We start from the raw sequence: 114,157 nt of genomic DNA on the forward strand, positions 1-114,157 counted from the left end.
CGGGTCGAGGTGGAGGCCCCCGACCGCTTGCAGGCCGAGGCCGAGGCGGTACGGCTGGTCTCCCGGGCCCTGCGCGACAGCGGTCTGGAGGAGAAGGACGCCCCGTTGGGTCCCGCGGTCGTGACCGGCATCGACAGCGAGCTCTGAGGCCGGCGGCGAAGCGGGCCTTCCGGTTCGCGGCCGGTCCGGGGGATGGCGCCGTGGGATGCGGCGGGCGAGGATGTTCCTTCGCGAAGTACGGTCCGCTCCGCCGCGTTCACGGCGTCCTCGGTGTCCGGCACGGCAGGGCGGACGGCGTCGGCCGCCTGAAGGAGCCTCGGGATGGGTTCACACGCAGCGCCGCACCACCGCGAACGTGTCCTGGTGACGGTCGCGAGCCTGCTGCTCGTGGGCGGCGGCCTCCTCGGCCTTCCCCGGGCCGACGGGGCGACCGCCGCGGCCGATGCCTGCCGCACCGCTTCCACGCATCTGCCCCGCGGTGACTGCGGGCCCTTCTGGCAGGTCCTCGCCGAGGACTTCAACGGCGACCGGGTGCCGCTGGGCTCCTTCAGCGACTGCGACCACGACGTCGACACCTCCGCTGCCCACTGCGGCGGCCTGACGGGGAAGTACCGCGACAACTGGTGGGCGTATCCGACGGGTTGGCCCGACACGGCCGTGAGCCGGGGTCGGGACGTGGTGGGTGTGTACCACCCGGAGGACACCGTGAGCGTCGGCCCCGCGGCCGACGGCGACGGGCGGATGTCGATCCGGATGTGGCGGCCCGCGGACGGCGGCCCGGTGCACGCCGCGGCGGTGGTGCCGCGCGCGGTGATGGAGATGAAGTACGGCAAGTACAGCGCGCGCATCAAGGTCACGAAGCTCGCCCCCGGTTACAAGTCCGCGTGGCTGCACTACGGCGGGGGCTGCGAGATGGACCACCCCGAGGGCGAGTGGACCGGCTCCCTCAGCTCCTTCCATCACCCCTGCGGCGGCGGTGAGCAGGGCTACTTCCCGGGGAGCGACGACTGGACGCGGTGGCACACGGTCTCCACCGAGTGGACGCCGGGCCACGTCCGGTTCTTCGTCGACGGCCGGCAGACGGGTCATGACACCCGTGAGGTGCCGGACCGTCCCCTGTCCTGGGTTCTCCAGAACGAGAGCGCCCTGGAGGGGCCGGGTGCGGCGCCGGGGAGCAGCGCGCAGCTCGACGTCACCTGGGTGGCGGCGTACGCGTACGGCTGGAAGTGACCGGCCGGGCCGAGGGGTTGACGAGTTCGTCGGCGACCCACCGGGCCACGTGGGCAGGATAGGGCGACGGCAGGCCGAGGACGATGTGGGTGAAGCCCGCGCCGGTCGCCTCCCTGATCGCCGCACGGGTGGCGTCCGGACGGTCGTAGGAGACCGGAAGGTGGATCGAGCGGGTGATCTCGGCGGGATTGCGGCCGATCTCCGTGCAGTAGCGGTCCAGCAGGGCGCTGCGGCGGGTCACGTCGTCGATGTCGCCGCCGGGGATGTTCCACAGGTCGGCGTGCCGGGCGGCGATGCGCAGGGTCGCGGACGAACGGCCCCCCACGAGGATCGGGGGGTGGGGGCGCTGGACCGGCTTGGGGTTGGCGAAGGCGCCGGTGAGGTGGTGGTGCGTCCCCGGGTGGTCGAAGGGTTTCTCCTCGGTCCACAGGCGCTTGATGAGTCCGCAGGCCTCGTCGAGGCTCTCCACGGCGTGCCTGGTGTCGTGGAAGGGCAGGTCGTGGGCCTCGTACTCGCGTCTGGCCAGGGGGTGGTCGGGTCGTGAGCCGACGCCGATGCCGAAGTCGAGCCGGCCGCCGGAGACGATGTCGACGGTCGTGGCGATCTTGGCCAGCATCGCGGGTGGCCGGAAACGGTTGCTGGTCACCATGACGCCGAGCCGCAGACGCCGGGTCTGCGCGGCCAGTGCGGCGAGGAGGGTCCAGCCTTCGAGGGCCGGTCCGTCGGGGTCGCCGCCGATCGGCATGAGGTGGTCGAAGAGCCAGGCGTGCTCGATCGCGGGCACGGCGTCCGCCTCGCGCCAGACCCGCAGCACGTCGTGGTAGTCGACCTGCATGGGGGCGGTCATGATGCCGAAGGTGGGTGGGGGCGGGGGGTGGGGTGACATGAGTGGTGGGTGCCTTTCGGGTCGGCGGGTGGGGTGGGCGGGTATTGCGGGTTCCTGCGGGGCCGGGTTCGTGGCGGGGGTGCCGATGTCTTCCATCGCCGTGGAGTACGGCTCTGATCAGCGCGGTGGCGCGGCATGGGCGCGGGTCGGTCTCCCGCCGGGGGTGCCCAGGGGGCAACGCCTGCGCAAGGGTGTTGTGCTTCTCCTGAGGGCGCGGTCGGTGCCGGGGTGACGAGCTCGTCGTGTGCGGTCCGCGGCACCACGGGGTCCGGGGCAACTGGCGCGCCACTCCCCCAGCGGTCAGCGGCGCGGAGCAGGGACGGGCTGAGAGGGCGGGCAGGGTGTGAGGGTTTTTCCTGCGGGGTCGGCCGGATTGGCCTGTCCGGTCGCGCAGGGCCGTCACCTGTGGAGTGGCACGGCATGACCGGTTACGGCTCCCCGCGAGCTGCCCACGCGGTCAGCGGCCCCGCAGGGACGGGCTGACGAGGGGGCAGGGTGTCGCGGTCTTCCTGCGGGGCCGGCCGGATTGACGGGTCCGGTCGCGCTGGGCCGTCACCAGTGAAGTGGCACGGCATGACCGGTGGTTACGGCTCCTCGCGAGCTGCCCGCGCGGTCAGCGGCGGCGCAGGGAAGGGCTGAGGAGGGGGCAGGGTGTCGCGGTTTCCCTGCGAGGCCGGCCAGATCGACGATCCCGTCGCCCAGGGCCGTCACCAGTGAAGTGGCTCGGCATGACCGGTGACCACGGCTCCCCGAGAAACTGCCCACGCGGTCAGCGGCGGCGCAGGGACGGGTCGAGGAGGGTCGGCGGGGTGTCGTGGTTCTCCTGCGGGGCCAGGTCGGTGCCGGGGGCGACGATCTCGTCGATCGCGTCGAGGACGTCGGCGCTCAGAACGGTGTCCGCGGCGGCGAGTTGGGCGTGCAGGTGGTCGAGTGTGCGGGGGCCGACCAGGGCGCTGGTCACTCCGGGGTGCGCGGTCACGAAACCGAGCGCGAGCTGGATGAGGGTGAGGCCCGCCTCTTCGGCGACCCCGCTCAGTCGTTCCACGGCGTCGAGCCTGACCCGGTTGGCCGGGACCGTCAGGTCGAACCGCTCCGGCAGGAACGCCGAGCGGTGCGTGGTGATGTCTCGGCCCGCGCGGATCGCGCCGGACAGCCAGCCCGAGGCGAGCGGACTCCACACCAGCACGCCGAGGCCGTACTCCTGGGTGACGGGCAGGACATGGGCCTCGATGCCGCGCTGGAGGACGGAGTAGCTGGGCTGTTCCGTGACGTAGCGGCTCAGTCGGTGCTCGCGGGCCGCCCACTGGGCCTGCACGATGCGGTGGGCGGGGAAGGTGGAGGAGCCGAAGTAACGGATCTTCCCGGCGCGTTGCAGGTCGGTCAGGGCCGACAGCGTCTCCTCGTCGCCGGTGTTCGGGTCCCAGCGGTGGATCTGGTACAGGTCGACGTGGTCGACGCCGAGGCGGCGCAGGCTCGCCTCCAGCTCGGTGACCAGCCAACGGCGCGAACCGCCCCGGTGGTTGCGTTCGTCGCCCATGGGCAGGCCGGCCTTGGTGGCCAGCACGATGTCGTCGCGGCGACCGGCGATGGCCTTGCCGACCATCTCCTCCGACTCGCCGTCGCCGTACATGTCGGCGGTGTCGATGACGTTGACGCCGGCCTCCAGAGCGGCGTCGACGATCGCGGTGGCCTCGTCCTGGGTGGTGCGTCCGATCCTGCCGAAGTTCATCGCGCCGAGCGCGAGGGAGCTGACCTGCACACCAGTGCGGCCCAAGGTGCGGTACTGCATGAGCGTCTTCCTCCAGGAGGGGGTTGCGCCGTGTCTCGGGGCACGGCGGGGTCGCGGGGTCCGCTCCGCAGACAACGGAAAAACGGAACCGCGTTCCGTCAACAATACGGAACGCGGTTCCGCTTCTGCAAGGCCGGGTCCAAGCGGGCAGCAGCTTGGACCCGGCGCTGTCCCCCGACTCGGCAGCGATCACCTCGCCAGTGGCCGCTCAGACCCCCTCACCGGGTCCAAGGAAGCCCCGGCACCTCACACCCCCGGCAGCGCAGCCCGCCCCGCCGCCCGGTGTTCGGCCGCCGCCGTCGGGTCCGTGGTGTCGAGGACCGCCGCGATGCCCTCGTGGGCCAAGGCCTCCGCGTGGCGGTAGCCGAGCTTCGGGGCCAGCTCCAGGGCCTGGCGGTGGAGGGACAGGGCCTGGTCGGGCAGGCCCGCCAGACGGCAGGTCTCGCCGTAGGCGCTGAGGAAGTGGATCTTCCAGTGCTCCTCGAACAGCTCGTCCAGCAGGGCGAACGCCTGCTCGTGGCTCGCCAGCGCCTCCTCGTGGCGGCCCATCTGGCGCAGGGCGACGCCGAGGCAGTTCAGGCACCACGCCTCGTTGTGCTTGTGCCCGTCCTCGCGGGCCAGCCCGAGCGCCCGGTGCAGGTGGGCCACGGCCTCGTCGGGGTCCTCGTGGGCGATGGCCACGCCCAGCGTGATCAGGGCCGTCAGAGCGGGCGGCCACGCCCCGTCGGCACGCGGGACCTCCAGCGCCGTACGGGCCAACTGCGCGGCCTCGTCGCGGTGCCCGAGCTGCAACAGCGCCCAGGCCTCGTACGCGGTCGCGTGGGCCGTACCCATCGGGCAGTCGGCGTCCGCGTACAGCTTGCCCGCCAGCCGGAACAGGCCGAGCGGTTCCTCGACATGGCCCTGGTCCCAGCTCAAGAAGCCGCGCCGCATGGTCAGTTCGGCCTCCGTACGGAGGTCGCCCGCCCTCAGGATCAGCGGTGCCGCCGCCTCGTAGGCGGCGCTCGCCTCCGCCATGCGGCCCGCGTTGTACCGGGCGAAGCCCAGGTCGCTGTGGGCCTCGGCGAGTTGGAGGGGATCGTCGAGGCGCTGCGCGGCGGCCAGGGACCGTTCGAAGAGGCCGTTGAGCATGGTGGTGCCGCACCGCCGGGCGAAGTACGCCCGCATGAAGCGCGGCAGTTCGCACAGGTGGCGGTCGGCGCCCGCGTCCTCCGCCGCCTCGAACGCGGCCAGCAGGTTCAGGTACTCGGTGCCGAACCACACGAGAGCCGTGATCTTGTCGGTGAAGTCCGGCAGTTCGGTGGCCGGACGGTCCACGGAGGCCTCGCGGCTCAGCGACAGGAACGGCATCGCGGTGTCGGCGGCGGCCGCCGCGTGCACGTAGTAGTCCAGCACCCGGGTCAGGGCCCGGTCCCGTTCCGCCGGGGAGTCCTGCTCCGTGCCGGCGCGGCGGGCGTGCTGGTGGACCAGGTCGTGCAGGCGGTAGCGGCCGGCCGCCGGCTGCTGGACCAGATGCGCGTCGAGCAGGTCCTCCAGCATCGCGCGGGCGCCGCGCAGCGGCACGTCCGCCAGCGCCGCCGCCACGTGCTCGTCGAACGAGGACCCCGGCAGCAGGCCGAGCAGCCGGAACAGCCTGGCCGTGGGACGGTCCAACTGCCGTACGGACATGGCGAACGCGGTGTCGAACTCGCTCGCCCCCTCCGCCATCCGCTCGACGAGGATGCCCACCGTCCAGCCGGGCCGGTGCCGCAGCCGGGCCGCGGCCAGCCGCAGGGCCAGCGGCAGCCTGCCGCACAGGCGCAGCACCTCCGCCGTCGACTGCGGGTCGCGGGCCAGACGGCCCTCGCGGCCGTCGGTCTCCCCGCTGGCGCGGGCCAGGAGCTCGGCGCTCTCCAGCTCGGTCAGCACGTCCAGGGACACCGGCGGGACCTCGTCCAGACCGAGCAGCCGGTTGCGGCTGGTGACGAGGGCGACGGAGGGCCCGGCGCCCGGCAGCAGCGGACGGACCTGGTCGGCGTCGGCGGCGTTGTCGAGGACGACGACGGCCCGGCGGTGGGCCAGTTCTGAGCGCCAGCAGGCGGCCAGCTCCTCGACCCCGCCGTCCTGGGGGACCTTCTCGGAGGGCACGTCGAGTGCGGCGAGCAGGGTCCGCAGGGCGCGGTCGGGGTCGAGCGGTCTGCGTCCCTCGGTGAATCCGTGCAGGTCGACGTAGAGCTGGGCGTCCGGGTAGTCGGCGGCGAGCAGATGGGCCGCGTGCACGGCCAGGCAGGTCTTGCCGACGCCGGCCATGCCGTCCACGGCGATCACCCGGCTGTCGGCCACGCCGTCGAGCAGGGCCGCGAGCTGGGCCGTCCGGCCGGTGAAGTCGGGCACGTCGCGCGGGAGGTCGTTGCGCGGCGGGCGCGGGGCTCCGGCGGGCGGTGCCGGCGGCGGCACCTGTCGGCTGGTTTTCGGCGGCGCCGGCAGGGGGTTGGAGGCCCGCTCCCACAGGGGGCGCAGCGGGCGGGGGTCGCGCTGGACGAGGCGGCACAGGGCGATCACCGCGGGCCAGGGCGGGACCGTCTGTCCGCCGAGGTACCGGGACAGGGACGACGAGCTGAGGCCGGCGTCCCGGGCGAGGGCCCTTACGCCCCGCCGGGACAGCTCCTGGAGCAGCCGTAGTCGGTCCGCGAGCTCCTCGCGCGGGTCTGCGCCCGGTGTCCTGTCGTGCTCAACCACTGTTCCCCGCCCCCTGTCCCGCCCCGGCAGAAGTCGTCCGGGACGGATCGTGCCTGTTCACGGCCGTTTCGGCTGTCCCACGGTGTCCCACGACCGTCGTCGTGACAAGCCCTCCCGGCTGAGATGGAACCACACCCCGCCGCTGCGGGGCACAGCCCGACAGAGGAGTGATCCAGATGCAGTCCCGTATGCAGAATCCCGCGGTCGTCCTGTCCGACGCGATGCAGCCCATCCAGCAGCTCATGCAGACCGTGCACTCCGGTGGGGTCGACGGTCAGACGCTGGAGCTGGTGCATCTGCGGGTCAGTCAGATCAACGGATGCAGCGCGTGTGTCGACGGCGGTGCCAGGACGGCCCGCAAGGCAGGGGTGAGCGACGAGCGGCTGGCCACGGTCGCCGCGTGGCGGGAGGCCCCCTACTTCTCCGAGGAGGAGCGGGCGGCGCTCGCCCTGGCCGAGGCGGCGACGCGTCTCGCGGACCGTCCCGACGCGGTGGGCGACGACGTGTGGGACACGGCCGCCACCTACTTCGACGAGAAGCAGCTCGCCGCGCTCGTCCTGATGGTCGGCGTCACGAACCTGTTCAACCGGCTCAACGCCACGACCCGGCAGATCGCCGGCGCCTGGGGGTGACCGTGCCCGGTCCGGGCCGCGTGTGCCACACCGCGGCCCGGGGCCAGGAACGCTGCGGCACCCCGACCACTGAATGAAGATGTACTCATCCGCTCGCGCACCAGGAGGAACCACCATGAAGGACACCCAGCGGACCCCCCGGCGTACGACCGCGACCGCCCCGCGGACCGGGACGTTCACCGACGAGGAGCGCGCCGCGATGAAGGAGCGCGCCCAGGAGGTCACGACGTCGGCGCGGCGCGGTTCGCGGGCCGACAAGGCGGCGGAGGAGGAGGCCGCCGTGGTCGCGAAGATCGCCGAGATGCAGGACACGGACCGGGTGATGGCCGAGCGGATCCACGCCGTCGTCAAGGCCAGTGCCCCGGGCCTGGCGCCCAAGCTCTGGTACGGGATGCCCGCCTACGCCAAGGACGGCAAGGTCGTGTGCTTCTTCCAGAGCGCCCAGAAGTTCAACGCGCGGTACGCGACCTTCGGTTTCAACGACAAGGCGAACCTCGACGAGGGCACGATGTGGCCGACGGCCTTCGCGCTCACGAAGCTGACCACGGCCGACGAGGAGCGGATCGGTGAGCTCGTGAAGAGGGCGGCGGGCTGAGGCACCGAGGACAGCAGCGAGCGGGAAGGGGTGGCAGAGGGTGGAGCCGACGGACAGCCGACGTCCTGGAGGGCTGTTCGTCGGCCTGTGCACGCTCGACGTCGTGCAGCTCGTGGACCATGTGCCCGGCTCCGACGAGAAACTGACGGCTCGTCGGCAGGTGGTGGCCGCGGGTGGGCCGGCGGCGAACGCGGCCGTGACCTTCAGCCACCTGGGCGGCACGGCGAGCCTGCTGACCGGCGTCGGCTCTCACCCGCTGGGAGTGGCGGCCGCCGCCGACCTGCACGAACTGGGTGTGCACGTAAGGGACTTGGCGGCCGACTCGGTCGCGCCGCCGGCCGTGTCGTCGATTCTCGTCACCGAGTCGACCGGGGACCGGGCCGTTGCGTCCACCAACGCGACCGGTCACCGGCTCGCGCCACCCGACGGTCTCGACGCACTGGTGGCCGCCTGCGACATCGTCGAGTTCGACGGCCACCACATGGAGCTGGCGAGGGCGACCGCCGGTCTCGCGCGGGCCGTCGGCCGGCGGACCGTGCTGGACGGGGGCAGTTGGAAGCCCGGCACGGAGCGACTGCTGCCACTGATCGACGTGGCCGTCTGCTCGGACGCCTTCCGGCCGCCCGGCACGCACACCACGGCGGACGTCCTGCGGTTCCTCGCGGACCACGGGGTGGCGTGGTCGGCGGTCAGTCGCGGAGGCCGGCCCATCGAGTGGGCGGGCCCGGACGGCGGAGGCTGCGTGGACGTGCCCGCCGTCCGGGTCGCGGACACGCTGGGCGCGGGCGACGTCCTCCACGGGGCACTCACCCATCACCTCGCCGCGCGGGAGCACTTGACCGCCCACGGTTTCAGGGAGGCCCTGCGCACCGCGGCGGAGGTGGCCGCACGGTCGTGCGCCTCGTTCGGCACGCGGGCCTGGCTCCAGGGGTCGTCACAGACCCCGTAGCGGTCGCACGCCGGAACGGGGCGGCCCCTCCTCGGCGGCCGCCCCGTTCCCGACGAGACTCAGGACCTGCGGCCCCGCACGTTCCAGCCGCTGCCGATGCCGGCCAGATGCAGTGCGAGCACCATCAGGCCGAGCAGCATGATGTTCGTCGAGGTGAAGGTGTCGTTCGTCGATATGTCCGCCGCGTTGATCAGGAACGAGATGAAGAACAGGACCGCGGAGATGATGGCCAGCATGGGTGTCCATCCCTTCGAATGACTGAGGTCATTGACGCCCCGTGCCACTCGAATGCCCCCAACTTGTCGTTGCATGCCGACCGTTGAGGAGTCGGGATCTCATTGTTCGACTGATCGGACATTGTTCGAAACCTCTTGACGCTGCCGTGGGACCCGGCTGACACTCTCGCAACACGACGTCACGCAGCCGCAACGGCAGGTGCCCAAGGCCGAGGCCCCGCCACACCCCTCCACGCCTCAGCAGGGAACCCACATGACGTACCTCGCACGTCCGCGCGCCCGCGCGAGACGCCGGGCGGCCCGCCTCGCCGCTCTGACCGCCGTGTCACTGCTCCTGGGTCTCGCCGCGCCCGTGGTCCCGGCCCAGGCGGCGGACACCGCGGACGTCACCGACGGGCTGGCGCTCTGGTACAAGCTGGACGGCGCCTCCGGCAGTACCGTCCCCGACGCCTCCGGCAACGGCCGCGATGGCACGGTGAACGGCACCGCCGACTGGTCGGACCCGGCGCACGGGCTCGCCTTCAACGGCTCCGACACCTTCATCAAGGTGCCGGACGACGTCATGAGGGGCATGGACTCCCTCACCGTCTCCACGGACGTGCTGATCGACTCCGCCCAGAGCACGCCGTACTTCCTCTACGGCTTCGGCAACTCCAGCGGCGGCAACGGCAACGGGTACCTGTTCGCCACCGGCAACTCCCTGCGCACCTCGATCGCGAGCGGCAACTGGTCGACCGAGCAGACCACGAAGCCCTCCGACGCGCACAACCTCACGCGCGCGGTGTGGAAGCAGCTCACCTACACCCAGACCGGCACCACCGGTGTTCTGTACGAGGACGGTGTCGAGGTCGGCCGCAACACGGCGGTCACCCTCACCCCCGGCTCCATCGGCTCCGGCACCACCACCGCCAACTACATCGGCAAGTCGGTGTACTCCGGCGACAAGCTCTTCAAGGGCCGCGTCCGCGACTTCCGCGTCTACGACCGGGCTCTGGCGGCCTCCGAGGTCGAGCAGCTCGCGCTCCCCCTCGCCGTCCAGGGCGTCGCCGACGACAAGGCCGCGCTGAGCCTCGGCGACACCGGTAAGGTCACGGCCGACCTGGACCTGCCGAGGACCGGCACGGCCGGCGGCTCCGCCATCACCTGGGCCAGCGACAACACGGACGTGGTGAGCGGCTCCGGCAAGGTCACCCGCCCCGCCGCCGGGGCGCCGGAGGGCCACGCCACGCTCACGGCGACCCTCAGGAAGGGGTCGGTGACCGACACCAAGAGCTTCGACGTCACGGTCCTGCCGGACTTCGACGACGAGACGGCCGCCCGGCAGGCCGCCCAGGCCCTCGGCGTCCACAACCTCGACGACGTCCGCGGCAACCTCACCCTCCCGGCCACGGCCGACCACGGCACCACCGTCTCCTGGTCCTCGGCCGACCAGGACGTCATCGACGACGAGGGCGTGGTCCACCGCCCCGCGCACGGCATGGGCGCCACCACCGTCGAGCTCACCGCCACCGTCACCAAGGGCGACGCCAGGGCCACCCGCCTCTTCACCGCGAAGGTTCCCGAACTCCCCGCGGAACAGGCCCTCAAGGGCTACATGTTCAGCTACTTCACCGGTGAGGGCACCGCGGACGGCGAACAGCTCTACGCGGCACTCAGCAAGGGCAACAACCCTTTGAAATGGCGGGAGTTGAACGACGGCAAGCCGGTCCTGACCTCCACGCTGGGCGAGAAGGGCCTGCGCGACCCGTTCATCATCCGCTCCCCCGAGGGCGACAAGTTCTACCAGATCGCCACCGACCTGAGGATCTACGGAAACGGTGACTGGGACGCCTCTCAGCGCACCGGGAGCAAGTCCGTCATGGTGTGGGAGTCCACCGACCTGGTCCACTGGACGGACCAGCGGCTGGTCAAGGTCTCCCCCGACAGCGCGGGCAACACCTGGGCCCCCGAGGCGTACTACGACACCGCACTCGGTGAGTACGTCGTCTTCTGGGCGTCGAAGCTGTACGACAACGAGGCGCACTCCGGCGACACGTACAACCGCATGATGTACGCGACCACCCGCGACTTCTACACGTTCAGCGAGCCGAAGGTGTGGATCGACCGCGGTTACTCGGTCATCGACTCCACGATGATCCGGCACGACGGCACCTACTACCGGCTGTCGAAGGACGAGCGGAACAACACCTCCTCGACGCCCGACAGCAAGTTCATCTTCGAGGAGAAGAGCGACTCGATCCTCGACCCGGACTGGACCGCCGTCGCGGAGGGCATCGGCAAGGGCGCGATGAGCGCGGCCGAGGGGCCGCTGGTCTTCAAGTCGAACACCGAGGACAAGTGGTACGCGTTCCTCGACGAGTTCGGCGGCCGCGGCTACCTCCCCTTCGAGACCACCGACCTCGACTCCGGCGACTGGACCCCGGTCGCCGACTACGACCTGCCGGCCAAGCCGCGCCACGGCACCGTCCTGCCCGTCACCCAGGCCGAGTACGACCGCCTGCTGCGCGCCTACCAGCCGGACCAGCTCGTCGAGAGCGTCGTGAACACGTCCGTGAGGACGCGGATCGGCGAGGCGCCCGTCCTGCCGGCCACCATCATCGCCACCTACGCCGACGGCGTCAGGCGTCCCGTCGCGGTCGCCTGGGAGGACGTCCCGCCGTCCCGGTACGCCCGGGCGGGCACCTTCCAGGTCACCGGCAGCCTGCCCGACGGCGCGGCGATCCCGGTCCGGGCCGAGGTCACCGTCTCCGAGGAGGGCCCCGACGTCCCGGCCGACCTGCTCCTGCACTACGGCTTCGACGAGACGGGTGGCACCATCGCGGTCGACTCCAGCGGCCACGGCCACCACGGCACCTATGTGGGGACGCCCGCCTTCGGCACCGGCGTGCAGGGCGGCTCCTTCGCGATGTCGGGAGGCACGACGGGCTCGCCGTACGTCAGGATCCCGAACGGTGTGCTGAAGAACGCCGACAGCGTGACCGTGTCGACGTATGCCAAGTGGAAGGGCGGCAGCAGCTTCCAGTGGCTGTTCGGACTCGGCCCGGACAGCGACAGGTACCTGTTCGCGACGCCCTCCAACGGCGGCAACAGCCTCTACTCGGCCATCACGAAGGCGAGTTGGCCGGCCGAGTCGAAGCTGACGGCCGGATCGCGGCTCACGCCCGGCGCGTGGCAGCACGTCACCGTCACCCTCGACGGGACGTCCGGTGCGATGGTCCTCTACGTCGACGGCGTCGAGGCCGCCCGTACGACGACCAGCATCAAGCCGTCCGAGCTGTACGACGCGGACAAGGACCACAGCGGGTACATCGGCCGGTCCCTGTACGCGGCCGACCCGTACTTCGGCGGCGAGGTCGACGACTTCCGCGTCTACGACCGGGCCCTCACGGCCGCGGAGGTCATGGAGCTCAGCGGCAACACGGCGGGCATCGCCAAGGCCACGCACCCGGCGCTGAAGACCGACGCGCTCGTCGACAACGCCGACAGCAGGATCACGCTGCCCATGCGGGAGGGCACCGATCTCTCCGCGCTGGCACCGGAGTTCACCCTCGCGCACGGAGCGGCCGTCAGTCCCGCCTCCGGGAGCGTGCAGGACTTCACGAAGCCGGTGACCTACGAGGTGACCGGGTCCGACAGCACGAAGCGCACCTGGACGGTCTCGGCGCTGATCATGCGGAGCCCGGTGCTGCCGGGACTCAACGCCGACCCGAACATCGTGCGCTTCGGCGACACCTTCTACCTCTATCCGACGACCGACGGCTTCGAGGGCTGGAGCGGCACGCAGTTCAAGGCGTACTCCTCCACCGACCTGGTCCACTGGAAGGACCACGGCGTCATCCTCGACCTCGGTCCCGACGTCTCGTGGGCGGACAGCAGGGCCTGGGCGCCGACGATCGCCGAGAAGGACGGGAAGTACTACTTCTACTTCTGCGCCGACGCCAACATCGGTGTGGCGGTGTCCGACTCGCCGACCGGTCCGTTCAAGGACGCGCTGGGCCAACCGCTGCTCAAGGCGGGGCAGTACAGCGGCCAGATGATCGACCCGGCCGTCTTCACGGACGACGACGGCCAGTCGTACCTGTACTGGGGCAACGGGCACGCGTACGTGGCGCCCCTGAACGCCGACATGACCTCCATCGACACGTCGAAGCTCAAGGACATCACCCCGAGCGGCTACAACGAGGGCTCCTTCGTCATCGAGCGCGAGGGCACCTACTACTTCATGTGGTCGGAGAACGACACCCGCGACGAGAACTACCGCGTCGCCTACGCCACCGGCCCCTCCCCCACCGGACCGTGGACCAAGCGGGGTGTGATCCTGGAGAAGGACCTCTCCCTCGGCATCAAGGGCCCCGGTCACCACTCGGTCGTCCAGGTGCCGAACACCGACGACTGGTACATCGCCTACCACCGGTTCGCGATCCCCGGCGGTGACGGCACGCATCGCGAAACCACCGTGGACAAGCTGGAGTTCGACTCCGACGGCCTGATCAGGAAGGTCGCGCCCACCCTGACGGGCATCGACCCGGTGACCGTCGCCCACGCCGGTCCGGACACCAACGGGACGGAGGGCGACGCGATCGAACTGAACGGCACGATCTCCGGAGCGGGCGGCCCGAACTGGACCGTCGAGACGGGAGCTCCCTGCGCCTTCGCCGACGCCCGGGCCGCGAGGACCACGCTCACCTGCACCGACGACGGCACCTACACGGTCACCCTCACAGGCGGCCGCAGCAGGGACACCGCGACGGTGACGGTGGCCAACGCAGCGCCCGTCCTGGTCTCGGCCGCGGCACCGCGGTCCCCGCTGGCGGTCGGCGGGCGAGCGGTCGTCACAGCCGAGTTCACCGACCCTGGCACGAGCGACACCCACGCCTGCACGGTCGACTGGAAGGACGGGAGCGCGCCGCGCGCCGGCACGGTCACCGCCTCCGGATGTCGCGCCGAGCACGTCTACGCCGAGGCGGGGATCCGCCGTCCGGTGGTCACCGTCACCGACGACGACGGCGCCTCGGACAGCAGGACGCTTCCCGAGCTGATCGTCCACGACCGCTCCGCAGGTCCCGTGCTCGGCGCCGGTGTCCTCACCTCCCGGGCCGGCGCCTACCCCGCCGAGCCGGGACTGACGGGCAAGGCCGCCTTCTCGTTCGCCGCGGTCTGTCTGCCCGGAGCGGTCGCACCCGTCGGCCGGTTCACCTTCGACTTCGGCAGGGCGGGGCTGAAGTTCCGTTCCAGCGGCTCGGACTGGCTCGTGGTCACCGGCTCGCGAGCCGTCCAGCAGGGCTCGGGGACGGTCGACGGCAGGGGCGGCTACGGCTTCCGCCTCACCGTCACCGACGACCCGGACACCTTCCACCTGAGGATCTGGAGGAAGTCCGGCGGTGAAGTCGTGTACGACAACCTCACCGGCTCGAAGGTCACCGGCTTCATCACCGTCAGCCGGCGGTAGCAGCCGGCGGTAGTCCCACCCCGAAGCCCCGCGAGCCCCGTCGACAGCACCCTGTCGACGGGGCTCCGCGCATGCGCGGGTTCAGGGACATGACCCGGCAATCCCTGCACGACCTCTTTCGCAGGGCCCGACACCATGGCATCCTCACCGCTCAACGCACTTATGAACGTCGTTCACATCCATGAAGAGATGGAAGGGCGATCCGCCATGGGGAACATCAATGTCATGCGCATGAGTAGACGGGCGCTGCTGGGAAGCGCCGTCACCGTCGCCCTGGGAGCAGGGACCGCGTCGGCCGCCGAAGCGGCACCGCTGTGGCGGGAGTTCCGCCGCACCCCCTGCACCCACCCGCAGATCCCGTACGTGGGACGGGCCGGCTGCCACGGCGGGGCGGCGCGCCTCCCCCGCCGCCCGGTCGTCGCCGACGTGCGGGACTTCGGCGCCGTGGCGGACGGGACCACCGACTCCGCCCCCGCGATCAACCGTGCCATCGCCGCTGCCGGAAGGGCCGGCGGTGGCACGGTCACCATCCCTCCGGGCACGTTCCGCATCGACGACGTGATCCGCGTCGACCGCTCGAACGTCGTCCTCAAGGGCGCCGGCAGCGGTCGTACGACCCTGTACGCGTCCCGGAACCTCACCGAGCTCATCGGGCCGTACGGCTCCCGCTACGGCGGGGACAAGTCGTCGTGGTCCTGGGCCGGCGGCCTCATCTGGCTGGCGCCCAGGGCCCGTTGGGAGTCGCTCGTCGCGGCCGTCAGGGCCAGGGCATGGCCGTTCGAGGGCTGGACCGGCAACCGGCGCGACGAGTGGCGGGCACTCACCGCGGTCGCCCCCGCACGGCAGGGCTCCTGGACGGTGACGGTCGCCGACGCCTCCGCGCTGCGTCCCGGCGCCCTGGTGCTGCTGAGGCTCTCGGACGACGCCGACCACACGCTCCTTGAGCACATGTGCGGCGGCGGTCCCGGGCCGGAGGCCTACTTCTGGGACGACAAGACGAAGCTGACGTCGTACGTCCCCTACGAGTGGCCCGTCCGCATCACCCGCGTCCACGGCCGGAAGGTCACCCTGGAACGACCGCTCCCGCTCGACCTGCGCCCGGAGTGGTCCCCGCAACTGACCACGCACGTGGCGGAGTTGACCGGCTCCGGCGTGGAGGGCCTGACCCTGGAGGCACCCGACGTCCCGCAGCAGCCGCACCTGCTGGACAAGGGGTACAACGGCGTCGTGCTCCAGTGCGCGTACGACTGCTGGGTCGACGACGTGACGGTCCGTCATGTCGACAACGGCTTCGGCCTGGTGGCCGCCTCCGCGTGCACCCTGCGCCGCACCCGCGTGGCGGGCCGCGGCTCCCACCACCCGTACTTCTGCCGCGAGGGCTCGCACGACAACCTGATCGAGGACTTCACGATCGAGGAGCGCACCAGCCCCGCCCCCGCGGGCACGCAACTGCACGGCATCAACGTCGAGGGGCTGTCGTCGTACAACGTCTGGTCGCGCGGCGACATGCGGATGGGCACCTTCGACAGCCATCGCGGCCTGCCCTTCGCCAACGTCCGCACCGACATCACCGTGAACAACAACGGCCGCCACGGCGGTGACGCCTCCGCGGGGCCCCTGTTCGGCGCCCGGTTCACCCACTGGAACATCCGCGTCACCAACGGCCGCGCGGGGCTGGTCCGGATCGACGGGCTGGCGCCCTTCTCCGCGACCGTCGGTATCGACGAGGTCAGGGAGTTCGACCAGATCGACGTCCCGGACTTCACGGGCGACCTGCACTCGCGCCTGGAGCTGTACGGCAGTCCGGGCGCGGTGCGGCCACGGAACCTGTACGAGGCCCAGCGCCGACTGAACGGAGTGGACCGATGAACACGCGACACCGCTGGTGCGTCGTCCTTGTGAGCATCCTGGCCGCGTTCGCCACCGGGCTCAGCGCCCCGGCGTCGGCACGGACCGCACCCCCGCACACCACGGTCCTGGACGGCGCCCGCCTCCAGCAGACGAAAGCCCGGCTCGATCGCGGCGACCCGCAACTGCGGCGCGCGGTCCGGGCGTTGACGGCCCGCGCCGACAAGTGGCTGGACCAGGGCCCCTGGACCGTCGTCGACAAGCCCCGCCCCGCTCCCGGCGGCGACGTCCACGACTACCTCAGCCAGGCCCCGTACTGGTGGCCCACCCAGAGCCCCACCGCCGACAACCCCTGGGGCTGCCCGTACGTCCAGCGGGACGGCCAGCGCAACCCCGAGGTCGATTCCGGCACCGACCGCCAGGACGTCGAGAAGACCTTCGACTCCGCCTACGACCTCTCCCTGGCCTGGTACTACACCGGCGAGCAGCGGTACGCCCGCAAGGCCGGGCAGGTGCTGCGCACCTGGTTCCTCGACCCGGCCACCCGCATGAACCCCAACCTGGACCACGCGCAGTTCATCCCGTGCAAGTACGACGGCCGGGCCATCGGCATCATCGACTTCTCCCAGTCGTACACCAGCGTCCTGGACGCGCTCGCCCTCCTGGACGCCGGCGCTCCGGGGTGGAGCGGGAAGGACCGCACCGGCATGGCGCGCTGGAACGGCGCCTTCCTCGGCTGGCTCAAGGACAGCGACTTCGGCAAGCAGGAAGGGGCCGCGGCCAACAACCACGGCACCTTCTACGACCTGCTGCTCGCCGGTCTGGCCCATGCGACCGGTGACCGGGACCTGGCCCGGCGCACGGTCCTGGACGCCCGGAGCAGGCGCATCGCGCCGCAGGTGGCGGCCGACGGCAGCCAGCCCCAGGAGCTGGCCCGCACCCGGAGCTGGCACTACTCGACGTTCGACCTGGTCGCCTACACCCGGCTCGCGGCCATCGGCCGGCACGTCGGCGTCGACCTGTGGGCCTACCAGGGCCCGGACGGGCAGAGCCTGTTCAAGGCGGTGGACTACCTGCTGCCCGCCGCGACCGGGGCGGCCGCGTGGCCCCATCCGGAGCTGGAGTTTTACCGGTACGCGGCGACCGACGTCGTGCACGCGGCGGCGGACGCGGGTGACGCGCGGGCGCGGCAGGCCGTTCCGTCGCTGGAGGCGCCGCCGGACGGTGACCTGTGGGCCCTGCGTCCGGCGGCGGAACAGCTCGACTCCATCGCGGGGTGAGGGCCGCCGTCAGGGGCTTGTGGACAGGTCGATCGCCCGGTCGACGTCCTGCGGTTGCAGCACCCGCAGGATGCCTTCGAGCAGGTAGTAGTCGGCGTACGGCAGCGAGATCTCGATGCCGTCCTCGGCGGGCCGGTTGCGGGTGCAGCGGGCGACGACCGCGTCCGCGCGGGCGGAGTTCCTGGTCAGGCAGGTCTCCGCCAGCGCGGTGAGCAGCCGTAGCGCCACCGTCCGGTACTCGCTCCGGCCGCCGGCCGCGGCCAGGTCGAGCAGACCGCAGGCCAGGATGGCACCGGCCGACGCGTCCTTGATGTCGTACGGCTGCTGCGGCGCCCGGTAGTCCCACACCGGGACGTGGTCCGGGCCGAGCGCCCGCAGCGCGAAGTCGGCGAGTCTGCGGGCGGTGTCCAGGAACTGCGGGTCGCCGGTGCGCCGGTACATGGTGGTGAACCCGTAGACGCCCCAGGCCTGGCCGCGCGCCCAGCAGGAGGTGGGGCTGTAGCCCTGCACGGTGTCGGGGCCGACGGGGGCACCGCTGTCCGGGTCGAAGTCGTAGACGTGCGGGGTCGAGCCGTCGGGGCGCGGGAAGACCCGACGGGCGGTCCTCGCGTGCTCCACGGCGATGTCCAGGTACCTGGGATCACCCGTCTCCCGGCTCGCGAAGGCCAGCAGGTCGAGGTTCATCATCGTGTCGATGATGACGCGGCCCGCGTTCTTCGGATCGTCCAGCGCGCCCCAGGCGCGCAGGAAGCGGCCGCGCGGGTTGTAGCGCCGGATGAGGGAGTCGGCCGCCTCCACGGCACCGGACCGCCAGGTGTCGTCGCCGGTCAGCCGCCAGGCGGTGACCCAGGACGGGTAGAAGAGGAAGCCGAGGTCATGGGTGCCGGTGTCGAACCGGCGCGGGGCCAGCTTCCGCGCGGAGGCCAGGGCCAGGGTGCGGAAGTCGTCGTCCTTGCTGTACAGCCAGGCCATCCACAGGGTGCCGGGCCAGAAACCGCCGACCCAGTCGCCGTTCTGCGAGTAGGTCCACTTCTCGAACTTCGTTCCGACGGGGAAGGCGGTCACGGTCGGCGCGACCGTGCGGAGCTTCTCGACGGCGTAGTCGGCCGCCGCGCGGAGCGTGCGGAGGTTCGGTGCGGCCACGGAGGGTGCCGCGGCGGCGCCGGTCGCGGTGGCGCCGGTCACCGCGACTCCGGTCGCCGTGGCCAGCACGGTACGGCGGGAAACAGTCATGCTCGCGTCTCCAACTCGATTACAGGGAAGGGAAGTTGATCGAGCGTGGCACAGCGGCGGTATGGCTGTACACCCATGTGAGCAATGTTCAAGAGTGTGAACACGTGAACCTCGGGGCGGTTTCCAGATCGCTTGCGAGGCACGGATCGTTTGCGGCGCGCGGAGAGCGCGGTGACGATGGATGCCATCGAGAACCAGCGTGCCGTCCGGGACCGGGGGCGGGTGCGAGTCGCCGCCTTCGTCGTCGCCGTGCTCTGCACCGCGGTCGTCGCCCTGGCGGCCACGGCCCGGGCCACCCTCGTCTCACCGGCGTTCTACGAGTCCGTGCTGGACCAGGAGTCGGCCTACGACCGGCTCTACGACCAGGTCCTGGTCGATCCGGACACGGCCGGCGTCACCCGTCCCCTGCTGGCCCGGCTGCCGGTCCCCGAGGCCCTCGTCACCTCCAACCTCCGCCTGGTGCTGCCCCCGGAGACGGCACGGGAACTCACCCACCAGCAGATCGAGGCCGTGGTCGGGTACCTCGACGGCGGCCGGGACCGGCTCGCCCTGAGCGTAGATCTGCGACCGGTACTGGCCCATCTCACCGACCTCGTGCACACCTACTTCGGCGACCTCGTCTCCGCCGTGCAGCGGAAACCGGAACCGGACTTCGCGGCGTTCTCCACCGATCTGAACGCCGCCCTCCACGAACTCGTGGACGGACATGCGCCCGCGGCCCTGCCCGCGTTCCCGCTCTCCGGGAAGCAGGCCGCCACCGCCACCGACCTGATGCTGGAGACCGTGCCCGCACGGCAGCGGGAGGCGCTGCGCCCCGACCTGGAAGTGGCCCTGGCCAACGGCGACATCGCCACCGCCCTGGCCACGGTGGCCCCCGCCGCGGTCTCCGAGCGGACGCGGGAGGCCGCCGCCCGGCTGCGCGCGGCCGCCGGCGGCGACGAATGGAACGTCTCTCGGACCCTGGACCGCTCCGGGGACGATCCGGCCGCCCTGCACCGGCTGCGCCCCTACACCGCGACCGGGCTCGGACTCATGGAGGTCCTCGGCGCCGCCCTGCTCCTCGCCTGCCTCACGGCGCTGTGGCTCACCGGCCCCGCCCCGGCCGGCCGCAAGGCCGTGCTGCTGGGCTGGGCCCTCGCCGGCGGCGGAACGCTCACCGCGGTCGTCGCGGTACTCGCACGGCTGAGCACCGGCGGCCGGGTGATCACACCGCCGTCGAGCTGGGCGCCGAGCGTGGCCGCACTGGTCGACGACCTGCAGTCCAGGGCCCTCGACGACATCACCGCGGCGGCCCTCACCACCGCGGCGCTCCCGGCGGTCGCCGGTGCCCTGCTCGTCGGGACCGGCTGGGTCCTCCAAGTACGGCCGCGTCTCCGCATCGCTCCCTCGCGCCTGCGCCTCCTCGCGGCGGGCACGAGCGCCGCCGTCCTCGCCGGGCTGGTCCTGGTGCCGCTGGGCGCGAGCCCCGCCGCGTCCCGCCGTTGCGAGGGCAGCCCGCACCTGTGCGACCGGCGCTACGACGAGGTCGCCTACCTGACCTCGCACAACGCCATGGCCACCACGGTCGACCGGTTCATCGGCCCGCTCCAGGACCCGGCCATCACCGCACAGCTCGACGACGGGGTGCGCGGCCTCCAGCTCGACACCTACCGCTGGGAGAGCCCCGGCCAGATCACCGGCCGGCTCGACGACTCCGACTTCACCCCCGAGCAGCGCACCCTGATCAGCGCCGCCGTCGACAAGGTCAACCCGCGGCGGGAGGGGCTGTGGCTGTGTCACGCGGTCTGCCGCGCGGGCGCGATCCCGCTCGGGCCGACGCTGCGGGAGATCGGCAACTGGATGCGCGCCCATCCGACCGAGGTGGTGACACTGATCGTCCAGGACGCGATCAGTGGTGCGGACACCGCCGAGGCATTCCGGCAGGCCGGTCTCACCGACCTCGTCCACACCCCGGACCCCGACCCCGACAAGGCGTGGCCCACGCTGGGCGACATGATCGACAGCGGCCGCCGGCTCGTGGTCTTCGCCGAGCGGGCCGACGGCCCCGCCGACTGGTACCGGAACTTCTACCGGTACGGCATGGAGACACCGTTCGCCTTCCGCAGCCCCGCCGAGATGAGCTGTGTCCCCCATCGGGGCGGCACCGGCAAACGCCTGTTCCTGCTCAACCACTTCATCACGGACAACGGCGGCAGCCGACTGGACGCGGGCGAGGTCAACACCCGCCGGTACGTGCTGGACCGCGTCCACCGCTGCGAGCGCGAGCGCGGCCGTCCGGTCAACTTCGTCGCCGTGGACTACGCGACGATCGGGGACGCCCGCGGCGCGACGGACACGCTCAACTCCGAGCGCTGAAACCGCCGTCCGGCCCCGGCGGTGGGGTCAGCGGCTCTCCGGGCCCTGCGGCGGGTCAGCGGCTCTCCGGCGCCCTCACCCGCTCTTGCGGCCGACGCCCGCGTACACCCAGTACTCCGTCGGGTTCTCCGGGACGTCCTCACCGTCGTCCGGGCGCCACAACGGGACGTGGACCAGGCCGGGTTCCGTCAGGTCGAACCCGGCGAACAGCGCCTGGATCTCGTCGTGGGTGCGGGCCGTGACGGGTGAGGTGGCCCGGGAACGGTAGAGCTGGGTGACCGCGGCGGCCGTGTCGGGCCGGTCCTGGTTGGTGGCGTGGGACAGCGCCAGCCAGCTCCCCTCGGGCAGGGCGTCCCGGAAGGCGGCGACGATGCCGGCCGGGTCCTCCTCGGGCGTGACGAAGTGCAGGATCGCGACCATGAGCACGGCGACCGGCTGGTCGAGGTCGATCAGTTTGCGCACCTGCGGCGAGGACAGGACGTCGGCCGGCCGCCGGATGTCCGCGTCGACGATGTCGGCGCGCGGGTTGTCGGCGAGCAGGGTGGTGCTGTGGGCGACGGCCACCGGGTCCTTGTCGACGTAGACCACCCGGGCCTGCGGGTGCGCCGACTGGGCCACCTCGTGGACGTTGCCCTGGGTCGGGATGCCCGAGCCCAGGTCGATGAACTGGCGCACCCCGGCGTCCGCCAGGAACCGCACGGCCCGGCCGAGGAAGGCGCGGTTCGCCCGGGCCAGCGCCCGCACCTGGGGGTCGATGGCCGTGACGGCCGCGACCGCCTCCCGGTCGATGGCGAAGTTGTGCTCCCCACCCAGCAAGGCGTCGTACATCCGGGCTACGCTCGCCTTGTCCGGATCGGTCCCTGGCGGCAGAGCATCCCTGTCGGTCACCAGAACGTCCTTTCCCACCAAGGTACTTGACGCTCCATCATATAGTTGCCCTGTGAGGTCCGGCGATCAGTTGCGCCGGGCGCCCGGACCCCCACCCGGAAAGGCACCACGACCCTGCGGAACGAACCGCACAGCCGCTCCGACGACACCCCCACCGCCATGCCCCAGCCCCGCCGCTCGGTCTTCTCCCCCGCCGCCGACGTCATCGGCTCGGAGCTCGACCTGGGGCTGACCGGCAGCCATGTCGTGCACGCGCTGACACCCGGCTTCTGCGACGCGGCGTCGCTGTACCTGCTGGAGCGGTGGCGGCGCGAGGAGACCACGTACGCCGGCGGGGACCCCGCCCAGATCGAGGCGCGCCGACTGGCCCTGCGGGTGGGCACGGACGCGCCCGAGTCGTGGGAGCGCACCCTGCCGGTCGGCGAGGTGCTCGTCTTCCCCCGCGAAACGCCGTACGCCCGCGCCCTGGTCGACGGGCACGCGCAGTTGCTGGACGCGGTCGACGACCACACCGCCGAGCGGCTCGCCGCCTCCGCCGACGAGGACGCGCGCATCGGCGAACTCCTCAAGACCCGCTCGTTCCTCGTGGTGCCGCTGCGGCTGCGGGGCGGCGCGATCGGCTTCGTGGCCTGCTCCCGCGGCCCGGACCGCGGGCCGTTCCTGACCGCCGAGGTCGCCGCGGTGGAGTCGCTGGCCGCCCGGGCCTCGGTCGCCCTGGACAACGCGCGCCGCTACGAGCACGAGCGGCGCACCGCCCTGGCCATCCGCAACAGCCTGCTGCCGGGCACGATCCAGGAGGGCGTGGGCTGCCGCATCGCGCACGGCTCGCTGCCCGCCGGACAGGGCTCGATCATCGGCGGTGACTGGTTCGACGTGCTCCGACGGCCGGGCGACCGGGTCAGTCTGATCGTCGGCGACGCCATGGGGCACGGCCCGGAGTCCGCCGTGGCGATGATCCAACTGCGCACCGCCGTACGCACCTTGGCGGGCCTCGACATCCCCGCGGCCGATCTCGTACGACGGCTCGACGCGCTCGCCAGCGACACCCCGGGCGCCTCCTTCGCGACCTGCATCTACGCCGAGTGGGACCCCCGGCACCGCACCTGCACCCTGGTGGGCGCCGGACACCCGCCCCCGCTGCTGCGCGGACCGGACGGCCGGACCGCTCCGGTCACGCTGGCCGGCGCGGGCCTGCCGCTCGGTCTCGCCGCGGGCACCTACGAGCCGACCGTGCTGCACATCGAGGACCCGGCCCTGCTCGTGCTCTACAGCGACGGCCTGGTCGAGTCCCGGGACGCCGACATAGACCACGAGATCGCCCGTCTCGCCCAGGCCCTCGACGCGGCGGCCGTCGACCACGATCCGCTCCCCGCCCTGTGCCGACGGCTGCTGCACGCCCCCTCCGATCCGGCCGGCGCGGACGACCGGACCCTGCTGCTCGCCGAACTCACGCCCTCCAAGGACTAGTTCAAGCCGTCAGATTGGCCCAGACGGCGTTGCCGCCGGTGAGTCTCGAACGGTCCACCCCCCAGGTGTCCGCGAGTTCCTCGACCAGGAACAGACCGCGCCCGCCCTCGTCGTCGAGGCCCGCGCGGCAGCGGCGGAGCGTGGGACCCGAACGGTCGTGGTCGTGCACCTCCAGCCGCAGGATGCCGTCGGTGACCAGTCCGATGCCGCACAGGATGCGGGCGCTGAGGGTGTGGCACACGGCGTTGGTGGCCAGTTCGGACAGCAGCAGGACGGCGTCCGAGCACAGCTCGCCCGGCAGGCTCCAGGCCTTGAGCCGGTTTCCCACGGAGCGGCGGGCGACCCCGATGCTGGAGCGGTGCGCGGGAAGTTCTATCCAGTGGGTTCGTTCCTGGTCCACGGCGTCTAACAACTGAGGGGACGAGGTCGTGTGGGGGGACACGGTGTTGGCCTTCCGTGGGGGCGGCGGCGCGGCCGGGCGAGACGCATCGGGGGCTGGGGCTTGCCAACACGCCCGCGGGTAGGGACGGTTGACGTCACTGTGCGCGCGTTCGGCGGCACGGTTCACACAAGTAACTATGCTCGCACCCAAGTTCAACCTGCAACCAGCTCCCTGATAATTTCAGAAAGCCGATATCCAACTGGTCGCGTCAGCAAGTCGCTGTCAGACTCGTGCCGATGACAGCCCCTCAGGAGGTCAGGACGTGAGCGAAGGCCGTACGGGCACGGGTGGTACCAGCGCTCCCACCGTGCTGCGCATGATCCTCGGCCGGCGGCTGCAGGAGCGGCGCCAGGGTGCGGGGGCCTCGCTGGAGGACGCCGCCAAGGCGCTGCGGGTGACGTCCCTGACCATCCGCCGCCTGGAGAAGGCCGAGGTCGCCCTCAAGCCGCTCTACGTGGAGAAGCTGCTGGAGACGTACGGGGCCGACCGGCAGGAGATCGACGAGTTCGTCGTGCTCGCCGAGCGGGCCAACGAGCCCGGCTGGTGGCACACGTACCGGGACGTCCTGCCGAACTGGTTCAGCGCGTACGTCAGCCTGGAGGCCGGCGCCAGGACCCTGCGCACCTACGAACCCCACTACGTCACGGGGCTGCTGCAGACCCACGCCTACGCGCGCGGCGTCCTGCGCGGCGGTTTCCCGCACGAGGCCGACGAGGACCTCTCCCGGCGGGTGGACCTGCGGCTGCGCCGCCAGAGCCTGCTGGACAGACCCGAGGCGCCCACGCTGTGGGTGGTGATGGAGGAGGCCGTACTGCACCGGGTGGTCGGCGGCCCCGAGGTCATGCGGGAGCAGATCGAACGCCTCCTGGAGGTCTCGGAGCTGGAGCACGTCAGCGTCGACGTCGTGCCGTTCACGGCCGGCGCCCACGTGGGCGCGTGCGCGCCGTTCACCTACTTCCGCTTCGAGGAGCCGGAACTGCCGGACGTCGTCTACACCGAGGTCCTCTCCGGCGCGATGTACCTGGACCAGCGCTCCGACGTGGCGGCGCACCTGGAGGCGCACAACCGCATGTCCCTGCTGACCTCGGACGCGGACAGCAAGACACTCCTGAACCGCATGCGCAAGGAGTACTCATGACCACCGACTGTCACGTCTACAACGGGATGCCGGCCACCGAACTCGGCGAGCAGGGCTGGGAGTCCCCGTGGAGCGGGCCCAACGGCGGCCAGTGCGTGCAGACCAAGCTCCTGGCCGACGGCCGGGTGGCGCTGCGGCAGTCGACCGATCCGGCCGGACCCGCGCTGATCTACACCCCGCAGGAGATCGCCGCGTTCGTCGCGGGCGTCAAGCGGGGCCTCGCCGACCACCTCACGGCCGGCTGAACCACGACCCGAGCCGGACCTGCCCCGGCAGCGACCTGCCCGACACCCCCACGCACACCACCTGAAAGGGACAGGATGACCAACTCCCACGCCGCGCGGGAGATCGACACCAGCCGGCCCCACTCCGCCCGCATGTACGACTACTACCTCGGCGGCAAGGACCACTTCGACGTCGACAAGCAGGCGGCCGAGACCGTCGCGGCCACCTACCCGGGCATCTTCACGTGCGCCCGTGAGATCCGCTCCTTCATGCACCGGGCCACCCGGGTCCTGGCGCGGGAGTACGGCATCCGCCAGTGGCTGGACATCGGCACCGGCATCCCCACCGAGCCGAACCTGCACCAGGTCGCGCAGTCCGTGGCACCCGAGGCCCGGGTGGTCTACGCCGACAACGACCCGCTGGTCCTCAAGTACGCCGAGCGCCTGATGCGCAACACGCCCGAAGGCCGCACAGCGTACGTCCAGGGCGACTTCACCGACCCCCAGGCGATCCTCAGCTCGCCCGAGCTGGCCAGGACCCTCGACCTTAACCGGCCCGTCGCCCTGTCCCTCAACGCCATCCTGCACTTCGTGCCGGACGACTGGGACCCGTACGGCATCGTCTCCCGCCTCCTGGAGGCCCTGCCGTCGGGCAGCGCGCTGGCCGTGAGCCACTGCACCGGCGACTTCGCCCCGGAGCTGTGGGAGAAGCTCGTCGGCATCTACGCCGCCGCCGGCACCCGTGCCCAGGTCCGCAGCCAGGCGGAGGTGGCCCGCTTCTTCGAGGGTCTCGAACTGCTCGACCCGGGCATCTCCCTGACCCACCGCTGGCGCCCCGACGACCCGCAGGGCCCGGGCCCGGAGCTCACCGACGCGGAGGTCAGCGCGTGGGCCGGGGTGGGCATCAAGCGGTGACGCGGCGTCGGCCGTGCGGGAGCCCGCGCGCACCCGCACGGCCGGCCGGCCCCGGCGGTCGGCGGCCGTCAGCGCAGCAGCAGGGCGCTCCAGCCGCTGGCCGCCTGGGGACGCGGACGGTCGGTCTGACCCCGGGGCGGGTCCCGGCCGTGCCGTGGCAGGATCGACTGCCATGAGCATCGAAGCGGGAGACCGGCCCGTCGCCCTGGTCACCGGGTCCACGTCGGGGATCGGCGAGGCGGTCGCACGGCGGCTCGCGGCGGACGGGACCCGGGTCGTGGTGCACTCGCGGCGCAGCGCGGAGGCCGGACGAGCGCTGGCGGAGGAGCTCGACGGGGCGTACCTCCAGGCGGATCTCGGCGTCGAGGAGGAGGCCCGCGGGCTGGTCGGGCGGGCGCTGGACCGCTTCGGGCGGCTGGACGTGCTGGTGAACAACGCGGGCATCAGTTGGCCGATCCCGCACGCGGACCTCGCGGCGGCCACCGCCGAGGACTGGCGACGGCTGCTGGAGGTCAACCTCATCGCGCCCTGGCTGCTGTGCACCGCGGCCCTGCCGGCACTACGGCAGTCACCGGGAGGGGGCAGCATCGTCAACATCACCAGCCACGCCGGCGTACGGCCCAAGGGGTCCTCGGTGCCCTACGCGGCGAGCAAGGCGGCGCTGAACCACGTGACCCGGCTGCTCGCGGCCGCGCTCGGGCCCGACGTACGGGTGAACGCGGTGGCACCGGGCCTCGTGGACACGCCGATGACGAAGGACTGGGCACAGGCGCACGAACTGTGGCGGGAGCGCGCTCCGATGCACCGCCCGGCCCGGCCCGCCGACGTGGCCGACCTGGTGGCGTCGGTGATCGGCAGCGGCTATCTGACGGGCGAGGTCATCGTGCTCGACGGCGGCCTGAACCTGACCTGAGGCCCGGCTACTTCCGGTCGGTGCCGCTCTCGGGCGCGGCCTGGACCAGGCCCGTCCGGTAGGCGATGACGACGAGTTGGGCCCGGTCGCGGGCGTCGAGTTTCGTCATGGCGCGCTGCACGTGGGCGCGCACGGTGAAGGGGCTGAGGAACATCCGCTCGGCGATCTCCTGGTTGGACAGGCCGGTGGCGACCAGGCTCACCATCTCGCGTTCGCGCGGGGTGAGCACGGCGAGCCGTTCGGGGTGGTGCGAGGGGACGTCCTCGGGTGTGGCGAGGAAGCGGGCGACCAGGGACCGGGTCGCGGCCGGTGACAGCAGGGTGTCGCCGTCGGCGATCGTCCGTACGGCGGTCAGCAGGTCCTCGGCCCCGATGCCCTTGCCGATGAAGCCGCCGGCCCCGGCGCGCAACGCCTGGGCGACGTACTCGTCGGTCTCGTAGGTGGTGAGGATCAGGATGCGGCTGGCCCGCAGTTCGGGGTCCGCGCAGATCTGTGCCGTGGCGGTGAGACCGTCCACCTCGGGCATGCGGATGTCCATGACGACCACGTCCGGGCGCAGCTCCCGGGTGAGCCGTACCGCCTCCCGGCCGTCGGCGGCCTCGCCGACCACGGTGATGTCGTCGGCGGAGTCCAGGAGCATCCGGAAGGCACCGCGCAGCAGCGCCTGGTCGTCGGCGAGCAGCACCCTGAGCGTCACGGCGTCTCCTCCGTCGTCCTTGCGTCGCCGGCGACCGCGTCGGCCGCGTCCCTGGTGTCCGTCGCGGGCGGGGTGTCCTTGGCGGGCGGGAGCGGCAGCCGGGCGGAGACGAGGAAGCCGCCTTCCGGGCGCCGGCCCGTGGAGAGGTGTCCCCCGACCGCGGTGGCGCGTTCCCGCATCCCGATCAGGCCGTATCCGGGCGACCGGTCGGCCCCTGGGGACCCACCCGTGGAGGCCGTCTCCGTCGTACGCGCACCCCCTCCGTCGTCGGCGACGGTGATCGTCACCCCGTCGCGGCTCCAGGCGAGACCGACCCGGGCGGTGCCGGTTCCGGCGTGCTTGGTCACGTTGGTCAGGGCCTCCTGGACGATGCGGTAGGCGGTGAGGTCCGCACCCGGCGGCAGCGGCCTGGCCGTGCCCTCGTCATGGACCGACACCTCGAGCCCCGCGCGGCGGAAGGACTCCAGGAGCGTGGGCAGCCGGGACAGCCCGGGCGCCGGTTCGGCGGGCGCGGCCGTGTCCCCGGACTGCCGGAGCAGCCCGACCGTGGCCCGCAGGTCGTCGAGCGCGTCGCTGGTGGTCGCGACGAGTTCGTGGAGGCTCTTGCGGGTCTGTTCCGGGCGGGTGTCGAAGAGGTGGGCGGCGACCGTGGCCTGGGCGTTGGCCAGGGTGATCTGGTGGGCCACCAGGTCGTGCAGTTCCCGGGCGATGCGCACCCGTTCCTCCGCCACCCTGCGACGCGCCTCGCTGTCCCGGCTCTGCTCCGCCCGCAGGGCCCGTTCCTCCATGGCCGCCAGGTAGGCCCGCCGGTTCTGCACCGAGCGCCCCAGTACGCCCGCCACCAGCGGGAAGGCCGCCACCGCCCCCACCCTGCTGGCGTCCCGCCACGACAGGGCCCCGAACAAGGGGGTCGAGGCGACCAGCAGTGCCGCGGAGATGAGCGCGACCGCGCTCGCCGCGCGCCGTTCGGTGCGCGCGGTGAGCGAGTACGAGTAGGCGGTGATCACGGCGGGTGCCGCGATGAGGGGGCTCAGCAGCAGGCCGAGGAACGGCCCCAGCACGGCGCTCGCGGTCGTGACCGCCATGGCCGCCAGGGGTGCCCGGTGCCGTACCGGAAGCACGGCACAGGACACCACGGCGACCAGGTAGGCGGCGGCGGAGGGCGCTGACAGCGTGCTGCCGTCGTCCTGCACGACTCCCCCGAGCAGACAGATCGCGAACGCCGTCGCCGTGACCGCTGCCTCCCGCCACCACCTGCCGCGTGGTCGCGGGCCACCGCCCGCCGTGTGTGTCATGGCCTGTTCAGTCCCGGCCGACGGGGAGTCGCCGTACCGCCGCGTCGGACCCGGTCCCGGAGGCCGCGGGGGCCGGGACGCGCCCGCTCAGTGCCTCACCCTCGATGTCCACGTTCGGCAGCACGCGGTTCAGGATACGGGGCAGCCACCAGGCCCGGCGGCCGAGCAGGGCGAGGACCGCGGGGGCGAAGGCCATCCGGACCACGAAGGCGTCGAAGGCGACGGCGGCGGCCAGGCCGACACCCATCGTCTGGATGGTCGGGTTGTTCATCCCGATGAACCCGGCGAACACGCTCACCATGATGATCGCCGCCGCGGCCACCACCCGTCCGCTGTGCCGGAACCCGTGGACGAGCGCCTCGCCGGGGGACGCGCCGTGGACGTACGCCTCCCGCACGCGGGTGAAGAGGAAGACCTCGTAGTCCATGGCGAGGCCGAACACGATGCCGATGATGAGGATCGGCATCAGGGACATGACCGGCCCGGTCTGTTCGATGCCGATCAGGTCGGCCGCCCAGCCCCACTGGAAGACGGCGACGAGGACGCCGAAGGCCGCGCCCACCGACAGCAGGAAGCCGAGGGCCGCCTTGACCGGGACCAGCACCGAACGGAAGACCACCATCAGCAGGAGCACCGCGAGACCGATGACCACGCTCAGATAGGGGACGAGGGCGTCGGACATGGCCTCGGAGATGTCGATGTTCAGCGCGGTGGTGCCGGTCACCAGGATCGCGGCGCCGGTGTCGGCCTCGACGCCCGGGACCACGTCCCGGATCGCGTGCACCAGGTCCTTGGTCTCGCCGCTGTTCGGCGCGGTCCGCGGGACGGCGGTGAGCACGGCCGTGTCCTCGGCCCGGTTGAGCACCGGATCGCCGACGGACGCCACCCCGTCCACCGCCCGTACGGTCCGGGCGACCCGGTCGGTGGTGGACCGGGTGTCCTTGGCCTTCGACATGTCGACGACCAGGGTCAGCGGGCCGTTGAAGCCGGGGCCGAACCCTTCCGACAGCAGGTCGTAGGCGCGGCGCTGGGTGGTCTGCACCGACTTGGACTCGTCACCGGGCAGCCCGAGTTCGAGGCTCAGCGCCGGCAGGGCCACCGCGCCGAGCCCGAGTCCGGCGACCATCAGCACGGCCACCGGCCGACGCAGCACGAACCGCGCCCACCGGGTGCCGAGCCCGGCCCGGGCGGTCCTGCCGGGCACCGGGGGCGTGCCGCCCCGCCGCTCGGCCCTACGGACAGCGCGGGAGAGGACCCGTCGGCCGAAGAAGCCGAACAGCGCGGGGACCAGGGTCAGGGCGACGAGTACGGCGAGGGCCACGGCACCGGCGCCGCCCAGGCCCATCTTGGTCAGCTCGGGGATACCGACGACACCCAGGCCGACCAGGGCGATGACGACGGTCGCGCCGGCGAAGACCACCGCCGATCCGGCGGTGCCCACCGCCCGGCCGGCGGCCTCCTCCGGTTCGCTGCCCCGGGCCCGCTCGTCCCGGAAGCGGGAGGTGATGAACAGCGCGTAGTCGATGCCGACCGCCAGCCCCAGCATCAGCGTCAGGATGGCGACCGTGGACGTCAGGCCCAGCGGCACGGTCAGCGCGGAGACCAGGCCGAAGGCGATGGCCACGCCCACGAAGGCGGTCAGCAGCGACAGTCCGGCGGCGACCAGGGAGCCGAGGGCGACGACCAGCACCACGGCCGCCACCGACACGCCGATGAGCTCCGTCGTCCCGCCCAGTGACTCCTCCGCGTCCAGGGCCGAGCCGCCGATCTCCACGGTCAGCCCCGCGTCCCGGGCCCGGCCCGCGGCGTCCTCGAGGGCGCTCTTCGTCGACGCGGTCAGATCGACGGCGTCCGCGGTGTAGGTGATCGTGGAGTAGGCGATGGTGCCGTCCTCGCTGACGGCACCGGTCGTGTAGGGGTCGGTGGCCGACTCGACCTGCCGGCCCCCGTCCAGCGAGTGCAGGGCGTCCTTCACGGCAGCCCTGTTCTCCGCGGCCGTCACCCGCTGTCCGGCCGGTGCCTGGAACACCAGACGGGCCTCGGCGCCCTGGGAGTTGCTCTGCGGGAAGCGCTCGTCCAGCAGGTCGAACGCCTTCTGCGACTCGGTGCCGGGCATGGCGAGGTCCTCGTCCTCGCCGGCCGGCGCCAGGGCGGCCGCGGCGACGGCGAGCAGCAGGGCGCCGAGCCACAGACCGCCCACGAGGCGGCGCCGCCGGAAGGCCCACCGTCCGATCCGGTAGAGAGAAGTAGCCACCTGTCGATCACTCCAGACGCCGCTAGGCAGGGGGAAGGCGCGGGATTGCGCACGCCTCCAACCCTTCCTTTCGCCGCCCCGCCGGACATCGTCCCGCGTCGCCGACCTGCCCTGGTGCACCGGGACCAGCCGCACTCGGGTCCTGGTGCGTACGCACTACGCGCCGCCGTGAACCCGTGGAACGCGCTGGGGCCGCCGTCGACCGGCGGTGTGCCGCTCCCCGTCAGCGGCTGCTCGCCGTGGCCACTGTCGCCGGCAGTACGGCGAGGGCGAGGATGCCGCCCGTCAGGGCGAGGACGGGGTATCCGGCGGCGGACACGACCAGTCCGGAGGACAGGCCGCCCGTGGCGCCCGCGACGGCGATCGAGACGTCGACCATGCCCTGGGTCCTGGCCCGGGTGGCGAGGGGCACCGCGTCGGTGATCATCGCGGTGCCGGAGACCAGGCCGAGATTCCAGCCGAGGCCCAGCAGCGCGAGCGCCAGGGCGAGCAGCGCCACGGAGTCCTCGGGCGCCGCGGCGGCGGTGATTCCGGCGGCCAGGAGGACGAGGCCGGAGGCGGCGGCGACGGCGGTACGGCCGTGCCGGTCGACGAGCCGGCCGGTCAGCGGCGAGGGCAGGTACATGGCACCCACGTGGACGGCGATGACGAGCCCGGACGCGGCGGTGCCGTGCCCGTGGTCGTGCATGTGCACGGGTGTCATCGTCATGATCGCGACCATGACGAGCTGGCTGAGGATCATGGTCAGCGCGCCCGGTATCAGCCCTCGCGGATTGCTCGCGGCGGCCGGGGGTGTCTCCGCCCGCTCCTGGCGGTCGAGGGTGCGGGCCAGCAGCAGCGGGTCGGGACGCAGCCACACGGCGAGGACGAGGGCGGCCAGCGCGTAGGCCGTGCCGGAGAGCAGGAACGGTCCGGCCAGGGCCGGGACGCCGAGGCCCTCGGCGAGGTCGCCGGTGGGTGCGGCGAGGTTGGGGCCGACGACACCGCCGAGGGTGGTGGCGACCAGCACGGTGGACACGGCACGGGCACGGTGGGCGGGGGCGGCGAGGTCGGCTCCGGCGTACCGGGCCTGGAGGTTGGTGGCCGTACCGGCGCCGTAGACGAACAGGGCGACGAACAGCAGCACGGCGTTGTCCGCGACGGCGGCGGCGATGACGCCCGCGCTGCCGACGGCGCCGGCCAGGTATCCGCCGGCAAGCCCTGGCCGGCGGCCCCGGGCCTGCGAGAGGCGGCCGATGGTGACGGCGGCGAGCGCAGAGCCGGCGGTGAACAGCGCGCTGGGCAGGCCCGCGAGGTCGGTGGAGCCGAGCATGTCCTTGGCGAGCAGGGCCCCGACGGTGATGCCCGCCGCGAGCCCGGCCCCGCTGAGGATCTGGCTGCCGACCAGGACGGTGAGGACGCGGCGCTGGGCCTCGGACCGCGGGGGCGTGCCGGTGGGGTCCGGGGCGGTGCTTGTCACGGGCGGGTCTCTCCCTGGCTCATGGGCGGGCTCTCTCCCTGGGTCATGGGGTGGGTCTCTCCCTCGGTCACGGGACGTCGACGACGAGGTAGCCGTCGACACGGCGCAGGTACGCGCTGTCGGGGGCGGGCGGAAGGGCGTGGCCGAGGTCGCCGGAGCGGACCTCGCCGATCCACTGGTCGTGCTGGTACTCGTGGTTGATGAGCACGGTCAGCAAGTGGGTGGCCACGAGGGTGAGTTGGGCGGGGGCGCCGACCCGGCCGGCGGCGATGTCGCCCATCCTGGCGTGCACGCGTTCGGCGACGGTCCCGCGGAACTCGGTGAGGCGGGCGACGGTGGGCAGTGTGCCGCGGAACTTCTCCGGGTTGGCCGAGTCCATCAGCGCGTCCAGTTCCGGGTCCGGGCTGGGCTCGGCCGCGGTGAGGTTGCGGACCATGAAGTGGGCGACATGGGCCTGGTGGCCGAGGTGCCAGCCGATGGCGCTGGAGTTCTCGTGCGGCCGCCAGGTCACCTCGTCCGGGGTGAGGTCCCGCCACAGGTCGTCGGTGTAGGCGCGGGCCCGGTCGTACTCGCGCAGCAACGCGTCTATTCGAAGCATGAGTCGGCCTCCTTCGTGGTGGCGGTCAGGACGGCGTGGGCCGCGCGTTCGGCGGCGGCGAGGGCGCCTTCCACGTGTCCGGCGTACTGGGCGGCCGTCTCGGTCGAGGCCCAGTGCAGTCTGCCGTCCAGTGCGGGGCGCTGGTAGCGGGCGTGCCCGAACAGCGAGTGGTCGGCCGGGCGGTGGACGCCGGGCGGGGAGGTCCAGCGCTCACCGCTCCAGTCCTGCACCTGGAGCGCCTCGGGATCGGCCGCGGCCGGGCCGAAGAGCCGGGCCAGTTGGCCGGTCACCGCCTGCTCGAATCCGGGGCCGACGGCCTGGGCCGGGGCGAAGCCGAAGAGTGCGGCGGGCCGTCCGTCGGGCCCGGACATGTCGTGCACCTCCTGCAAGGGGCCGGTCCTGCTGACCGCTGCCCCGGCAAGTCCCTCGCCGCGCCAGAAGGCGGCCGGGTAGCGGGCGACGACCTTGGCGACCGCGCCCATCCACACGGGGGTCGACCGTGCCAGTCGGACCAGTTCGGCGGACAGGTGCGAGCCGAAGTCGACACGGGCGACGGCGAGCGCGGGAGGCACGGCGATGACGACGTGCTCGGCATGCAGCACCGAGTCCGGCGTACGGACCTCGAGCCCGCCGGTGGCCAGGGGGCGGACCGCGGTGACGGGACTGTCGGGTCGTACGGCGGCCGCGGGCAGTTCGGCCGCGAGGGCACCGGCGAGGCTGCCGGCGCCGAGCGCGAAGCGGTGGGCGGGGCCGTCGATCAGGTTGCCGGGCAGCCGTCGTACGCCGCCGGCGTCCTGGACGAGCGTGTCGCCCGCGAGGTGCTGCGCGAAGGTGTCGACGCCGAGCCGGGCGGCGAGGTCCGCGACCCGCCTCTCCCCGTCCCAGAACCAGGTGGCCCCGAGATCGAGCGCCCCGGGCGGGGCGGGCGTGCTGAGCAGACGTCCGCCGACGCGGTTCCGGGCCTCCAGGCACACGGTGTCGCGCCCGGCGGCGATCAGGGCCGAGGTGGTGGCCAGACCGGCGATTCCGGCACCGACCACGACGATGTCGTGGTCGTCGTGCTGGGGCATGCGCGGCTCTCCTTCTGTCGTGTGCGGGTGGTCAGTCGCCGGTGGTGAGAACCATCCGGAAACGGGCCTCGCCCTTCTGCTGGGTGTCGAGCGCCTGCTGTGCCCGCTCCAGCGGGACGGTCCGCACCCAGGGCCTGACGCCGGTGGCGACGGCGAATCGCATGGCCTGTTCGGTGTCGGCCGGGCTGCCGGTCAGGTGACCGGTGACACTGCGGGCGCCCATGACCAGTCGGGCCAGGGGCAGTTGGAGGGGGGTCCCGTCGAAGCCGACGACGGTGAGCCGTCCGTGCGGGGCGAGCCCGTCCACCAGTTCCGCCAGCGGCCCGGTGCCGGAGGCCGTGGACAGGATCAGCCGCGCCCCGCCGGACTTGCGCAGCAGCGCCCCGGGGTCGTGCTGTTCGGCGTCGATGTAGTGGTGCGCGCCCAGTTCTGCCGCGAGGGGCCCCTTCTGCGCCCCCCGGCCGACGGCCACCGTCTCGAAGCCCATCGCGGCGGCGAATTGCACCGCCAGATGACCGAGACCGCCGATGCCGAGGACGGCGACCAGGTCGCCCGGCCCGGCGCCGGAGTGCCGCAGGGCGTTGAAGGTGGTGACGGCGGCGCAGCCGAAGGGTGCCGCCTCCGCGGCGGACAGGCCCTCGGGGATGCGGGCGAGAGCGGTGGCGGGGACCGTGACGGTGCTCGACCATCCGCCCGGGTACGACAGGCCGGGCACCCTCCGTTCCGGACAGTGCACGACGTCGCCGACCCGGCAGGCCGGGCAGTGCCCGCAGCCGCCGCCGAACCAGCCGACGACGACCCGCTCCCCCACTTCCCAGCCCCGCACCCGAGGGCCCACCTCGGCGATCACACCGGCGACCTCGTGGCCCGGCGTGATCGGGAAACCGGCCGCCGGGGCCGGATCGCGGACGGTGCCGATGTCGGCGCCGCAGATGCCGGCGGCCGCCACGTCGACCCGTACCTCGCCGGCCTCGGGTGACCGTTCCCGCACCGGGACGACCCGCACGGCCGCCCCGGGCTCGGCCACCTGCGCGGCCCGGTGGACTCGGTCGGCATCCTGGGACACGGAAATCTCACCTCGGGGGAAAAGTAAGGGGACGGGGAATTCGCGAATCTCGCGCGTGTGCTCCGCCGGTACCGTAAAGCGCCGGTGAGAATCCCGGTAGAGGATCACAAGGAATGGGGGTATAACTGAACGTTATGGCTATGACGGGATCAGCATGAACATCGAAGGGCTGCGGTACGCCCGGGCCGTCTCCACGACGAAGTCGTTCAGCGCGGCCGCGCGGGCCTACGGGGTCACCCAGCCCGCCCTGTCCAACGGCATCGCCCGGCTGGAGCAGGAGCTCGGCGTGGCGCTGTTCGAGCGTTCACCGCGCGGGGTCAAGCCGACCCCGGAGGGCGCGCGGGTCCTGCCCATGATCGACCAGGCCCTCGACGCCCTCGACTCGGTCGTCGCCGAGGCACGGCGGCTGGCCCACCCCGCCCCAGACACCATCCGCATGGGCGTCTCGCCCCTGATCGGCGCCGAGCTCGTCGCCCGGGCCTTCGACGCCGCCCGCGGCCTCGACCGGCCGCGCGACCTGGTCCTGCGCGAGGCGGACCTCACCCACCTGCGCGAGGACCTCCGGGCCGGCCGCCTGGACGTGCTCCTCGTGCCGGCCGTGGAGGCCATGCCGACGTTCCGGCGCCGAGTCATCTCCCGCGAGCCGGTCGTCGTGATCGACCCCGCCGCGTCCCGCACCGACCGCCCGGTCGAGCTGCACGCCGCGGCGGACGCCGCCTACATCCTCGTACCGGACACGTGCGGGCTGACGACCTTCACCACCGAGCTCTTCCGCAGCCACGACCTGCCGCTGCGCGCCTATCCCGGCGAAGCGTCCAACTACCGTGTGCTGGACGAGTGGGCGCGGATGGGTGTGGGCGCCGCGCTGCTGCCCAAGTCGAAGATCACGCACGACCACGGCAACTGCCGTCCCCTCGTCCGGGCCGGGGCCCCCGTCGAGATCGCGTACGAGGCCGTCTGGGACAACGGCACCGCGCTCGCGGCCGACTTGGAGGACTTCGTGGCCGCTCTCGCGAAGCCGGCCGACGAAGCCGTGGGCGATTGACGGAGGTTATGTCCTGCGAGCCCGGGCGGCGTCCCGGGACCCGCTGTCGGGGAATTCCGGGGCGATATAGCATTTCCGGATGTCTGGCGTCGGTCCCAGAAAGGCACAGCACGATGACTAGCGGGGACGCGGCCGTACTCGACGATCCGGTGGGGTCGTCCCTGCGCGGCCACCACACGGACCTGGCCCGTCGGCACGGACGGGCCGCCGCCTATCTGGCCGACGTCGCCACCTTCGCCGCCGTCTCCCCCGCTCCGGACGCGGCGGACTGGGACGACCTGGCGCGGCTGCTGGGCCCGGGCGCCTTCGCCGACCTGTTCAGCGGCGAGGGCACCCCGCCGCCGGACTGGGCGCCGGTCTTCGCCCTCGAAGGGCGCCAGATGATCGGGCCCGGCACCGACCGGGCCGAGCACGCCCACACCGGTGTGGTGGAACTGGGCACACCCGATGTGCCCGAGATGCTCGACCTCGTCGCGCGGACCCGGCCGGGACCGTTCCTGCCGCGCACCCATGAACTCGGCACCTACCTCGGCATCCGCGTCGACGGCAGGCTCGTCGCCATGGCGGGCGAACGGCTGCGGCCGCCCGGCTGGGCCGAGATCAGCGCCGTCTGCACGGCCCCCGAGGCCCGCGGACAGGGCCACGCCGCCCGCCTGCTCAACGCGCTCACCGCACGCGTCCTGGCCCGCGGTGAACGCCCCTTCCTGCACGTGGCCGAGGAGAACACCGCCGCGATCGCGCTCTACGAACGGCTCGGCTTCGAGACCCGCAGGCAGGTGTCCTTCCGCGGCTTCCGCACGCCGTGAGACTCGCGCGGGTGACGATCAGGAGCCCGCACCCGGTCCCGCGCCCCCATGACCGGACCGCACACGCGGACCGGAACACGGTGCTCCCCCGACCGGACCGCACACGCGAACCGGAACACGGTGCTCCCGGCAACCGTCGGACCCCCGCTGCTCGTCCTCCCCACCGACCACATCACGCGGGCCGGTTCACGCCCCGCGCCGAGCAGTCCAGGGGGAAACCACCATGCCGATCCGCGCTGCCAGAAAAACCCGTTCCGGAACGCGCGCCGCCGCCGTCGCCACCACCGCCGTTCTCGCCGCGGCCGCGTTCTGGTCCACCGCCGCTCCCGCCTCCGCGATCAAGGGCGGCGGTCCGACCAGCACGAAGGCCCGGCCGTACGCCATGCTGATCGAGTTCGAGGGCAGCCAGTTCTGCGGCGGCACCCTCATCGCGCCCACCCAGGTGCTCACGGCCGCCCACTGCGTGCAGAACGCCGGCGACGTGACCGCGCTGACGGTCATCGGGGGCCGCACCCGGGTGGACGGCACCGGCGGCACGGAGCGGCAGGTCGCCTCGGCCCGACTGGACTCGCGGTACGGCGGCCCCGGTACCGCCTATGACGCCGCGGTCCTGACCCTGGACGGGCCGATGCCGTACCGGACGATCCCGGTGGCCGGCCCCCGGGACGGCCGACTGGTGGCCGACGGCCGCAAGGCCACCGTGCTCGGCTGGGGACGCACCGGGCCCGGCGTCAACGGGACCGTTCTCAAGCGGACGAAGCTCGTCCTCTCCCCCCTCGCCGCCTGCCGGCCCTACACCGAGCCCGACACCGACCCCGCCGCGATGCTGTGCGGCATGCCCCGCCCCGGCACCACCGACAGCATCTGCCCCGGCGACTCCGGCGGACCGCTGATCAGCGGCGGCAAGGTGGTGGGAATCGTGTCGTCCGGCAACAAGTACTGCGACGAGCAGTACCCGGTGTCGGTGTTCGTCCGCGCCGACTCGGTCGCCGGGGATCTCGGCATCCCTACCGGCTGACGCACACACAGGTCTCAGGCGGCGAACCCGATGGCGGTGACGAACTCGTACTCTCCCCACTGGCTGCCGAGATCGACGACGACGTCGTTGACCCACGCTTCGTCGAGCGCGGCGTCGTCGCCCGCGGCCCAGGCCCGTACGACGCGGTCCCACTGACGGACGTTCAGGGTGCGGTACTCGACGGCCCGTTGGCGGGGCCGGGGCACCTGGCTCTGGTTCAGCGGGTGGAACTCGACCCGGGTGCCGCGGCCTTCACGGTTCAGGCGTACGAGCAGGTACCGCGCCACGTTCTGCCGGCGCACGGCCCGGTAGGCGCTCTCGATCTTCTCCAGGTTGCGCTTCGAGGGACTGCGGCGCTCCTCCAGCCACGCCCGCAGGGTGCGGTCGGTGACCGTGAGACCGGCCTCGCGGGCGCCGGCCCGGGCGTGCTCGGTGCGGGTGAGGTAGTGCAGCCGGGCCAGCAGACCGCGCCGGGTGGTGACGGGGGTGGCGATGAACGTGGCGAGCGCGTCGAGCTGCCGGGCCACGGCCTCGTGTCCCCTGACGCCCCGAGCCCCGTACTTCCCGAACTCGATGTTCCTCTCCGGCACCCCGTCTCCTCACGCCCGCCGCTGTTCCAAGGATGGTCGCCGACCTGCACCGCGGCGCAACCAGAGGCTACCGCCCGGGGATCTCATGCGTTCGGCGGCTCGGCGCCGACGGTGTAGACGTCCTTCACCTTGACCTCGGTGACACCGCGTCCCTCGGCGAACACCGCACGCCAGTCACCGGTCACGTGCAGTTCGTCGGTGCCCATCGCGCGGACGACCACGAGGCCCTCGTCGTAGGCGCGGTGGGCCTTCCACCACAGGTTCACGAAGGCCTGGGAGCGGATGAGGTGCATCCAGTCGGCGCGGTACAGCTCCCGGTTGTAGTTCGACTCGCCCATCGTGGAGACGAACTTGCTGTACATGGCCTTCACGTACTCCAGCGTCACCTCGTCGTCCTCGGCGATCGCCCGGTCGCGGGCGTCCTTGAGGGCGATGCGGAACTTCTCCAGGAGGTTCTCGGTGGCGCCGGAGGTCCAGGACTCGTGGATCTGCGGGGGGTCGCACAGCCCGTACTTGGGGCCGGCCAGGCGCAGCAGCAGGCGCAGGGTCGGCTCGGTCACCCACAGCGGGCCCGGCTCGTCCCGGCTGCCCAGCGGGTTGGGCAGGTAGGCGTCGTGGTCCCAGGCGGCCGGGGTGATCAGGTGGACGCCGGCGCGGCGGCGGTCGTGCTCGCCGTCGGTGGAGTGCTCGAGTTGGCCGATCGGGAGATGTGTCTTGAGCGCGGACAGGTAGGCGCCGTTGACGTCGAGGGCGGTCACCTCGTGCTCGCCGGGGGGCAGTTCGGGCCGGGTCCACTTGGGGCGGGCCTCCCAGATCTGGTCGGCACCGCGCGCGGACTGCTTGCGCAGGATGTCGGGCAGCCAGGGGTGGGCGACGACGTCGTACCGGCCGCCCTTGCGGCTGTCGTCGAGGAGCGCCATCGCGTCCGGGATGGCCCGCTTGACCAGGGCCGCCGTCGCCGCCTCCACGTCACCGGAGTGCTGGTCGAGCGCGGCCGCCACGGCGGCGCCGATCAGGTCCGGGGTGTCGGCCGCCTGGACCCGGCGTCCCGCGGGGACGACCTTGACACCCCGCGCGGCGGAAGGGACGGGACCGGACGGCGGCGCTGCGGGCGCGGGGGTCACCGGCCTGACCGGCTCCTGCGCGGCGCAGTCGGCGGGGTCCAGATGCTGCGGGAAGCCCTCGACCTGGTGCCGCGCCGGCCGACCGCACAGGACACAGGGGCGCGGCTCGGACAGCACGTCGACGTCGTCCAGACCCGCCTCGCCCCCGACGCCCGCGGTCTCGCCGTCAGCATCCGTCACCTCGTCGGCGGAATCCGCCACTTGGTCGCCGGAGTCCGCCACCTGGTCGGCGGGGTCCGCCGCAGCCAGCTTCGTCCGTGCGCCTTCCAGGAAGTACGCGTACTTCTCCCGTACCTCCCCGCTCGGCTCGCGCCCCGACTCCCAGCCGCTCACCGTCGAGGCGCCGACGTTCAGGGCCTTGGCGAGCTGGGAGCGCGAGACGTTCAGTTCCTCGCGCAGGGCCCGGCGCTCCTCGGCCGGCGGCAGCGGGACCTCCTGCTTCGCCTCGGCGAGCAGTGCGTCGATCGCGTCGAAGTCGGTCATCGGGCGCCCCCGTCCGCAGCGGCCGCGGGGCGTACGACCCGGCCGGGGGCCCGGCGCCGCTGCGCGGGGAGCGTCTCGGTCGCCCTGGTGGGACCGGCCAGGAGGTCCAGCGGGTCGATGCCGTAGTGGGCGGCGACCGCGTCGCAGTCGGCCAGGCTCCAGGCGGCGGTGCCGGACTGACGGCGGCTCACCTGCGCCTGGCTCACGCCCAGCGCGCAGGCCAGTTCCGTCTGCGACTCACCGGTCGCGTACAGGAGGGCGGCCACCGCCGACCGCACCCGCTCGTCGAGCGTCATCCGCATGGCGGGGAACCTACCACTCCGGACGCACCCCTCATGCGTGACACGCATAGCGAGAGTCACGGGCTCGATCAATTCTGTGTACGTACACATCCCCTTGGGCGAGAAGGCACAGCTTCAGCCTCGTGAAACGCTGCCGACAACTGTATTTACAGCCCCGCCCTCCCTCCTTACTGTGAACGTTCACGGACGCTCTTTCACATGGTCATGTCAGACAAGGAGGTCGGTATGACCGTCAAAGGTCCGCGTCGCCCGAGGAGGGTTGCCATGCTGCTGGCGGCCCTCGCCCTGCCCGCGTCCCTGCTCACCACGTCCACCAGCGCCTCCGCCGCCGGGACGCTCACCATGCGCGGTGCCGACGTGTCGACCGCCCAGCGCGCCCTCGACCTCGGTGCCAAGTACTACGACGCGAGCGGCACCGCCAGGGACCCGCTGGACATCCTCAAGGGCCTCGGCGTCAACTACGTCCGCCTGCGGGTCTGGAACAACCCGGCCAGCGGCTACAACAACAAGGCCAAGGTGCTGGCGTACGCGAAGCAGGTGAAGGCCAAGGGGCTGCAACTGCTGGTCGACTTCCACTACTCCGACACCTGGGCGGACCCGGGCAACCAGAACAAGCCGGCGGCATGGGCCGGGCACACCATCAGCCAGTTGCAGACCGACGTCTACAACTACACGTACGACGTCTGCAACAGCCTCAAGTCGCAGGGCACCACCCCGGACAGCGTGCAGATCGGCAACGAGATCAACGTCGGCATGCTGTGGAACGAGGGCAAGGTCGTCAACAACGACTTCGCCAACCTGAGTCTGCTGCTCAAGTCGGGCTACAACGCGACCAAGGCCTGCAACAGCGGCACCCAGGTGATCATCCACACCGCCGACGCCGACAGTGACGCCAACGCCCGCTGGTTCTACGACGGCATCAAGGCCAAGGGCGTCACCTGGGACATCACCGGGCTGTCGTACTACTGCCCGTGGCACGGCACGATTGCCAACATGGGCAGTGTCGTGGCCGACATGAAGTCCCGGTACGGCAAGGACGTCGTCATCGCCGAGACCGCCTACCCGTTCACCTCGGCCAACGCGGACGGCACCGCCAACTCCATCACGACCGGCTGCTCCGGCTACCCGCTCACCTGGCAGGGCCAGGCGGACAACTTCACCGCCGTGCAGAACGCGGCCCGCAGCAACGGCGCCATCGGGGTCTTCTACTGGGAGCCCACCTGGTACGCGGTGACCGGCAACGGCTGGGACCCGACCGACATCTCGGGCAGCGGCAACGGCTGGGACAACATGGCCGTCTTCAACTGGACCGGCAATGTGAACCCGAACGTCAAGTGGACGCCGTAGCAGGCGACTTCGCACAGCGGCGGCACCGTCCCAGGGCGGTGCCGTTCGCCGTTCCCCGGCTTCCCGGAGCACCGGGTCGGTAATCACCCCCCGCCATGGAGGCAGCGCGGGGGGTCACATTACTCTGGCGTAGCGCCTGAGCGAGGAAAGGAAGCCATGGGGGTTCAACTGAACAGTGGATCGGCGGCCGGCCAGGAGTCGCTGGAGTCGATGAGCCTCGAACCGCTCATGACCCGCGACTACGAACGGGATCCGGCGATCGTGTACGAGCGGCTGCGCCGGGCGCACGGCCCGGTCGCTCCGGTCGACCTGCTGGGGGTCCCCGTCTGGCTCGTGCTGGGCTACGAGGAGGCGTACGAGGTCCTGCGCGACGACCACGCCTGGCCGAAGGGGCTGGAGAACTGGCGGGCCCGGCGGGAGGGCCGGCTGCCCGAGGACTGGCCGCTCGCGCCCTCGCTGGACGTCAACCACGTGCTGATCCAGGGCGGTGAGGGCTATCGCGGGCTGAAGGTGGCCTGGGACACCGCGCTGCGGCCCTTCCAGGACCCCCGGCACCCGGTGGCCAAGCGGCTGAAGGCCCAGATCACCCGGGACGCCGACGAACTGATCTCGCTGTTCACGCAGGGCGGTCGCACCGGCTGGGCGGATCTGTCCGCGCAGTTCTCGCGGCCGCTGCCGCTCATGGTCGCCAGTCATCTGCTCGGCTTCCCGGGCTCGCAGCACGACGACGCGCTGATGGACATGTGGCGGGTGCTGGACGCCGGGCCGGACGCGGGGCCCGCCCTGGAGCGGCTCCTCGGCACGCTGTCGGAGCTCGGCGCCCTGAAGATGAAGGAGCCCGGCGACGACTTCCCCTCCTATCTGCTCGCCTCCCATCCCGGCCTGAGCGTCGAGGAGTTGTCGCGCGAGCTGATGATGCTGCTCGGGATGACCTCCGACCATGTCGGCATCCTGATCTCCAACACGGTCGTCGAGGTCATCACCGGCAACCTCCCCGCGAGCGCCAGTCTGTCGGCGGGTCTGATCAGGGAGACCATGAACCGGGTGGTGATGCAGAAGCCGCCGCTGATCAACTTCGTGCCGCGGTTCCCGGTGCACGACATGCGGCTCGGCGACTACACCATCGCGGCGGGCGATCCGGTGTGGGTGTCGGTCGGTGCCGCGCACGCCGATCCGGCGTTCGCGGGGAAGGTCTGCCCCGAGTCGACGATCAGCACGCGGGCCCATCTGTCCTGGGGTGCCGGGCCGCGCCAGTGCCCGGCCCGGGAACTGGCCGGGGGCGCGGCGGCGATCGGCGTGAGCAGACTCTTCGAGCGGCTGTCCGGGCTGGAGTTGTCGCTGCCGGTCGACCAACTGCCGTGGCGTTCTTCGCCGTTCATGCGCGGTCTGCGGTCGCTGCCGGTGCGCTGGACCCTCTCGGGCACGCCGGCCCTGCCGGTGCCACCGCTCCCCCCGCTGCCCGCCTCGGCCGAGTCGGCTCCGGCCGACGACGCCGCCGCCGCACGGCCGCGCTCCTCGCTGTGGCGCTATCTGGCGGGGCTGGTGCGCGGACGCTGACGTCCCCGGAACGGCGGAGCGGGCCACGGACTCGGTCGAGTCCGTGGCCCGCTCCTCGTGCGTGGGGGGCTTGCCGGTCAGCCGGCCGGAGGGGTGCGGATGGCGGCGATGTCGAACTGCAGGCGTACCTTCTCGCTGACCATGGCCCCGCCCTCGGCGAGCTTCGTGCTGTAGGTCAGGCCCCACTCGGAGCGGTTGATGGTGGTGGTGCCGTCGAAGCCGGCCCGCTGGTAGCCGAACGGGTCGGTGACATGGCCGATGTAGGTGAGTTCCAGGACCACGGGCCGGGTGGTCGCTTTGATGGTGAGGTCGCCGGTCATCCGGTACACGTCCGGGCCGACGGGCTCCACGGCGGTGCTGACGAACCGCATGCGCGGGTAGGTCGAGGAGTCCAGGAAGTCCCGCCCCACCAGGTGGCCGTCGCGCTGCTCCACACCGGTGTCGACGCTGCCCGTGGAGATGATGATCTCCGCCTTCGAACGGGACGGGTCACGGCCGTCGAAGTAGAGGCGGCTCTGGTACTCCATGAACGCCCCGCGCACGGTGGTCACCATGGCGTGGCGTACCGAGAAGCCGATCCTGCTGTGTGCGGGGTCAATGGCCCATTCCCCGGTCAGGGCCGCCAGTCCCGGGTCGGGAAGGACGGCTGTGGCAGTGGCCGACGACCCGGTGGGGGGCTGGGAAACATCGGCGGTTTCCGTGCGGTCCGTGCGACGGAACATGGTGCCACGGTTGAACAAGTTCATACATCACCTAATTACTGCACGGGAGTTGTCGCCGCAAGCCGTGCTCCGCTGTCGACGAAATATCCACGTGTTCGCCACACAGTTCTCGGAAAAGTCGGGGGAAATCGGCTAGTCGACTCCGACAAGGGTGCGCACTTCGAAGTCCTCGTATGTCTCCTTTGCTTCGGGAGCGCTGAGTACCGAACCCAGCCAGCCGAGCAGGAAGCCGGCCGGGATGGAGACGATTCCGGGATTCTGCAAGGGAAACCAGGCGAAATCGGCGTCCGGGTAGAGCGAGGCCGGGACGGAGGAGACGACCGGGGAGAAGACGACGAGCAGCACCGAGGTGAGCAGGCCCCCGCACAGGCTCAGCAGGGCGCCCTGGGCGGTGAACCGTCGCCAGAAGAGGGTGTAGACGAGGGTCGGGAGAAGGGCGGACGCGGCGATGGCGAAGGCGAGGAAGGCGAGGGTCGCGGAGTTGGCGCCCCAGGAGACCAGCGCGAGCAGCATGCCGAGCACGCCGATGACGGCCGCCGCGAGCCGGGCCACGGCCAGCTCCTCCGTCTCCGTGGCCCTGCCCTTGCGGATCACCTCGCCGTAGAGGTCGTGGGCGAGCGAGGAGGCGGCGGCCAGGGTGAGGCCCGCGGCGACCGCGAGGAGGGTGACGAAGGCGAGGCAGGACAGCAGGGCGGTCAGCACCGCGCCGCCGAGTTCGTGGGCCAGCAGCAGGAAGGCCGCGTTTCCCGTGCGGTCCTTCTCCGCGATGGTGTCGCCGGTCAGGAGCGCGGTGGCGCCGAGGCCGAGGACGCCGGCCGCCAGGCAGACGAAGCTGACCAGGCCCATGGCCCACACCACGGAGCTGCGCAGCACGTCGGCCGACTTCGGGGCGAGGAGGCGCATCATCACGTGCGGGAGGGCGGCGAGGCCGAGCACGATGGCCAACTGGAGGCTGAGGAAGTCGAGTTTGCTGGTGACGCCGGCTCCGTAGCGCAGTCCGGGCTCCAGGAACCGCCCGCCCTGTCCGCTGTTGTCGGCGGCCGCGGCGAGCAGGTTCTCGACGTTCCAGTCGAAGCGGTGCAGCACCATCACGACGGCCACGGTGACACCGCAGACGAGCATGACCGCCTTGATCACCTGGATGAAGGTGGCGCCGGGCATGCCGCCGATGGCGGCGTAGACGATGACGACGGTGCCGATGACGATGACGCACAGGGTGCGGGTGGCGGTACCGGGCTCGCCGGTGAACTGCGTCAACAGCGCGACACTGCCGACGAGTTGGGCCACCAGGTAGAGGGTGGCGATGGCCAGCGTGCACAGCGCGAGGGCCAGGCGGACCGGCCGCTGCATGCGGGACAGGCGCAGCGCCAGGGTGTCGCCGAGGGTGAACCGGCCGGTGTTGCGCAGGGGTTCGGCGATCAGCAGCAGGACCATCATCCAGGCGACCGCGGTGCCGCACAGGTAGAGCAGTCCGTCGTAGCCGGTCAGGGCGACCAGTCCGGTGCTGCCGAGGAGGGTGGCCGCCGACAGGTAGTCGCCGCACATCGCCAGCCCGTTGCGCAGCGGGGACATGGCGCGGTTGCCGAGGTAGAACTCCCCGATCTCGTCGCGCTGGGGTGCGGTCAGCAACGCGGTGAACAGGGTCACGACGACCACGGACAGGAAGAGCACGAGCGTCAGTTGGAGGCTGAGGCGGTCCACTACGGAGGCACCGGTCGTCACCATGGGCGGAACTCCTCCTCGCGGGGGGCCGTGCGCGCCTCGAAGGCGGCGCGTTCGCGCTCGGCGCTCCGGTGGTGGCGGACCAGGCCGCGCAGCCCGCGGACCACGGGGGTGACCCGGGTGCGCATGTGCACGAGGTAGCGCCACACGATCACGCCCATCAGCGCGAACTGCCCGAGTCCCAGCGCCAGTCCGACCGTGAGATGGCCGCTCACGGGGGTGTTCATCAGGCCGGGCGCGAAGCTGGACAGCAGGACGTACAGCAGGAAGCCGCCGACGGCGACAGCCGTGGCCCGGACGCCGAAGCGCCGGTGGCCGCGGCGCAGCGACTAGTAGGCGGGCTGGCGGGACACCGAGGGCCGGTGGGCCGGTCCGGGTCCCGCGTCGAAGGGGCTCGGCGGCCCGCCGAGTCCCGTGGAGTGCCGTGACACATGCACCTTCTTTGCTGCCGCGCCGGTCGTCGCATCAAAGGCACGCCGGAGTCATGCATTGTGCGGACTGTGGGGGAATCGTGAATCTGGAATTCGCGCGCTTCGAATTGCGCGCTTGACGACAAGCCTTGTCAGGCGGTCGGCCGTGGGGTCGGGGGCTGGCGACGAGGCCAGGACCGGGATTGTTGCAGCGCGCCCGTCGCACTATCAACCGGCGGGTTGGACCGAATCGGGAAACTGACTCATTCACGTGGTTGGATTCACGCACCCGGCTTCCCGCGGCCTGCGAAAAGGCGGGCCTCCGGAATAGGTCCGCACCTTCCCGTCGGCCAGGTTGTCTCAAATGCAGCGCACAGTGCGTGCCCCCGTCACGCACGGGCCTTGTCACCGACGGAGCAAGGGCGGCCTCCCGGGACTCACCTCGCGCAAACAGAACGGCTCGGGGCTCGGCCCGCGCAGGAGGCGCTGCCATATTCGAAGGCCACTTCGGAGGTGGCTGTGACACTAGAGGTGACGACGACACGTCTGCCCGACCGCACCGCCGACCGCGTCCTCGCGCTCGAAGCCCGCCGGGCGCAGGCCGTGGCCGGGAACAGCCCGAGAAGACGCGGCAAGTTCGGCGCCCGGGAGCGGATCGACCTGCTGCTGGATTCCGGCTCGTTCACCGAGACCGGTCTGTTCGTCCGGGCCAGGCCGTCCGGGGACGACGCCGACCGCCCGTACGGGGACGGCGTGATCACCGGGTACGGCACGGTCGACGGGCGGCCCGTGTGCGTCTTCTCCCAGGACTCCACGGTCTTCGGCGGCAGCATGGGCGAGGCCTTCGGCGAGAAGACCGTGGCCCTGATGGACCTCGCCCTCAGGACCGGCTGCCCGGTCGTCGGGCTCAACGACGGCGGCGGCGCCCGCATCCAGGAGGGCGTCGTCTCGCTCGCCCTCTACGCCGAGCTGGTGCGCCGCAACGTCCAGGCGTCCGGGGTGATCCCGCAGATCTCCGTCGTGCTCGGCCCCTGCGCCGGCGGGGCCGCCTACTCCCCCGCGATCACCGACTTCACCGTGATGGTGGACGGTGCCTCGCACATGTTCGTCACCGGCCCCGACGTCATCGAGGCGGTGACCGGGGAGCGCGCCGACGCCGAGGAACTGGGCAACGCCCGCACCAGCAACTCCCTGAGCGGCAACGCCCACTTCCTCGCCGCCGACGAGACCGAGGCCCTGGACACCGTACGGGAGCTGCTGTCGTACCTGCCCGTCAACAACCTGGAGCGGCCGCCGCGGTACGCCCCGCTGCCGCCCCCGACCGACGTGCCGCTCGACGAGATCGTGCCGGACCGGCTCGGGCAGGCCTACGACATGCGGGACGTCCTGCGGGCGGTCGTCGACGACGGTGAACTCCTGGAGGTCCAGGAGCTGTTCGCACCGAACATCATCTGCGCGCTGGCCCTCGTCGAGGGCACGTCCGTCGGAGTCGTCGCCAACCAGCCGCTGCACGCGGCCGGGGTGCTGGACATCGACGCCTCCGAGAAGGCCGCGCGGTTCGTACGGTTCTGCGACGCCTTCGGCATCCCGCTGCTGACCTTCGCCGATGTGCCGGGCTATCTCTCCGGGGTCCGGCAGGAACACGCCGGGATCATCCGGCGCGGCGCCAAACTCCTGTACGCGTACGCCGAGGCGACCGTGCCCAAGGTGACGGTGGTGGTGCGCAAGGCGTACGGCGGCGGATACGCGGTGATGGGCTCCAAGCACCTGGGCGCCGACGTCAACCTCGCCTGGCCCACCGCCCGGATCGCGGTGATGGGCGCCGAGGGCGCGGTGGGCGTCCTGCACCGGCGTGAACTGGCCGCCTCCGACGAGCCCGAGGCATTGCGGGCCCGTCTCGTGGACGCCTACGAGAACACCCACGGGACGCCCTACCCGGCCGCCGAGCGCGGCTACGTCGACGCCGTCATCGCCCCGCGCGACACCCGTGCCCACATCTGCCGTGCCCTGCGTGCGCTGCGCGGCAAGCGCGCCCCGATGCCGGAACGCCGGCACGGCAACATCCCGCTCTGACCTGCCCCGCGAGGAGACCTGCCCGATGGACATCCGCCGTCCCCCGCTCGCCCCCGCGTTCCGGAGTCTGCCGGAGTACGTGCACCACTGGGCCCGCACCACCCCGGACCGCCGGGCGTTCACCTTCGTCGACCACCCCGCCCCGCACTCCCGCGGTGTGCACCGCACCCTGACCTGGCGCCGGCTCGACGTGCGCGTTCGGGCCGTGGCCGCCAGGCTCGCGGAGGAGGCCGAGCCGGGGGCGCGGGTCGCGGTGCTGTGCCCCCAGGGGCTGGAGTACGTCACCGGGTTCCTGGGGGCGCTCGCGGCCGGCATGGTCGCCGTACCGATGTATCCGCCCGGTCTGCCCGGCCACGGCGACCGGCTGGCGGCCGTCCTGGCCGACGCGCGCCCCGCCGCTGTATTGACGACCAGTCAGGTCATGCAGGAGGCACGGGACTTGTGCGAAGACTCACCCGCGCGGGTCATCGCCGTGAACGAGGTGCCGGATGCCGCCGCGCTCGAACTCCCGCCTCCCGGAGGGGAGATCGCCTACCTCCAGTACACCTCCGGGTCGACGCGCACCCCGGCCGGGGTGGAGATCGGCCACGCCAACGTCGTCGCCAACGCCTGGCAGGCATTGGGCGCCTACGGGGCCGACGTCCAGCAGGTGACCTGTGTGGGCTGGCTGCCGCTCTACCACGACATGGGGCTCGTGCTCAGTGTCGCCGCCCCGGTCGTGCGCGGGCTGCTGTCGGTGCTCATGGACCCGGCCGCCTTCCTGCACGAGCCCGCGCGCTGGCTGCGGCTGCTGTCCGCCCACCCGCGGGCGCTGAGCGCGGCGCCCAACTTCGCCTACGACTACTGCGCCTCGGCGGTGACCGAGGATCAGAAGGCGGACCTGCGGCTGGACGGGGTCGTCGCGCTGATCAACGGCAGCGAACCGGTCCGCCCCACCACGGCCGACCGGTTCCGGGCCGCCTTCGCCGGGCAGGGACTCGGGGCCACGACCCACTGCCCGTCGTACGGCCTCGCCGAGGCGACCGTGTTCGTCAGCGCGGCCCGGCCGGGGGAGCCGGTGCGCCGGTTCGCCCTCGACCGGGACGCGCTCGCCGAGGGCAAGGCGCTGCCCGCGCGGCCCGACGATCCCCGGGCCGTGCTGCTGGCGGGCTGCGGGACGCCGGTGGGACAGGAGGTCACCGTCGTCGACCCGGTCTCCGGCGACCGGCTGCCCGACGGCGAGGTCGGCGAGATCCAGGTGCGGGGCCCCAACGTGGGCCGCGGCTACTGGAACCGGGACGAGCAGACCCGGCGCGTCTTCGGCACCGACGGCCGGCTGCGCACCGGTGACCTGGGGACGGTCCTGGAGGGGCAGTTGATCGTCACCGGCCGGCTGAAGGACCTCGTCGTCGTCGACGGGCGCAACCACTATCCGCAGGACCTGGAGGCCACCGTCCAGGAGGCGCACCCGGCGGTACGGCGCGACCGGCTCGCCGCGTTCGGGGTGGCCGGCGACTCCGGTGAGCGGGTGGTCGTGGTCGCCGAGCACACGCGGGCCACGAACCCCGCCGACATCGACGTACCGGCTCTGGTGCGGGCCGTGCGCGCGGCCGTGTCCGGGCGGCACGGCGTGCGGCTCGCCGACGTGCTGCTCGTCCCGCCGGGCACGGTGCCGCGGACGTCGAGCGGCAAGGTGTCCCGGGCGCTGACGCGTGAGCGGTACCTGGCGGGCGCCTACGCGGCGGGGGGTGCCGCGTGAGGGCCGTGGACGCGGACGCGGTGCGCCGGCTGGTCGCGCGGCGCGTCGCCGGGTGGACCGGCACGGCCGTCGCGGACGTGCCGATGGACCGGCCGCTGGCGGACCTCGGCATGTCCTCGCGGGACGCGGTCGTACTCGCCGGGGACCTCTCCCGGCTGACGGGACGGGAACTGCCGCCGACGCTGCTGTGGGAGGCACCCACCGGTGAGGCGCTGGTGGCGCACCTGTGCCGTACGCCGTCCGGGATCCTGGCGCCCGTTCACGCCACGGCGGCTCCCGCCGCGGAGCCCGTCGCCGTCATCGGTCTCGGCTGCCGTCTGCCCGGCGGGGTGCACGGACCCGCGGACTACTGGCGGCTGCTGACCGACGGCGTCGACGCGATCAGACCGGTCCCGGAGGACCGTTGGCGCGACTTCACGCCCTTCCCGCCCGAGGAGACGCCCCGCTACGGCGGCTACCTCGACGACATCGCCGGGTTCGACGCGGAGTTCTTCCGGATCAGCCCGCGCGAGGCGGCCGTCATGGACCCGCAGCAACGCATCCTGCTGGAGGTCGTCCACGAGGCCCTCGCCCATGCCGCCGTCCCGGCCGCCGCCCTCGCGGGCACCGCCACCGGCGTCTTCGTCGGGGTGTCCGCCCCGGAGTACGGCTCGCTCACCGGCGCCGACCCGGCGGCCGTCGACCCCTGGGCCCCGGCGGGCGGAGCCCTGAGCGTGACCGCGGGCCGGCTGGCGTACGTGCTGGACACCCGCGGGCCGAGCATGGCCGTGGACACCGCCTGCTCCTCCTCGCTGGTCGCGGTGCACCACGCCTGTGTGAGCCTGCGCACCGGCGAGAGCGACACGGCGATCGCCGCGGGCGTCAACCTGCTGCTCTCCCCCACCGTCTCCCTGGCGTTCCGGCGGGCGGGTGCCCTCGCCCCGGACGGCCGGTGCAAGCCGTTCTCGCCGGACGCCGACGGCATCGGACGCGGTGAGGGGTGCGCGGCCGTGCTCCTGAAGCGGCTGTCCGACGCCGAGCGGGACGGCGACCGCGTGCTCGCCGTCGTCCGTGCCACGGCCGTCAACTCCGACGGCCGCTCCAACGGCCTCCTCGCCCCCAACCCGGCAGCCCAGCAGGCCCTGTTGGCCACCGCGTACACGCGGGCCGGACTCACCCCCACGCGCGTCGACTACGTCGAGGCGCACGGCACCGGCACCCCCCTCGGCGACCCCATCGAGGCGGGCGCGCTCGGTGCCGTGCTGGGCGCGGGCCGCGACCCCGACCAGCCGCTGCTGCTCGGCTCCGTGAAGTCGAACCTGGGGCACCTGGAGTCCGCCGCGGGCATCGCCGGGCTGGTGAAGACCGTGCTGGCCCTGCACCACGACGTCATCCCGCCGACTCTGCACGGCGCCGGGGGCAGTGCCCTGGACGACGTGCGCCTGCGCGTGGTCACCGAGAGCGAGCCCTGGCCGCGTTACGCCGGTACGGCCACCGCGGGTGTCTCCGGGTTCGGGTTCGGCGGCACCAACGCCCATGCCGTACTGGAGGAATGGCGGCCCGGCGTGCTGGCGCCGCGCCCGGCCGAGGAACCCGGCGCCCGGCTCCATCCGCTGTCCGACATGGACGAGGAGCGGCTGCGGGACGCCGCGGCCCGGCTCGCCGACTGGCTCCGGACGGCGGCCGCACACCCCGCCGACGTGGCCCGCACACTGGCGGGTCGCGCCGGCCGCGGCGGGGTGCGGGCGGCCGTCGTCGCCCGGGACCGGGTCGAACTCGCGGACGGGCTGCACGCGTTGGCGCAGGGCCGACCGCACGACCGGGTCGTGACCGGTGACCGCGATCTCGTGGGGCCCGGCCCGGTGTGGGTCTTCTCCGGGTACGGCAGCCAGTGGGCCGGGATGGGACGCCGGCTGCTGGCCGAGGAGCCCGCCTTCGCCGCCGCCGTGGAGAAGCTCGACGCGGAGTGCGGACTGTCCCTGTCCGAGCGTCTCGCGTCCGGGGGCGAGCTCGACCGGCTGGAGGTGGCTCAGCCGGTGCTGTTCGGACTCCAGGTGGCGCTCGCCGAGTTGTGGCGCTCCTACGGCGTCGAGCCCGCCGCCGTCATCGGCCACTCGCTCGGCGAGGTGGCCGCCGCGGTGTGCGCGGGCGCCCTGGACGTGGCCGAGGGCGCCCGGATCGTCGCCGTCCGGGCCCGGCTGCTCAGCCGGTTGCGGGGCGGGGCGATGGCCGTGGTCGACCTCGACGACGGTGAACTCGACGCGCTGGCCCGGGACTTCCCCGGTGTGCATGTCGCCGTCCACTCCTCGCCGGGACAGAAGGTCGTCACCGGTGAGGAGCGGGCGGTGGCGCGACTCGTGCGGTGGCTGGAGGAACAGGGGCGCACGGCCCGGTCCATGCGGGTCGTCGGCGCCGGTCACTCACCCCAAGTGGAGCCGCTGCTGCCGGAGTTGACCGAGGCCCTTTCCGATGTCGGCGGCAGGGCGCCCCGGGTGCCCGTCTACTCCACCGTCCTGGACGACCCGCGCGGCGACAGCGTCTTCGACGCCGCGCACTGGGCCGCCAACCTGCGGCGGCCCGTGCGCCTGGACCGGGCCGTCGCCGCGGCCGCCGCCGACGGTCACACCGTCTTCGTCGAGATCTCGCCCCACCCGGTGCTCGGCGGGGCAGTCACCGAGAACGCGCCCGGCGCCGTCGCGATCGCCACCCTGCGCCGGGACGCCGACGGATGCGCCGACTTCCTCACCCGACTGGGGGCCCTGTACTGCGCGGGCGGACGACTGCCGCTGCCGCCGGGACGGGTCGTCGACCTGCCCCTGCCACGCTGGAAGCACGTACGGCACTGGTGGACCGACGGACGCGGGGCCGCACCGGCGCAGGCCACCGCATCCCCGACGGCACCGGCCGGGGAGGGGGTGCGCGCCGCGGCGGACACCTCCGTCGCCGCCCGTGTGTGCCACCACATCGCCGCCGTCACCGGCCATCCCGCCGGCCGGATCACCCCCGCCACCGCGCTGGCCGGTCTCGGGCTCGACTCGCTGATGGCGGTCCGCGTCCGCACCGCCCTGGAGCGGGAGTTCGCCGTCGAGCTGCCGCTGCGCGACCTGCTCGGCGCCACCACGGTCCAGGAGGTGGCCGACCGGATGCGGACCGGCCCGGTGCGCCCGCTGCGCGTGACCGGGACCCGGCCGCCGCTGTTCCTCGTGCACGCGGCCGGCGGAACGACCGACGTCTACCGGACCCTCGCCGAACGCCTGGGCGGGGACCGGCCCGTGTACGGACTCGAACGCCTCGAGGACGCCCCGACGGTGACCGAGAAGGCGCGCCGCTACGCCGAGGCCGTCATGGCCGTCCACCCCGACGGGCCCTGCCTGCTGGGCGGTTGGTCCTTCGGCGGCTTCGTCGCCCAGGAGACCGCGCGGCACCTCACCGCCGCGGGCCGGGACGTGGAGCTCGTGGTCCTCATCGACTCCGTACGCCCCCTCCCCCGGCCCGACGGCACACCGGCCGACCGGCTCCGCGCCCACTTCGAGGGTTTCGCCCGCCACGTTCACGACACCTACGGGGTCCCGCTGGACCTGCCGTACGACGACCTCGTCGCCATGGACGACGACGGCGAACGCATCGACACCGTGCTGGGCATCCTGCGCGCGGCCGCCGACGTGCCGCCCGCCGCCCTGGCCCACCAGCGCTCCTCCTACCTGGACCTGCGGATCGGCGAGGCCCACACGCCCGGCCGTCACGACGGGCCGGTGGTCCTGTACCGGGCCACGGAGCCCGCCCCGCACACCGTGCGCGACCCGGCCTACGAGCGGGAGGACCGGGCGCTGGGCTGGGACGAGGTGTGCCCGCGCCTGACCGTCGTACCGGTCGCCGGGCACCACCTGTCGCTGCTCGACCCGCCGCACGTCGACGAGATCGCCGCCCACCTGGGGCGCGAGCTCGCCGCAGGGACCCGCCGAACGTGACCCGAGGAGAGCCGCCATGCACCGACCCACCACCGCAGTGTCCCGACGTACCGTCACCAAGGCCGCGGCCGGCGCCGGTCTGGCCGTCCTGTTCGGCGCCCGGACCGCCGCCGCGCTGGGGTCGCGCACCAGGGACGTGTCCGTGCCCTCCGCCGCCCTGGGCCGCAGCGCCCCGGTGCGGCTGATCCTGCCGTCGGGGTTCGACGCGCATCCCACCCGCACCTACCCGGTGCTGTACCTGCTGCACGGCGCCCACGACGACTACACGTCCTGGACCCGGGAGACGGACATCGAGGCCTTCACCGAGGGCCGGGACCTGATCGTGGCCATGCCCGACGCGGGTCCCACGGGCATCCCCACCGCCTGGCGCGGCGGGCCCGACTACGAGACCTTCCAGCTCGAGGAGGTCCCGGCGCTGCTGGCCCGGGACTACCGGGCCTCCGGGACCCGGGTCGTCGCGGGGGTGTCCACCGGCGGCTACGGCGCGATGGCACACGCGGCACGGCACCCGGGCGCGTTCACCGCGGCGGCCTCCTACAGCGGGATCCTCGACACCATGGCGCCCGGTGTGCCCACCCTCGTGGACGCCATCGTGGCCCGCGAGAACCTGGCGCCCACGTCCCTGTGGGGGAACCCGTTCCTGAACCTGCTCACCTGGCGCGACTTCAACCCGCGGGACCGTTCGACGGGGCTGCGCGGCACCGCCCTGTACGTCTCCGGCGGCAGCGGACTCGCGGGCGGCACGGGCGACTGGCTGCCCGAGGCCCTGGAGAGCGCCCTGTGGCTCTCCGCGCACAGCTTCACCGACACGCTCGCACTGCTGCGCATCCCGGTCACCACGCACTTCTACGCGGGCGGAGGGCATGACTGGGCGTACTGGAAGCGGGAGTTCAGCGCCTCGTGGCCGATGCTCGCCCGTGGGCTGGGGGTGCCGGAGTGAAGTCGCTGCCGTCGGGGCACGGAACGCAACGCAGGGGCCGCCCGTCCAACACAGGACTCACGCCCCGCCCCACGGGCAACGGCCCGCGGGTGAGCCGCTTCCGGGTGAAAGGAGGGTCCGCCTTGGCCACCCCCGTCCCGCACGGTGCTCCGGAGAACCTCGGTGCCGGCCCGGTACCGCCCGATCTCGCCGAACTGCTGCGCTCCCAACTGGAGGAGGTCGCCGACGAGGTCGAGGAGGAGGTCCGCCGCCAGGTGCCCGAGTACGCGCGCCCGGCCGACGGGACCTACCGGGAGAACCTCAGAGCCGGTGTGGTGCAGGCGCTGACCCTCTTCGTCGACCACATCGCCGACCCGCGCGGCCGCGGCGACGCGATCGCGGCGACGTACTACGAACTCGGGCGCGGCGAGGCCCTGGAGGGGCGCAGCCTGGACGCCCTGCAGTGCGCGCTGCGGGTCGGGGGGTTGCACGCCTGGCGGCTGATGGGCCGCACCGCGGACGAACTCGGCCTCGACTCCGCGGTGATCACGGCCCTGGGCGAGCTGGCCTTCCGCACGGTGCACGAGGTCGCGGAGGCGGCGGCCGCCGGGTACTCCGAGACCCGCGCGCACAACACCGACGAGCTGGAACGGCGGCGCAGACGCCTGCTGGACCTGCTGCTCGACGAGGGGCCGCTCGCCCCGGCGGCGGTGCAGGACCTGGCGCACGGGGCCCGGTGGTCGGTGCCGAAACAGGTCGCGGTCGTGGCACTGGCGGCCACCCCGGACCAGCGCGAGGAGGACTGGCCGCTGGCCACCGCGGGAGCCCTGGTGGACATGGGATCGCGGCCGCCGCGGATGCTGATCCCCGACCCGGACGGCTCCGGGCGTTTCGGCGGGCGGGCGTTCAGCCTCGCCCTGCGCGGGAGGCCGGCCGCGATCGGGCCGACGGTGCCACTCGCCGAGGCCGCCCAGTCGTTGCGCTGGGCCACCCGGGCCCTCGGACTGATGGGACGGGGGATCCTCCCCCGGCAAGGCGTGGTGCGCTGCGCGGACCACCTGTCGACCCTGCTGCTGCACAGCGACGAACCGATGCTCGACCAGCTCCGGGGACGGGTCCTGGCGCCGCTCGCCGCGGTGTCGGAGGGGCAGCGGGAGCGGCTCGCCGAGACGCTGCTGGGATGGCTGCTCAGCGGCAGCAATGTGCCCGACGTGGCCGCCCGCCTCCATGTGCATCCGCAGACCGTGCGTTATCGGCTGCGACAGCTCGAGAAGGTGTTCGGGGACGCGTTGCACGATCCCGGTTCGCGCCTCGATCTCATTCTGGCACTCACCACCGCACAAAAGGGCGAGGAATTCCTGAATTCCCGTCCATAACACCGGACATGGTCCAGCGAATACGTTCGGGACATCCTTTCCACAGGCGTTTTCACACGCCCCACCCGCAAAGGATCCCCCCATGCGTATTCGCTTGTGCCTCGCCGCGCTCTCGCTGGTCGGCGGCGCCTCCGTGGCCACCCTCCCGGCACCCCCGGCGGCCGCCGCGGCCTGCTCGGACATCGACGTAGTGGCCGCTCGTGGCACGTTCGAGCCGGGCACCCTCGGGCTGATCGTCGGCGACCCGGTCTACTCCGCACTCCAGCGGAAAATCACCGGCCGCACCTTGTCCGGCTACAAGGTGGACTACCCCGCGGACCTCTCCCTCACCTCGGCCGCACAGGGCAACGCGGATCTGGTGAACCACGTGAACAGCCAGGCTGCCGCCTGCCCGAACCAGCGCTTCGTTCTGGTCGGCTATTCGCAGGGCGCGAACGTCGTCGACAATTCCATCGGCATCAGCAGCGCGGGCGCGGTGGTCGGAAGTCCCATCGTGGCCACCATTCCGGCCGCACTGGAGCCACGGGTCGCCGCGGTGCTGCTGTTCGGCAACCCGATCCGGGCGATCGGCAAGAGCGTCACCGGCACGTACCAGAGCCGCACCGTCGACTTCTGCGCCAAGGGCGACCCCGTCTGCGAGGCGGGCGGCAACGACACGCTCGCCCATCTCGGCTACACGGCGAACGCCGACGCGGCGGCGACCTTCGCAGCGGGCAGGCTCTGAGCGGAACGACCGCAGGGGGAAGGGCCCGGGAGGACTTCCTCCCGGGCCCTTCCCCCTGCCGAGCTGTTGGACTGCCGGACTATCGGGGCGTGTTGGCGAACTCCGCGAGCGCGGTGGACACCGGCTCGGGCCGTCCGTCGTTCTGCACCGGCGCCGCCGTCAGCACGTCGAGGTGCTGGTAGCCGTCCGCGACCACGGGGTGCAGGTCGGCGGGGACCCGCCCGGCGAGCAGTCCGTCACCCGCGAGGACCGTGAGCGTCGGATGGGCGGTGAGCCCGTCCGGGTGCACGACGAGCCGCTTCACCTGCGGGGAGGTGGACAGTTCGAGGTCGGTGACGAGCTTGGTCGGGAAGTACTGCTCGGTGAAGTCCAGCGGCTGCGCGGCCATGCTGCGGGCCAGCTCCTGGATGTCGGTGACCTCCTTGCCCGCGGCGGTGAACGGCGTCCCGTCCGACGACCGGTACCCGGGGTCGTCCGGATCGCCGACACGGTCGTAGTTGCGCCATGTGTAGAGGGGACCGTGGGGTACGGCGGGGATCGCCTTGTACTCGGTGCCGAACAGGCCCGGCTGCGACGAACTCCCGTTGGTGACGGGGAAGTTCTTGTCGGTGACCGGGCCGCCGTCGAAGAAGCCGACGCTGCTCTGGAGGAAGGCGAGCGGTACGGACTGGTCGTCCATGAGCGCGCCGAGCACCGCCTCGTTGGTGAGCCGGAAGTCCTTCACGGCGGGTGAGCCGGTGAGGAAGGTGGCGGTGTCCTTGGAGAACAGGAAGCGGTTGGTGGCCTCGATGTTGGTGTTGGCGGGCAGATAGCCCGGCAGGTCGGCCTCGCCGCCGGGGTCCTGCAGGGCGCCCACGCCCGCGATGGCGAGCAGGGTCATCGTCTCGGGGTTGAGCAGGACGGGCGCGGACAGGGAGCGCGGGAGCACTCCGCTGTCGAGTCCGGCCTGGACGACGCCGTAACCGAGGCCCACGTCGGGCAGGTTGGTGTCGTCCGGGATGCTGCCGCTCAGGTCGCCGAGGGAGGTGGAGACGGTGGTGTCCAGGGCGAAGTACCCCGCGCACTGGTTCTGGCCGGCGTCCGCGGTGGTGGCGGGGTCGCCGTCGAAGTCGGCGGCGGCGAAGTAGCCGGTGACGACTCCGCCGAGGGAGTGGCCGCCGCACAGCACCTTGTCCTTGCGGACGCCGGGGTCGGGCAGTTCGGCGGTGAGCAGGTCGTACTCGTCGCGGACGGTCTGCTCGATGCCGAGCCGCGCCATCCAGCCGAGCCTGTCGTCGCCGACGAACCCGGCGAAGGTGCGGCCCTGGACCTGTTTGCCGCGGTAGTAGTAGTCGACGGCGGTGTGCTGGTCGCCGGAGGCGATGCCGGTGCGGTCCTCCAGGCAGTTGGAGCGCCGGTCCAGGGCCCAGAACTCGATGTGCCGGCCCTGCTCGGCGGCGCGGGCCACGGTGGTGCGGGCGACGCTGTCGAAGGCTCCGGCGCCTTCCAGGACGCCCGGCTGGGCGATCAGGACCCGGTCGGCGTCGGCCGGTGCCGCGGGTCCGTCGGCGGACCGGTAGCGCAGGTACGACAGCCAGTCGCACGCCGCGGGCCGGGCACCTAAGGACGCGGGCAGCGGGACCCGCACCCGTACCAGGGTCTCGGTGACACCGCCGCTCGTGGCCACGGCCGTCTCGGTTCTCGCGCTGTCTCCCTGGGCGGCCGGCGACGACACGGTGAACGCCCCGGTGGTGAGCAGCACCGCCAGCGCCGCGGTGCGCCACCTGCTTCCTCTGCTGCGACTCGTGTTCATGCGGGGACCGTAGGGCGGCGCGGGCCGCGCTCTCCGGAGTTGCTCACAAGAACGCAGGGCCCGGTGGACCCTTTGTCACCAGCCGCAGAGCGGCCTCAGTCCTCGCGCAGGGTACGGCGCGGTGAGCGGTCGTAGGTGTGCCGGTAAAGGGTGGCGAACCGGCCCGGGTGGTAGAAGCCCCAGCGGGCGGCGATGTCGGTGACCGTGGACCCGGTCTCGGGGTCGGCCGCCGTCAGCTCGTCGTGGGCGTGGGCCAGGCGGACCTGGCGGAGGTGGGCGAGCGGGGTGCTGTCCAGGTGACGGCGGAAGGCGTACTGGAGCGCGCGCACGCTGATGTGGGCCGCCTCCGCGATCTGGACGACCGTGAGCGGCCGGTCGGCGTGGTCGTCGATGTAGGCGAGGGCGCGGCGCAGGGCTGCGGGGTGGGCGTCCTGGCGTTCGGGGCCGGTGGGGTCGGTGGACGCGGTGTTGGGGAAGGTGGCCAGGACGGCCGCGGCCAGGTGCTGGGCGGCGGTGGAGGCCACCAGCGGCTGGTCGGCGACGGCGGCCTCCGCCAGGACGTGGTCCTGCACATAGCGGATGGTCGCCCGCAGCCGGTCGCCCGCGGCGGGGGTGAGCGGCCGGTGCCCGGTCAGCCGGACCGGTTCCGTGCGCCGGGGGTCGGCGGTGGCGGCGACCTGGTTGAGCAGCTCCGGGTCCAGCATGGTGATGTTGTAGCGGGCCGCGTGGATACGGCCGGCGTAGGACAGCTCGGGAGGGGCGAAGGACACCACGTCGCCGGGGCCGAAGGCGTCCGAGACGCCCTGGTAGACGTGGTCCTCGATGGTGCCCTCGTGGACCACGCACAGGCAGATCCGGCCCAGCGGGGTGACCGCGTAGCTCATGTCGAAGTCCAGGTCGAGCTCGTCGACGCTGACCGAGTCGATGGCGCTGCGGTGGATCCGCGCCCGGCTGCTGTCCGGGGTGCCGTTGCCGATGCGCATCCTCGCGTAGGCATGGCTGAGGAACTCCTCCGTGCGGTCCAGATCGTCGCTGTCGAACGTCAGCGTCTCCATTGCGGCAGGGGCCTCCCTCTCTCTGCTCCTCAATCGCACATACCCGCGAACGTCGCGAAGCTGCGGGCCGGTTTCGTTTTCTGTCCTTCCAGGTCACAGGGTGTGCGTCCACTGGCTCGTCACGGGCGGCCGGGGCGGGCACGCTGGACCGGGCGGCGACCGTCGGAGTCGCCGGGCGACAAGGGGGAGAGGGCGGCAGGGCCGGGCATGACGCAACACGAAGAGCTGGCTGCGAAGATCGAGGAACTGCAGGAAGAAGTAGCCCAGCTCCGGCAGGCCCTCGTCTCGCACGCCGTCGTCGACCAGGCCATCGGTGTCGTCGTCGCCCTCAGCGGTCTCCGCCCCGAGCACGGGTGGGAGGTCCTGAAGACGGTCTCCCAGCACACCAACACCAAGCTGCGGGACGTCGCCCGGCATGTCGTGCGCTGGCCCGACGCCGGCGGCCTGCCCGCGGACATCCGCCGGGCGCTGCGGGCCGCGCTGGTCGAGGCGCACGCCACGCACGGGGGCCGGCCGCTGCTGCGGCCCCAGCAGCGGCTCAGGCGCTACGACGGCGCCTTCTCCGGGAAAACCGAGTGACGGGCCGGGCGGGCCGTGCGTACCGTTGACCGCATGGAGACCGTCAGCCGTACGTCCACCGCAGCCGCGCGAGCGACCAGCTCGCCGGCTGCCGACGCCTGACCTCCCCCTCTCCCCCGGCGGCCGGAAACGGACCGCCGGTGCGGGACATTCCGTCGCGCTGTTCCCATGGTCGTTTCCGGTCCCACGAGACCGAAGGACCCCGCCATGGACACCGACCGCACCCTGCGCGTCTTCACCGACTTCTACCGCGAGCGCGGACACCACCTGATCACGGGCAGCACGCTGCTGCCCCCGCCCGGGGACCCGGTGCTGTTCACCACCTCGGGCATGCATCCGCTCACCCCCCATCTGGAGGGCCGCCCGCACCCGGGGGGCCGCCGGCTCGTCAACGTGCAGCGCTGTCTGCGCACGACCGATCTCGAGGAGGTCGGTGACTCCACCCATCTGACGGTGTTCGAGATGCTCGGTTCGTGGTCGCTCGGCGACTACGGCCACCCGCAGAGCCTGCGCTGGGGGTACGAGCTGCTGCGTGACGGGTTCGGCATCCCCCACGACCGACTCCACGTCACGGTCTTCGGCGGCGACGAGCAGGTGGGCCCCGACCTCGACTCCCTGCGCACCTGGGAGGAGCTGGAGGTCCCCGTGGAACGCACCGGGGAGGACAACTGGTGGTCCAACGGGCCGGTCGGCCCGTGCGGACCCGACTCGGAGATCTTCGTGTGGACCGGCGGCACCCCGCCCCGGGGCACCCCCACCACCGATCCGCGCTGGGTGGAGATCTGGAACCACGTCTGCATGCGCTACCGGCGCCTCCAGGACGGCTCGCTCCAGCTCCTGGAGCGCTCCGGCATCGACACCGGCATGGGGCTGGAACGCCTGGTCACCGTCCTCCAGGGCCGCGACTCGGTCTACGAGACCGATCTGTTCGAGCCCTGGACCCGTCTGCTGCCGCCCCTGTGGCCGCTCGACGTGCCGTCGCTGCGGCTGGTCTGCGACCACCTGCGCTCCGCCGTCGTCGTGATCGGCGACGGGGTGCGGCCGTCCAACACCGGCCGCGGTTACGTCCTGCGCCGCCTCGTCCGCCGGCTGCTCACCGCCCTGCGGCGCGACGATCCCTCCCGCACCCTCTCCGACCTGCCGGTCGAGCTCCTCCAGCACACGCTGGACCACTTCCGCACTGGCCCCGGGACGGAACGCGTGCGGGACGTGCTGCTGGAGGAGGAACGCCGGTTCGACCGGCTGCTGGAGCGCGGCCGGCGGCTGCTGTCCGGGCCGCGGTACCGGGGGCCGCTGCGCGAGCAGGACTACGACTACCTCCACGACACCCACGGCCTGCCCCGCGACCTGGTGCTGAGCCTGCGCGGAGAGGGGTGACGGCTACTCCGTGCGCAGCGCCGTCGCCGTCCGGGCCCGCGCCGCCCAGCCCGCCGGGAGCAGCGCGCCCAGCAGGGCGATGACGAGACCGGCCAGTCCCAGCAGGACCAGTTGCGGGGTGTCGTAGACGTCGAGGACGGACCTCGGCAGTTCGGTGCCCGCCGCGTGTCCCATCACCGGGAGCACGAAGCCGTGCAGCGCGTAGCCGGCGGGGACGCCGACGAGGCCGCCGAGCACACCGATGCCGGCCACCGAGGCGAGGACGAGGCTCACGGTCTGCCGGGGCGACATGCCGAGCGCCTTGCACACGCCCAGGTCGTGGACGCGCTCGCGGGTGTCCAGGACGACGGAGTTGAGGACGCCCAGGCCCGCGACGCTGACGAGCATCAGGGTCAGGAGCACGGCCATCGTGTTGAGGATGAACACGAAGTTGTCCTGCTGGGAGGGGGAGTTGGCCCGGGCGTCGGCGCCGAGGGGCTCGACCCGCGCGGCGAGCTTCTCGGCGTATTCGGCCGCGGTGACGTCCGGTTGCACGTCGACCAGGAACACCTGGGGCTTCGTCGCGGGGAAGTCGGCGCTGCTCACCTGGATCTCCAGGGGGTCGTCCGAGGTGTCGAAGGCCTCCCCGACGATCCTCAGGGTGGCCGTCTCCTTTCCGACGGTCACGCGCACGGTGTCGCCGATCCCGGTGCCGGTGCTGTCCAGGAACCGGCCGGGCACGACGACCTGGCCGGCTCCGTCGAGCCAGTGGCCGGAGATCATGGCGTAGCCGCCCCGGGTGGAGTCGCCCCGGTAGACGGTGGCCCGGACGGTTCCGGACACGCCGGCCACGGTGGCGTCCTGCTGGGCCACCCCGTAGTACGAGGCGGTGCCCGCCTGTGCCTCGATGGCGGCGCTCACCTTCGCCGGGTCGGCCGGTTCGGGCTCCGGGGTGCCGGGCGCCGGGACGTGTTCGCCGCCCGCGACGCCCGGACCGCCGGTGAACACGGTGACCGCGGAGCGGTTCTCGGGGTCCTGCATCGCACTGACCTCGTTCAGCGAGGAGGTGAGCCCGACGGCGAAGGTCGCCGCGATCGTGCCGAAGGCCACGGCGAGCAGCATCGCGAGGGTACGGACCGGGTGGGCGAAGGGGCTGGCCAGGCCGTAGGTCACCGCTCGGGGCAGCGGCAGCCGGCCCGCCGCGCGGTGTGCCCGCCGGCCTCGTCCGGTGCGCGGGGCCCTGCCGACGGCGATGGCCTCGACCGTGCGCAGCCGTCCGGCCCGCAGCGCGGGGACGAGGGCCGCGATCGCGACCACGAGCAGCGCCCCGGCGGGGACCACGACGTCCACCCACCAGGCGACGGACAGGGAGGCGGTGCCGTACGCCTGCTCGGTGTCGTCGAGGAGCGGTACGGCCAGCAGGTTGCCCAGCACGACTCCGAGCGCGATGCCCACGCTCGCCGGGATCAGCGCCTGGGCCACGTAGGCGCGGACCACTTCGCGCGGGGTGAAGCCGATGGCCTTGAGGATGCCGATCCTGCGCAGTCCGGTGCCGACCGCGCCGCTGATGACGCTGCCGACGATGATCACCGACATGACGATGCCGAGGACCCCGAAGGCGACGAGGAAGGGGATGGTGGGGGCGGCGCCCTGGTCGGCGGCGCGCTTGGTGTCGAGGTAGGACCGGGTGCCGAGGAGCGCCCCGGACGGGACGGCGGCGACGAGTTTCTTGCGGTCCGCGGCGATCTCGTCCTTGGAGCCCGCCGAGTCGAAGCGGTAGAGCATCTGGCTGCTGACCGGGCTGTCCTTCGTGGCGAGTGCCCGCACCTGTGCGGGAGTCGCCCACACGTCGGCGGTCCTGCCGGCCGACGTGGCGAAGCCGACGACCGTGAGCGTGGTGCCGGAGGCGGTCAGGGTGTCCCCCACCTTGAAGGCGGGCCCCTGGTAGGAGGAGCTCAGCACGACCTCGCCCGGTCTCCTCGCCCACCGGCCGGCCGTCAGGTCCAGGTCGTCCACGGCGGCTCGCGGGCCGGTGCGGCCGACCAGGGTCATGGCCGGGGGCTGTCGGCCGGCGGAGTCGGTCGCCCGCAGGATCGTGGTGGGGTACGGTCCCGCGCTCGCCGTGACACCGGCCAGCTTCCCGGTGGCCTCGATCCGCGCGGCGCCGGCCTTGTCCGGGTCGAACTCGGCGGTGATGTGGGCGCCGTTCTGCTCGGCGAAGGCGTGGTCGAAGGGCGCGTCCGAGACGACCATGAGGGAACCGGCGACCACCGCCGCCGCCACGGCCATCATCGTGGCGATGGCGATGACGACGGTCTGCACCCGGCGCCGGCCCACCCCGGAGCGTACGACGCGGACGAGCGGACCGGTCATCGCACGGCCTCCGTACGGGAGTCGAGGGCGACATGGCCGTCGACGAGGTGGATCGTGCGGCTCGCGCAGGCCTCGGCCAGGGCCGGGTCGTGGGTGACGAGCACGATGGTCTGCCCGCCGCGGTGCAGGTCGACGAGGAGTTCCCGGACGTCGTGGCCGGAGGCGGTGTCGAGGGCGCCGGTGGGTTCGTCGGCGAGCAGCAGGGCGGGGCGGTTCACCAACGCCCGGGCCACGGCGACCCGTTGGCGCTCACCGCCGGAGAGGCGGCCGGGGTAGGCGCGGGCGTGCTTCTCGATGCCCAGGACCGTCATGAGCTCGTGGGCCCGTGTCTCGGTCTGGCGCCGGGCGGTCCCGGTGAGCTGGGCGGGCAGCCGGATGTTGTCGAGGACGGTGAGGTCGTCGAGGAGGTTGAAGAACTGGAAGACCATGCCGATCCGTTCCCGGCGGAACCGGGCCAGGGCGTGCTCGCCGAGCCGGTCGACCCGCTGCCCGTCGACGGTCACGGTGCCCTCGGTCGGCTTGTCGAGGCCCGCGACGAGGTTCAGCAGCGTGGACTTGCCGCTGCCGGAGGGGCCGGTCACGGCGAGGGCCTCGCCCTGGGCCACGGAGAGGTCGAGCGGTCCGAGCGCGGGTGCGCCGGCCTGGTCGTAGCGCTTGGCCGCGCCCTTCAGTTCGATCACTGCGGTCATGGGAGGTGCCCGTCCTGTCCGTCGTCGAGTCGTGTCCTTGCCGGCCTGGTGAAGGTAGGGAAGGACGGGCCCCGGGCGCGTCGGCCGCGGCACCGAGACAGGGCCCTCCGTGCGGAGGACCGGCGGGCGGGGTCATCCCTGCGAAGTACGCCCGCCGGAGGGGGCGTTGGTCGCGTGGGCGGACGCGCCGGGTTCGAGGGGGCGGCGAGAATGGGCGCATGGAGACGGAGTACCCGCGGGGCTGGCGTCGGCAGGTGCGCCTCGCGCTGCGGCCGGAGGCGAAGGGCGCCGCGCTGTCACGGCGGTCGGTGTGGTTCGACGTGCTGCTGGCCGTGCTGCTGACGGTGGTCGCGCTGGTGGTGGCGTCGCGCTATCCGGGCGACGGTCCGGTGCGGGCGTCGAGGGTCGAGTACGGCGTGCCCGTGCCTCCCCAGCCGCCCGTCCCCCCGGGCATGCGGATCGAGGAACCGGTCTCCTCGCCGCCGTGGGTCCTGGTCGCGCTGTCGGCTCTGCCGCTGGCGGCGCGTCGGCGGTTTCCGCTGACCGTTTTCGCGGTGGTGCTCTGCGCGGGGCTGGCCATCGGTGACGAGGCCTCCTGGATCAACGTCCTGACCTGCGTCATCGGCACGTACAGCGCGGTGACGCACAGCCGGCACCGGGCGGGCGCGATGGCCGGGCTGGTCGTCGCCGCCGTCCTCGCCGGGGTGGCCTTCCGGTCGACGCAGCCGGTGCTGCCCGGCTGGTCGAGTCCCGGGGTGGTGCTGCTGGTGGCGGGGGTGCTGGCCAGTGCGGTCCGCCTCGGGCGGCGGCGTCTCGCGGCGAGCCGGGCCCGGTTCGCGGCGCTGGAGCGAACGCACGAGGAGGCGACGCGCCGGGCCGTGGAGGAGGAACGGGCCCGGATCGCCGCGGAGTTGCACGACGTGGTGACCCACAATGTGAGCGTGATGGTCATCCAGGCGGGCGCCGCCCGCAAGGTCATGGACGTGGCGCCCGAGCGGTCCAAGGAGGCGCTGCTCGCGGTCGAGGCCGGGGGCCGGGCCGCGATGGCCGAACTCCGGCACGTGATGGGCCTGTTGGCGGCGCCGGACACCGGCCGGGCGGACTCCCCCGCCGACGGTCTCGAACCGCAGCCGGGACTGGGGCGGTTGGCCGCGCTGGTCGACCGGGTGCGGGCCGCCGGGACCCCGGTCGGCGTGGCGGTCTCGCTGCCCCCGGAGCCGTTGCCGCCCGGCGTGGACCTCACGGCGTACCGGGTGGTGCAGGAGGCGTTGACCAACACCATCAAGCACGCTCCCGGCGCCGAGGCAGTCGTCACCGTCGGCTGGTCCGGCGACCGGCTGGAGATCGAGGTCGTGGACACCGGCGCCGTCCGCGACGGGGCGCCCGCGGACGGGAACGGCCGCGGGCTGATCGGTCTGCGCGAGCGCCTCGCGGTCTACGGCGGCGAGCTGACGGCGGGCCCGACCCTCGCCGGCGGCTTCCGCATCAGGGCGGAGGTCCCGTGGCGGACGGCGTGAACGACCTGGGCGGTAGGGACGGCACGGACGGCGAGCGGCTGCGGGCCGTCATCGCCGACGACCAGGCCCTCGTGCGGACCGGGTTCGGGATGATCCTGAGCGCGGACGGCATCGAGGTGACGGCGGAGGCGGCGGACGGGGCGGAGGCGGTCGCCGCGGTCCGGCGGACCCGCCCCGACGTCGTCCTCATGGACATCCGGATGCCGGGCATGGACGGCATCGAGGCCACCCGGCGCATCCTCGCCGAGGACACCGCGGGCGGGATCCGCGTGATCATCCTGACCACGTACGACCTCGACCACTACGTCTACGCCGCGCTCACCGCAGGGGCCAGCGGTTTCCTCCTCAAGGACGTCACGCCCGAGCACCTGGTGGCCGCCGTACGGCTGGTGCGGTCGGGGGACGCCCTGCTGGCGCCCACGATCACCCGCCGGCTGATCGAGCGCTTCGCGCAGCGGGAGGAGGCGCCCTCGGCCGGTCTGCACCGGGACCTGTCCGGGCTGACCCCGCGCGAGCTGGAGGTGCTGCGGCTGCTGGCGACGGGGCTCAGCAACGCCGAGCTCGCGGAGCGGCTGTTCCTCAGTCCGACGACGGTGAAGACGCACATCGGCCGGATCCTGTCGAAGCTGGACCTGCGCGACCGGGTCCAGGCGGTCGTCCTCGCCTACGAGAGCGGTCTCGTCACTCCGGGCGGCGCCCCGGAGACCGCCCTCTAGGACATCAGCCCGGCCGCGACCGTGGCTCCCAGCTCCCAGCACGCCTCGATGTCGGCCTTGCCCGGTTCGCCGGTGACGGTCACCGGCTCGGTCGCACGCCGCCAGCCGAGGCCCGTGGTGATCGACTCGATGCCGCGCAGGGCGCCGGTGACGTCGTTGCCGCCGTGCACGTAGGCGCCGAACGGCCGACCGCGCGTCTCGTCGAGGCACGGGTAGTAGACCTGGTCGAAGAAGTGCTTGAGGGCGCCGGACATGTAGCCGAGGTTGGCCGGGGTGCCGAGCAGGTAGCCGTCCGCCTCCAGCACGTCCGAGGCGGTGGCGGACAGGGCCGCGCGGCGCACGACACGGACGTCCTCGATCTCCGGCGCCGTGGCCCCGGAGACGACGGCTTCGAACATCGCCTGGCAGTTGGGCGACGGGGTGTGATGCACGATCAGCAAGGTGGCCACGGTCGAACCCTGCCCTGCCTCGGCTTTTGTCCGCAAGCCGGGCCGTGGCCGGGTGCCGCCGGGCTACGATGCCGAAAACCGCGAGGGGGGAGCGAAGTCGTGGCCGACCGAGGGCAGCGGGCAGCAGTGGTCTTCGACGCGCTGGGCCTGGAGTACGAGAAGGCGTTCGCGCGTTCCGAGGCGCACTTGGCGTCGTTGGAGTGGCTGCTCGGGAGGCTGGCTCCCGGGAGCCGGGTCCTGGACGTGGGCAGCGGCACCGGCCGGCCCACCGCGTCGACGCTGACCGCCGCGGGCCACCAGGTGCTGGGGGTGGACGTCTCCCCGGTCATGGTCGACCTCGCCGCGCGGCAGGTGCCCGAGGCCAGGTTCCGTCATGCCGACATCCGTGAACTGCCGCTGGAGCAGGGCTCGTTCGACGCGGTCTGCGTGTACTTCTCGCTGCTCCAGATGACCCGCGCCGAGCAGTCGGAGGTGCTGGGGCGACTCGCGCAAGCCCTGCGGCCCGGGGGCTCCCTGGTCCTCGCGACCGTGCCGGCCGACGTGGAGGATCTGCCGATCGAGTTCATGGGCCAACCCGTCCGGGCGACCAGCTTCGCCCCGGCGGACGCGGTGGCCGTGGCGCGGGGCGCCGGTCTGACCGTGGAGTCGGAGCAGGTCGTGGAGTTCACCCCGGACCACCCCGAGGGCGTCCCCGAACCGCACCTGTTCCTGTACTGCGCTCTTCCGCGGTGAGCCGCGTGACTCGTCCCGTGCCGGCCGGCACGGGACGAGTCGACGACCGGGTCCTGCGCGGCCTGGTCAGCCCACGGCCACCTGCGCGTAGGGCACCAGTCGCACCGGACCCACCAGACCGTGGTCCTGACGGGCGACCCCGCCGAACACGGTGGGCTGCGCGACCCTGAGCCGGTTGATGAGCGGGGTCGCCACCTCGACCTCGATGGCGTTGTCACCGCGCCGCAGGTGGGGGCCGAGGTCGACGACGGGGTGGAGCCGGTCCGCCGCGGGCAGCCGTCGGCCGTTGACGCTCACCCGGAACGTGTCGCTGACCTGCCCGAGCTCCAGCTCGGCGCCGTGGGACGACGTCCAGTCGGCCGGCAGGGTGACCGTGGTGCGGTAGCGTCCGATGCCCGCCGAGTCGGCCAGTTCGGGGATCTGCGACCAGGGCTTGAGCGCGTCGAGCGTGAGGCTGCGCCGGACGTGTTCGGTCCGGGTGGCGTCCGAGCCCGGGTACCAGTCGTCGACCTCCAGCTCCCAGCGGGCCGGGGTGATCGGCGCGGGCACGGCGGGCGTCCTGGTGGTCACCGTACGGCCCTGGGACAGCCGGGTGGTCCAGGTACCGGCCGTGGCGGCACGCACGGACAGCCCGCGCTCGGTGAACAGCACCGCGTCGGCGTCGGTGGTCTCGGCGTGCGGGCTGCTGCCGTACCGGTCGCCGAACAGACCCGGCCGGCCGAGGGCGACGATCATCGTCTGCCCCGGCTGGAGGGTGACCCGCAGGGTGAAGTCGTCCCCGTCCTCGGTGTAGCGCGCGAGCCGGATCGCCTCGCCGGTCCAGGGATCGAGGAGATACGGCACGGTCCTGCCGCCGCGGGTGCGGCGCAGCGTGACGTCGTGGTCGATCGCGGCCACGGGCGGCTTGACCGTCTCGGCGTGCTTGCCGTTGCACAGGTAGTAGAAGTCCGCTTCGGCGGTGACCCGGTGGGCGTTGAGGAGCGTGGACGAGGTCGCGTGCCGTACGTCGGCGCGCACGCCCAGCCCGGCGAGGGCGTCGCCGATCGCCGCCTTGTCGGTGACCCGGACGACACGGGGAAGGGCGAGCAGCCGGGCGAGGAGGTCGCGCAGCCGGTCCGTCTCGCCCTGGTCGGGGACGCCGGGGGTGAGGGCCTGGTCGAAGGCGCCGAACAGGACCACGGGGAGCCCCGCCTCGGCCAGGGCGAGGATCTTGCGGGCGTCCTCGACGGCGAGCGTGGGGGTGGAGCCGTAGAAGAAGTCGCCCTCGACGAACAGCGCCTTGTAGGCGGGGCCGTCGGGGGCGAGCCGGCCACCGGAGACGGTGGCGGAGGGCAGGTCGAGGAGGGGGCCGCTGAGGAACTGGTGGCTCCAGCCGAGCGGGACGCCGGTCGCCGTGAACCAGGAGGCGCCGATGCCGGTGGCGGTGTAGCCGGTCTGCCGGAACACGGCGACGTCCGCTCGCGCGGTACCGCTCTGGAGCACCTGGTGGACCCGGCCCAGGTAGCCGGAGATGTCCTCGGCGTGCCGCCAGGTGGGCTGGCGCGGGCCCCACGACTCGCCGTAGCCGGCGGTGCCGTTGTACGGGCTGAAGGCCGCGAAGCCGGGCCAGGCGACCCCGGGGGCGGTGGCGTAGGAGAAGCCGTGCACGACGGTCTGGTTGACGCCGGCCGCGTAGGCGCCGCCCATGGTGCGCAGGAAGCGGTCCCAGGTCGTGCTGTACGCGGAACCGTTGTAGGCGCCCGCCTCGCAGGACAGGACGGTCCGTCCGGCCATGTCCCGGCCGCCGGCCAGGCAGCGGTAGTCGTCCAGGTTCTTGAAGCCGAGCGACTCGCCCTCGGGGATGTCGAGGATCGCGGCCGAGGCGATGGCGTCCGTCTGGAGGCCGTACGGCTGCGAGCGCAGGGTCATGCCGAGGCTGTGCGCCCAGTCCCGCAGGGCCGTCAGGTGGTTGCGGTTGAACAGGCCGGAGACGGTCTCCCAGAAGTCGTGCCGGATCTGCCGGGTCAACTGGGCCTCGAAGGCGAAGACCTGGTTGCTGTTGTCCAGGACCAGCGCGGGCAGGTACGGCAGCAGGGGCCGGCCGGTGTGCTTCTCGAAGGCCTCGGGCAGCAGGGACGTCCAGGTCAGGCCGTCGGTCTCCAGCTCGACGGAGTCCTCGAAGAAGGAGCCGCCCGCGGCCCGCAACAGGCTGCGCAGGGACGGGGTGAGGATCTGGTCCTGCCAGTAGGAGGTGACGGCGCCGGTGCCCGCGGGGCTGAAGTGGTCGACGGCGTAGGCGGCCGGGTCGGAGTGGGGGCCGGACTCGGGCTGCTGGCCGGAGCCGCGCACCCAGTAGGAGACGAGCACCCAGTCGCCGCCCTCGGGGGCCGTCCAGGTCAGCGTGGAGCCGGTGACGGTCGCGGTGAGGTCCTGGACGCTCGCGAGGTCGAGGCCGGTCTCCTTGCGGGTGGAGTTGGCGGGCTCGACGCGGGCGGCCTGCACGGCGAGGAGCCGCTGGCGGGTGACCCCTGAGGCCGGGGCGTGGACCGGCGGCGGGACGGGGCCCTGGTAGGTGCTGCCGCCGGTCACCGCGGCGCGGCCGTGGGCGAGTTCCTGGGCGGCGGCCTCGTCGTCGGGCGTGAGGCCGGGGACGGCCACGGGCCAGCTCGGGCCGAGGGTGATGTCGACGGTGATCCCCCGTCTCACAGCGCGGCGCAGCGCGGCCTCGACACCGTCCCGCCAGGGTCTGCTCCCCCAGCCGTGGTGCGCGGTGTCCAGGACGGACTTGTCCTTGATGCTGTGGTGGACGGCCGCGATCTCCACACCGCCGAAGCCCGCGTCCGCGATCTGGTCGATCTCCCGGGCGATCTCGTCCGGGTCGACCAGACCGTCCGGCCACCACCAGCGGAACCGCGGCCGCACGGACTTGGCGGGAGCGGCGAACCAGTTCTCCGTCGTCGTCCCCGAGGCGGCGGCCGGGACCGCCACTCCGAGCGCCGCGACGGCGCCTGCGGTCAGTCCGGCGGCCAGGACCGCGCGCCGGGATATTCCGCCGCGCTGCGGGATGGCTTCATGCATGTGGTGCCCCAAGGTGCTCTTGAACCATTGCTATTGAATCGTTTCAATCGCTGTGAACGCCCGAACGCTAAGCCTGCGGTTCGGCTGAGGTCAAGATGCGTGCACGGTGAAAGCGGCGGCCAGCGCGTCCAGATGACCCGCCACGGGGCCCGCGGTGAGCAGTCCGCTCGCGGCGCCCGCGAGCTCGCCCCGGGCCGGTTCCAGCGCACTGCGGGCGCGCCGCATCAACGCCAGGTCGCCCACCTGGATCGCGGCACGGGCGAGCAGGCTCCACAGGGCCTCGTACAGCAGGTCACCGGGCGGCGCGGGAACCTCGGCCAACAGGCGTACGGCGTCCCGGTCCTGACCTTCGGCGAGCAGCAACAGGGGGCGTACGAACGGTTCGTAGGGCCCCCAGTCGGTGTGCGGGTCAGCGGTGACGGGGAGGCCGTGGTGCAGCCGCAGGCACAGCAGGGCGAGGGGCAGCAGCCCGCGTTCCAGACCGGGCATGCCCGCGCCCGCAAGGGACTTGGCGGCCTCCCGGTAGGCTGCCTCGCCGCGCTGCGGGGACTCCGTCGCGGCGGTGCGCAGGGCCCGGTACCAGGTGGTGAAGACGGCGGCCAAGGGCAGTTGGTGGCGTTCGGCGAGCGCGTCGGCGGCGGCCGCCTGCCGGTCGGCGGCCGTGAAGTCGGCGGTGGCGCTGTGCGCCTGCAACTGGACGAGTCGGCCGAGGACCTCGTAGGTGAACAGGCCGTGCCGGGCGGCCACTTCGGTGATCTCCGCGCCGATCGCGTCCCGCCGGGCGGCGAGTCCGGCCCGCTCGAAGCTCTGCATGAACAGGCCGTTGAGGGCGAAGACGAGCAGGTTGGCGTCTTCCAGCCGCCGGGCGCTCGCCACGGCCTGGTGGGCCGCCTGGAGGGCGCGCGTCCCCTCGGGGAGGGTGCCGCGGGACTCCACCGCCACGGTGGCCAGGAGCCGTGTCCTAGCCGCCTCGTGCGCGCCCTGCGGCAGCAGGCGCAGGGTGCGTTCCGCCGCGCCCACCAGCCGGCCGGCCTGTTCCGGGTCGTCGGAGCGGGTCCACACGGCGGGCACGTCGTAGACGCCGATGACCCGGGCGGTCAGCTCCGGGTCGCCGAGCTGCTCGGCCGCCGCCACGGCCGCGGCGCGGTGCCGTCGTGCCGCCTCCAGCCCGCCGCCCCCGGTGACGGCGAGGTCGCGCATGAGCACCGCGGTCGACTCCAGCCGGGTGCGGGCCCGCAGGGGCACCATGGACGCGTACGACGCGGAGGCCTCCGCCCAGACCTGTGCGGCCGCGTCGGCGGGGCCCGGGTCCAGGTGGTCGGCGTGCCGCAGGATGTCCTGTTCGGTGCGGCTCAGCCGGGGGCCCGGCTCCACGCCGAGGTGCTCGCGCAGCAGTTCCCGGGCGCGCCGCAGGACCGACAGGGCGTCGGCCTGGCGTCCCGAGCGGTACAGGGCGAGGGCGAGGAGCTGCCAGCCGTCCTCCCGCCAGGGGTGTTCGGCCACGTGGGCGTCGAGGTCCGCGGCCGCGTCGGCGGCGGCGCCGAGGGCGAGCTGGGCCTCGGCGCGCCGTTCCACGGCGGTCAGCCGGAGCCCGGCAAGCCGGGAGCGTTCCGCGCGGGTCCAGGGCTCCTCGGCGACGTCGGCGTAGGCGGGGCCGCGCCACCGTCCCAGTGCCTCGGTCAGCCGGGGCACGGCCTGCGCGGGAGGCAGCTCGGCCGCCGCGGCGACGGCGTGCTCGAACCGCCAGGCGTCGACGTGGGCGGGTTCGGTGCGCAGGGCGTAGCCGGGCCCCTCGGTGACCAGGAGGCGGGACGGGGTCCGGCGGGGCCGCTCGGGTTCCAGGGCGCGCCGCAGTCCGGCGACGAAGGTCCGGACGGCGCCGACCGCGTCCGCCGGCGGGTCCCCGGCCCACAGGTCTTCCACCAGGCGGGGCACGGGCACGACCTTGCGGCGGGCGACGAGGAGGCGGGCCAGCACGGCGCGGTGCCTCGGTCCCCTGAGGGCGATCGGCTCGCCGCTCCCCTCCCAGGCGGCCACGGACCCCAGGACCCCGAACTCGACCACGCGCACGTCCTCAACGTACACGCGTTCATTCGTTGCTCATTCGCTCCCGGGACGCTGGGGTCATCGGCGCCACCCGTTCCGGACGCCGACGCCCCACCGCCGCAGCACCGAGGAGAGCCCCGCCGTGAAGCCCACCATCGCCGGTTTCGAGTACCAGCGCGTGTCCGTCGCCGAGGACGTGTCCCTGCACGTGGCCGTGGGAGGCACCGGCACGCCCGTCGTGCTGCTGCACGGCTTCCCGCAGACCCACCTGATGTGGCGGCACGTCGCGGCCGACCTGGCCGCCGACCACACCGTGATCTGCCCCGACCTGCGCGGTTACGGCGACAGCGACAAGCCGCGCGAGGACGGCCCCCACATCTACTCCAAGCGGACCATGGCCGCCGACGTCGTCACCCTCGCGCGCGAACTGGGACACCCCCGGTTCGCACTGGCCGGGCACGACCGGGGCGCGCTGGTGGCCTTCCGCGCGGGCCTCGACCATCCGGACGCGGTCTCCCACCTGGCCTGTCTGGACGTCCTGCCGACGCTCGACATGTGGGACGCCCTGCACGGCACGTCGGCGGCGGTCGCCTTCCACCTCTACCTGATGGCCCAGCCGCCGGGTCTCGCCGAGCGGATGATCGCCGCGAGCGCGGACGCGTTCTTCGGGCACTTCCTCGACGTGTGGGCGAACCGTCCCGACGCGATCCCGCCGCGGGTCCGGGCCGAGTACCTGCGGGCCTGCCGCGAGGCGGTGCCGTCGATCGTCGCCGACTACCGCGCCTCCGCGGGCGTCGACGTCGAGCACGACGAGGCCGACCGGGTCGCGGAGCGCAGGCTGGGCATGCCGGTGACCGTGCTCCAGCAGGACTGGGGCGCCGTGCTCGGTTTCGAGGCCACCGCGCTGTGGGGGGCCTGGGCCGAGGACCTTCACCACACGACCGTCTCCTGCGGCCACTTCATGGCGGAGGAGGCACCGGGTGACGTGGCGAAGACCCTGCGGGAGCTCGTCCTGCGGTGAGCCCGCGGTGCCGCGTACCGGCCGGCCGTAGGGACGCTTGTGAGGGAGGGCACGATGGGCGTGAACGGCTCTCACGCGGGGTGGCACGTCCAAGTGCGCCGTGTTCTGGGCGAGTTGGCGGACGAGGGCTTGGAGAGCCGGGGCCGGGTGCCTCGGTCTGGCGTGACGGCCGTGCATTGTTCCGCCTGACCGCCGGGCTCCGTACGCGCGCCTGGGGCATATCACCAAGGGCGGCATGGGCCCGGCTCCCCCGCCGGCTGGACGAGCACACTCGGTCCGTGCGGAGCGCCGCGCCCTCGGGGATGAGTTCAGCGTGGTGGGCGGGGGCTGGGCGGCAGTTCGGTCATCCGCAGGTTCCAGCGGCCGGCGCGGCCGGTGAGCTCCACGGTGGACAGCGGCGGGACGTCGATCCGCCAGAACGACTGCGGCGGCGCCCCGAGCGCGTGCACCACGGCGGCCCGCGCCGGCGCCTGTTCGACCACCGCCAGCACCCGTCCCGCGTCGGACGGCAGCGCGTCCAGCCAGCCGGCCACGCGGTCGCAGAGCTGCGCCACGCTCTCCCCGCCGTGCGGCACCGCCTGCGGATCCGTGAGCCAACCGGCCAGCCCCGCCGCGTCGGTCGCCGCGACCTCGTCGAGGGTACGGCCGTACCAGGAGCCCATGTCGAGGTCCCGCAGCGCCGGTTGCGGTGTGACGGGCTCCCATCCGAGGGTCCTGGCCGTCTCGGTGCAGCGCCGCGAGGGCGCCGTGCAGCGGGTCGCGGCCCGCGGGAAGGCTCCGGCGAGGGCCCGCACCCGGTGCAACGCCCGCTCGTCGAGGGGGGCGTCGGCGAAGCGCACGTCGCGCTCCGTACGGGCGGCGGCGCACAGCAGGGTGAGCCGGACGGTCATGCGGGCCCTTTCGTCGAGTCGCCGGGAGTGGTTCATCGTAGGTGGCGTACGCCATGTTGGCCGAGGCCCGCATTGCCCCTACCATCTGGGACGACAAGGACGACGGCGCCACGGAAGTCCGGTGCAAGCCCGGCACGGTCGCGCCACTGTGTGCCGCCCCTCGGCCGACGAGGTGGCGGTGAGTCAGACCCAATGCCGTCGTCGAGTGCTCCACACGAACCGGGACGCGTTGTTCCCGAGGAGGTCTCGCCATGGCGCAGTCCACTGCCGCCCCCACGCCCATCACCCCTGCCGTGACCCCGTTGCCGGTGCGGGCGCTCGTCCCCTGGGCCGTCTTCTTCGGCGTCCTGATGCTGGTCCTTCTATACTTCGTCGGCGCCGAACAGGGCGCCACCGCACTCGTGTCCGGCGAGGGCGTCCACGAGTGGGTGCACGACGCACGCCACCTGCTCGGCTTCCCCTGCCACTGAGGCGGGGACCGACATCATGAACTCCATAGTCGTACGCGCCCTGTTGGCGCGCGGCATGCTCGCCGGACTCGGTGCCGGCGTCCTGGCCTTCGTCTTCGCCTACCTGGTCGGGGAGGGCCCGGTGGACGCGGCCATCGCCTTCGAGGAGGCGGGCTCCCACGAGCACGGCGAGGAACTCGTCAGCCGTTCCGTGCAGTCGACCGCCGGACTGGCCACAGGCGTCCTCGTCTTCGGGGTCGCCATCGGCGGCATCATGGCGCTGGCGTTCTGCTTCGCGCTGGGCCGGGTCGGCCGGTTCGGCGCACGGGCGACGGCGGGTCTGGCCGCGCTCGGCGGATTCCTCACCGTCTACCTCGTGCCGACCCTCAAGTACCCGGCGAACCCGCCCGCGGTGGGTGACCCGGACAGCATCGACCAGCGCACGGCCCTGTTCGTCCTGATGATCGCGCTCAGCGTGCTCCTCGGGATCGGCGCGGTCCTCCTGGGCCGCAGGCTCGCCCCGGCCCGGGGCAACTGGAACGCCTCCACCGCGGCCGCCGTGGCCTTCGTCGCCGCGGTGACGGTGGCGATGGTCGTCCTGCCCGCCGGGGACAACACCCCGAAGGGCTTCCCGGCCACCGACCTGTGGGAGTTCCGCCTGGCCTCGCTCGGCGTCCAGGCCGTCCTGTGGGCGGCGTTCGGGCTGCTGTTCGGCTACCTGGCCGAGCGGGTCCTCGAACCGCGGCGGGCCCGCGGCGAGGTCTCCGCGCTCGTCGCCTGACGAGTCGGGTTCCGCCGGGGGCGCGCCCGGCGGAACCCACCTCGTGCCCTGAAGCGTGGTCCGGTCCGCCCTTCGGTCCGTACGACGGACGTGTTCCGTTCTCCGGGCGGTACGACGGACGGGTTCCGTTCTTCGGGCGGTACGACGGACGGGTTCCGTTCTCCGGGCGGTACGACGGACGGGCCGGACACCCGTCTGTCCGGCCCTTCCGCACCTATCGGGTCAGCCGCCGTTCAGACGGGCGCGCAGGAGCTTCTTGCCGAGCTCGGCACCCTTGCGGCTGTCCGCCTGGGCCTTGCGGAACAGGTCGGCGACCTCGGTGTCCTTGCCGCGCTCCGCGTCCTGGATGTAGCTCTCCAGACGCAGCGCGTTGCTCAGGCACGCCTCCACATACCAGATCAGGTTGTAGTCCTTGTCCGGCGTGCCGGTCGCGCCGCCGGTCTCCGTGCTGCTGGTCATTCCGGCCTCCTCCAGCAGTAGTCGTTCCGGAGCCGGACGAGTACCCGCCCTCCGCAGGCCAGTCCACCCCGGGGCCGAAAATGCGCCAACGGATCGGCCCCTCGCGCCGCCGGGCATATCGACGTGCGGATCGGCGCGCGGAGAAACGTCACGGGGGGCCGACCGGTCCCCCGTTCCGGTCGTTCCCCCCGCGGTGCGTCGAACCTACGTGAGCTGCGCACCCTTGTGAATCGCGGCGATGCCCGCTGTGCTCGGCACAGGGCTCACCCGTGCACAGGTGCGCCCGGATGGCCGGGATAGTCCGGATCGCCGCGATAGCCCTGATGACCCGGATGGCCCGGATGGCCTTGATCGTCGTGGAGCAGGACCGGGTGGGCGAGTGCGCCGGTCGCGAGGTGGGCCAGGACGACCTCGTACAGGTCGCTGCCGGAGGTGAGCAGCCGGCGTTCCAGGACCGGCTCGGCGCTGCGGACGTGTTCGCGCACGGTCTGGGCGTGGACGGCCAGTGTCTGCGCGGCCCGTTCCGCGTTGCCGCCCGCGGCGATCCAGTTCCGCAGGGTGCGGCGCAGGTCGCGGGCGTCGCTGTCCAGGCGTCCCAGCAGCTCCCGCGCCCAGGTCTCCAGCGCGGGCCCCGCCAGCAGGTCGTCGAGGCGGACGCGGGTCGGCCGGGGGCCGCCGCCCTCGTCCTGGCCGTCCGCGAGGCTGACCTGGGTGCTCAGGGCCAGGTGGACGGTCGCGCGCACGGTCAGGTCGGCGAAGTCGGTGCGCAGCAGGGACTCGACGCGTTCCATGCGGGCGCGGACGGTGTTGCGGCTGACGCCGAGGACCTTGGCGGCGCTCACGGCCGTGAACTCCAGGCCGAGGCGGGTGGTGGCGAGCAGTTCGGCGCGGGTGTGGTGCGGCAGGGTGTCGAGCGGGCGCAGCAGCCGGGCGGTCCACGCACGCAGCACGGCCGGGTCCATCAGCCGTTCGGGGCGGTTGCGTTCGGCGTACAGAGCCGCCTTGTCCGGCCGTACGCGCGCCACGGCGAGGGCGCTGACCGCCTGTCCGTAGGCGGTGGCGGTCCGGGCGAGGCTCTGCCGGGCGCTGCCGCCGAGCAGGGTGCCGGGGGTGCGGTCGACCAACGAGCGCAGGGCCTCGCCGGCCGCGTCCCCGGTGGTCACGATGATCACGTGCCCGTCCATGGCCGGGCAGCGCACCACCAGGGCCCGGTCGCCGGTCACGCCGAGGCACTCCTCGACGAGCCGGTCGCGTTCGGCGGCGTCGCCCTCGAGGACGTAGACGCACGCCGTGTCGGTGTCGAGCAGGCCGGGCCACAGCCCCGCGGCGACCCGACGCGCCGAGACGGTGTCCTCGACCATGAGCAACTGGAGTATGGCCAGCCGCAGATCGGACGTGGCCCGTTTCAGGCGCCGCCCGGCCTCGGTCGTCTCGCGGGCGCGCAGCAGGAGTTCGAGGACCTGGACGGTGTGCGTGAGGATGTCGGAGGTGCGCTGGTCGAAGGGCTCAGGACGGGCCAACGCGAGCACTCCCGCGCCGGCGGACGCCGGGTTCGGGTGCTCGACTCTGACCAGCCGCAGGTGGCGGTCCCCTTCCTCGGTGGCCGCCGAGGCGAGGCGTCCCGTGAGGATGTCGGCGACGAGGCTCTCGTCCAGCGGCATCGGCGTTCCGGCGACGAGGGTGCCGCTGCCGTCCTGGAGCACGGCCGTGCCGTTCACGGTCTCCGCGAGCCAGGCGACGACCCGGCGGACGTCCCGTCCCGTCGGCCGCAGATGATCGAGGAGCTCCCGCGCCCAGGTCGGCGTCCCGGCATCCGCCGCCCGCCCGCCCCCACGCCCACCCTTCTGACCTGCCACGTCACCCTTCTCCTCGCCCTGCGCACCCCCTGACAACACCCCTCGGGACGTTACCTCACGGGCGGGGGACGGGGGGCTTGTCGGTTGCGGGCCGGTGAACGGGCGCTGGTTCGTTGCGGCCGCGCCGCGACAGGCGCTTGTCGTTGCGGGGGGCTACGGGCGCTTGTCGGTTGCGGGCGGGTGGACAGGCGGTCGTCGGTTGCGGGGCGCGCCGCGACGCGCTTGTCGGTTACGGGCCCGCGGTCGACGCCACCCCACCCTGCTGCGCCACCCAACCCGGCAGGGACGAGCCAGCGCAGCCCACCTACTCGGGACCCACACCCGACGCCACCCCGGCCTGCCGCGCCGCCGTCGTACTCCGACCGCATAAGCTCGACGAATGGCGAAGTACTTCGACGTGCACCCCGACAACCCGCAGCCCCGCACCATCTCCCAGATCGCCGAGAGCATCCGGTCGGACGCGCTGATCGCGTATCCGACGGACTCCTGTTACGCGCTCGGGTGCCGGCTGGGCAGCCGTGACGGCATCGACCGGATCCGGACCATCCGGCATCTGGACGACCGGCACCACTTCACCCTGGTCTGCCAGGACTTCGCGCAGCTCGGCCAGTTCGTACGGGTCGACAAGGACGTGTTCCGGGCGATCAAGGCATCGACGCCCGGCAGTTACACCTTCATCCTCCCGGCGACGAAGGAGGTGCCGCGGATGCTCCAGCACCCGAAGAAGAAGACGGTCGGCGTGCGCATCCCCGATCACGTCGTCACCCAGGCGCTGCTCGCCGAGCTCGGGGAACCGCTGCTGTCGAGCACCCTGCTCCTGCCGGACGAGGAGGAGCCGATGACCCAGGGCTGGGAGATCAAGGACCGTCTGGACCATGTGCTGGACGGGGTCGTCGACTCCGGGGACTGCGGCACCGAACCGACGACGGTGATCGACTTCTCCGGCGGCGAGGCGGAGATCGTGCGCTACGGCGCGGGCGACACCAGCCGGTTCGAGTAAAGCGGCCCCCAAACGGCAGGGGGCCGCGGCGGCCAACTGGATGGTGCATGCAACCATATGCCCCGGCCCGGTCCCGCCGGGCCGGCGACTAGCTCGCCGTCGCACGCGCAGAGAGGCACTCCCCCCATGACGTCCGTACAGGGAACCGCCGTCGACATCCCCACCGAGGACGGTGTCGCCGACGCCTATCTCGCCCACCCGGGCGACGGTGTGCCCCGGCCTGCCGTCCTGGTCTTCCAGGACGCCTTCGGGCTGCGGCCCCACCTCAGGTCGATGGCCGACCGGCTCGCCGGGGCCGGCTACACGGTTCTCGTACCCAACGTCTTCTACCGGCACGGACGCGCGCCGGTCGTCGAGCTGCCCGAGTTCATCGACCCCGACGCCCGGCCGGAGATCTTCGACGCGGTGACCCCGCTCGTGCGGTCGCTGACGCCGGAGCTCGCGATGCGGGACGCCGGGGCGTATCTGCGCTGGCTGGCCGACCGCCCCGAGGCGGCCGACGGCCCGGTCGCCCTCACCGGCTACTGCATGGGCGCACGGCTGTCGCTGCTGACCGCCGGCACCTATCCGGACCGGGTGGCCGCGGCGGCAGGTTTCCACGGCGGACGCATGGCGACCGACGCTCCGGACAGCCCGCACCTGGTTGCCGGGAACATCACCGCCGAGCTGTACTTCGGTCACGCCGACGACGACCCGTCGCTGCCCCCGGAGCAGATCGAGCGTCTCTCCGCCGTGCTCACCGAGGCCGGGGTCCGCCACCGCAGCGAGGTCTACGACGGCGCCCCGCACGGGTACACCCAGGCCGACACCGCCTCGTACCACCCGGAGGCCGACGAGCGGCACTGGGCGGCACTGCTCGACCTGCTCAAGCGCACGTTCTAGGCGGGGTCTCGGCTCCGGGCATGCCGTGACACCCAGGCCCTCCATCACTTTGTGTTACCGTCTAACCTTTGCGCGCTCATGACTTCCTGCCGGGCCTTCCTCGGTACGTCCCTCTGCGGAAGGCCCTTTCATGAACCACCCCGACCGCCCCGACCGCCAGACCCAGCCCGACCAGCGCGGCCCGGTGTCCCCCGTCGCCTCCTTCGCCGATCTGGCGCTCCCGGCCGACGTGCTGCGCACCCTCACCGAGCACGGCGTGCACGAGCCCTTCCCTATCCAGGCGGCCACGCTGCCCGACGCCCTCGCGGGACGCGACGTCCTGGGGCGCGGACGCACCGGATCGGGCAAGACGCTCGCGTTCGGGCTCCCGCTGCTGGTCCGCACGGCCGGGCGGCGCGCGGAGGCGAAGCAGCCCCTCGCACTCGTCCTGGTGCCCACCCGGGAGCTGGCCCAGCAGGTCACCGAGGCGCTGACGCCGTACGCCGAGGCGCTGCGGCTGCGGATGGCCGCGGTCGTCGGCGGGATGTCGATCGGCCGGCAGATCGCCGCACTGCGGGAGGGCGCCGAGGTCGTCGTCGCCACTCCCGGCCGGCTGCACGACCTCGTCGAGCGCAAGGCGTGCCGCCTGGGCCGGGTGCGGATCACCGTCCTCGACGAGGCCGACCAGATGTGCGACATGGGCTTCCTGCCGCAGGTCACACAGGTGCTCGGCCAGGTGGCGCCCGACGGGCAGCGGATGCTGTTCTCGGCCACCCTGGACCGCGATGTCGACCACCTGGTCAGCAGCTACCTCAACGACCCGGTCGTCCACTCGGTGGACCCGTCCGCGGGTGCCGTCACGACGATGGACCACCACGTCCTGGTCGTCCACGGCCCCGACCGGTACGCCGTCACCACGGAGATCGCCGCCCGGGACGGCCGTGTGCTGCTGTTCCTGGACACCAAGCACGGTGTCGACCAGCTCACCCGGCATCTGCGCGCCAGCGGGGTGCACGCGGCGGCCCTGCACAGCGGCAAGTCCCAGCCGCAGCGCAGCCGCACCCTCGCCCAGTTCAAGGACGGGCAGGTCACCGTCCTGGTCGCCACCAACGTCGCGGCCCGCGGCCTGCACGTCGACGACCTGGATCTCGTGGTCAACGTGGATCCGCCCGCCGACGCCAAGGACTATCTGCACCGCGCCGGCCGCACCGCACGGGCGGGAGAGTCCGGAAAGGTCGTCACCCTGGTGCTGTCGGGCCAGCGCCGGGAGACGAGCCTGCTGATGGCCGAGGCCGGCATCGAGCCGACGGTCACCAAGGTGCGCTCGGGCGAGGCGGCGCTGAGCCGGATCACCGGGGCCAGGACTCCGTCCGGCACCCCGCTCGACGGCGGGCCCGCCGCGTCCACGGCCAAGAACACCAACGTTCCGTTCCGCGGGCTGGGCACCAGCAAGGACAGCTCCCGCGGCGCCGGCGGCAAGTCCCGCAAGGCCGGTGAGGCCCGCAAGCTCGCCGAGGCGCGCCGGGCGGCCCAGGTGCGACGCGGCGGCTGAGCACCGCTGCCCGGTGCGTCGCCGGAACACGTCAGGTCGCCCCGGGGCTCCGTCCCCGGGCCCCGTCCCCGAACCCGCAAGCGGACAGCGGGCGTTGGGGCATAGGTTGGGGCGTGCCCGATCGACGCCTCGGCCGAAGGACGGACCCGCCTCATGACCGACCCGGTGACGACGCCCGAACCAGCGGAACGTCCGGAGATCGACACGTCGGTGCCGCGCTCCGCGCGCATCTGGAACTACTGGCTCGGCGGCAGCGACAACCACCCCGTCGACCAGGCGGCCGGCGACGCCTACACCGCCGTCTTCCCCGGCATCGTCACGATCGCCCGCGGCAGCCGCGCCTTCCTGCGCCGCACGATCACCTACCTGGTCTCCGAGGCGGGCATCCGGCAGTTCCTCGACGTCGGCACCGGCCTTCCGACCGCGCAGAACACCCACGAGGTCGCGCAACAGCTCGCTCCTGACGCCCGGATCGTCCACGTCGACAACGACCCGATGGTCCTGGCCCACGCCCGCGCCCTGCTCACCTCCACCCGCGAGGGCGCCACCGCCTACCTCGACGCGGACGCGACGGACCCGGACCGGATTCTCGCGGGAGCTGCCCGAACCCTCGACTTCGGCCGGCCGGTCGCGCTCATCCTGAGCAACCTCCTCGGACACATCGCCGACCACGAGCAGGCCCGCTCGATCGTCACCCGCCTGATGGGCGCCCTGCCGTCGGGCAGCCACCTCTGCGTCAACGACGGCTCGCTCGGCGTCGACCCGGCCTTCGAACAGGCCCAGGAGCACTACAACAACAGCGGCGCCGTCCCGTACGTCCTGCGCACCGTCGACGAGATCACCCGCTTCTTCGACGGCCTGGAACTCGTCGCACCCGGCGTCGTACCGGTCACGCGGTGGCGTCCGGACCCCGGTTCTCCCGCTCCGGAGGTCGTCGCCGAGCACGGCGGGCTGGCCAGGAAGCCGTAACGGCGAGTCACGGTTCCCCGGTCCGTACGTGACGAAGACGGTCCGGCGGCTCGAAGGAGGCGGCCGGCGGCTCGAAGGAGGGGCCGGTGACCGTTCCCGAGGTCGCGCGTGCCCCGAGCCGGCTACCGCAGCGTGTTCTCGTCCTCCGCGGACATGTCCTGGGTGCCGATCACTGAGAGCAGTTCCAGGCGGTCGGCGGCCTCGGTGCCGGGCGGGGCGCTGAACCAGAGCAGGCGCTGGCGTCCGTCCTCGCTGAACACGGTGTGGCAGTCGACGGCGACGACACCCAGCGTCGGGTGGGCGATCCGCTTGTGGTCGACGCGCCGCAGGGCCACGTCGTGGATGTCCCACAGGGCGCTGAACTCCTCGCTGCGCCGCCGCAGGTCGGCCACCATCCCGGTGACCTCGGTGCCCCGGCCGCGCCGGGCGGCGACGGCCCGCAGGTCGGCGACGAAGGCCCTGGAGTGCTGGGGGTGGTCCTCGGCGGGATAGACGGCACGGGAGTCGGGGTCGGTGAACCACCGGTGGACGAAGCTCCCGGCCGTGCCGCGGCGGGCGGGGGCGCGGCCGATCAGCGCGGCGGCCAGTTCGTTCTGGACGAGCGTCTCGTGCAGGTCGGTGATGATCTGCGCGGGTGTCGTGGCGAGCCGGTCCAGCAGGCCGAGCAGAGCGGGCTGGGCGTGGGCGTTCGAGCCCCGGGCCACGGTGGGGACGGGCCGGTCGGCGAGGTGGAACAGGTGGTCGCGCTCGTCGCCGCCGAGGCGCAGCGCCCGGGCGAGCGCGGCCAGCACCTGCGCGGAGGGCTGTACGTCACCGCCGCGTTCGAGTTCGGTGTAGTAGTCCGCCGACAGGCCGGCCAGTTGCGCGACCTCCTCGCGCCGCAGGCCCGGGACCCGGCGCCGCGGCCCGGTGGGCAGGCCCACGTCGGCGGGCCGTACGCGGTCGCGCCGGGACCTCAGGAACGCGGCGAGCTCGGCAAGGTTCATCCCGCCATCATCACGCCGCACGCGGTGGCGGAGCCAGGGGATGCCGACCCCAGGGTGCGCGCAGCCCTGGCTGTGCCCGCCGCGCCGGACGACCGTGGTGTGCGTACACCGTTGGCCCACCCCACAGACGGAGCAGCACTGTCATGCCGTTCGCGAACTTCAAGGTCCCTGCCGGCAGCCTCACCGAGGAGCAGAAGCAGCAGATCGTCACCCGCACCACCGAGCTCTACGTGGACATCTACGGGGAACGTGCCCGCGCCGCCACCCTCGTCCTCGTCGAGGAGGTCACCGACGGCGGGTGGGGCATCGGCGGCCACGTACTGACACTTGCCGAACTCAGCCGGGCCGAGGGCAGTTGACCGCTCGCCCTTGAGGAACGCACCGGCCGCCGGTGCCCGAATCCGCTCCCGTCAGCGGCTGAGCTGCGGCATCATGGGCCGATGCGTGCCCATTTCCTCGGGATCCCGGAGCTGACGGGGACTCCCGCCGTCGCCGTGGTCATCGATGTCCTCCGTGCGTTCACGGTGGCCGCCGAAGCCTTCGCCGGTGGCGCGGAGAAGATCGTGCTGGCCTCCTCGGAGAGCGAGGCCCTGGAGCTGAAGGCCCGGCATCCGGGCTGGCTGGCCCTCAAGGACGGGGCGCCCGCACCCGGGTTCGACGCGTTCAACTCCCCTGCCCTGCTAGCGGATCACGACCTTGATGGCCGCACGATCGTGCAGAAGACGACCTCGGGCACGGTGGGCGCCCTGGCGGTGGCCGACGCCGGGCTGCTGCTGTGCGCGAGTTTCGTCGTGGCCGGCGCCACCGTGCGGCTGCTGCGTGACCGCGGCGCGCGGGAGGTGACGTTCGTGGTCACCGGCGAGGAGGGGCGGGCCGAGGAGGACCGCGCGTGCGCCGAGTACCTGGCGCGGCGCGTCGAGTCCGCCGAGGTGGACGCGGAACCCTATCTCCGTCGCGCGCGGGACTCCCGCTGGGCGGCCTCCCTGGAGCGGGGCGCGCGGGAGGGGCTGCCGGGGATCCATCCGGACGACGTCCGCCTCTGCCTGGAGGCCGACCGGTTTCCGTTCGCCATGGCGGCGGCCCGCGAGGACGCCCTGATGGTGCTGCGGCCGGTACCCGCCCCACCTGGGCGACACCGCACCGATGACTTCCGCGGCCGTGCCCGGTCTTCCACACATACGACGCCGCAGAACGGATGTGATGACCGTGCCGAACAGTTCCGCCTATGCCGAGGTCAACGGCCTGAAGATGTACTACGAGACCCACGGCGCCGCCCCCGAGGGGAGCCGCCCGCTGGTTCTCCTGCACGGCGGTGCCCTCACCGTCGACCTGACCTTCTCCGCCGTCCTGCCCTCGCTGGCCGTCGACCGGCGGATCGTGGCCCCGGAGCTGCAGGGACACGGCCGTACCGCCGACACCGACCGTGCGATGACGGTGCCGGATCTGGCCTCGGACGTGGTGGCGCTGCTCGACGAACTCGGCATCCGGCAGGCCGACTTCCTCGGGTTCAGCCTCGGTGGCCTGACCGCGCTGGAGATCGCGGTACGGCATCCGGAGCGCGTCGGACGGCTCGCGCTCGCCGCCACCATGTACACCCAGGACGGGGTCCACGACGACGTCCGCGTCCCGGACTACAGCTCGCCCCGGCTGCCCGGCCAGGACGACTTCCAGCAGATGGCGGACGCCTACGCGGCCGTCGCGCCCCGCCCCGAGCACTTCCAGGACTTCCTCGCCAAGGTCTCGGCGGCCGCCCACGCCCCGCTGCCCTGGTCCGCCGACGACCTGCGCGGACTGCGGGCGCCCACCCTGCTGCTCCTCGGCGACAGCGACTTCGTACGGGTGGAGCACGCGGCCGAGATGCAACAGCTCATCCCCGACGCCCGGTTGGCCGTCCTCCCGGCCACCACGCACATGGCCCTCATGCGGCGCACCTCCCTGCTGCTGCCGCTGCTGGGCGAGTTCTTCACGTGAGGCGCGCGCGGCGGCAGCGCACCGCCATCCCTCGTCGAACGGCATCACCTGTGCCGCCGCAATGCTGAAAAATGCTCAACTCTCGCAGACGCGGGCGGTTCTGGAACCCGGATGGCCGAAACTCGCCGCCACGTGACTAAAGTTCAACACGGCCCCGCCGGAGTCCCCTGCTTACTTGCGGTAAGGCCTTGCTTTACCGGATCGCCAGCCGTAACCCTTCCTCCACAACCAGCCATGACTCTGCGGGGAGTTGGCTTATGGAAGGTACGGTCGACGGGTTCCGCTACGGCGCGGTGACCCCGGTCGCCGCCTATCTCATGGCGTGCCTGGGAGGGGCCCTGGGGCTGCGCTGCATCGTGCGCACCCTGCTCAGCACCCAGTCGTGGAAGGCCGGCTGGCTCGCGCTCGGCGCCGCCTCGATCGGCTGCGGCATCTGGACCATGCACTTCATCGCCATGATGGGCTTCCAGGTCGTGGAGACCCGGGTCCGCTACGACGCCGGGCTCACGATCCTCAGTCTCGCCGTGGCCGTCGTCGTCGTGGGCGTCGGAGTCCTCATCGTCGGCTACCGCGGGGCCAGCACCCCCACCCTGGCCTTCGCGGGCGTGATCACCGGGCTCGGCGTGGCGGCCATGCACTACCTCGGCATGGCGGCGCTGCACCTCAACGGGACGATCCGGTACGACGCCGCCGTCGTCACGCTCTCCGTGGTCATCGCGGTCGTCGCCGCGACCGCTGCCCTGTGGGCGGCCGTGACGATCCGGGGTTTCCTCACGAGCCTCGGCGCCAGCCTGATCATGGGCATCGCCGTGACGGGGATGCACTACACGGGCATGTCGGCGGTCAGCGTCCATGTGCACGGCAGGACCGGCGGCTCGTGGGCGGGCGACTCGCCCACCTCGCTGCTGCTGCCCATGCTCGTGGGACCGGCGATCTTCCTGCTGCTGGCCGGGGTGGTGGTCATGTTCGACCCCCTCCTGGTGCTCGGCGAGGGCGACTGGAACCGCTCGTCCGCGTCGGCCACGCGCACCGGGGCGTCCTCCGGCGCCCTCCTCGACGACCGCGAGGACGGGAAGGACCAGGAGGCCCGGGTGATCCACGCCCGTGCCCCGCAGGATCCGCGATGGGCCGCACCGCACGGCAGGCCCAGGTGAGCTCCGCCCCGGGGTGTCCCCGGACCCGGTGATGTCCGGTCGAGGGAACAGCCACCGGGCACTCCCCTTCCCGGCCTGTCCTAGATCGTTGTTACGGTGCACCGGTGTCTGACTCCTCTCGCGATACCGCCGAAGGCGCCGGCTGGGGCTCCGCCCAACTCGGCGAGTACACGCGGCTGATGCCGCCCAAAGTCCAGAAGATCTCCTGGCTGAACCCGAAAACCCTGTGGGCGGCCCGCAACGGCGTGGTCGCCTCCTGGTTCGGGGACCCCACCGGACGCACCCGAAGCCGCTGGGTGGCACAGCGCGCGGCGGCCGGCGCGCCCGCCGACAAGGTGATCCGGCGCACGGACCCGGACCGGTTCTCGTTCATGGTCATCGGCGACACCGGCGAGGGCGACGACCCTCAGTACGCCGTCGTACCAGGGTTTCTGAGGATCAGTCAGGACACCCGGTTCGCGGTCGTCGCGAGTGACGTGATCTACCCGGTGGGCAGCGCGGACGACTACGGCACGAAGTTCTTCCGGCCGTACCAGGACTATCCGGCGCCGATCTACGCGATACCCGGGAACCACGACTGGTACGAGGACCTCGGTGCTTTCATGCGCGTCTTCTGCGACGACGCCCCGCCCCTGGCCCCCGAGCCCGCGCCCCGCCCCCTGACCCGCGCCTGGCTGCGCTCCCTGCTGTGGCACCGGCCGCGCGCGAACGACGGCCAACTCCTCGACGAGGCGCGCCGGTTGCGTGCGGCCCCGTCCCAACAGGCCGTCCAGCCCGGCCCGTACTGGGCGGTCGACGCCGGCCCGGTGCGGATCATCGGGATAGACACCGGACTGCTCGGAACCCTCGACGCCGACCAGGGCGCCTGGCTGCGCGAGGTCTCCCGGGGCCCGCGTCCGAAGATCCTCATCACCGGTTCGCCGCTGTACGTGGACGGCGAGCACCACCCGTGCGCCATCGAGGGCGGCGGCACGGTCGACGACATCGTGCGCGACGCGGAGCACCACTACGTCGCGGCGATAGGCGGCGACATCCACAACTACCAGCGCTATCCGGTCGGCGTGGACGGCCGCACCATCCAGTACGTCGTCTCGGGCGGCGGCGGCGCCTTCATGCACGCCACGCACACCATCCCGCACGTCTCCGTCGCGAACGTCACCGAGAAGGACTTCCGCTGCTATCCGCTGCGCGGCGACTCCCTGGCCTTCTACAGCAGGCTCTACGGCCGGCGGCTGCGCCTGCGCCGCTTCTTCACCCTCACCGAGGCCGAGGCCACCGCGGTGATCGCCCAGCGGCTCGGCATCCCGCCCACCCGTCTCCCGGGCGAGCCGGCCCGCGTCACCCTGCGCACCCGCCTGGTGGCGAGCCTCCTCGGGGCGGGTGGCCGACCGGACCGCACCTCACGGTTCCGGCTGCCGGTGCGCAAGATCTACACGCAGTTGTTCTCACCCGGTTCGGCGACGTACAGCCCGCCCTTCTTCAAGTGCTTCCTGCGGCTGGACGTCACCCCGGAGGAGCTTCGCCTGCGCTGCTTCGCGGCCACCGGCAACCTCGCCCAGGAGATCGACCCGCCGGTCGAGGACGAGGTGACCATCCCGCTGGCCCGCCCGCGGCCCACGGCAACCGACGAACGGGAACATCACGCGTGACGGCCGGGTTGGCACCGGCGTAGTACTTGATACGTCAAACGTCCGGAGGAGCCCGTGCCGTCGACCCCCCGCCCCCTGCGCCGACTGGGGTTCCTGACCATCGGCCTGTTCGACGAGACGGATCCCCGGCGCGGGCACGAGTCCACGCTGGAGATCATCGAGCTGGGCGAACGCCTCGGCTTCGACAGCGCGTGGCTGCGCCACCGGCACCTCCAGTACGGCATCTCCTCCCCCGTCGCCGTCATGGCGGCCGCCTCGCAGCGCACCCACCGCATCGAGCTGGGCACGGCGGTGATCCCGCTCGGCTGGGAGAACCCCCTGCGGCTGGCGGAGGACCTGGCGACCGTGGACATCCTGTCCGGGGGCCGGGTCAACCCCGGTGTGAGCGTGGGCCCGCCGATGCACTTCGACGACGTCAAGGGGGCGCTGTACCCGGACACGGCCGACGTCGAGGACTTCTCCTACGAGCGGGCGCGGCGGTTCCTCGACCTCGTGCGCGGCGCACCGGCCGGCGACTTCAGCGGGGTGCGGGGCTTCGAGGTGTTCTCGGACCGGGTCCAGCCGCACTCCCCCGGCCTCGGCCGGCGTCTCTGGTACGGCGGCGGCAGTCTGAGCTCGGCGCGCTGGGCCGGGGAGCACGGCATGAACTTCCTGACCAGCAGCGTCGTCAAGGCGGAGGCTCCCGAGGGGCCGTACGACTTCGCGGAGATCCAGTTGTCGCACATCCGCGCCTTCCGCGCCGCGCATCCGGACGGGGAGGCGGCCCGGGTGTCCCAGGGCCTCGTCGTGATCCCCACCGACTCGGCGTCGGCCGAGCAGCGGGCGCGGTACGAGGAGTACGCGGCCGAGCGCACCCCTCGTACCGCCGCACCGCAGGGCCCGGCACGGCTGATGTTCGCGCCGGACATCGTCGGCACGTCGGAGCAGATCGCCGAACGCCTGCACGCGCACGCCGGGTTCCGCGAGGTGGACGAGGTGGCGTTCGCGCTGCCCTTCACCTTCGCGCACGAGGACTACGTGCAGATCCTCACCGACATGGCCACCAGGCTGGGCCCGGCACTGGGGTGGACACCGGGCGCGTAGGCACGACGGCAAGCCGCCTCGGGCCGCGGCGCACCCGCACCCGCACCCGCACCCGCACCCGCACCCGCACCCGAGCGAACCGTGTCACCGACCCCCCGGCGGCCCGCCCGACCCCCTCACCACCGCCCCGCCTCGCTCCCCGTGATCGCCTCCGACGGCTTGCCGTCCACGCCCACCGGCACGTCACCCGCGAGCATCACCCGGTGCATGGTGCGGGGAAAGTCGAGGTGGGCGTTGTCGCCGGGGGCCAGGTGGATGGTGGCGCGGTTGTCCCAGAAGGCGACGCTGCCCGGCTCCCAGCGGAAGCGGACCGTGTACTCGGGGCGGACCGCCTGTTCGAGGAGCATGTCGAGGATCGCCCGGCTCTCGGCGCGGGAGAGGTCGGCGAGCTGCTCGACGTAGTAGCCGTTGACGTAGAGGATCCGCTCCCCCGTCTCGGGATGGACCCGTACGAGCGGGTGCAGGGTGGCGACCTGGTGGTCCAGCAGGTGCCGGACGTAGGCGTCGTCGCCCGGGCGGGGCTGGTAGCCGACGCCGAGCCGGTGCTCCGCACGCAGTCCGTCGACGAACTCCCGTACCGGGCCGGAGAGTCCGGCGTAGGCGGCGGCGAGGTTGGACCACTGTGTGTCGCCGCCGTACGGCGGTACCGTCTCGGCGCGCAGGATCGTCGCCGCGGGCGGGTCGATCCGCGCCCCGTGGTCGCAGTGCCAGCCGCGCAGCAGGGTGTGCCGTCGCCGCCGCAGCCACTCCTCGTGCTCCATCCCGAACTTGCCGCCCAGCTCCAGCCGGTCGGCGGTCGTCTCGACCTCCGGGAAGTCCGCGGGCGAGGCGCTGCCGCGCTTGCGCGGCACGACGGGCTCGCCGAACCTGCGGGCGAAGGCCACGTGCCCGGCGTGATCGAGCTGCTGTCCCCGGAAGAAGACCACCTTCCACCGCAGCACCGCGGCCCGGATCGCGGCGACCACCGTGTCGTCCAGGTCGTCCGAGAGGTCGACCCCCGTGATCTCGGCGCCGATGTGCCCGGCCACCGGGTTCACCTCGATGCCCGCGTCCCGCTCCGCCGTGCCCTTGTCCGTCGTCATGCGTGCTCCGTTGATCGCCGGCATTCGTCCGAGGTCCGTGCCCCGCGGGGCACGTCACCCATGGTTGACTGCCCAGCGTGGACACGCACGCAACTCCCCAGGAGCCCGGTGCCTTCCTGCGGCGGCTGCCGACGGGCGAGCGGCTGCTCCTGCCCGCCGACTCGGTGACCGCCTGGGACACCTTCCCCTTCGAGGGGGACCTCCGGGTCAAGCGGCTGCGGCCGCCCGTCCTGCCCGAGCCGGACCGGGCCGGCGAGGGCGGCCCCGCGGAGTGCCGCACCTGTAGGAAACCGGTGACGCAGGCCCTGTGGGCCGACGACCACTGGCGGCTCGACGAGGTCGGCACCGAGTCCCGGCTCCCGGCGGTCGTGATGCTGCAACCGCGCGGCCACCACGACCTGTCCGACCTCCCGGCCGACAGGGCGGCCGAGCTCGGCCCCCTCCTCCAGCGGGCGGAGCGGGCGGTCCTGGCCCTGGACGGCGTGGCCCGCGTCCACGTCAACCGCTGGGGCGACGGCGCCGCCCACCTGCACTTCTGGCTCCTCGCCCGGCCCGCGGGGCTGGTGCAGCTCCGCGGTTCCTTCCTCCCGGTGTGGGAGGAACTCCTGCCGCCCGTCCCCGAGGAGGAGCGCCGCGAGGCCCATCGGCGGATCGCCGCCGCCCTGGCCGCGGACGGCGGCACCGCCCACGCCCTCACACGCTGAACTCCCGTATCACCACGTCCTCGAAGAGCGCGGTGCCGTCGATCGAGAAGAGGGCGACCCCGGTGTCGATCAGGTACGGGAAAACCTCCGAGGAGTGCGTGCAGCGGCCGTCGTCGACGAACATCTCGACCGACGTGCGGTCCACGAGGATCCGCAGTCTCACCCGGTCCCCCGCGAGGGGGCTGTGGCTCTCCTGCCACCGGCCCGTCGCGTCCGGGTTGACGGTGCCCCGCCGGTTCAGGAACGCGTAGTCGTCGTAGACCCCGGCGTCGACGTGCCGGCCTCCGTCCGGGGAGCGGCGCACCTGCACGCCCGCGCCCCGGACTCGGCTCCGGTCGACGGTGCAGGTCAGCTCGTAGGCGAGGCCCCGGTAGTCGAGGACGCGGGTCCCGGTGACCTCCAGGTCGCCGAGGTCCACGGTGCGGGAGACGTGGTCGTGCAGCGCGGCCACGGGCTGCGAGGCCAGGTAGTACGTCCCGGCGGTGTCCCGCTTGAGGGTGACCTCGCGCACGATCGAGTCGGTGCCGTTGAAGCCGTCGCAGTCGGTCGTCGATGTGATGCCGGCGTAGTCCCAGTTGTTGAGCCAGCCGATCGCGTACCGGGTCCGCTCGTCGAGCGTGCCGTGCGGGTCCCGCTTTTCGAAGGTGACGGCTCCGTACCAGTCCCAGCCGTGGTCGAGCCACTGCGGGTCGGCGGCGTCGGCCGTGAAGGACGTGCCGTCGAAGGAGCCCGTCCAGTAGGCGTAGGTGTTCGGCAGTCCCGCCCCCTTGCCGTTCGCGCTGACGCCCAGCACCCACTTCACGGTGCCGTCCGAGGCCGTCAGCCGGAACAGGTCGGGGCACTCCAGCACCCCGATGCCGTCCTTGACGAAGCCGCTCACGTACGTCCAGGACCTGAGGTCGGCCGAGTGGTAGAAGCCCACCTTGGTGTTCTCGGCCAGGGCCATCACCCACCGGCCGCGCTCCTCGTCGCGGATCACCTTGGGGTCCCGGAAGTCGCGCACCCCCGGGTTCGGCAGCACGGGGGCGGTGCCGTGGGGGGTGAACGTGCGGCCGCCGTCGGTGGACCAGTACAGGTACTGCGCCTGGTCCGCGTCCCCGTCGTGCGGTGACATGGTGGCGAGCACGACGACCGCACCGGCTCCGAAGCCCGCGGTGTTCTCCGTGTCGACCACCGCGGACCCCGACCAGACGTCCCCGTTCACCGTCGTGTCCTTCGGTACGGCCACGCCCCGGTCCGTGAAGGAGACCAGGTCGGTGCTGGTGGCGAGGCGCCAGGCGGTGCCCACGACGCCGGTCGTCCAGTCGGCGTTGTAGAGGTAGTAGTAGTGGTACTCCCCGTCGATCCACACCGGCCGCTGCGGGTCGTTCTTCCACTGGTCGGGGACCGTGAAGTGGTACTCGGCCCGGTAACTCGCGCACGCGGCGGCCGGCTTGGGCTTCGCCGCGGCCGGCCCCGCGGGCAGTACCGCGGCCGCGGCCCCCACGGCCGATCCCGTCATCAGCGCTCTCCTGGAGATCCCGCTCATCACACGCACCTCGTCCCTCTCGTCGGAAACGGCGGCTCACGGGATCAGGACTCTGGGACCTAACTCGTTAAAGGTCAAGTGTTCACGGGCCTTGACAGGTCCGTGGCGCACTTCCCATCATCTGGGGCGTCAGACGTTGGCTAACACGAGTTAGGCCCAGTTGGATGACCGACTCGCATCTCACCCGTCGCACCCTGTTGCGGTACGGCGCCTACGGCGCGGGCGCCGCCGCCCTCGCCGGCACCGCCGCGAGCTGGGACCGGCTCACCGGAGCCGACATCCCCGGCCGCGACGACGGCTCCCTCGTCGTCGCCACCCTCGGCCCCGCCTACGGCCCCGAGGCGATCCGGACCCTCACCGAGGGCTTCAGGAAGGTCCACCCCGACATCAAGCTGCGGATCAACGCGGTGCAGGCCACGGACTGGTCGGACTTCTTCGCGAAGATCCTCACCCAGATCGCGGCGGGCACCGCCCCCGACCTCGTCTACGTCGCCACCGAGGGCGTCCAGCTCTTCGCGCAGCGCCTCGGTGTCGCCCTCGACAAGTGGGTCAGGCGGGACGCGGCCGAACTGCGTGAATACTTCGCCGACGTCCACCCCTCGCTGGTGGAGTCGATGATGTACGAGGGCAGCCTCTACCAGTTGCCGGTCGAGTTCAACGCGGCCGACATGTACCTCAACAGCCAGGTGCTGAAGCGGGCGGGCGCGGGTTTCCCGGCGGCCGACTGGACCCGCGACGACTTCACGCAGCTCCTGCGGGACATGAAGAAGTCCAGCGGCTCGCAGTTCACGCCGTACTTCTGGACCAATCGCCTGTGGGGCGGGGTCGTCCCGTGGCTCTTCGCCAACGGGACCAACCTGCTCGCCGAGTCCAAGGCACCGGGCGGCGCGTGGCTGTGGGACGGCTTCTACCCCGCGGCCGAGCGCCGGGGCCGCGGGGGCGGCTTCCGGTGGACCACCCCGCAGGCCACGGACGCGCGCGTCGAGGAGTCGTACGACTATCTCGCCTCCCTGATCCAGGAAAACCTGTGCACCCGCCCCGAGGGCGGCAACGGCCAGAACCTCATCGGGGTGTTCTCCACCGGCCGGGTCGGCGTCACCCCCGCGGGCGGCTTCTGGGCGGGCGGTCTGCACCTCGCCGGGATGGAGCCCGGCAGCTTCGACGTGCAGTACTTCCCCCGCCGGCGCACCCAGCGCATGCAGTTCGGGGCCGCCGGCTACGCGCTCCTGCGCACGTCGAAGAAGCAGGACGAGGCGTGGGAGTTCATCAAGTTCGCCGCCCGCAGGGACACCCTGATGCGGCTGTTCGAGACCAACCAGACGACCCCGGCCCGCCGTTCCATGCTGACCGCGGACCGCTACAAGGAGACCGGCCCGAAGCACTGGCAGGTCTTCTACGACACCCTCGACAAGTTCCCCGACACCGGGCCGATCCCCGCGCCGCCGCAGGTCGCCGAGGTCGAGCAGGTGCTGCTCAAGCACACCGGGACCGCCCTGGCCTCACGGCGTTCGGTGGGCCCCGCGCTGCGCCGGATGCAGAGCGACCTGGAGAAGGCCATGGAGCGTGACGTATGACGAACACCCAGATCCCCGCGGTACGGCCGCCCCGCCCCGCGGCCGCGCCCGCCGCCGGCACCGCGCGGCCCCCGGCCCGTGACCGGGGCACCCGGCTGCTCGCCACCCTGTTCCTGGCGCCCACCGTCGTCGGCATCGTGATCTTCACGGTGGTGCCGATCGTCGGCTCGGTCGTCCTGAGCCTCTTCCACTGGAACGTGATCGACTCCCCGAGCTGGGCCGGGGCCGCCAACTACCGTGAGGTCTTCACCGATTCGACCGTCCTGGTCTCCTTCCGCAACACGCTCGTCTTCATGGTGCTCGCGGTGGCGCTCCAGCTCCTGATCGCCCTCGTCCTGGCGCTCGCGGTGAACGGACGCATGCCGTTCTGGCTGCGCTCGGTGTTCCGGTCGGCGTTCTTCTTCCCGCTGGTGCTGTCGGCGGCGTCGATCTCGGTGGTGATGAAGTACCTGTTCAACCAGGACTTCGGGGTCGTGAACTGGGTCCTCGGGCAGGTCGGCATCGCTCCGGTGCCGTGGCTGACGTCGGAGAACTCGGCGATGGCGGCGGTCATCCTGGTCTACGTCTGGCAGCAGTTCGGCTTCTCGTTCCTGCTGTTCGTGGGCGGGCTCAACAACATCCCCAAGGAGATCCACGAGGCGGCCTCCCTGGACGGGGCGACCGGGCTGCGCAAGCACCTGCACGTGACGCTGCCGCTGCTGTCGCCGACCCTGCTGGTGGCGACCGTGGTCGGGGTCATCAACGCGCTCCAGGTCTTCGAGCAGCCGTACGTCCTGACCGACGGCGGACCCGGCGACTCCACCCGCACCGTCGTGATGGTCATCTACGAGTCGGCGTTCGAGCAGCTCCGCTTCGGCGAGGCGTCGGCGGTGGGCGTGCTGCTGTTCGTGCTGATCATGGCGGTCACCGCCCTCCAGTTCCGGCTCAGCCGGCGTTTCGTCCACTACCAGTGAGCCGGTGAGTCCCTTGAGCCAAGCGACCCTGAAGACCAGTCCCGGGCCCCTGTCCATGAGCCGTGCGCGGTACTCGCTCGCCCCCTGGGCGCGCATCGCCGCCCTCGCGGCCTGCGCCCTGCTCACCCTCGGCCCGGTCATCTGGACGGTCTCCACGTCCCTGCGCACCCCGGCCGAGTCCTTCGACCTGCCCCCGAGGATCATCCCGACGCACCCGACGGTCGAGTCGTACCGCGGGGTCTTCGACCAGATCGACGTGTGGCTCCTCGCGCTCAACTCCACGCTGGTGACCGCGCTGATCGCGGTCGGCCAGATGATCACCGCGGGGCTCGCCGGGTACGCCTTCGCGCGTCTCGACTTCCGTTTCAAGAAGCCGCTGTTCGGACTGGTCCTGGCGACCATGATGGTCCCCCTGCAGGTCACGATCGTGCCGGTGTTCCTCGTGCTCAAGTCGATGCACCTGACCGACACCCTGCTCGGCCTGATCGTCCCCGCGTTCCCGACCGCGTTCGGCACCTTCCTCATGCGCCAGTACTTCCTGGGCATGCCGAAGGACCTGGGCGAGGCGGCGATGCTGGACGGCGCGGGGCCCTGGCGGACCTTCCGGTCCGTGTACGCGCCGCTGGCCACGCCCGGGCTCGCGATCGTGGGCGTCCTCGCCTTCAACTACCACTGGAACGAGTTCTTCCGGCCACTGATCCTGGAGACCTCCGGCCAGAACTACACGCTGCCGCTGGGGCTGGTCTCGCTCCAGGGCAACCTCGGCACCGGCTCCATCTCGGTGGTCCTCGCCGGTGTCGTGCTCTCCATGATCCCCGCCGTCGCCGTGTTCCTCGTCGGCCAGCGCCCTCTCCGCGAGGGCATCACCTCCGCAGGAGTCAACCGTTGAGCCCTGACACCGACGCCCCGCGCTTCCGGGTCCGTCCCCCCGCCAACTGGGCCAACGACCCGAACGGTCCCTTCCGTTGGCGCGGCCGCCACCACCTCTTCTACCAGCACAACCCGCAGGCCCCGGTGCACACGAACGTCCACTGGGGACACGCCTCCAGCGCCGACCTCGCCCACTGGGAGCACCATCCGGTCGCGCTCGCCCCGACGCCCGGCGGCCCGGACGAGGCGGGCTGCTGGTCGGGGTGCGTGGTGGACGACGACGGGGTGCCGACGGCCGTGTACACCGGCGTCGACCGCACCCACACGGGGCTGGGCTCGATCTGCCTCGCGGTGGCCCAGGACGACGAACTCGTGGCGTGGAAGCCCGTCCCGGTACCGGTGGTCACCGGACCGCCTGCGGACCTGGGCGTGACGATGTTCCGCGACCCGTTCGTCTTCCGCTGCGACGGACGGCGCTGGGCGCTGGTGGGCGCCGGGCACGCGGACGGCCTGCCGTCGGTGCTCGTGTACGACTGCGAGGACCTGCACGACTGGCGGTTCGCCGGGGTGCTGCTGGACGGCCGGGACCCGGTGACGGCCGAGGCCCTCGGCCCGGGGGCGACCGGCTGGGAGTGCCCGCAGTTGGCGCGCACGCCGGGGGGCGAGTGGGTGCTGGCGGTGGCCCTGTGGGACGGGGACCCGCTCGGGACGGCGTACGTCACGGGCCGTCTGACCCGGCACCCGGACGGCGGGCCGAGGTTCGTCGCCCGGCACGCCGGCCGACTCGACCTGGGACGTGACTTCTACGCGCCCTGCGTCCTCCAGGACACCGAGCGGGACCGGGCGCTGCTGTGGGGCTGGTCCTGGGAGGCACGTCCCCAGCAGGACGTGGACCGGGCGGGCTGGGCCGGGGTCCTCACCGCGCCCCGCGTGGTGGACGTGCACGCGGACGGCTCACTGCGGACGGCACCGGCGCCGGAGCTCGAACTGCTGCGCGCCACCGAGTCGTTGGGCCCGGGACCGCTGCCGGACGCGTACGACCTGACGGTGACCGCGCGCTCGTCCACCACGGTGGGTCTGCTGCGGGCGGCCTCGGGCGCCGAGCTCACGGTGCGGCTGGAGCCCGCGGCGGGCACCGTGACGCTGGACCGCTCGGAGTGGCCCCGGTCGAGGCCGGACGGCGCCGGTCCCCTGGTCGTGCGGCTCCCCGAGGGACCGCTGACCGTCCGGGTCCTCGTCGACGGCTCCCTGCTCGAACTCTTCGCCGGGGACCGGGCGATGGTCACCGAGCGGGTGTACCGGCGCCCCGGGGACACCGCCGAGCTGACGGTGTCGGGGGACGAGGCCGAGGTCGAGTGCCGTGCGCTCGTGACCGAACGGCGCTCGGATCGGTCGTGAGCGTGGTGCCACCCCGGACGCCCGCCAGGCGTCCGGGACCATGCGGGCGGGCGGGAACGCCGAAAGCCGCCCCCGCCGCGTCCACGCGACCATCGTCCCGGGCACGCGCGTCCCTCCCCGCCCCTCACACCGTCCGCGCCGGCCCCACCGAGCCGCGGGTGACCACCGGGCAGGCGATGCGCCGTACGGTGGCGGGCGGGGTCCGGCCGGTGCCGAGCACACCGAAAGCTGCCCCCGCCGCGTCCACGTGACCGCCCGCCCCGGGCACGCGCGTCCCTCCCCACCCCTCACACCGCCCGCGCCGCCCCCACCGAGCCGCGGGTGACCACCGTGCAGGCGATGCGCCGTACGGTGGCGGGCGGGGTCCGGCCGGTGCCGATGGCGTCGAGGAGGAGACGTGCCGCGGTCTCTCCCATCGCCCGGTGCGGCAGCGCGACGGTGGTCAGGGGCGGGGACAGGTGGGCGGCCATGTGCTCCTGGTCGTCGTAGCCCACCACCGACAGGTCGTCGGGCACCGTGATGCCGAGACGTGCCGCACAGTGCAGGGCGCCCGCCGCGACCCGGTCGTTGTAGCAGAAGATCCCCGTCGGGCGCTGCTCGGCGGGGACGCCGTCGAGCAGGCGGCTCGCGCCCTGGTAGCCGCTGGAGATCTCGCCGCCGGTGCGCACGACCCACTCCTTGGGCAGGGTGACGCCCTCCGCGCGCAGCGCGTCCCGGAAGCCGCGCAGGCGTTCCACGGAGGCGATGTCCTGCTGGCCCCCGACCAGCGCGATCCTGCGGTGCCCCTGGTCGAGGAGCAACCGGGCCGCCGTACGGCCGCCGGCCCGCTCGGCCGGGACGACGCACGGCAGGGAGTCGTCGTCGGGCAGGCAGTTGGCGAGCACCGAGTGGGTGCGGTGCAGGCCCTCGGGGACGCGGACCCGGCGCAGGGACATGGCCGCGTAGATGATGCCGTCCACCCGCCGGTCGAGGAGCTCGGCGACGGCCGCGTCCTCCTTGGCACGGTCCCCGCCGGAGTCGACGGTGAGGACGAGGTGGTCGCTGTCCCAGGCCGTCTCCATGGCGCCGCGCAGCAGCCGGCCGGCGAAGGGCGAGGAGGCGATCTCGTCGGTGACCAGTCCGATCACGGCCGTACGGCGACTGCGCAGGCCGCGGGCGACGGGGTCGGGGCGGTAGCCGAGCTCGGTGGCCGCCCGCCGGATGCGTTCCTGGGTGGCGGGCGAGAGGTTGCCCTCGGCGCGGCCGTTGAACACGAAGGACACGGCGGTGTGCGACACGCCGGCGAGCCGGGCGACGTCCCGTGACGTGGGACGCCCCTGCCCCGCCGGCCGCTTCTCCTCGGTGCCGTCCATGCCGTCCGCTGACCTCGTCCCCGCCCGTCCGGTTGATCATTGCTCACCCTATCCGTGAGGCTGGGGGGACGACACAGTCAAGGGAAGGTCCGGACGTGATCAGCATCCCGACGCACACGCTCAACGACGGCACGAAGATCCCCGCCCTCGGCCTGGGCACCTGGCCGATGGACGACGCCGAGGCGGAGCGGGCCGTCGCCGCCGCCCTGGAGAGCGGCTACCGGCTCGTCGACACCGCGACGAACTACCGCAACGAGACCGGCGTCGGCCGTGGTGTGGCCGCCGCGGGCGTCCCGCGCGAGGAGGTCCTCGTGACGACGAAGCTGCCCGGCCGGCACCACGGCTACGAGGAGACCCTGGCCTCTTTCGAGGAGTCCCGCGCCCGGCTCGGCCTGGAGTACGTGGACCTGTACCTGATCCACTGGCCGCTCCCCCGGGTCGACAAGTACGTCGACTCGTGGAAGGCCATGGTCAAACTCCGCGAGGACGGACTCGTACGGTCCATCGGGGTCTCCAACTTCACCCCCGCGCACATCGAGCGGCTGGAGAAGGAGACCGGGGTCCTGCCGTCCGTCAACCAGATCGAGCTGCACCCCTTGCTCCCGCAGGACGAGTTGCGTGCCTTCCACGCCGCCAAGGGTGTCGTCACCGAGAGCTGGAGCCCGCTGGGCCGCGGCTCGGACCTCCTCGACGACCCGGCCGTGGCGGCCGCCGCCGAGGCGCACGGTGTCACGCCCGGCCAGGTGATCCTGCGCTGGCACGTCCAGCTCGGCGCCCTGCCGATCCCGAAGTCCGGCGACCCCGAGCGGCAGCGCACGAACCTCGACGTGTTCGGCTTCGAGCTGAGCGAGGCCGAGGTGACGGCGATCGGCGACCGTGAGCACCGGCGCCTGGGCGGGGACCCGGAGGTGCACGAGGAGTTCTGAGCAGCGGGAGGGGTACCCGGGACCGCCGGAAGGAGCCGCAGGTGAGCGATCGACTGAGGGACTACCACGGCAAGCGGGACTTCGGGCGGACACGGGAACCGGAAGGGCGGCGGGCCCCCACGGGCGCCGCGCCCCGGTTCGTCGTGCAGATCCACGACGCGAGCACGATGCACTTCGACTTCCGGCTCCAGGTCGGCGACGTGCTGAAGTCCTGGTCGGTCCCCAAGGGCCCCTCCGGCCTCCCCGAGGACAAACGCCTCGCCGTGCCGACGGAGGACCATCCGCTGGAGTACGAGGACTTCGAGGGCGTGATCCCCGCGGGCGAGTACGGCGGCGGCACGGTGATCGTGTGGGACCGCGGCACCTACGAGCCCCTGAGCCATGACCGCAAGGGGCGTCCCGTCGACTTCGCGGAGTCGCTGGAGCGGGGGCACGCCACCTTCCGGCTCCACGGGACGAAGCTGCGCGGCGCGTATGCGCTCACCCGCTTCCGCGAGGACAACTGGCTGCTGGTGAAGACCGCCGAGGGACGGGCACGCGGCCACGGCTCACCGGATCCGCGCCGGGCACGCTCGGTGCGGACCGGCAGGACGCTGGCGCAGGTCGTCGCCGAGGAGTCCTGAACCGGAGGGCCGGAAGATCCGCCGAGTACCGCCCCGCCCGACCTCCTGGGCCTCTATGTTCACAGCGACGTACACCGCGACACGTCGACGCTCATGTCGGCGTCCACGCACACGAGCCAGGAGGCCCTCCGTATGCGCATCGCGCTCCGTACCGCCCTGTCCGGCGCGGTCGTCGCCGCCACCGTCCTCACCGGCGGCACCGCACAGGCGACCCCGCCCGGCCCCGGAGTGACCGGCACGCTGATCGCCCAGAGGACCGTGGGCGACACCGACTACGTCCTCAGGGAGATCACCGTCCCGCCGGGCCAGGCGACCGGCTGGCACTACCACGACGGCCCCGTCTACGGGTACGTCAAGCAGGGCACCCTGAGCCACTACCACTCCGACTGCGCCAGTGACGGCGTCTATCCGAAGGGCACCGTCGTGCGCGAGCCGGGCGGCCCGGGCGACGTCCACCTCGGCCGCAACGAGGGGGACGTCCCGCTGGTCCTTGAGGTGCTGTACGTCCTGCCGCACGGCTCGCCGTACTCGGAGGACGTGCCCAACCCCGGCTGTTCCTTGGAGTGAGCGCACTGCTCAGAACTCGGGCGGTTCCAGGGACTGTTCGGCCCAGATCGTCTTCCCGCCGCCGGTCTGCCTGCTCCCCCAGCGCTGGGTGAGCTGGGCGACCAGCAGCAGCCCGCGGCCGCCTTCGTCGAAAGCGTGGGCGCGCCGCAGGTGCGGGGAGGTGGAACTCCCGTCGGAGACCTCGCAGATGAGGGTGCGGTCCCGGATCAGCCGGAGCTGGATGGGCGGTTCGCCGTAGCGGATGGCGTTGGTGACCAGTTCGCTGACGACGAGTTCGGTGACGAAGGACGTCTCCTCCAGCCCCCAGGCGGCCAGTTGGTCGGTGGCGGCCTGCCGGGTCGCGGCCACGTGCGCGGGGTCGGGCTCGACGTCCCAGGTGGCAACCCGGTCCGCGCCCAGGGCCCGGGTCCGCGCGAGCAGCAGGGCCACGTCGTCGCCGGGTTCCTCGGGCAGTACGGCCTTCAGGACGCTGTCGCACAGGTCGTCGAGGGTGTCGGTCCTCGCGGTGAGCGCGCGGCACAGTTCCTCGGTGGCGTGGTCGATGTCGCGGTCCCGGTCCTCGACGAGACCGTCGGTGTAGAGCGCGACGACTGCCCCTTCGGGCAGCTCGATCTCCGTGGCCTCGAAGGGCAGTCCGCCGACACCGAGCGGGGGTCCCGCGCTCAGGGGCACGAGGCGCGTGCTGCCGTCGGGCAGGACGACGGCGGGCGGCGGATGGCCGGCGGCGGCCGTGGTGAGGCGGCGCGAGACGGGGTCGTAGACGGCGTAGAGGCAGGTGGCGCCCAGTTCGGCGACCTCGTCGTCGCGTTCGCCGGAGGCGAGGTGGGTGACCAGGTCGTCGAGGTGGGTGAGGAGTTCGTCGGGCGGCAGGTCGACGTCGGCGAGGGTGCGCACCGCTGTGCAGAGTCGGCCCATGGTCGCCGAGGACGGGATGCCGTGTCCGACGACGTCGCCGACGACGAGAGCGACGCGGCTGCCGGAGAGCGGGATGACGTCGAACCAGTCGCCGCCGATGCCGGCCAGCGAGCCGGACGGCAGATAGCGGTGGGCGACCTCGACCGCGGCCTGTCCGGGCAGGCCGCGCGGCAGGAGGCTGTTCTGCAGGGCCAGTGCGGTGGTGCGCTCGCGGGCGAAGCGGCGGGCGTTGTCGATGCAGACGGCGGCCCGGCTGGCGACCTCCTCGCCGAGGACGGCGTCGTCGTCGCCGAAGTCGTCGGGGTGGGTGATGCGTACGGCGACCGCGACGCCCAGGGTGGTGCCCCGGGCCTTGAGCGGCACGGCGAGCAGGGAGTGGGCGCCCTTGCGGTAGGAGCGGCCGGCGGGGGCGCGGGCGTTGCGTTCGGCGACCCAGCGCATGAAGTCGGGCTCGCCGGCCTGGCTGACGGCGGCCCGGCCCTCCCGCAGGGCCCGCGCGGGCGGTGAGGGGGCGGGGTAGACGTCTGTCTCGCCGAGACGGACGGCGGCCTCGGGGGTGCCATCGTGGGCGGAGCCGTGGGCGACGCGGCGCAGGGCCACGTCGCCCTCCAGGACGGTGGGCGGTTCGTCCGCGCCCAGGACCCATTCGAGGAGGTCGACGCTGGCGAAGTCGGCGTAGCGGGGCACGAGGAGTCCGACGAGTTCCTCGGCGGTGCGGACCACGTCGAGGGTGGTGCCGATGGTGGCCGCCGCCTCGTTGAGCAGGGCCAGTCGCTGCCGGGCCCAGTACTGGTCGCTGCTGTCGAAGGCGGCGAGGGCGACCGCGGTCGGCGCGGCGGAGCCGTCCTCGTGCAGCGGCCACATCTCGCAGGTCCAGGCGTGTTCGCGGTTGAGGGCGGGCGCGCCGGTGAAGCTCTCGTAGCGGGCGGGTCTGCCGGTCTCGGCGACCTGACGCAGGTTGGCGAGGAAGCCGCGGCTGTGCTCGGCGTCCTCGACGGTGTCCGAGAAGAAGCGGCCGACCAGGGCTTCCTCGGACACCCCCATGACCCGGCAGGCCACGTCGTTCAGGCGCAGGTAGTGCTGCCGGGTGTCGAAGACCGACATCGACATCGAGGCCTGCTGGAAGGCCTGCCCGGCCAGGGTCGACTCGGCGGAACCGGGGCGCCGACCGGTAATGACGTATCCGGTCGGCGTGCCGTCGGCGCCCAGGACGGGACAGGCGTCCAGGACGAGGGTGAGGAGGGAACCGTCGCGGTGCTGGACCACGACGGTCCCCTTCAGCGCCGCCACGGCCGGTCCCGGCGGGTCCTCGGCGAGCAGGTCCCGGGCGGCCCGCCCCACGGCCTCCTCGGCCGTGTGTCCCGTCAGCCGCCGGGCACCCTCGCTCCACCCCGTCACGACGCCCGCGGCATCGGTGACCGCCGTAGCGGAGACGTGCTCCATATTGTCCAGGATGGTCCCATTGTCAGACCGCATCAACCGAAACGGGGCAACCGTGCCCCGTCCGTCACGTGCGGTGGGCGCGCAGGGCCTCGAGGGCGCGGTCGGCGTGGGTGTTCATGCGCAGTTCGCTGCGGACGACCTCCAGCACCGTGCGGTCCTGGGCGATGACGAAGGTGACGCGCTTGGTGGGGGCCATCGAGAAGCCGCGCCTGACGCCGAACAGCTCGCGAATCGTCCCGTCGACGTCGGACAGCAGGGGCATGCCGAGGGTGTGGCGCCCGGCGAACTCCTGCTGGCGTTCGACGGTGTCCCCGCTGATGCCGACCGGCCGGGCGCCGACGGCGGCGAACTCCGCGGCCAGGTCGCGGAAGTGACAGGCCTCCGCGGTGCAGCCGGCGGTCAGGGCGGCGGGGTAGAAGAAGAGGACCACCGGGCCGTCGGCGAGCAGCTCGGACAGTTTCCGGCTGGTGCCGGTCTCGTCCGGGAGCTCGAAGTCCTCGACCCTGTCACCCGTCTCCAGTGACTTGCTCATGCCCGGCCCTCCCCGTTCCTGGCGATGCCGCGGGCCCACAGCACGAGCGGCACCTGCAGCGGCAGTCGTCCGAGGGCCGCCGCCTTCTGGGGTGCGGGGCGGTGACGCCAGTCGACGGCCATCTTGACGTTGGCGGGGAACACCCCGACGAAGAAGGCGGCGGCGGCGAGCGCGGCGGTCCGCCGGGTCTTCGGCACCGCCAGGCCGGCGGCGAGCGCGAGTTCGACGGCTCCGCTCGCGTAGGTCCAGGTCCGGGGGCTGCCGGGCAGTGCCTTCGGAATGGTCGCGTCGAACGAGCGCGGTGCGGCGAAGTGGGCGGCGCCCGCGGTGGCCAGCAGGCCGGCGAGCAGCAGGGGCGAGCGTGAAGACCGTGGCACGGTTCCTCCTTGGGGGGCTGCCGCGCACATTACTGGACGGTAGCGGCGCGTCGTCCGGCGGCCTCCGTCCTCATGGGGAGGGGCGGTCGCGGGTGCCCGGGGTGTAGCCGAAGGAGCGCCGGAAGACGTCGATGAAGGCGCTCGCGGAGGACCAGCCGCAGCGGTGGGCGACGGTCGTGACGGGGACGTCGTCGGCCAGCATGCGCAGGGCGTGGTAGAGGCGTGACTGGGTGCGCCACTGCGGGAAGGTCATGCCGAACTCGCGGCGGAAGAGCCTGCTGAGCGTGCGTTCCGAGGTGCCGGTCGCGGTGCCGAGGGCGGCCAGGGTGCGGGGGTCGGAGGGGTCGGTGTGGACGAGCGCGCAGACCGCGGCGAGACGGGGATCGGCCGGGGCGGGCAGCCACAGGGGCTGCTGCGGCGAGGCGCGCAGTTGGTCGCGCAGGACGGCGAGGAGGCGGCGGCGCTCGGGGCTGTCGTCGGCGGGGTCGCGGGTGTAGGCGCGGATCAGCTCGCGCAGGAGGGGGCCCACGGTGAGCACGGTCGGGGCGTCCAGGCCGAGCGGGTTGTCGTCGGCGGGCAGGCCGAGCAGATGCAGGTCGAGCTGTCCGTGGGCGCGGTGGGAGTGGACGGTGCCGGCGGGGACCCAGATGGCGCGGGTGCCGGGGGCGAACCAGGTGCCGGCGTCGGTGGTGACCGCGAGGACGCCGGAGCCCGCGTACACGATCTGGTGGTCGTCGTGCCGGTGCGCGTCGATGCGTGCGCCCGCGGCGAGGCGCTGGGCGCGGGTGGGCGCCGTCGGCGTGTGGCGGATGTTCGGCACAAGTGGGCAGATTATCGGAAGCGGGCCAGGAGAAGTCCGCGCGAGGCTCGGTGCCGTGCCCAAGAACCGTTCGCTCACGCTGATGTCGCTCGGTCACGCCTGCGTGGACGTGTACCAGGGGGCCGTCGCCGCCCTGGTGCCGTTCTTCGTGGCCGAGCGGGCCTGGTCCTACGCCGCCGCGTCGGGTGTCGTCCTGGCCGCGTCCCTGCTGTCGTCCGTCGTGCAGCCCCTGTTCGGCGCGCTCACCGACCGCTGGGCGATGCCGTGGCTGCTGCCGCTGAGCGCGCTGACGGCGGGTGCGGGGGTCGCGCTGAGCGGGGTCTGCGGCTCCTATCCGCTCACCCTCGCGGCGGTCGCCGTGTCGGGCGTCGGGGTCGCGGCCTATCACCCCGAGGCGGCCAGGGCGGCGCGGGCGGTCGCGGCCGGCGGCAACAGGGGGATGGGCTGGTTCTCGCTCGGCGGGAACGTCGGCTTCGCGCTGGCCCCGCTGCTGGTCGCCGCCGTGATCGCCACCGGCGGCCTGGCCGCCTCTCCCCTGCTGGCCGTTCCGGCCGTGGCGGGGGCGGCGCTGTGCGCGGCGGCCGAGCGCGCGTCCCGGTCCCGCCCGGCGGCGGGAGCGACGGGCGGGCAGGGCGGCAGGGACGACTGGCCGTCGTTCCTGCGGCTCTCGGGCGCGGTGGTCTGCCGGTCGGTGGTGTTCGTGGGGCTGAGCGCGTTCGTGTCGCTGTACGTCCGTGAGCGCGTCGGCGGCGGGGACGTGGCCGGTACGGCGGCGCTGTGCGTGCTGTACGCGGGCGGTGCGGTGGGCACGGTCCTCGGGGGGCGGCTCGCCGACCGGTACGGACGCCTCACCGCGGTGCGGGGGGCGTACGCCCTGACGGTGCTCGCCGTGGCCGGGGTGGTGCTCGTCCCGGGTCCGGCGGTGTACGCGTTCGTCGCCCTGACCTCGGCCGGCCTGTACGTGCCGTTCTCCCTGCACGTCACCCTCGGCCAGGACTACCTGCCCGGGCGGGTGGGCACCGCGAGCGGTGTCACTTTGGGCCTGACGGTGAGCGTCGGGGGGCTGGCCGCGCCGGCGCTGGGCGCGCTGGCCGACGCCACGTCGCTGCGGGCGGCTCTGGTGCCGTTGATCGTCCTGCCCGCGCTGGGCGTGCTGCTGCTGCGCGGCCTGCGCGAACCCGCTCCCGCCGAGCGGCTCGTCCCGGCGGGCTGAGCCCACGCCGGAGTCGTCCCTCCCCTCAGGGACCGGTGGGTGTGACCGGAGCCGTCCACATGGCGACCACGGCGTCTCCGAGGCCGGTCGCGGCGTCGTGCCAGTTGGCGCGGGGCGTCGGGGTGTTCTCGGCGAGGGCCCGCTCGCGGTCGGCGGCCATGTGCACGATCAGATGGCGGGCCATCTCGGCACGCTCGGCACGCACCTCGGGGGGCAGTTCGGGCAGACAGCGGTACAGGCCCTCGACGATCTGCCGCAGCGAGGGCGAGGCCATGGACTCCTCGACCATGATCTGCTGGAGCACCGGGTCGGTCATGACCTGGGCGCAGAACCGCGCGAACCAGGTGGGGCTGCCCAGTTCCGCGAGGTGTTCGGGCACGGGCCGGACCAGGCAGTCCACCCAGGCGCGTACGTCGGTGGAGCCGCGGGCCCCGGCGAGCAGCCGGGCGCGGATCGACTCGACGCGGACGTGGTGCTTGCGGGCGATCGCCCGGACCAGGTCGGCCTTGGTGCCGAAGTGGTAGCCGACCGCGGCGTTGTTGCCCTGCCCCGCGGCCTCGCTGACCTGCCGGTTGGACACCGCGAGGACACCGCGCTCGGCGAAGAGGCGCTCGGCCGCGGTCAGGATCAGCTCCCGGGTCGCGTGGACCTGCTCCTCGCGCACCGTCCTGCCCGCCATGCTCACCACCGCACCGGGACTTGGCCGCCTCCTCCGACGGCCAGCCCCTGGAGCCGCCTGAGGTCCGCCGACGCCGCGGCGGGTTCCGTGCCGGAAGCCTACGCAACGTATGCACAGCTCCCGCGGTCGGCGTACGGCGCCCGGTCCCGCGGTCGGCGTACGGCCAGGACAGCCGGGCCGCTAAGCTAAGTCAAGCACCTGACTTAAATTAGGCCGAGACCGGCCCACTTCCCCTGCCTTGGAGGCCCTTCCATGTCCGACGCTCCCGCCGGAACCGCCGACGCGGGTGCCGTGGCCCCGCCTCGGCCGAACGCCGTGGTGGCGGTGCTGGCCTTCGCCGGAATCGTCGTCTCGCTGATGCAGACCCTGGTCATCCCGATCGTGCCGGAGCTGCCCAAGCTGCTCGACGCCCCGGCCTCGGACACCGCGTGGGCGGTCACCGCGACCCTGCTCGCGGCGGCGGTCGCCACACCGGTCGTCGGACGGCTCGGCGACATGTTCGGCAAGCGCCGGATGCTGCTGGTCAGCGTGGTGATGCTGGTGGTCGGGTCAGTGGCCTGCGCGCTCAGCGACGCCCTGGTCCCGATGATCGTGGGCCGTGCCCTCCAGGGCCTGTCCTCCGGCGTGATCCCGCTCGGCATCAGCATCATGCGCGACGAACTGCCCGCCGAGCGGCTCGCCGGGGCGACCGCGCTGATGAGCGCCTCCCTCGGCGTCGGCGGCGCCCTGGGACTGCCGACCGCCGCGCTCATCGCGGACAACTTCGACTGGCACGTCCTGTTCTGGGCCTCGGCCGCGATGGGGGCGATAGCCCTCGTCCTGGTCCTGGCGCTCGTACCGGAGTCCCGGGTGCGCACCGGCGGCCGCTTCGACGCCGTCGGCGCGGTCGGCATGACCGCCGGCCTGGTCTGCCTGCTGCTGGCCGTCTCCAAGGGCGCCGACTGGGGCTGGGCGAGCGGCACCACGCTCGGCCTGTTCGCCGCGGCCGTGATCATCCTGCTGGCCTGGGGCCTCTTCGAGCTGCGCACCTCCCAGCCGCTGGTCGACCTGCGCACCACCGCCCGCCGCCAGGTCCTCTTCACCAACCTCGCCTCGATCGCGATCGGCTTCTCGATGTTCGCGATGTCGCTGGTGCTGCCGCAGCTCCTCCAGCTCCCCACCCAAACGGGCTACGGTCTGGGCAGGTCCCTGCTGACCGCCGGTCTGGTCATGGCCCCGTCCGGTCTGGTGATGATGGCCCTGGCACCGGTCTCCGCGGCCGTCTCCAAGGCCAAGGGCCCCAAGGTCACACTGATGATCGGCGCGCTGATCGTGGCCGCCGGCTACGGGCTGAACATCGTCCTGATGTCCGAGGTCTGGCACCTGGTGCTGGTGTCCTGCGTGATCGGCGCCGGCATCGGCTTCACCTACGGCTCCATGCCGGCACTGATCATGGGCGCCGTGCCCGCCTCGGAGACGGCGGCCGCCAACAGTCTCAACACCCTGATGCGGTCCATCGGCACGTCGACGGCGAGCGCCATCGCCGGTGTCGTCCTGGCCCAGTTGACGATCGACCTGGGCGGCTACGCGCTGCCGTCCGAGAACGGCTTCAAGACCGTCATGGCGATCGGCGCGGGTGCCGCGGTCCTCGCGTTCGCCCTCGCCTCCTTCATCCCGCGCCCACGGGTCGCGGCCCCGGCCGGGATCCCCGCACCGGCCACGGAGACGGCAGCCGGCACCGCATCCGGACGCTGACGCCCCCTCCCTGACGGCCGCTCACCCGCGGCCCTCAGCTCCTGCCCAGGAATGATCCGCCCCTGACGCGTACTGCGTTCTCAGTAGGCGCGATTGTCGGCCGTGGTACGACGACGGACGGACCGGATCCGGGAAGACTGGCGACCGGGCCGTGGACACGGAACGGGGAAACGGTCCGGAGCGTGGACGGGGAACCCGGCCCACCGGGTCGCGGCGGCCGGGGCCCGCGGGCCTCGGCCATCATGGTTCCAGGACGACCGGAGAGCCCATGAGCATCCCCTTGCGGCGCTACGCCGACGACCACGTCCGAACGGTCGTCGCCATGGCGACCGGGCTGCGGCTGCCCGGGCTCCCGTACGGCGAGGACCGCCCCGGCACCGACCGGCCGGACCCGGCGGGGCACCCCCGGCTCCCCCTCCACCCCGCCGCCCCGGAACGCCAGGAACGGACCCCATGACCATCCGCGTGCTGCTCGCCGACGACCAGGCCCTGCTGCGGGCCACCTTCCGGATCCTCATCGACTCGTGCGACGACATGGAGGTGGTCGCGGAGGCCGCCGACGGCGCCGCGGCGGTCGACCTGGCACGCGTCCACCGGCCCGACGTGATCCTCATGGACATCCGCATGCCGGGGACCGACGGGCTGGCCGCCACGTCCGTGATCTGCGCCGATCCGGAACTGTCGGAGACGCGGGTGCTGATCCTGACCACGTTCGAGATCGACGAGTACGTCGCCCAGGCGCTGCGCTCGGGGGCCAGCGGCTTCCTGGGCAAGGACGTCACCGCCGAGGCCCTGCTCGAAGGCGTCCGTACCGTGGCGGCCGGTGACTCCCTGCTCTCCCCCGGCGCCACCCGCACCCTGATCACCCGGTTCCTCTCGGCACCGGGACTCGGCACCCGGCTGGCCGCCGCCGACGACCTGACCGGCCTCACCACCCGGGAACGGGAGGTGATGGCGTGGGTCGCCGAGGGCCACTCCAACGAGGAGATCGCGGGGAAGCTGTTCGTCAGCCCGCTGACCGTGCGCACCCACGTCCACCGCGCGATGACGAAGCTGGGCGCCCGGGACCGCGCCCAGCTCGTGGTGATGGCCTACCAGTCGGGCCTGGTGCAGCCGCTGCCGCCCGAGGACCGCTGATCCCTCGCCGCTCGTCCCTCATCCGTCATCCCTCGCCCTCGGAGAGTGCCTCCAGCCACTGCTGGAGCAGGGCCGACTCCGCCGTCGTGAGCGTCGGCGGCAGGTCGGCACGCAGCCGGGCCGCGAGGGTCGCGGCCGCGACGGGCACCGTGCCGTCCTCCCGCGCGGCCGCGGTGTCGGCGGGCCGGGTCACCGAGTCCAGGACCGCGTCGCGCAGCCGCCGCGAGAACTTCGGGTCCGTGTACTGCTCGGGCCTGGTCAGCATCGACAGGGCCGCCCCCACGTTGGCGGACATGATCATCCGGGTGGCCAGCGCGGGCGGCACCGTCAGCCGCCCCTGGGCCGCACAGCGTTCGAGGATGCCGTGCAGCAGGTCGTGCGCCTCCTGGGCGGCGGCCGGGGGCACGGTCAGCTCGGGCGAGTACATCAGGCGGTAGTGGCTGGGATGCTCCAGCGCGAAGCGCATGTGGTTGTCCCAGCCGGTCCTCAGGTCCTCGACCGGGTCCGCGCTCGGCTCGGCGACCCGCTTGGAGGCGAGGTACTGCTCGAAGCCCCGGTCGACGACGGCGGCCAGCAGACCGGCCTTGTCGCCGAAGAGCCGGTAGAGCATCGGTGCGCCCACCCCTGCCTTCTCGCACACCGCGCGCGTGGAGACATCGGCGGCCGACGCCCCGGCCAGCAGCTCGGTGGCCGCCTCCAGGATCTTTTCCCTCGCATCCATGCCTTCAGGGTACGCCGCTCGTAGCATCGATACGAGCCGGATATTAACATCGTTACGCATCTGTGTTATCGTCGATACGAGTCAGCCGTAGCAACGTTATGAAGGATGGCAGTCATGACCACTCAGCCCCGGACGGACCAGCGCGTCGCGATCGTCACCGGCGGATCGCGCGGCATCGGACGGCAGATCGCCGAACAGCTCGCCGCCGACGGCTTCGCGGTCGTCGTCGGGTACGCGGGCAACCAGGAGGCCGCCGACGAGGCCGTGCGCGCCATCGAGGAGGCCGGCGGCACCGCCCGTGCCGCCCGCGCGGACGTCGCCGACGAGACCGAGGTCACCGCCCTGTTCGACCAGGCGGAGGCCGCGTACGGCGGTGTCGACGTGGTGGTCCACTCCGCGGGCCGGATGCCCCTGTCCCCGGTCGCGGAGCTCGACCTCGGCGAGCTGGACGCCCTGTACCGCACCAACATCCGCGGCACTTTCGTCGTCGACCAGCAGGCCGCGCGCCGGCTGCGTCCGGGCGGCGCGCTCGTCAACCTCTCCAGCTCGGTCGTCGGACTCGCCTTCCCCGGTTACGGCGCCTACGCGGCCAGCAAGGGCGCGGTCGAGGCGGTGACCCTGATCCTCGCCCGTGAGCTCCGCGGCCGTGACGTCACCGTCAACGCCGTGGCTCCCGGTCCGACGGCGACCGCGCTTTTCCTGGACGGCAAGGACGAGGAGACCGTCGCCCGCCTCGCGGCCCAGCCTCCGCTGGAGCGCCTGGGGACGCCGGAGGACATCGCCCACGTCGTGTCGTTCCTGGTGAGCCCGGCAGGCCACTGGGTCAACGGCCAGGTGCTGCGGGCCAACGGCGGCATCATCTGACCGCGCAGGCACCGCGTCCCCTCGGCTCCACGTCACCGGCACCGCACACCGCCGCGAGCGGCGGCGCGGACGGCACCGTCGCCGATCCGCACCGGGAGGGCCGAGAGGACCCCGGGGCGGCGCCCGTTCAGGGGAAACCGGTGCGCAGGGCGCGTGGCGGCCGGTGCCCGCGTCGACAACTCACCCGTGACCCTGCCGCTGATCCCGCCCATGCTCGCCACCCCCGGCACCCTGCCGCCCCCCGCACAGGACGCGCGCTGGGCCTACGAGACCAAGCAGGACGGCCAGCGGGCGGTCGTCTACCTCGCGGGGAACGGCGAGCTGGTGCTGCGCGCCCGGTCCGGCGAGGACATCACCGGCGCCTATCCCGAACTGCGGCCGCTGGGCAGCGCGCTCGGCGCCACGCCCGCGGTGCTGGACGGGGAGATCCTGGCGCTGGACGAACAGGGCCGCGCGGACTTCCAGTTGCTGCAACCGCGCATGCAGTTGGCCCACGCCCCCGGCAGAGCCGCGCGCCGGGCGGCCGAGGCACCCGTCCACCTCGTGATCTTCGACCTGATGCACCTGGGGCGGCGCTCCCTCGTCACCCTGCCCTACGTGCGGCGCCGGGCGCGCCTGGACGAACTGGGTCTCGCCGGGCCGCACTGGTCCACCCCCGCCGCCCTCGTCGGCCACGGCGAACAGGCCCTGCGCGCCACCCGTGAGCACGGACTGGAAGGTCTGGTCTGCAAGCGGCTCGACTCGCCGTACGAACCGGGAGTGCGCTCCCGCGCCTGGATCAAGATCCGCAACATGCTCAGCGAGGACGTCGTCGTGGGCGGCTGGCTGCCCGGCAAGGGCCGGCTCACGGGCCTGCCGGGCGCGGTGCTGGTCGGACAGCGCGGCGAGGGACGGCTGCGGTACGTCGGCAGCGTGGGCACCGGCTGGAGCGAGACGGAACGCACGGAGCTCGCCGCGCTGTTGGCCGCCGCGGCTACGGACATGTGCCCCTTCGACCCCGTGCCGCGCGTCCCGGGCGCTCGCTGGGTGCTGCCCCGCCTGGTGGGCGAGGTCCGCTACAGCACTCGTACCCGGGCGGGGTTGCTGCGTCAGCCGTCCTGGCTGCGGCTGCGACCGGATCTCGCGCCGGAGGACTCCTCGGCCGACCTCCCCGACGCGCCCTCCTGATCCGGGATGTTGGGCTCACCGTAACCGGAGTGACGCCTTCACCATCTTGGCGCGGACATGAAAACCCGGGAAGCTGAACTCCCCAGTAACCCCACAGCCGTTGGGCTGCGCCCGGACCCCGAGGAGGACGCAGTGGCGTCACCGTCGTTCAAGAAGCACCGCACGAGATGGCTCACCGGCCTGGCCGGCGCCGCCGCGCTCGTCGTCGCCTTCCCCTCCGCCGCCTTCGCCGCTCCGCCCCAGGCGCTGCCCGCCAACGCCGAGAGCGCCGAGTACACCTATCAGCCGGCCTTCGACTACGACACGGACGGCTGCTACTCGACAGCGGCCATCGGCCCCGACGGCACGGTCAACGGCGGTCTCAAGCCGACGGGTTCGCTCAGCGGCGACTGCCATGACGCAGCGGA

Annotated in this window: 98 protein-coding genes and 1 pseudogene (2 of these 99 cut by a window edge); 58 read left to right on the top strand and 41 right to left on the bottom strand. The window is 72.8% G+C overall.

What is annotated here, in order from left to right:
* Together ACZ66S_RS26355 and ACZ66S_RS26360 are read left to right on the top strand one after the other, a co-directional pair.
* Positions 1–147: the 3' end of a hypothetical protein gene (locus ACZ66S_RS26355; protein ID WP_469903993.1), read on the top strand. The gene continues 171 nt to the left of window position 1, outside the view; only the last 147 of its 318 coding nucleotides appear in the window; its start codon lies off the left edge, out of view; the stop codon is at positions 145–147.
* Positions 148–321: 174 nt separating this feature from the next.
* Positions 322–1,230, top strand: a complete 909-nt coding sequence (locus ACZ66S_RS26360) for a glycoside hydrolase family 16 protein (RefSeq protein WP_469903994.1) — start codon at positions 322–324, stop codon at positions 1,228–1,230.
* Here the strand turns inward: ACZ66S_RS26360 and ACZ66S_RS26365 are convergent.
* The 3 genes from ACZ66S_RS26365 to ACZ66S_RS26375 form a co-directional block, all read right to left on the bottom strand.
* Positions 1,193–2,077: an LLM class flavin-dependent oxidoreductase gene (locus ACZ66S_RS26365; protein ID WP_469903995.1), complete on the bottom strand. Its 885-nt coding sequence runs from the start codon at positions 2,075–2,077 to the stop codon at positions 1,193–1,195. The two genes, ACZ66S_RS26360 and ACZ66S_RS26365, sit on opposite strands and share 38 nt — an antisense overlap.
* Positions 2,078–2,885: 808 nt before the next feature.
* A complete protein-coding gene (locus ACZ66S_RS26370; RefSeq protein ID WP_469903996.1) occupies positions 2,886–3,905 on the bottom strand; it encodes an aldo/keto reductase in 1,020 nt (339 codons plus the stop codon).
* A 246-nt stretch (positions 3,906–4,151) separates the two neighbouring features.
* Complete coding sequence (locus tag ACZ66S_RS26375; protein WP_469903997.1) at positions 4,152–6,623, bottom strand: tetratricopeptide repeat protein; 2,472 nt, start codon at positions 6,621–6,623, stop codon at positions 4,152–4,154.
* Between the two features lie 176 nt (positions 6,624–6,799).
* Between ACZ66S_RS26375 and ACZ66S_RS26380 the strand changes: the two genes are divergently transcribed.
* The 3 genes from ACZ66S_RS26380 to ACZ66S_RS26390 all read left to right on the top strand — a co-directional run bounded on the left by ACZ66S_RS26380 (position 6,800) and on the right by ACZ66S_RS26390 (position 8,799).
* Positions 6,800–7,255 carry a carboxymuconolactone decarboxylase family protein gene (locus ACZ66S_RS26380; RefSeq protein WP_469903998.1) on the top strand — a complete coding sequence of 152 codons (456 nt, stop codon included), beginning with the start codon at positions 6,800–6,802 and terminating at the stop codon, positions 7,253–7,255.
* 115 nt (positions 7,256–7,370) lie between these two features.
* Complete coding sequence (locus ACZ66S_RS26385) at positions 7,371–7,850, top strand: iron chaperone (RefSeq protein WP_469903999.1); 480 nt, start codon at positions 7,371–7,373, stop codon at positions 7,848–7,850.
* Between the two features lie 40 nt (positions 7,851–7,890).
* Positions 7,891–8,799 carry a PfkB family carbohydrate kinase gene (locus ACZ66S_RS26390; RefSeq protein WP_469904000.1) on the top strand — a complete coding sequence of 303 codons (909 nt, stop codon included), beginning with the start codon at positions 7,891–7,893 and terminating at the stop codon, positions 8,797–8,799.
* Between the two features lie 59 nt (positions 8,800–8,858).
* On the opposite strand, the gene ACZ66S_RS26395 is transcribed toward ACZ66S_RS26390, so the two are convergent.
* The gene (locus ACZ66S_RS26395) at positions 8,859–9,035 is read right to left on the bottom strand and encodes a hypothetical protein (protein WP_086723861.1); all 177 of its coding nucleotides are present in this window, start codon (positions 9,033–9,035) and stop codon (positions 8,859–8,861) included.
* Positions 9,036–9,288: 253 nt separating this feature from the next.
* Here ACZ66S_RS26395 and ACZ66S_RS26400 point away from each other — a divergent pair, with 253 nt between their 5' ends.
* The 3 genes from ACZ66S_RS26400 (at position 9,289) to ACZ66S_RS26410 (ending at position 17,612) form a co-directional block, all read left to right on the top strand.
* Positions 9,289–14,484 (top strand): family 43 glycosylhydrolase, encoded by a 5,196-nt coding sequence (locus ACZ66S_RS26400; protein ID WP_469904001.1) that lies wholly within the window; start codon positions 9,289–9,291, stop codon positions 14,482–14,484.
* A gap of 225 nt (positions 14,485–14,709) precedes the next feature.
* Positions 14,710–16,353 (top strand): glycosyl hydrolase family 28-related protein, encoded by a 1,644-nt coding sequence (locus ACZ66S_RS26405; protein WP_469904002.1) that lies wholly within the window; start codon positions 14,710–14,712, stop codon positions 16,351–16,353.
* The gene (locus ACZ66S_RS26410) at positions 16,350–17,612 is read left to right on the top strand and encodes an alginate lyase family protein (RefSeq protein ID WP_469904003.1); all 1,263 of its coding nucleotides are present in this window, start codon (positions 16,350–16,352) and stop codon (positions 17,610–17,612) included. Before ACZ66S_RS26405 ends, ACZ66S_RS26410 begins: the two co-directional genes overlap by 4 nt.
* Positions 17,613–17,621: 9 nt before the next feature.
* Here the strand turns inward: ACZ66S_RS26410 and ACZ66S_RS26415 are convergent, their stop codons facing one another.
* Positions 17,622–18,845 carry a glycoside hydrolase family 88 protein gene (locus ACZ66S_RS26415; protein ID WP_469904004.1) on the bottom strand — a complete coding sequence of 408 codons (1,224 nt, stop codon included), beginning with the start codon at positions 18,843–18,845 and terminating at the stop codon, positions 17,622–17,624.
* A 177-nt stretch (positions 18,846–19,022) separates the two neighbouring features.
* On the opposite strand from ACZ66S_RS26415, the gene ACZ66S_RS26420 reads away from it, so the two are divergent.
* Positions 19,023–21,200, top strand: a complete 2,178-nt coding sequence (locus ACZ66S_RS26420) for a PI-PLC domain-containing protein (protein WP_469904332.1) — start codon at positions 19,023–19,025, stop codon at positions 21,198–21,200.
* A gap of 75 nt (positions 21,201–21,275) precedes the next feature.
* Here ACZ66S_RS26420 and ACZ66S_RS26425 read toward each other — a convergent pair whose 3' ends face one another.
* Positions 21,276–22,088, bottom strand: a complete 813-nt coding sequence (locus ACZ66S_RS26425; protein WP_469904005.1) for an SAM-dependent methyltransferase — start codon at positions 22,086–22,088, stop codon at positions 21,276–21,278.
* A 159-nt stretch (positions 22,089–22,247) separates the two neighbouring features.
* Between ACZ66S_RS26425 and ACZ66S_RS26430 the strand changes: the two genes are divergently transcribed.
* Entirely contained in the window at positions 22,248–23,555 is a 1,308-nt protein-coding gene (locus ACZ66S_RS26430; RefSeq protein WP_469904006.1) for a PP2C family protein-serine/threonine phosphatase, read from the top strand.
* A gap of 1 nt (position 23,556) precedes the next feature.
* Here the strand turns inward: ACZ66S_RS26430 and ACZ66S_RS26435 are convergent, their stop codons facing one another.
* Positions 23,557–23,955 carry an ATP-binding protein gene (locus ACZ66S_RS26435; RefSeq protein ID WP_469904007.1) on the bottom strand — a complete coding sequence of 133 codons (399 nt, stop codon included), beginning with the start codon at positions 23,953–23,955 and terminating at the stop codon, positions 23,557–23,559.
* A 304-nt stretch (positions 23,956–24,259) separates the two neighbouring features.
* Between ACZ66S_RS26435 and ACZ66S_RS26440 the strand changes: the two genes are divergently transcribed.
* The 4 genes from ACZ66S_RS26440 to ACZ66S_RS26455 all read left to right on the top strand — a co-directional run bounded on the left by ACZ66S_RS26440 (position 24,260) and on the right by ACZ66S_RS26455 (position 27,187).
* Positions 24,260–25,135, top strand: a complete 876-nt coding sequence (locus ACZ66S_RS26440) for a helix-turn-helix domain-containing protein (RefSeq protein WP_469904008.1) — start codon at positions 24,260–24,262, stop codon at positions 25,133–25,135.
* Positions 25,132–25,380, top strand: a complete 249-nt coding sequence (locus ACZ66S_RS26445; protein WP_469904009.1) for a DUF397 domain-containing protein — start codon at positions 25,132–25,134, stop codon at positions 25,378–25,380. Before ACZ66S_RS26440 ends, ACZ66S_RS26445 begins: the two co-directional genes overlap by 4 nt.
* Before the next feature lie 75 nt (positions 25,381–25,455).
* A complete protein-coding gene (locus tag ACZ66S_RS26450) occupies positions 25,456–26,274 on the top strand; it encodes an SAM-dependent methyltransferase (RefSeq protein WP_469904010.1) in 819 nt (272 codons plus the stop codon).
* Between the two features lie 172 nt (positions 26,275–26,446).
* Positions 26,447–27,187 carry an SDR family NAD(P)-dependent oxidoreductase gene (locus ACZ66S_RS26455; protein ID WP_469904011.1) on the top strand — a complete coding sequence of 247 codons (741 nt, stop codon included), beginning with the start codon at positions 26,447–26,449 and terminating at the stop codon, positions 27,185–27,187.
* Positions 27,188–27,194: 7 nt separating this feature from the next.
* Here ACZ66S_RS26455 and ACZ66S_RS26460 read toward each other — a convergent pair whose 3' ends face one another.
* The 7 genes from ACZ66S_RS26460 to ACZ66S_RS26490 form a co-directional block, all read right to left on the bottom strand.
* Complete coding sequence (locus ACZ66S_RS26460) at positions 27,195–27,884, bottom strand: response regulator transcription factor (RefSeq protein ID WP_469904012.1); 690 nt, start codon at positions 27,882–27,884, stop codon at positions 27,195–27,197.
* Positions 27,881–29,179, bottom strand: coding sequence for a sensor histidine kinase (locus ACZ66S_RS26465; protein ID WP_469904013.1), 1,299 nt, complete (start codon positions 29,177–29,179; stop codon positions 27,881–27,883). The genes ACZ66S_RS26460 and ACZ66S_RS26465 overlap by 4 nt, the downstream gene beginning before the upstream one ends.
* A 7-nt stretch (positions 29,180–29,186) precedes the next feature.
* Positions 29,187–31,433 (bottom strand): MMPL family transporter, encoded by a 2,247-nt coding sequence (locus tag ACZ66S_RS26470; protein ID WP_469904014.1) that lies wholly within the window; start codon positions 31,431–31,433, stop codon positions 29,187–29,189.
* A gap of 223 nt (positions 31,434–31,656) precedes the next feature.
* Entirely contained in the window at positions 31,657–32,892 is a 1,236-nt protein-coding gene (locus ACZ66S_RS26475; protein WP_469904015.1) for an MFS transporter, read from the bottom strand.
* Between the two features lie 67 nt (positions 32,893–32,959).
* On the bottom strand, positions 32,960–33,490 hold the full coding sequence (locus ACZ66S_RS26480; protein ID WP_469904016.1) for a DinB family protein: 531 nt from the start codon (positions 33,488–33,490) through the stop codon (positions 32,960–32,962).
* Positions 33,478–34,560, bottom strand: a complete 1,083-nt coding sequence (locus ACZ66S_RS26485) for a flavin monoamine oxidase family protein (protein WP_469904017.1) — start codon at positions 34,558–34,560, stop codon at positions 33,478–33,480. Before ACZ66S_RS26485 ends, ACZ66S_RS26480 begins: the two co-directional genes overlap by 13 nt.
* 31 nt (positions 34,561–34,591) lie before the next feature.
* Complete coding sequence (locus ACZ66S_RS26490) at positions 34,592–35,626, bottom strand: alcohol dehydrogenase catalytic domain-containing protein (RefSeq protein WP_469904018.1); 1,035 nt, start codon at positions 35,624–35,626, stop codon at positions 34,592–34,594.
* Between the two features lie 154 nt (positions 35,627–35,780).
* Between ACZ66S_RS26490 and ACZ66S_RS26495 the strand changes: the two genes are divergently transcribed.
* The 3 genes from ACZ66S_RS26495 to ACZ66S_RS26505 all read left to right on the top strand — a co-directional run bounded on the left by ACZ66S_RS26495 (position 35,781) and on the right by ACZ66S_RS26505 (position 38,495).
* Positions 35,781–36,671, top strand: a complete 891-nt coding sequence (locus ACZ66S_RS26495; RefSeq protein WP_469904019.1) for a LysR family transcriptional regulator — start codon at positions 35,781–35,783, stop codon at positions 36,669–36,671.
* Positions 36,672–36,784: 113 nt separating this feature from the next.
* Complete coding sequence (locus tag ACZ66S_RS26500; RefSeq protein WP_469904020.1) at positions 36,785–37,477, top strand: GNAT family N-acetyltransferase; 693 nt, start codon at positions 36,785–36,787, stop codon at positions 37,475–37,477.
* A 223-nt stretch (positions 37,478–37,700) separates the two neighbouring features.
* Positions 37,701–38,495, top strand: coding sequence for a S1 family peptidase (locus tag ACZ66S_RS26505; RefSeq protein WP_469904021.1), 795 nt, complete (start codon positions 37,701–37,703; stop codon positions 38,493–38,495).
* 14 nt (positions 38,496–38,509) lie between these two features.
* Here ACZ66S_RS26505 and ACZ66S_RS26510 read toward each other — a convergent pair whose 3' ends face one another.
* The 3 genes from ACZ66S_RS26510 to ACZ66S_RS26520 all read right to left on the bottom strand — a co-directional run bounded on the left by ACZ66S_RS26510 (position 38,510) and on the right by ACZ66S_RS26520 (position 40,994).
* Positions 38,510–39,085, bottom strand: coding sequence for a transcriptional regulator (locus ACZ66S_RS26510; protein WP_469904022.1), 576 nt, complete (start codon positions 39,083–39,085; stop codon positions 38,510–38,512).
* Positions 39,086–39,168: 83 nt separating this feature from the next.
* A complete protein-coding gene (locus tag ACZ66S_RS26515) occupies positions 39,169–40,692 on the bottom strand; it encodes a helix-turn-helix domain-containing protein (RefSeq protein ID WP_469904023.1) in 1,524 nt (507 codons plus the stop codon).
* Positions 40,689–40,994, bottom strand: coding sequence for a helix-turn-helix domain-containing protein (locus ACZ66S_RS26520; RefSeq protein ID WP_469904024.1), 306 nt, complete (start codon positions 40,992–40,994; stop codon positions 40,689–40,691). The genes ACZ66S_RS26515 and ACZ66S_RS26520 overlap by 4 nt, the downstream gene beginning before the upstream one ends.
* 264 nt (positions 40,995–41,258) lie before the next feature.
* On the opposite strand from ACZ66S_RS26520, the gene ACZ66S_RS26525 reads away from it, so the two are divergent.
* Both ACZ66S_RS26525 and ACZ66S_RS26530 read left to right on the top strand, forming a co-directional pair.
* A complete protein-coding gene (locus tag ACZ66S_RS26525; protein ID WP_469904025.1) occupies positions 41,259–42,341 on the top strand; it encodes a glycoside hydrolase family 53 protein in 1,083 nt (360 codons plus the stop codon).
* Positions 42,342–42,497: 156 nt separating this feature from the next.
* On the top strand, positions 42,498–43,898 hold the full coding sequence (locus ACZ66S_RS26530) for a cytochrome P450 family protein (RefSeq protein ID WP_469904026.1): 1,401 nt from the start codon (positions 42,498–42,500) through the stop codon (positions 43,896–43,898).
* Positions 43,899–43,975: 77 nt separating this feature from the next.
* On the opposite strand, the gene ACZ66S_RS26535 is transcribed toward ACZ66S_RS26530, so the two are convergent.
* From ACZ66S_RS26535 to ACZ66S_RS26545, 3 genes are all read right to left on the bottom strand, one after another.
* Positions 43,976–44,644, bottom strand: a complete 669-nt coding sequence (locus ACZ66S_RS26535; RefSeq protein ID WP_469904027.1) for a YceI family protein — start codon at positions 44,642–44,644, stop codon at positions 43,976–43,978.
* Positions 44,645–44,752: 108 nt separating this feature from the next.
* The gene (locus ACZ66S_RS26540; protein ID WP_469904028.1) at positions 44,753–46,345 is read right to left on the bottom strand and encodes a solute symporter family protein; all 1,593 of its coding nucleotides are present in this window, start codon (positions 46,343–46,345) and stop codon (positions 44,753–44,755) included.
* Complete coding sequence (locus ACZ66S_RS26545; protein ID WP_469904333.1) at positions 46,339–46,668, bottom strand: DUF485 domain-containing protein; 330 nt, start codon at positions 46,666–46,668, stop codon at positions 46,339–46,341. Before ACZ66S_RS26545 ends, ACZ66S_RS26540 begins: the two co-directional genes overlap by 7 nt.
* 615 nt (positions 46,669–47,283) lie before the next feature.
* Here ACZ66S_RS26545 and ACZ66S_RS26550 point away from each other — a divergent pair.
* The 6 genes from ACZ66S_RS26550 (at position 47,284) to ACZ66S_RS26575 (ending at position 57,529) form a co-directional block, all read left to right on the top strand.
* On the top strand, positions 47,284–48,825 hold the full coding sequence (locus ACZ66S_RS26550; RefSeq protein WP_469904029.1) for an acyl-CoA carboxylase subunit beta: 1,542 nt from the start codon (positions 47,284–47,286) through the stop codon (positions 48,823–48,825).
* A gap of 25 nt (positions 48,826–48,850) precedes the next feature.
* Positions 48,851–50,563 (top strand): fatty acyl-AMP ligase, encoded by a 1,713-nt coding sequence (locus ACZ66S_RS26555; protein WP_469904030.1) that lies wholly within the window; start codon positions 48,851–48,853, stop codon positions 50,561–50,563.
* The gene (locus tag ACZ66S_RS26560) at positions 50,560–54,510 is read left to right on the top strand and encodes a beta-ketoacyl synthase N-terminal-like domain-containing protein (RefSeq protein WP_469904031.1); all 3,951 of its coding nucleotides are present in this window, start codon (positions 50,560–50,562) and stop codon (positions 54,508–54,510) included. Before ACZ66S_RS26555 ends, ACZ66S_RS26560 begins: the two co-directional genes overlap by 4 nt.
* Before the next feature lie 16 nt (positions 54,511–54,526).
* Positions 54,527–55,450 carry an alpha/beta hydrolase gene (locus ACZ66S_RS26565; RefSeq protein WP_469904032.1) on the top strand — a complete coding sequence of 308 codons (924 nt, stop codon included), beginning with the start codon at positions 54,527–54,529 and terminating at the stop codon, positions 55,448–55,450.
* 122 nt (positions 55,451–55,572) lie between these two features.
* Positions 55,573–56,805, top strand: a complete 1,233-nt coding sequence (locus ACZ66S_RS26570) for a PucR-like N-terminal domain-containing protein (RefSeq protein WP_469904033.1) — start codon at positions 55,573–55,575, stop codon at positions 56,803–56,805.
* 82 nt (positions 56,806–56,887) lie between these two features.
* Positions 56,888–57,529 (top strand): cutinase family protein, encoded by a 642-nt coding sequence (locus ACZ66S_RS26575; protein ID WP_469904034.1) that lies wholly within the window; start codon positions 56,888–56,890, stop codon positions 57,527–57,529.
* A gap of 79 nt (positions 57,530–57,608) precedes the next feature.
* Here the strand turns inward: ACZ66S_RS26575 and ACZ66S_RS26580 are convergent, their stop codons facing one another.
* Positions 57,609–59,321, bottom strand: a complete 1,713-nt coding sequence (locus tag ACZ66S_RS26580; RefSeq protein ID WP_469904035.1) for a hypothetical protein — start codon at positions 59,319–59,321, stop codon at positions 57,609–57,611.
* Positions 59,322–59,416: 95 nt separating this feature from the next.
* Positions 59,417–60,376, bottom strand: a complete 960-nt coding sequence (locus ACZ66S_RS26585; RefSeq protein ID WP_469904036.1) for a helix-turn-helix transcriptional regulator — start codon at positions 60,374–60,376, stop codon at positions 59,417–59,419.
* Between the two features lie 207 nt (positions 60,377–60,583).
* Between ACZ66S_RS26585 and ACZ66S_RS26590 the strand changes: the two genes are divergently transcribed.
* Together ACZ66S_RS26590 and ACZ66S_RS26595 are read left to right on the top strand one after the other, a co-directional pair.
* Entirely contained in the window at positions 60,584–60,955 is a 372-nt protein-coding gene (locus ACZ66S_RS26590; RefSeq protein ID WP_469904037.1) for an ANTAR domain-containing protein, read from the top strand.
* A 207-nt stretch (positions 60,956–61,162) separates the two neighbouring features.
* Positions 61,163–62,332 (top strand): alanine--tRNA ligase-related protein, encoded by a 1,170-nt coding sequence (locus ACZ66S_RS26595; protein ID WP_469904038.1) that lies wholly within the window; start codon positions 61,163–61,165, stop codon positions 62,330–62,332.
* Between the two features lie 3 nt (positions 62,333–62,335).
* Here ACZ66S_RS26595 and ACZ66S_RS26600 read toward each other — a convergent pair whose 3' ends face one another.
* Together ACZ66S_RS26600 and ACZ66S_RS26605 are read right to left on the bottom strand one after the other, a co-directional pair.
* Positions 62,336–64,684: an ABC transporter permease gene (locus tag ACZ66S_RS26600; protein WP_469904039.1), complete on the bottom strand. Its 2,349-nt coding sequence runs from the start codon at positions 64,682–64,684 to the stop codon at positions 62,336–62,338.
* Entirely contained in the window at positions 64,681–65,373 is a 693-nt protein-coding gene (locus tag ACZ66S_RS26605; protein WP_469904040.1) for an ABC transporter ATP-binding protein, read from the bottom strand. The genes ACZ66S_RS26600 and ACZ66S_RS26605 overlap by 4 nt, the downstream gene beginning before the upstream one ends.
* A 218-nt stretch (positions 65,374–65,591) precedes the next feature.
* Here ACZ66S_RS26605 and ACZ66S_RS26610 point away from each other — a divergent pair, with 218 nt between their 5' ends.
* Positions 65,592–66,890: a sensor histidine kinase gene (locus tag ACZ66S_RS26610; RefSeq protein WP_469904041.1), complete on the top strand. Its 1,299-nt coding sequence runs from the start codon at positions 65,592–65,594 to the stop codon at positions 66,888–66,890.
* A complete protein-coding gene (locus ACZ66S_RS26615) occupies positions 66,875–67,606 on the top strand; it encodes a response regulator (protein WP_469904042.1) in 732 nt (243 codons plus the stop codon). Before ACZ66S_RS26610 ends, ACZ66S_RS26615 begins: the two co-directional genes overlap by 16 nt.
* Here the strand turns inward: ACZ66S_RS26615 and ACZ66S_RS26620 are convergent.
* Complete coding sequence (locus ACZ66S_RS26620) at positions 67,603–68,055, bottom strand: flavodoxin family protein (RefSeq protein WP_469904043.1); 453 nt, start codon at positions 68,053–68,055, stop codon at positions 67,603–67,605. The two genes, ACZ66S_RS26615 and ACZ66S_RS26620, sit on opposite strands and share 4 nt — an antisense overlap.
* Before the next feature lie 99 nt (positions 68,056–68,154).
* Here ACZ66S_RS26620 and ACZ66S_RS26625 point away from each other — a divergent pair, with 99 nt between their 5' ends.
* On the top strand, positions 68,155–68,787 hold the full coding sequence (locus ACZ66S_RS26625; protein WP_469904044.1) for a class I SAM-dependent methyltransferase: 633 nt from the start codon (positions 68,155–68,157) through the stop codon (positions 68,785–68,787).
* Positions 68,788–68,853: 66 nt separating this feature from the next.
* Here ACZ66S_RS26625 and ACZ66S_RS26630 read toward each other — a convergent pair whose 3' ends face one another.
* The gene (locus ACZ66S_RS26630) at positions 68,854–71,844 is read right to left on the bottom strand and encodes a glycosyl hydrolase (protein WP_469904045.1); all 2,991 of its coding nucleotides are present in this window, start codon (positions 71,842–71,844) and stop codon (positions 68,854–68,856) included.
* 90 nt (positions 71,845–71,934) lie between these two features.
* A complete protein-coding gene (locus tag ACZ66S_RS26635; protein WP_469904046.1) occupies positions 71,935–73,914 on the bottom strand; it encodes a BTAD domain-containing putative transcriptional regulator in 1,980 nt (659 codons plus the stop codon).
* A gap of 118 nt (positions 73,915–74,032) precedes the next feature.
* Here ACZ66S_RS26635 and ACZ66S_RS26640 point away from each other — a divergent pair, with 118 nt between their 5' ends.
* The gene (locus ACZ66S_RS26640) at positions 74,033–74,911 is read left to right on the top strand and encodes an alpha/beta fold hydrolase (RefSeq protein WP_469904047.1); all 879 of its coding nucleotides are present in this window, start codon (positions 74,033–74,035) and stop codon (positions 74,909–74,911) included.
* Positions 74,912–75,219: 308 nt separating this feature from the next.
* On the opposite strand, the gene ACZ66S_RS26645 is transcribed toward ACZ66S_RS26640, so the two are convergent.
* A complete protein-coding gene (locus ACZ66S_RS26645) occupies positions 75,220–75,837 on the bottom strand; it encodes a histidine phosphatase family protein (RefSeq protein WP_469904048.1) in 618 nt (205 codons plus the stop codon).
* Between the two features lie 215 nt (positions 75,838–76,052).
* Between ACZ66S_RS26645 and ACZ66S_RS26650 the strand changes: the two genes are divergently transcribed.
* Positions 76,053–76,271, top strand: a complete 219-nt coding sequence (locus ACZ66S_RS26650) for a CbtB domain-containing protein (protein ID WP_469904049.1) — start codon at positions 76,053–76,055, stop codon at positions 76,269–76,271.
* A gap of 16 nt (positions 76,272–76,287) precedes the next feature.
* Positions 76,288–77,031: a CbtA family protein gene (locus tag ACZ66S_RS26655; RefSeq protein ID WP_469904050.1), complete on the top strand. Its 744-nt coding sequence runs from the start codon at positions 76,288–76,290 to the stop codon at positions 77,029–77,031.
* Between the two features lie 222 nt (positions 77,032–77,253).
* On the opposite strand, the gene ACZ66S_RS26660 is transcribed toward ACZ66S_RS26655, so the two are convergent.
* Positions 77,254–77,490 carry a hypothetical protein gene (locus ACZ66S_RS26660; protein ID WP_365465131.1) on the bottom strand — a complete coding sequence of 79 codons (237 nt, stop codon included), beginning with the start codon at positions 77,488–77,490 and terminating at the stop codon, positions 77,254–77,256.
* A 263-nt stretch (positions 77,491–77,753) separates the two neighbouring features.
* On the bottom strand, positions 77,754–79,346 hold the full coding sequence (locus ACZ66S_RS26665) for a helix-turn-helix domain-containing protein (protein ID WP_469904051.1): 1,593 nt from the start codon (positions 79,344–79,346) through the stop codon (positions 77,754–77,756).
* Positions 79,347–79,725: 379 nt separating this feature from the next.
* Between ACZ66S_RS26665 and ACZ66S_RS26670 the strand changes: the two genes are divergently transcribed.
* The 4 genes from ACZ66S_RS26670 to ACZ66S_RS26685 all read left to right on the top strand — a co-directional run bounded on the left by ACZ66S_RS26670 (position 79,726) and on the right by ACZ66S_RS26685 (position 83,728).
* Positions 79,726–80,346, top strand: coding sequence for an L-threonylcarbamoyladenylate synthase (locus tag ACZ66S_RS26670; RefSeq protein ID WP_053849144.1), 621 nt, complete (start codon positions 79,726–79,728; stop codon positions 80,344–80,346).
* A 126-nt stretch (positions 80,347–80,472) separates the two neighbouring features.
* Positions 80,473–81,228 carry a dienelactone hydrolase family protein gene (locus tag ACZ66S_RS26675; RefSeq protein ID WP_469904052.1) on the top strand — a complete coding sequence of 252 codons (756 nt, stop codon included), beginning with the start codon at positions 80,473–80,475 and terminating at the stop codon, positions 81,226–81,228.
* A gap of 130 nt (positions 81,229–81,358) precedes the next feature.
* A complete protein-coding gene (locus ACZ66S_RS26680; RefSeq protein WP_469904053.1) occupies positions 81,359–82,759 on the top strand; it encodes a DEAD/DEAH box helicase in 1,401 nt (466 codons plus the stop codon).
* Between the two features lie 153 nt (positions 82,760–82,912).
* Positions 82,913–83,728: an SAM-dependent methyltransferase gene (locus ACZ66S_RS26685; RefSeq protein WP_469904054.1), complete on the top strand. Its 816-nt coding sequence runs from the start codon at positions 82,913–82,915 to the stop codon at positions 83,726–83,728.
* Between the two features lie 122 nt (positions 83,729–83,850).
* Here the strand turns inward: ACZ66S_RS26685 and ACZ66S_RS26690 are convergent, their stop codons facing one another.
* Positions 83,851–84,714 carry a helix-turn-helix transcriptional regulator gene (locus ACZ66S_RS26690; protein ID WP_469904055.1) on the bottom strand — a complete coding sequence of 288 codons (864 nt, stop codon included), beginning with the start codon at positions 84,712–84,714 and terminating at the stop codon, positions 83,851–83,853.
* A gap of 143 nt (positions 84,715–84,857) precedes the next feature.
* Between ACZ66S_RS26690 and ACZ66S_RS26695 the strand changes: the two genes are divergently transcribed.
* The 6 genes and pseudogenes from ACZ66S_RS26695 (at position 84,858) to ACZ66S_RS26720 (ending at position 90,571) form a co-directional block, all read left to right on the top strand.
* The gene (locus tag ACZ66S_RS26695; RefSeq protein ID WP_469904056.1) at positions 84,858–85,073 is read left to right on the top strand and encodes a 4-oxalocrotonate tautomerase family protein; all 216 of its coding nucleotides are present in this window, start codon (positions 84,858–84,860) and stop codon (positions 85,071–85,073) included.
* Between the two features lie 81 nt (positions 85,074–85,154).
* Positions 85,155–85,838, top strand: a pseudogene (locus ACZ66S_RS26700) (2-phosphosulfolactate phosphatase); the annotation flags it as partial.
* A 76-nt stretch (positions 85,839–85,914) separates the two neighbouring features.
* Positions 85,915–86,685: an alpha/beta fold hydrolase gene (locus tag ACZ66S_RS26705; RefSeq protein ID WP_469904057.1), complete on the top strand. Its 771-nt coding sequence runs from the start codon at positions 85,915–85,917 to the stop codon at positions 86,683–86,685.
* Positions 86,686–86,942: 257 nt separating this feature from the next.
* Positions 86,943–87,839, top strand: coding sequence for an MHYT domain-containing protein (locus ACZ66S_RS26710; protein ID WP_469904058.1), 897 nt, complete (start codon positions 86,943–86,945; stop codon positions 87,837–87,839).
* Between the two features lie 104 nt (positions 87,840–87,943).
* Entirely contained in the window at positions 87,944–89,488 is a 1,545-nt protein-coding gene (locus tag ACZ66S_RS26715) for a metallophosphoesterase family protein (RefSeq protein WP_469904059.1), read from the top strand.
* A gap of 54 nt (positions 89,489–89,542) precedes the next feature.
* Positions 89,543–90,571, top strand: a complete 1,029-nt coding sequence (locus tag ACZ66S_RS26720) for an LLM class flavin-dependent oxidoreductase (protein WP_469904060.1) — start codon at positions 89,543–89,545, stop codon at positions 90,569–90,571.
* Positions 90,572–90,687: 116 nt separating this feature from the next.
* Here ACZ66S_RS26720 and ACZ66S_RS26725 read toward each other — a convergent pair whose 3' ends face one another.
* The gene (locus tag ACZ66S_RS26725; RefSeq protein ID WP_469904061.1) at positions 90,688–91,653 is read right to left on the bottom strand and encodes a TauD/TfdA dioxygenase family protein; all 966 of its coding nucleotides are present in this window, start codon (positions 91,651–91,653) and stop codon (positions 90,688–90,690) included.
* Positions 91,654–91,730: 77 nt separating this feature from the next.
* Between ACZ66S_RS26725 and ACZ66S_RS26730 the strand changes: the two genes are divergently transcribed.
* Positions 91,731–92,357, top strand: a complete 627-nt coding sequence (locus tag ACZ66S_RS26730; protein WP_469904062.1) for a hypothetical protein — start codon at positions 91,731–91,733, stop codon at positions 92,355–92,357.
* Here ACZ66S_RS26730 and ACZ66S_RS26735 read toward each other — a convergent pair.
* A complete protein-coding gene (locus ACZ66S_RS26735; RefSeq protein ID WP_469904063.1) occupies positions 92,347–93,885 on the bottom strand; it encodes a glycoside hydrolase family 32 protein in 1,539 nt (512 codons plus the stop codon). The genes ACZ66S_RS26730 and ACZ66S_RS26735 overlap by 11 nt on opposite strands.
* A gap of 164 nt (positions 93,886–94,049) precedes the next feature.
* Here ACZ66S_RS26735 and ACZ66S_RS26740 point away from each other — a divergent pair, with 164 nt between their 5' ends.
* Genes ACZ66S_RS26740 through ACZ66S_RS26755 form a run of 4 tightly spaced genes read left to right on the top strand, consistent with a single transcriptional unit; the run spans position 94,050 to position 98,680 of the window.
* On the top strand, positions 94,050–95,459 hold the full coding sequence (locus ACZ66S_RS26740) for an extracellular solute-binding protein (RefSeq protein WP_469904064.1): 1,410 nt from the start codon (positions 94,050–94,052) through the stop codon (positions 95,457–95,459).
* Positions 95,456–96,412: a carbohydrate ABC transporter permease gene (locus ACZ66S_RS26745; RefSeq protein WP_469904065.1), complete on the top strand. Its 957-nt coding sequence runs from the start codon at positions 95,456–95,458 to the stop codon at positions 96,410–96,412. The genes ACZ66S_RS26740 and ACZ66S_RS26745 overlap by 4 nt, the downstream gene beginning before the upstream one ends.
* A 55-nt stretch (positions 96,413–96,467) precedes the next feature.
* Positions 96,468–97,301: a carbohydrate ABC transporter permease gene (locus ACZ66S_RS26750; RefSeq protein WP_469904334.1), complete on the top strand. Its 834-nt coding sequence runs from the start codon at positions 96,468–96,470 to the stop codon at positions 97,299–97,301.
* Complete coding sequence (locus tag ACZ66S_RS26755) at positions 97,298–98,680, top strand: glycoside hydrolase family 32 protein (protein ID WP_469904066.1); 1,383 nt, start codon at positions 97,298–97,300, stop codon at positions 98,678–98,680. The genes ACZ66S_RS26750 and ACZ66S_RS26755 overlap by 4 nt, the downstream gene beginning before the upstream one ends.
* A 124-nt stretch (positions 98,681–98,804) precedes the next feature.
* On the opposite strand, the gene ACZ66S_RS26760 is transcribed toward ACZ66S_RS26755, so the two are convergent.
* Both ACZ66S_RS26760 and ACZ66S_RS26765 read right to left on the bottom strand, forming a co-directional pair.
* Entirely contained in the window at positions 98,805–98,948 is a 144-nt protein-coding gene (locus ACZ66S_RS26760; protein WP_469904067.1) for a hypothetical protein, read from the bottom strand.
* Between the two features lie 19 nt (positions 98,949–98,967).
* Positions 98,968–100,032, bottom strand: a complete 1,065-nt coding sequence (locus tag ACZ66S_RS26765; RefSeq protein WP_469904068.1) for a LacI family DNA-binding transcriptional regulator — start codon at positions 100,030–100,032, stop codon at positions 98,968–98,970.
* A gap of 95 nt (positions 100,033–100,127) precedes the next feature.
* Between ACZ66S_RS26765 and ACZ66S_RS26770 the strand changes: the two genes are divergently transcribed.
* From ACZ66S_RS26770 to ACZ66S_RS26780, 3 genes are all read left to right on the top strand, one after another.
* Positions 100,128–100,958, top strand: a complete 831-nt coding sequence (locus ACZ66S_RS26770; protein ID WP_469904069.1) for an aldo/keto reductase — start codon at positions 100,128–100,130, stop codon at positions 100,956–100,958.
* A gap of 41 nt (positions 100,959–100,999) precedes the next feature.
* Complete coding sequence (locus tag ACZ66S_RS26775) at positions 101,000–101,581, top strand: DNA polymerase ligase N-terminal domain-containing protein (protein WP_469904070.1); 582 nt, start codon at positions 101,000–101,002, stop codon at positions 101,579–101,581.
* A gap of 132 nt (positions 101,582–101,713) precedes the next feature.
* A complete protein-coding gene (locus ACZ66S_RS26780) occupies positions 101,714–102,148 on the top strand; it encodes a cupin domain-containing protein (protein WP_469904071.1) in 435 nt (144 codons plus the stop codon).
* Between the two features lie 9 nt (positions 102,149–102,157).
* Here the strand turns inward: ACZ66S_RS26780 and ACZ66S_RS26785 are convergent, their stop codons facing one another.
* The 4 genes from ACZ66S_RS26785 to ACZ66S_RS26800 all read right to left on the bottom strand — a co-directional run bounded on the left by ACZ66S_RS26785 (position 102,158) and on the right by ACZ66S_RS26800 (position 106,235).
* Positions 102,158–104,506, bottom strand: a complete 2,349-nt coding sequence (locus ACZ66S_RS26785; RefSeq protein WP_469904072.1) for a SpoIIE family protein phosphatase — start codon at positions 104,504–104,506, stop codon at positions 102,158–102,160.
* 64 nt (positions 104,507–104,570) lie between these two features.
* Positions 104,571–105,038, bottom strand: coding sequence for a peroxiredoxin (locus tag ACZ66S_RS26790; RefSeq protein ID WP_469904073.1), 468 nt, complete (start codon positions 105,036–105,038; stop codon positions 104,571–104,573).
* Positions 105,035–105,415, bottom strand: coding sequence for a DoxX family protein (locus tag ACZ66S_RS26795; RefSeq protein ID WP_469904074.1), 381 nt, complete (start codon positions 105,413–105,415; stop codon positions 105,035–105,037). Before ACZ66S_RS26795 ends, ACZ66S_RS26790 begins: the two co-directional genes overlap by 4 nt.
* Before the next feature lie 70 nt (positions 105,416–105,485).
* Positions 105,486–106,235 carry an AraC family transcriptional regulator gene (locus ACZ66S_RS26800; protein ID WP_469904075.1) on the bottom strand — a complete coding sequence of 250 codons (750 nt, stop codon included), beginning with the start codon at positions 106,233–106,235 and terminating at the stop codon, positions 105,486–105,488.
* Positions 106,236–106,317: 82 nt separating this feature from the next.
* Here ACZ66S_RS26800 and ACZ66S_RS26805 point away from each other — a divergent pair, with 82 nt between their 5' ends.
* Positions 106,318–107,448 carry an MFS transporter gene (locus ACZ66S_RS26805; protein WP_469904335.1) on the top strand — a complete coding sequence of 377 codons (1,131 nt, stop codon included), beginning with the start codon at positions 106,318–106,320 and terminating at the stop codon, positions 107,446–107,448.
* Between the two features lie 25 nt (positions 107,449–107,473).
* Here ACZ66S_RS26805 and ACZ66S_RS26810 read toward each other — a convergent pair whose 3' ends face one another.
* Complete coding sequence (locus tag ACZ66S_RS26810) at positions 107,474–108,127, bottom strand: TetR/AcrR family transcriptional regulator (protein ID WP_469904076.1); 654 nt, start codon at positions 108,125–108,127, stop codon at positions 107,474–107,476.
* Positions 108,128–108,379: 252 nt separating this feature from the next.
* Here ACZ66S_RS26810 and ACZ66S_RS26815 point away from each other — a divergent pair, with 252 nt between their 5' ends.
* From ACZ66S_RS26815 to ACZ66S_RS26825, 3 genes are all read left to right on the top strand, one after another.
* Positions 108,380–109,861, top strand: coding sequence for an MFS transporter (locus tag ACZ66S_RS26815; RefSeq protein WP_469904077.1), 1,482 nt, complete (start codon positions 108,380–108,382; stop codon positions 109,859–109,861).
* Positions 109,862–110,129: 268 nt separating this feature from the next.
* On the top strand, positions 110,130–110,318 hold the full coding sequence (locus ACZ66S_RS26820; protein WP_469904078.1) for a hypothetical protein: 189 nt from the start codon (positions 110,130–110,132) through the stop codon (positions 110,316–110,318).
* The gene (locus tag ACZ66S_RS26825) at positions 110,315–110,998 is read left to right on the top strand and encodes a response regulator (protein ID WP_469904079.1); all 684 of its coding nucleotides are present in this window, start codon (positions 110,315–110,317) and stop codon (positions 110,996–110,998) included. Before ACZ66S_RS26820 ends, ACZ66S_RS26825 begins: the two co-directional genes overlap by 4 nt.
* 25 nt (positions 110,999–111,023) lie before the next feature.
* Here the strand turns inward: ACZ66S_RS26825 and ACZ66S_RS26830 are convergent, their stop codons facing one another.
* Positions 111,024–111,719, bottom strand: a complete 696-nt coding sequence (locus ACZ66S_RS26830; RefSeq protein WP_469904080.1) for a TetR/AcrR family transcriptional regulator — start codon at positions 111,717–111,719, stop codon at positions 111,024–111,026.
* A 114-nt stretch (positions 111,720–111,833) separates the two neighbouring features.
* Here ACZ66S_RS26830 and ACZ66S_RS26835 point away from each other — a divergent pair, with 114 nt between their 5' ends.
* From ACZ66S_RS26835 to ACZ66S_RS26845, 3 genes are all read left to right on the top strand, one after another.
* Positions 111,834–112,583 (top strand): SDR family oxidoreductase, encoded by a 750-nt coding sequence (locus tag ACZ66S_RS26835; RefSeq protein ID WP_469904081.1) that lies wholly within the window; start codon positions 111,834–111,836, stop codon positions 112,581–112,583.
* 186 nt (positions 112,584–112,769) lie between these two features.
* Positions 112,770–113,750 carry an ATP-dependent DNA ligase gene (locus ACZ66S_RS26840; RefSeq protein WP_469904082.1) on the top strand — a complete coding sequence of 327 codons (981 nt, stop codon included), beginning with the start codon at positions 112,770–112,772 and terminating at the stop codon, positions 113,748–113,750.
* 132 nt (positions 113,751–113,882) lie between these two features.
* On the top strand, positions 113,883–114,157 hold the 5' portion of the coding sequence (locus tag ACZ66S_RS26845; RefSeq protein ID WP_469904083.1) for an NPP1 family protein. Its footprint extends 502 nt past the window's final position; the window shows 275 of its 777 coding nt (coding positions 1–275); it begins with the start codon at positions 113,883–113,885; the stop codon falls past the right edge of the window.

The organism is Streptomyces sp. NPDC107471 (assembly GCF_055582845.1).

Excerpts from the sequence above, each read along its gene's own strand:
- ACZ66S_RS26360 (WP_469903994.1), top strand. The coding sequence starts at position 322 with ATGGGTTCACACGCAGCGCCGCACCACCGCGAACGTGTCCTGGTGACG.
- ACZ66S_RS26365 (WP_469903995.1), bottom strand. The coding sequence starts at position 2,077 with ATGACCGCCCCCATGCAGGTCGACTACCACGACGTGCTGCGGGTCTGG.
- ACZ66S_RS26370 (WP_469903996.1), bottom strand. The coding sequence starts at position 3,905 with ATGCAGTACCGCACCTTGGGCCGCACTGGTGTGCAGGTCAGCTCCCTC.
- ACZ66S_RS26380 (WP_469903998.1), top strand. The coding sequence starts at position 6,800 with ATGCAGTCCCGTATGCAGAATCCCGCGGTCGTCCTGTCCGACGCGATG.
- ACZ66S_RS26385 (WP_469903999.1), top strand. The coding sequence starts at position 7,371 with ATGAAGGACACCCAGCGGACCCCCCGGCGTACGACCGCGACCGCCCCG.
- ACZ66S_RS26395 (WP_086723861.1), bottom strand. The coding sequence starts at position 9,035 with ATGCTGGCCATCATCTCCGCGGTCCTGTTCTTCATCTCGTTCCTGATC.
- ACZ66S_RS26400 (WP_469904001.1), top strand. The coding sequence starts at position 9,289 with ATGACGTACCTCGCACGTCCGCGCGCCCGCGCGAGACGCCGGGCGGCC.
- ACZ66S_RS26405 (WP_469904002.1), top strand. The coding sequence starts at position 14,710 with ATGCGCATGAGTAGACGGGCGCTGCTGGGAAGCGCCGTCACCGTCGCC.
- ACZ66S_RS26410 (WP_469904003.1), top strand. The coding sequence starts at position 16,350 with ATGAACACGCGACACCGCTGGTGCGTCGTCCTTGTGAGCATCCTGGCC.
- ACZ66S_RS26415 (WP_469904004.1), bottom strand. The coding sequence starts at position 18,845 with ATGACTGTTTCCCGCCGTACCGTGCTGGCCACGGCGACCGGAGTCGCG.
- ACZ66S_RS26420 (WP_469904332.1), top strand. The coding sequence starts at position 19,023 with ATGGATGCCATCGAGAACCAGCGTGCCGTCCGGGACCGGGGGCGGGTG.
- ACZ66S_RS26430 (WP_469904006.1), top strand. The coding sequence starts at position 22,248 with ATGCCCCAGCCCCGCCGCTCGGTCTTCTCCCCCGCCGCCGACGTCATC.
- ACZ66S_RS26445 (WP_469904009.1), top strand. The coding sequence starts at position 25,132 with ATGACCACCGACTGTCACGTCTACAACGGGATGCCGGCCACCGAACTC.
- ACZ66S_RS26450 (WP_469904010.1), top strand. The coding sequence starts at position 25,456 with ATGACCAACTCCCACGCCGCGCGGGAGATCGACACCAGCCGGCCCCAC.
- ACZ66S_RS26455 (WP_469904011.1), top strand. The coding sequence starts at position 26,447 with ATGAGCATCGAAGCGGGAGACCGGCCCGTCGCCCTGGTCACCGGGTCC.
- ACZ66S_RS26465 (WP_469904013.1), bottom strand. The coding sequence starts at position 29,179 with ATGACACACACGGCGGGCGGTGGCCCGCGACCACGCGGCAGGTGGTGG.
- ACZ66S_RS26480 (WP_469904016.1), bottom strand. The coding sequence starts at position 33,490 with ATGCTTCGAATAGACGCGTTGCTGCGCGAGTACGACCGGGCCCGCGCC.
- ACZ66S_RS26485 (WP_469904017.1), bottom strand. The coding sequence starts at position 34,560 with ATGCCCCAGCACGACGACCACGACATCGTCGTGGTCGGTGCCGGAATC.
- ACZ66S_RS26495 (WP_469904019.1), top strand. The coding sequence starts at position 35,781 with ATGAACATCGAAGGGCTGCGGTACGCCCGGGCCGTCTCCACGACGAAG.
- ACZ66S_RS26500 (WP_469904020.1), top strand. The coding sequence starts at position 36,785 with ATGACTAGCGGGGACGCGGCCGTACTCGACGATCCGGTGGGGTCGTCC.
- ACZ66S_RS26505 (WP_469904021.1), top strand. The coding sequence starts at position 37,701 with ATGCCGATCCGCGCTGCCAGAAAAACCCGTTCCGGAACGCGCGCCGCC.
- ACZ66S_RS26515 (WP_469904023.1), bottom strand. The coding sequence starts at position 40,692 with ATGACCGACTTCGACGCGATCGACGCACTGCTCGCCGAGGCGAAGCAG.
- ACZ66S_RS26520 (WP_469904024.1), bottom strand. The coding sequence starts at position 40,994 with ATGCGGATGACGCTCGACGAGCGGGTGCGGTCGGCGGTGGCCGCCCTC.
- ACZ66S_RS26525 (WP_469904025.1), top strand. The coding sequence starts at position 41,259 with ATGCTGCTGGCGGCCCTCGCCCTGCCCGCGTCCCTGCTCACCACGTCC.
- ACZ66S_RS26530 (WP_469904026.1), top strand. The coding sequence starts at position 42,498 with ATGGGGGTTCAACTGAACAGTGGATCGGCGGCCGGCCAGGAGTCGCTG.
- ACZ66S_RS26535 (WP_469904027.1), bottom strand. The coding sequence starts at position 44,644 with ATGAACTTGTTCAACCGTGGCACCATGTTCCGTCGCACGGACCGCACG.
- ACZ66S_RS26540 (WP_469904028.1), bottom strand. The coding sequence starts at position 46,345 with ATGGTGACGACCGGTGCCTCCGTAGTGGACCGCCTCAGCCTCCAACTG.
- ACZ66S_RS26555 (WP_469904030.1), top strand. The coding sequence starts at position 48,851 with ATGGACATCCGCCGTCCCCCGCTCGCCCCCGCGTTCCGGAGTCTGCCG.
- ACZ66S_RS26565 (WP_469904032.1), top strand. The coding sequence starts at position 54,527 with ATGCACCGACCCACCACCGCAGTGTCCCGACGTACCGTCACCAAGGCC.
- ACZ66S_RS26575 (WP_469904034.1), top strand. The coding sequence starts at position 56,888 with ATGCGTATTCGCTTGTGCCTCGCCGCGCTCTCGCTGGTCGGCGGCGCC.
- ACZ66S_RS26580 (WP_469904035.1), bottom strand. The coding sequence starts at position 59,321 with ATGAACACGAGTCGCAGCAGAGGAAGCAGGTGGCGCACCGCGGCGCTG.
- ACZ66S_RS26585 (WP_469904036.1), bottom strand. The coding sequence starts at position 60,376 with ATGGAGACGCTGACGTTCGACAGCGACGATCTGGACCGCACGGAGGAG.
- ACZ66S_RS26590 (WP_469904037.1), top strand. The coding sequence starts at position 60,584 with ATGACGCAACACGAAGAGCTGGCTGCGAAGATCGAGGAACTGCAGGAA.
- ACZ66S_RS26595 (WP_469904038.1), top strand. The coding sequence starts at position 61,163 with ATGGACACCGACCGCACCCTGCGCGTCTTCACCGACTTCTACCGCGAG.
- ACZ66S_RS26600 (WP_469904039.1), bottom strand. The coding sequence starts at position 64,684 with ATGACCGGTCCGCTCGTCCGCGTCGTACGCTCCGGGGTGGGCCGGCGC.
- ACZ66S_RS26605 (WP_469904040.1), bottom strand. The coding sequence starts at position 65,373 with ATGACCGCAGTGATCGAACTGAAGGGCGCGGCCAAGCGCTACGACCAG.
- ACZ66S_RS26610 (WP_469904041.1), top strand. The coding sequence starts at position 65,592 with ATGGAGACGGAGTACCCGCGGGGCTGGCGTCGGCAGGTGCGCCTCGCG.
- ACZ66S_RS26630 (WP_469904045.1), bottom strand. The coding sequence starts at position 71,844 with ATGCATGAAGCCATCCCGCAGCGCGGCGGAATATCCCGGCGCGCGGTC.
- ACZ66S_RS26645 (WP_469904048.1), bottom strand. The coding sequence starts at position 75,837 with ATGAACCACTCCCGGCGACTCGACGAAAGGGCCCGCATGACCGTCCGG.
- ACZ66S_RS26650 (WP_469904049.1), top strand. The coding sequence starts at position 76,053 with ATGGCGCAGTCCACTGCCGCCCCCACGCCCATCACCCCTGCCGTGACC.
- ACZ66S_RS26655 (WP_469904050.1), top strand. The coding sequence starts at position 76,288 with ATGAACTCCATAGTCGTACGCGCCCTGTTGGCGCGCGGCATGCTCGCC.
- ACZ66S_RS26660 (WP_365465131.1), bottom strand. The coding sequence starts at position 77,490 with ATGACCAGCAGCACGGAGACCGGCGGCGCGACCGGCACGCCGGACAAG.
- ACZ66S_RS26670 (WP_053849144.1), top strand. The coding sequence starts at position 79,726 with ATGGCGAAGTACTTCGACGTGCACCCCGACAACCCGCAGCCCCGCACC.
- ACZ66S_RS26675 (WP_469904052.1), top strand. The coding sequence starts at position 80,473 with ATGACGTCCGTACAGGGAACCGCCGTCGACATCCCCACCGAGGACGGT.
- ACZ66S_RS26680 (WP_469904053.1), top strand. The coding sequence starts at position 81,359 with ATGAACCACCCCGACCGCCCCGACCGCCAGACCCAGCCCGACCAGCGC.
- ACZ66S_RS26685 (WP_469904054.1), top strand. The coding sequence starts at position 82,913 with ATGACCGACCCGGTGACGACGCCCGAACCAGCGGAACGTCCGGAGATC.
- ACZ66S_RS26690 (WP_469904055.1), bottom strand. The coding sequence starts at position 84,714 with ATGAACCTTGCCGAGCTCGCCGCGTTCCTGAGGTCCCGGCGCGACCGC.
- ACZ66S_RS26695 (WP_469904056.1), top strand. The coding sequence starts at position 84,858 with ATGCCGTTCGCGAACTTCAAGGTCCCTGCCGGCAGCCTCACCGAGGAG.
- ACZ66S_RS26705 (WP_469904057.1), top strand. The coding sequence starts at position 85,915 with ATGACCGTGCCGAACAGTTCCGCCTATGCCGAGGTCAACGGCCTGAAG.
- ACZ66S_RS26710 (WP_469904058.1), top strand. The coding sequence starts at position 86,943 with ATGGAAGGTACGGTCGACGGGTTCCGCTACGGCGCGGTGACCCCGGTC.
- ACZ66S_RS26725 (WP_469904061.1), bottom strand. The coding sequence starts at position 91,653 with ATGACGACGGACAAGGGCACGGCGGAGCGGGACGCGGGCATCGAGGTG.
- ACZ66S_RS26735 (WP_469904063.1), bottom strand. The coding sequence starts at position 93,885 with ATGAGCGGGATCTCCAGGAGAGCGCTGATGACGGGATCGGCCGTGGGG.
- ACZ66S_RS26740 (WP_469904064.1), top strand. The coding sequence starts at position 94,050 with ATGACCGACTCGCATCTCACCCGTCGCACCCTGTTGCGGTACGGCGCC.
- ACZ66S_RS26745 (WP_469904065.1), top strand. The coding sequence starts at position 95,456 with ATGACGAACACCCAGATCCCCGCGGTACGGCCGCCCCGCCCCGCGGCC.
- ACZ66S_RS26750 (WP_469904334.1), top strand. The coding sequence starts at position 96,468 with ATGAGCCGTGCGCGGTACTCGCTCGCCCCCTGGGCGCGCATCGCCGCC.
- ACZ66S_RS26765 (WP_469904068.1), bottom strand. The coding sequence starts at position 100,032 with ATGGACGGCACCGAGGAGAAGCGGCCGGCGGGGCAGGGGCGTCCCACG.
- ACZ66S_RS26780 (WP_469904071.1), top strand. The coding sequence starts at position 101,714 with ATGCGCATCGCGCTCCGTACCGCCCTGTCCGGCGCGGTCGTCGCCGCC.
- ACZ66S_RS26785 (WP_469904072.1), bottom strand. The coding sequence starts at position 104,506 with ATGGAGCACGTCTCCGCTACGGCGGTCACCGATGCCGCGGGCGTCGTG.
- ACZ66S_RS26790 (WP_469904073.1), bottom strand. The coding sequence starts at position 105,038 with ATGAGCAAGTCACTGGAGACGGGTGACAGGGTCGAGGACTTCGAGCTC.
- ACZ66S_RS26805 (WP_469904335.1), top strand. The coding sequence starts at position 106,318 with ATGTCGCTCGGTCACGCCTGCGTGGACGTGTACCAGGGGGCCGTCGCC.
- ACZ66S_RS26810 (WP_469904076.1), bottom strand. The coding sequence starts at position 108,127 with ATGGCGGGCAGGACGGTGCGCGAGGAGCAGGTCCACGCGACCCGGGAG.
- ACZ66S_RS26815 (WP_469904077.1), top strand. The coding sequence starts at position 108,380 with ATGTCCGACGCTCCCGCCGGAACCGCCGACGCGGGTGCCGTGGCCCCG.
- ACZ66S_RS26820 (WP_469904078.1), top strand. The coding sequence starts at position 110,130 with ATGAGCATCCCCTTGCGGCGCTACGCCGACGACCACGTCCGAACGGTC.
- ACZ66S_RS26825 (WP_469904079.1), top strand. The coding sequence starts at position 110,315 with ATGACCATCCGCGTGCTGCTCGCCGACGACCAGGCCCTGCTGCGGGCC.
- ACZ66S_RS26830 (WP_469904080.1), bottom strand. The coding sequence starts at position 111,719 with ATGGATGCGAGGGAAAAGATCCTGGAGGCGGCCACCGAGCTGCTGGCC.
- ACZ66S_RS26835 (WP_469904081.1), top strand. The coding sequence starts at position 111,834 with ATGACCACTCAGCCCCGGACGGACCAGCGCGTCGCGATCGTCACCGGC.